The organism is Brevibacterium sp. JSBI002, from assembly GCF_026013965.1.
GTDB lineage: Bacteria > Actinomycetota > Actinomycetes > Actinomycetales > Brevibacteriaceae > Brevibacterium.
The window spans coordinates 3,341,974-3,457,316 of record NZ_CP110341.1; the positions used below are offsets into that span (position 1 = coordinate 3,341,974).

General features: G+C 64.9%; 94 protein-coding genes and 1 pseudogene (2 of these 95 only partly in view). 42 read left to right on the top strand and 53 right to left on the bottom strand.

Annotated features, from left to right (window positions below):
• Positions 1 to 951 carry the 3' portion of a sensor histidine kinase gene (locus LJ362_RS15155; protein WP_264799853.1) on the top strand. Its footprint begins 1,044 nt before the window's first position, so only the last 951 of its 1,995 coding nucleotides appear in the window; its start codon lies beyond the left edge, outside the window; its stop codon occupies positions 949 to 951.
• Positions 952 to 1,070: 119 nt separating this feature from the next.
• Positions 1,071 to 1,892 (top strand): hypothetical protein, encoded by an 822-nt coding sequence (locus LJ362_RS15160; RefSeq protein WP_264799854.1) that lies wholly within the window; start codon positions 1,071 to 1,073, stop codon positions 1,890 to 1,892.
• Here LJ362_RS15160 and LJ362_RS15165 read toward each other — a convergent pair.
• Positions 1,834 to 2,238, bottom strand: coding sequence for a hypothetical protein (locus LJ362_RS15165; RefSeq protein WP_264799855.1), 405 nt, complete (start codon positions 2,236 to 2,238; stop codon positions 1,834 to 1,836). The genes LJ362_RS15160 and LJ362_RS15165 overlap by 59 nt on opposite strands.
• Before the next feature lie 31 nt (positions 2,239 to 2,269).
• Positions 2,270 to 3,316: a CPBP family intramembrane glutamic endopeptidase gene (locus LJ362_RS15170; protein WP_264799856.1), complete on the bottom strand. Its 1,047-nt coding sequence runs from the start codon at positions 3,314 to 3,316 to the stop codon at positions 2,270 to 2,272.
• Positions 3,317 to 3,457: 141 nt separating this feature from the next.
• Between LJ362_RS15170 and LJ362_RS15175 the strand changes: the two genes are divergently transcribed.
• Positions 3,458 to 4,867, top strand: a complete 1,410-nt coding sequence (locus LJ362_RS15175; protein WP_264799858.1) for a histidine kinase — start codon at positions 3,458 to 3,460, stop codon at positions 4,865 to 4,867.
• Positions 4,864 to 5,496, top strand: a complete 633-nt coding sequence (locus LJ362_RS15180) for a response regulator (protein WP_264799859.1) — start codon at positions 4,864 to 4,866, stop codon at positions 5,494 to 5,496. The genes LJ362_RS15175 and LJ362_RS15180 overlap by 4 nt, the downstream gene beginning before the upstream one ends.
• A gap of 106 nt (positions 5,497 to 5,602) precedes the next feature.
• Here LJ362_RS15180 and LJ362_RS15185 read toward each other — a convergent pair whose 3' ends face one another.
• Together LJ362_RS15185 and LJ362_RS15190 are read right to left on the bottom strand one after the other, a co-directional pair.
• Positions 5,603 to 6,364: an SDR family NAD(P)-dependent oxidoreductase gene (locus LJ362_RS15185; RefSeq protein WP_264799860.1), complete on the bottom strand. Its 762-nt coding sequence runs from the start codon at positions 6,362 to 6,364 to the stop codon at positions 5,603 to 5,605.
• A 217-nt stretch (positions 6,365 to 6,581) separates the two neighbouring features.
• Positions 6,582 to 7,160: an NADPH-dependent FMN reductase gene (locus tag LJ362_RS15190; RefSeq protein WP_101543990.1), complete on the bottom strand. Its 579-nt coding sequence runs from the start codon at positions 7,158 to 7,160 to the stop codon at positions 6,582 to 6,584.
• Positions 7,161 to 7,489: 329 nt separating this feature from the next.
• Between LJ362_RS15190 and LJ362_RS15195 the strand changes: the two genes are divergently transcribed.
• Positions 7,490 to 8,149: a TetR/AcrR family transcriptional regulator gene (locus LJ362_RS15195; RefSeq protein WP_264799861.1), complete on the top strand. Its 660-nt coding sequence runs from the start codon at positions 7,490 to 7,492 to the stop codon at positions 8,147 to 8,149.
• Positions 8,150 to 8,215: 66 nt separating this feature from the next.
• On the opposite strand, the gene LJ362_RS15200 is transcribed toward LJ362_RS15195, so the two are convergent.
• From LJ362_RS15200 to LJ362_RS15215, 4 genes are all read right to left on the bottom strand, one after another.
• Positions 8,216 to 9,991: a dipeptide ABC transporter ATP-binding protein gene (locus LJ362_RS15200; RefSeq protein ID WP_264799862.1), complete on the bottom strand. Its 1,776-nt coding sequence runs from the start codon at positions 9,989 to 9,991 to the stop codon at positions 8,216 to 8,218.
• Complete coding sequence (locus LJ362_RS15205; RefSeq protein ID WP_264799863.1) at positions 9,988 to 11,049, bottom strand: ABC transporter permease; 1,062 nt, start codon at positions 11,047 to 11,049, stop codon at positions 9,988 to 9,990. Before LJ362_RS15205 ends, LJ362_RS15200 begins: the two co-directional genes overlap by 4 nt.
• Positions 11,049 to 12,140, bottom strand: coding sequence for an ABC transporter permease (locus LJ362_RS15210; protein WP_139469086.1), 1,092 nt, complete (start codon positions 12,138 to 12,140; stop codon positions 11,049 to 11,051). The genes LJ362_RS15205 and LJ362_RS15210 overlap by 1 nt, the downstream gene beginning before the upstream one ends.
• Before the next feature lie 141 nt (positions 12,141 to 12,281).
• Entirely contained in the window at positions 12,282 to 13,916 is a 1,635-nt protein-coding gene (locus LJ362_RS15215; protein WP_264799864.1) for an ABC transporter substrate-binding protein, read from the bottom strand.
• A 359-nt stretch (positions 13,917 to 14,275) separates the two neighbouring features.
• Between LJ362_RS15215 and LJ362_RS15220 the strand changes: the two genes are divergently transcribed.
• The gene (locus tag LJ362_RS15220) at positions 14,276 to 15,814 is read left to right on the top strand and encodes an alanine/glycine:cation symporter family protein (RefSeq protein WP_062862556.1); all 1,539 of its coding nucleotides are present in this window, start codon (positions 14,276 to 14,278) and stop codon (positions 15,812 to 15,814) included.
• 312 nt (positions 15,815 to 16,126) lie between these two features.
• Here LJ362_RS15220 and fbaA read toward each other — a convergent pair whose 3' ends face one another.
• Together fbaA and LJ362_RS15230 are read right to left on the bottom strand one after the other, a co-directional pair.
• Complete coding sequence (gene fbaA, locus LJ362_RS15225; RefSeq protein ID WP_264799866.1) at positions 16,127 to 17,152, bottom strand: class II fructose-bisphosphate aldolase; 1,026 nt, start codon at positions 17,150 to 17,152, stop codon at positions 16,127 to 16,129.
• Between the two features lie 250 nt (positions 17,153 to 17,402).
• Entirely contained in the window at positions 17,403 to 19,316 is a 1,914-nt protein-coding gene (locus LJ362_RS15230) for a BCCT family transporter (RefSeq protein ID WP_264799867.1), read from the bottom strand.
• Positions 19,317 to 19,535: 219 nt separating this feature from the next.
• Between LJ362_RS15230 and LJ362_RS15235 the strand changes: the two genes are divergently transcribed.
• A complete protein-coding gene (locus tag LJ362_RS15235; RefSeq protein ID WP_264799868.1) occupies positions 19,536 to 20,897 on the top strand; it encodes an MFS transporter in 1,362 nt (453 codons plus the stop codon).
• Here the strand turns inward: LJ362_RS15235 and LJ362_RS15240 are convergent.
• Positions 20,866 to 21,351 carry an SRPBCC family protein gene (locus LJ362_RS15240; protein WP_264799869.1) on the bottom strand — a complete coding sequence of 162 codons (486 nt, stop codon included), beginning with the start codon at positions 21,349 to 21,351 and terminating at the stop codon, positions 20,866 to 20,868. The two genes, LJ362_RS15235 and LJ362_RS15240, sit on opposite strands and share 32 nt — an antisense overlap.
• Before the next feature lie 25 nt (positions 21,352 to 21,376).
• Positions 21,377 to 21,724 (bottom strand): ArsR/SmtB family transcription factor, encoded by a 348-nt coding sequence (locus LJ362_RS15245; protein WP_264799870.1) that lies wholly within the window; start codon positions 21,722 to 21,724, stop codon positions 21,377 to 21,379.
• Positions 21,725 to 21,826: 102 nt separating this feature from the next.
• Here LJ362_RS15245 and LJ362_RS15250 point away from each other — a divergent pair, with 102 nt between their 5' ends.
• The 4 genes from LJ362_RS15250 to LJ362_RS15265 all read left to right on the top strand — a co-directional run bounded on the left by LJ362_RS15250 (position 21,827) and on the right by LJ362_RS15265 (position 27,107).
• A complete protein-coding gene (locus tag LJ362_RS15250; protein WP_264799871.1) occupies positions 21,827 to 22,486 on the top strand; it encodes a TetR/AcrR family transcriptional regulator in 660 nt (219 codons plus the stop codon).
• Positions 22,483 to 23,418, top strand: coding sequence for an ABC transporter ATP-binding protein (locus tag LJ362_RS15255; RefSeq protein ID WP_264799873.1), 936 nt, complete (start codon positions 22,483 to 22,485; stop codon positions 23,416 to 23,418). Before LJ362_RS15250 ends, LJ362_RS15255 begins: the two co-directional genes overlap by 4 nt.
• A 3-nt stretch (positions 23,419 to 23,421) precedes the next feature.
• The gene (locus tag LJ362_RS15260; protein ID WP_264799874.1) at positions 23,422 to 25,170 is read left to right on the top strand and encodes an ABC transporter permease; all 1,749 of its coding nucleotides are present in this window, start codon (positions 23,422 to 23,424) and stop codon (positions 25,168 to 25,170) included.
• A 266-nt stretch (positions 25,171 to 25,436) separates the two neighbouring features.
• Entirely contained in the window at positions 25,437 to 27,107 is a 1,671-nt protein-coding gene (locus LJ362_RS15265) for an FAD/NAD(P)-binding protein (protein ID WP_264799875.1), read from the top strand.
• A 56-nt stretch (positions 27,108 to 27,163) separates the two neighbouring features.
• Here LJ362_RS15265 and LJ362_RS15270 read toward each other — a convergent pair whose 3' ends face one another.
• From LJ362_RS15270 to LJ362_RS15285, 4 genes are read right to left on the bottom strand one after another with little or no spacing between them, the layout of a single operon-like run.
• On the bottom strand, positions 27,164 to 29,413 hold the full coding sequence (locus LJ362_RS15270; RefSeq protein ID WP_264799876.1) for a helix-turn-helix transcriptional regulator: 2,250 nt from the start codon (positions 29,411 to 29,413) through the stop codon (positions 27,164 to 27,166).
• The gene (locus tag LJ362_RS15275) at positions 29,410 to 30,414 is read right to left on the bottom strand and encodes an LCP family protein (protein WP_264799877.1); all 1,005 of its coding nucleotides are present in this window, start codon (positions 30,412 to 30,414) and stop codon (positions 29,410 to 29,412) included. Before LJ362_RS15275 ends, LJ362_RS15270 begins: the two co-directional genes overlap by 4 nt.
• Entirely contained in the window at positions 30,411 to 31,535 is a 1,125-nt protein-coding gene (locus LJ362_RS15280; protein WP_264799878.1) for an aminotransferase class I/II-fold pyridoxal phosphate-dependent enzyme, read from the bottom strand. The genes LJ362_RS15275 and LJ362_RS15280 overlap by 4 nt, the downstream gene beginning before the upstream one ends.
• A 5-nt stretch (positions 31,536 to 31,540) precedes the next feature.
• Positions 31,541 to 33,499 carry an SDR family NAD(P)-dependent oxidoreductase gene (locus LJ362_RS15285; RefSeq protein WP_264799879.1) on the bottom strand — a complete coding sequence of 653 codons (1,959 nt, stop codon included), beginning with the start codon at positions 33,497 to 33,499 and terminating at the stop codon, positions 31,541 to 31,543.
• 332 nt (positions 33,500 to 33,831) lie between these two features.
• On the opposite strand from LJ362_RS15285, the gene LJ362_RS15290 reads away from it, so the two are divergent.
• Together LJ362_RS15290 and LJ362_RS15295 are read left to right on the top strand one after the other, a co-directional pair.
• The gene (locus LJ362_RS15290; RefSeq protein WP_264799880.1) at positions 33,832 to 34,908 is read left to right on the top strand and encodes a glycosyltransferase; all 1,077 of its coding nucleotides are present in this window, start codon (positions 33,832 to 33,834) and stop codon (positions 34,906 to 34,908) included.
• On the top strand, positions 34,893 to 35,948 hold the full coding sequence (locus LJ362_RS15295) for a glycosyltransferase family 2 protein (RefSeq protein WP_264799881.1): 1,056 nt from the start codon (positions 34,893 to 34,895) through the stop codon (positions 35,946 to 35,948). The genes LJ362_RS15290 and LJ362_RS15295 overlap by 16 nt, the downstream gene beginning before the upstream one ends.
• Positions 35,949 to 36,044: 96 nt before the next feature.
• Here the strand turns inward: LJ362_RS15295 and LJ362_RS15300 are convergent, their stop codons facing one another.
• On the bottom strand, positions 36,045 to 37,139 hold the full coding sequence (locus LJ362_RS15300; RefSeq protein ID WP_264799882.1) for an EpsG family protein: 1,095 nt from the start codon (positions 37,137 to 37,139) through the stop codon (positions 36,045 to 36,047).
• On the bottom strand, positions 37,136 to 38,629 hold the full coding sequence (locus tag LJ362_RS15305; protein WP_264799883.1) for a polysaccharide biosynthesis tyrosine autokinase: 1,494 nt from the start codon (positions 38,627 to 38,629) through the stop codon (positions 37,136 to 37,138). Before LJ362_RS15305 ends, LJ362_RS15300 begins: the two co-directional genes overlap by 4 nt.
• 302 nt (positions 38,630 to 38,931) lie before the next feature.
• Between LJ362_RS15305 and LJ362_RS15310 the strand changes: the two genes are divergently transcribed.
• Positions 38,932 to 40,200, top strand: a complete 1,269-nt coding sequence (locus tag LJ362_RS15310) for a lipopolysaccharide biosynthesis protein (protein ID WP_264799884.1) — start codon at positions 38,932 to 38,934, stop codon at positions 40,198 to 40,200.
• Positions 40,201 to 40,310: 110 nt separating this feature from the next.
• Here the strand turns inward: LJ362_RS15310 and LJ362_RS15315 are convergent, their stop codons facing one another.
• The 9 genes from LJ362_RS15315 to LJ362_RS15355 form a co-directional block, all read right to left on the bottom strand.
• Positions 40,311 to 40,952 carry a hypothetical protein gene (locus LJ362_RS15315; RefSeq protein WP_264799885.1) on the bottom strand — a complete coding sequence of 214 codons (642 nt, stop codon included), beginning with the start codon at positions 40,950 to 40,952 and terminating at the stop codon, positions 40,311 to 40,313.
• A gap of 5 nt (positions 40,953 to 40,957) precedes the next feature.
• Positions 40,958 to 42,577: a polysaccharide biosynthesis tyrosine autokinase gene (locus LJ362_RS15320; protein WP_264799886.1), complete on the bottom strand. Its 1,620-nt coding sequence runs from the start codon at positions 42,575 to 42,577 to the stop codon at positions 40,958 to 40,960.
• A 153-nt stretch (positions 42,578 to 42,730) separates the two neighbouring features.
• The gene (locus tag LJ362_RS15325) at positions 42,731 to 43,354 is read right to left on the bottom strand and encodes a hypothetical protein (RefSeq protein ID WP_264799887.1); all 624 of its coding nucleotides are present in this window, start codon (positions 43,352 to 43,354) and stop codon (positions 42,731 to 42,733) included.
• Positions 43,351 to 44,586, bottom strand: coding sequence for a sugar transferase (locus LJ362_RS16995; RefSeq protein ID WP_320109132.1), 1,236 nt, complete (start codon positions 44,584 to 44,586; stop codon positions 43,351 to 43,353). The genes LJ362_RS15325 and LJ362_RS16995 overlap by 4 nt, the downstream gene beginning before the upstream one ends.
• 93 nt (positions 44,587 to 44,679) lie before the next feature.
• Positions 44,680 to 47,364 carry a helix-turn-helix transcriptional regulator gene (locus LJ362_RS15335; protein ID WP_264799888.1) on the bottom strand — a complete coding sequence of 895 codons (2,685 nt, stop codon included), beginning with the start codon at positions 47,362 to 47,364 and terminating at the stop codon, positions 44,680 to 44,682.
• Positions 47,365 to 47,606: 242 nt separating this feature from the next.
• Positions 47,607 to 48,866 (bottom strand): hypothetical protein, encoded by a 1,260-nt coding sequence (locus LJ362_RS15340; protein WP_264799889.1) that lies wholly within the window; start codon positions 48,864 to 48,866, stop codon positions 47,607 to 47,609.
• A 12-nt stretch (positions 48,867 to 48,878) separates the two neighbouring features.
• Positions 48,879 to 49,940 (bottom strand): ATP-grasp domain-containing protein, encoded by a 1,062-nt coding sequence (locus LJ362_RS15345; RefSeq protein ID WP_264799890.1) that lies wholly within the window; start codon positions 49,938 to 49,940, stop codon positions 48,879 to 48,881.
• A gap of 261 nt (positions 49,941 to 50,201) precedes the next feature.
• Positions 50,202 to 52,883: a LuxR C-terminal-related transcriptional regulator gene (locus LJ362_RS17000; protein WP_320109133.1), complete on the bottom strand. Its 2,682-nt coding sequence runs from the start codon at positions 52,881 to 52,883 to the stop codon at positions 50,202 to 50,204.
• The gene (locus LJ362_RS15355; RefSeq protein WP_264799891.1) at positions 52,880 to 55,498 is read right to left on the bottom strand and encodes an AAA family ATPase; all 2,619 of its coding nucleotides are present in this window, start codon (positions 55,496 to 55,498) and stop codon (positions 52,880 to 52,882) included. Before LJ362_RS15355 ends, LJ362_RS17000 begins: the two co-directional genes overlap by 4 nt.
• A 746-nt stretch (positions 55,499 to 56,244) precedes the next feature.
• On the opposite strand from LJ362_RS15355, the gene LJ362_RS15360 reads away from it, so the two are divergent.
• Positions 56,245 to 57,438: an acyl-CoA dehydrogenase family protein gene (locus LJ362_RS15360; protein WP_264799892.1), complete on the top strand. Its 1,194-nt coding sequence runs from the start codon at positions 56,245 to 56,247 to the stop codon at positions 57,436 to 57,438.
• 38 nt (positions 57,439 to 57,476) lie between these two features.
• Positions 57,477 to 58,622 carry an acyl-CoA dehydrogenase family protein gene (locus tag LJ362_RS15365; RefSeq protein ID WP_264799893.1) on the top strand — a complete coding sequence of 382 codons (1,146 nt, stop codon included), beginning with the start codon at positions 57,477 to 57,479 and terminating at the stop codon, positions 58,620 to 58,622.
• A gap of 407 nt (positions 58,623 to 59,029) precedes the next feature.
• On the opposite strand, the gene LJ362_RS15370 is transcribed toward LJ362_RS15365, so the two are convergent.
• From LJ362_RS15370 to pyrE, 4 genes are all read right to left on the bottom strand, one after another.
• A complete protein-coding gene (locus tag LJ362_RS15370) occupies positions 59,030 to 59,659 on the bottom strand; it encodes a TrmH family RNA methyltransferase (protein ID WP_264799894.1) in 630 nt (209 codons plus the stop codon).
• The gene (locus LJ362_RS15375; RefSeq protein WP_264799895.1) at positions 59,656 to 61,305 is read right to left on the bottom strand and encodes an ABC transporter permease; all 1,650 of its coding nucleotides are present in this window, start codon (positions 61,303 to 61,305) and stop codon (positions 59,656 to 59,658) included. The genes LJ362_RS15370 and LJ362_RS15375 overlap by 4 nt, the downstream gene beginning before the upstream one ends.
• Positions 61,305 to 62,186 carry an ABC transporter ATP-binding protein gene (locus LJ362_RS15380; protein WP_264799896.1) on the bottom strand — a complete coding sequence of 294 codons (882 nt, stop codon included), beginning with the start codon at positions 62,184 to 62,186 and terminating at the stop codon, positions 61,305 to 61,307. The genes LJ362_RS15375 and LJ362_RS15380 overlap by 1 nt, the downstream gene beginning before the upstream one ends.
• A 180-nt stretch (positions 62,187 to 62,366) precedes the next feature.
• On the bottom strand, positions 62,367 to 62,933 hold the full coding sequence (gene pyrE / locus LJ362_RS15385; protein WP_264799897.1) for an orotate phosphoribosyltransferase: 567 nt from the start codon (positions 62,931 to 62,933) through the stop codon (positions 62,367 to 62,369).
• A gap of 240 nt (positions 62,934 to 63,173) precedes the next feature.
• Here pyrE and LJ362_RS15390 point away from each other — a divergent pair, with 240 nt between their 5' ends.
• Positions 63,174 to 63,446, top strand: a complete 273-nt coding sequence (locus LJ362_RS15390) for a GlsB/YeaQ/YmgE family stress response membrane protein (RefSeq protein ID WP_264799898.1) — start codon at positions 63,174 to 63,176, stop codon at positions 63,444 to 63,446.
• A 74-nt stretch (positions 63,447 to 63,520) separates the two neighbouring features.
• Here LJ362_RS15390 and LJ362_RS15395 read toward each other — a convergent pair whose 3' ends face one another.
• From LJ362_RS15395 to LJ362_RS15405, 3 genes are all read right to left on the bottom strand, one after another.
• Positions 63,521 to 63,694, bottom strand: coding sequence for a hypothetical protein (locus LJ362_RS15395; RefSeq protein ID WP_264799899.1), 174 nt, complete (start codon positions 63,692 to 63,694; stop codon positions 63,521 to 63,523).
• A 495-nt stretch (positions 63,695 to 64,189) separates the two neighbouring features.
• The gene (locus tag LJ362_RS15400; RefSeq protein WP_264799900.1) at positions 64,190 to 64,966 is read right to left on the bottom strand and encodes an SDR family NAD(P)-dependent oxidoreductase; all 777 of its coding nucleotides are present in this window, start codon (positions 64,964 to 64,966) and stop codon (positions 64,190 to 64,192) included.
• Positions 64,963 to 65,787, bottom strand: coding sequence for a thioesterase family protein (locus LJ362_RS15405; RefSeq protein WP_264799901.1), 825 nt, complete (start codon positions 65,785 to 65,787; stop codon positions 64,963 to 64,965). The genes LJ362_RS15400 and LJ362_RS15405 overlap by 4 nt, the downstream gene beginning before the upstream one ends.
• 155 nt (positions 65,788 to 65,942) lie before the next feature.
• Here LJ362_RS15405 and LJ362_RS15410 point away from each other — a divergent pair, with 155 nt between their 5' ends.
• From LJ362_RS15410 to LJ362_RS15440, 7 genes are all read left to right on the top strand, one after another.
• The gene (locus LJ362_RS15410; RefSeq protein WP_264799902.1) at positions 65,943 to 66,737 is read left to right on the top strand and encodes an exodeoxyribonuclease III; all 795 of its coding nucleotides are present in this window, start codon (positions 65,943 to 65,945) and stop codon (positions 66,735 to 66,737) included.
• Positions 66,738 to 66,868: 131 nt separating this feature from the next.
• Positions 66,869 to 67,783 carry a GTP pyrophosphokinase family protein gene (locus LJ362_RS15415; protein ID WP_264799903.1) on the top strand — a complete coding sequence of 305 codons (915 nt, stop codon included), beginning with the start codon at positions 66,869 to 66,871 and terminating at the stop codon, positions 67,781 to 67,783.
• 124 nt (positions 67,784 to 67,907) lie between these two features.
• Positions 67,908 to 68,786 carry a DUF5926 family protein gene (locus tag LJ362_RS15420; RefSeq protein WP_264799904.1) on the top strand — a complete coding sequence of 293 codons (879 nt, stop codon included), beginning with the start codon at positions 67,908 to 67,910 and terminating at the stop codon, positions 68,784 to 68,786.
• 82 nt (positions 68,787 to 68,868) lie between these two features.
• A complete protein-coding gene (locus tag LJ362_RS15425; RefSeq protein WP_264799905.1) occupies positions 68,869 to 69,714 on the top strand; it encodes a glycosyltransferase family 2 protein in 846 nt (281 codons plus the stop codon).
• Positions 69,711 to 70,649 (top strand): prephenate dehydratase, encoded by a 939-nt coding sequence (gene pheA, locus LJ362_RS15430; RefSeq protein WP_264799906.1) that lies wholly within the window; start codon positions 69,711 to 69,713, stop codon positions 70,647 to 70,649. Before LJ362_RS15425 ends, pheA begins: the two co-directional genes overlap by 4 nt.
• A 281-nt stretch (positions 70,650 to 70,930) precedes the next feature.
• A complete protein-coding gene (locus LJ362_RS15435) occupies positions 70,931 to 72,673 on the top strand; it encodes an FAD-binding dehydrogenase (protein ID WP_264801864.1) in 1,743 nt (580 codons plus the stop codon).
• Complete coding sequence (locus tag LJ362_RS15440; RefSeq protein ID WP_264799907.1) at positions 72,670 to 73,509, top strand: SDR family oxidoreductase; 840 nt, start codon at positions 72,670 to 72,672, stop codon at positions 73,507 to 73,509. Before LJ362_RS15435 ends, LJ362_RS15440 begins: the two co-directional genes overlap by 4 nt.
• A gap of 83 nt (positions 73,510 to 73,592) precedes the next feature.
• Here the strand turns inward: LJ362_RS15440 and LJ362_RS15445 are convergent, their stop codons facing one another.
• Both LJ362_RS15445 and LJ362_RS15450 read right to left on the bottom strand, forming a co-directional pair.
• A complete protein-coding gene (locus LJ362_RS15445; RefSeq protein WP_264799908.1) occupies positions 73,593 to 74,513 on the bottom strand; it encodes an NAD-dependent epimerase/dehydratase family protein in 921 nt (306 codons plus the stop codon).
• A gap of 45 nt (positions 74,514 to 74,558) precedes the next feature.
• Entirely contained in the window at positions 74,559 to 75,338 is a 780-nt protein-coding gene (locus LJ362_RS15450; protein WP_264799909.1) for an enoyl-CoA hydratase, read from the bottom strand.
• A gap of 106 nt (positions 75,339 to 75,444) precedes the next feature.
• Between LJ362_RS15450 and LJ362_RS15455 the strand changes: the two genes are divergently transcribed.
• Positions 75,445 to 77,022 carry a Na+/H+ antiporter gene (locus tag LJ362_RS15455; RefSeq protein ID WP_264799910.1) on the top strand — a complete coding sequence of 526 codons (1,578 nt, stop codon included), beginning with the start codon at positions 75,445 to 75,447 and terminating at the stop codon, positions 77,020 to 77,022.
• Positions 77,023 to 77,139: 117 nt separating this feature from the next.
• Entirely contained in the window at positions 77,140 to 79,746 is a 2,607-nt protein-coding gene (gene clpB / locus LJ362_RS15460; protein WP_264799911.1) for an ATP-dependent chaperone ClpB, read from the top strand.
• Positions 79,747 to 79,869: 123 nt separating this feature from the next.
• On the opposite strand, the gene LJ362_RS15465 is transcribed toward clpB, so the two are convergent.
• The 3 genes from LJ362_RS15465 to LJ362_RS15475 all read right to left on the bottom strand — a co-directional run bounded on the left by LJ362_RS15465 (position 79,870) and on the right by LJ362_RS15475 (position 83,241).
• A complete protein-coding gene (locus LJ362_RS15465) occupies positions 79,870 to 81,159 on the bottom strand; it encodes an HTTM domain-containing protein (RefSeq protein ID WP_264799912.1) in 1,290 nt (429 codons plus the stop codon).
• Positions 81,149 to 81,937, bottom strand: coding sequence for a DUF5819 family protein (locus LJ362_RS15470; protein ID WP_264799913.1), 789 nt, complete (start codon positions 81,935 to 81,937; stop codon positions 81,149 to 81,151). The genes LJ362_RS15465 and LJ362_RS15470 overlap by 11 nt, the downstream gene beginning before the upstream one ends.
• A gap of 128 nt (positions 81,938 to 82,065) precedes the next feature.
• Complete coding sequence (locus LJ362_RS15475; RefSeq protein WP_264799914.1) at positions 82,066 to 83,241, bottom strand: CaiB/BaiF CoA transferase family protein; 1,176 nt, start codon at positions 83,239 to 83,241, stop codon at positions 82,066 to 82,068.
• Between the two features lie 200 nt (positions 83,242 to 83,441).
• Here LJ362_RS15475 and LJ362_RS15480 point away from each other — a divergent pair, with 200 nt between their 5' ends.
• Together LJ362_RS15480 and LJ362_RS15485 are read left to right on the top strand one after the other, a co-directional pair.
• Positions 83,442 to 84,476, top strand: coding sequence for an agmatine/peptidylarginine deiminase (locus LJ362_RS15480; RefSeq protein WP_264799915.1), 1,035 nt, complete (start codon positions 83,442 to 83,444; stop codon positions 84,474 to 84,476).
• Positions 84,477 to 84,661: 185 nt separating this feature from the next.
• A complete protein-coding gene (locus LJ362_RS15485; protein WP_264799917.1) occupies positions 84,662 to 85,102 on the top strand; it encodes a hypothetical protein in 441 nt (146 codons plus the stop codon).
• Between the two features lie 192 nt (positions 85,103 to 85,294).
• Here LJ362_RS15485 and cls read toward each other — a convergent pair whose 3' ends face one another.
• Entirely contained in the window at positions 85,295 to 86,791 is a 1,497-nt protein-coding gene (cls, locus tag LJ362_RS15490; protein WP_264799918.1) for a cardiolipin synthase, read from the bottom strand.
• Positions 86,792 to 86,979: 188 nt separating this feature from the next.
• Here cls and LJ362_RS15495 point away from each other — a divergent pair, with 188 nt between their 5' ends.
• A complete protein-coding gene (locus LJ362_RS15495) occupies positions 86,980 to 87,681 on the top strand; it encodes an NUDIX hydrolase (RefSeq protein WP_264799919.1) in 702 nt (233 codons plus the stop codon).
• 83 nt (positions 87,682 to 87,764) lie between these two features.
• Here LJ362_RS15495 and LJ362_RS15500 read toward each other — a convergent pair whose 3' ends face one another.
• Positions 87,765 to 88,643: an enoyl-CoA hydratase-related protein gene (locus LJ362_RS15500; RefSeq protein ID WP_264799920.1), complete on the bottom strand. Its 879-nt coding sequence runs from the start codon at positions 88,641 to 88,643 to the stop codon at positions 87,765 to 87,767.
• 107 nt (positions 88,644 to 88,750) lie between these two features.
• Positions 88,751 to 90,142: an MFS transporter gene (locus LJ362_RS15505; RefSeq protein ID WP_264799921.1), complete on the bottom strand. Its 1,392-nt coding sequence runs from the start codon at positions 90,140 to 90,142 to the stop codon at positions 88,751 to 88,753.
• Positions 90,143 to 90,311: 169 nt separating this feature from the next.
• On the opposite strand from LJ362_RS15505, the gene LJ362_RS15510 reads away from it, so the two are divergent.
• The 3 genes from LJ362_RS15510 (at position 90,312) to LJ362_RS15520 (ending at position 93,105) form a co-directional block, all read left to right on the top strand.
• On the top strand, positions 90,312 to 90,791 hold the full coding sequence (locus LJ362_RS15510; RefSeq protein WP_264799922.1) for a TM2 domain-containing protein: 480 nt from the start codon (positions 90,312 to 90,314) through the stop codon (positions 90,789 to 90,791).
• 146 nt (positions 90,792 to 90,937) lie between these two features.
• Positions 90,938 to 92,521, top strand: a complete 1,584-nt coding sequence (locus tag LJ362_RS15515) for an FMN-binding glutamate synthase family protein (RefSeq protein ID WP_264799923.1) — start codon at positions 90,938 to 90,940, stop codon at positions 92,519 to 92,521.
• Between the two features lie 14 nt (positions 92,522 to 92,535).
• Entirely contained in the window at positions 92,536 to 93,105 is a 570-nt protein-coding gene (locus tag LJ362_RS15520; protein ID WP_264799924.1) for a dienelactone hydrolase family protein, read from the top strand.
• Between the two features lie 102 nt (positions 93,106 to 93,207).
• On the opposite strand, the gene LJ362_RS15525 is transcribed toward LJ362_RS15520, so the two are convergent.
• Positions 93,208 to 94,011, bottom strand: a complete 804-nt coding sequence (locus LJ362_RS15525) for a 3-oxoacyl-ACP reductase (RefSeq protein ID WP_264799925.1) — start codon at positions 94,009 to 94,011, stop codon at positions 93,208 to 93,210.
• Positions 94,012 to 94,357: 346 nt separating this feature from the next.
• On the opposite strand from LJ362_RS15525, the gene LJ362_RS15530 reads away from it, so the two are divergent.
• The 4 genes and pseudogenes from LJ362_RS15530 to LJ362_RS15545 all read left to right on the top strand — a co-directional run bounded on the left by LJ362_RS15530 (position 94,358) and on the right by LJ362_RS15545 (position 100,429).
• Positions 94,358 to 95,386, top strand: coding sequence for a hypothetical protein (locus LJ362_RS15530; protein ID WP_264799926.1), 1,029 nt, complete (start codon positions 94,358 to 94,360; stop codon positions 95,384 to 95,386).
• Positions 95,387 to 95,510: 124 nt separating this feature from the next.
• The gene (locus tag LJ362_RS15535) at positions 95,511 to 96,539 is read left to right on the top strand and encodes a 3-oxoacyl-ACP synthase III (protein WP_264799927.1); all 1,029 of its coding nucleotides are present in this window, start codon (positions 95,511 to 95,513) and stop codon (positions 96,537 to 96,539) included.
• A gap of 7 nt (positions 96,540 to 96,546) precedes the next feature.
• Positions 96,547 to 99,389, top strand: a pseudogene (locus LJ362_RS15540) (alpha/beta fold hydrolase).
• Positions 99,390 to 99,463: 74 nt separating this feature from the next.
• A complete protein-coding gene (locus LJ362_RS15545; protein WP_264799928.1) occupies positions 99,464 to 100,429 on the top strand; it encodes an NAD-dependent epimerase/dehydratase family protein in 966 nt (321 codons plus the stop codon).
• A 12-nt stretch (positions 100,430 to 100,441) separates the two neighbouring features.
• Here the strand turns inward: LJ362_RS15545 and LJ362_RS15550 are convergent, their stop codons facing one another.
• Positions 100,442 to 101,890: a hypothetical protein gene (locus LJ362_RS15550; RefSeq protein ID WP_264799929.1), complete on the bottom strand. Its 1,449-nt coding sequence runs from the start codon at positions 101,888 to 101,890 to the stop codon at positions 100,442 to 100,444.
• 106 nt (positions 101,891 to 101,996) lie between these two features.
• Here LJ362_RS15550 and LJ362_RS15555 point away from each other — a divergent pair, with 106 nt between their 5' ends.
• Positions 101,997 to 103,943 (top strand): acetate--CoA ligase, encoded by a 1,947-nt coding sequence (locus LJ362_RS15555; protein ID WP_264799930.1) that lies wholly within the window; start codon positions 101,997 to 101,999, stop codon positions 103,941 to 103,943.
• A 75-nt stretch (positions 103,944 to 104,018) separates the two neighbouring features.
• Here LJ362_RS15555 and LJ362_RS15560 read toward each other — a convergent pair whose 3' ends face one another.
• Positions 104,019 to 104,948, bottom strand: coding sequence for a hypothetical protein (locus LJ362_RS15560; RefSeq protein ID WP_264799931.1), 930 nt, complete (start codon positions 104,946 to 104,948; stop codon positions 104,019 to 104,021).
• Positions 104,949 to 105,033: 85 nt separating this feature from the next.
• Here LJ362_RS15560 and LJ362_RS15565 point away from each other — a divergent pair, with 85 nt between their 5' ends.
• Complete coding sequence (locus LJ362_RS15565; protein WP_264799932.1) at positions 105,034 to 105,603, top strand: MarR family winged helix-turn-helix transcriptional regulator; 570 nt, start codon at positions 105,034 to 105,036, stop codon at positions 105,601 to 105,603.
• Between the two features lie 97 nt (positions 105,604 to 105,700).
• Here LJ362_RS15565 and LJ362_RS15570 read toward each other — a convergent pair whose 3' ends face one another.
• The 4 genes from LJ362_RS15570 to LJ362_RS15585 all read right to left on the bottom strand — a co-directional run bounded on the left by LJ362_RS15570 (position 105,701) and on the right by LJ362_RS15585 (position 109,923).
• On the bottom strand, positions 105,701 to 106,186 hold the full coding sequence (locus LJ362_RS15570) for an SRPBCC family protein (protein WP_264799933.1): 486 nt from the start codon (positions 106,184 to 106,186) through the stop codon (positions 105,701 to 105,703).
• Positions 106,187 to 106,334: 148 nt separating this feature from the next.
• Entirely contained in the window at positions 106,335 to 107,804 is a 1,470-nt protein-coding gene (locus LJ362_RS15575; RefSeq protein WP_264799934.1) for an LssY C-terminal domain-containing protein, read from the bottom strand.
• 123 nt (positions 107,805 to 107,927) lie between these two features.
• Positions 107,928 to 109,025 carry a MerR family transcriptional regulator gene (locus LJ362_RS15580; protein WP_264799935.1) on the bottom strand — a complete coding sequence of 366 codons (1,098 nt, stop codon included), beginning with the start codon at positions 109,023 to 109,025 and terminating at the stop codon, positions 107,928 to 107,930.
• A gap of 208 nt (positions 109,026 to 109,233) precedes the next feature.
• Positions 109,234 to 109,923: a HEAT repeat domain-containing protein gene (locus LJ362_RS15585; RefSeq protein ID WP_264799936.1), complete on the bottom strand. Its 690-nt coding sequence runs from the start codon at positions 109,921 to 109,923 to the stop codon at positions 109,234 to 109,236.
• Between the two features lie 98 nt (positions 109,924 to 110,021).
• Here LJ362_RS15585 and LJ362_RS15590 point away from each other — a divergent pair, with 98 nt between their 5' ends.
• A complete protein-coding gene (locus tag LJ362_RS15590; RefSeq protein ID WP_264799938.1) occupies positions 110,022 to 110,651 on the top strand; it encodes a GyrI-like domain-containing protein in 630 nt (209 codons plus the stop codon).
• Positions 110,652 to 110,726: 75 nt separating this feature from the next.
• On the opposite strand, the gene LJ362_RS15595 is transcribed toward LJ362_RS15590, so the two are convergent.
• Positions 110,727 to 110,993 carry a hypothetical protein gene (locus tag LJ362_RS15595; RefSeq protein WP_264799939.1) on the bottom strand — a complete coding sequence of 89 codons (267 nt, stop codon included), beginning with the start codon at positions 110,991 to 110,993 and terminating at the stop codon, positions 110,727 to 110,729.
• A gap of 151 nt (positions 110,994 to 111,144) precedes the next feature.
• Between LJ362_RS15595 and LJ362_RS15600 the strand changes: the two genes are divergently transcribed.
• Both LJ362_RS15600 and LJ362_RS15605 read left to right on the top strand, forming a co-directional pair.
• Positions 111,145 to 111,732 carry a peptidoglycan-binding protein gene (locus LJ362_RS15600; RefSeq protein WP_264799940.1) on the top strand — a complete coding sequence of 196 codons (588 nt, stop codon included), beginning with the start codon at positions 111,145 to 111,147 and terminating at the stop codon, positions 111,730 to 111,732.
• Positions 111,733 to 111,832: 100 nt separating this feature from the next.
• Positions 111,833 to 112,192, top strand: coding sequence for an ArsR/SmtB family transcription factor (locus tag LJ362_RS15605; protein WP_264799941.1), 360 nt, complete (start codon positions 111,833 to 111,835; stop codon positions 112,190 to 112,192).
• Positions 112,193 to 112,291: 99 nt separating this feature from the next.
• Here LJ362_RS15605 and LJ362_RS15610 read toward each other — a convergent pair whose 3' ends face one another.
• From LJ362_RS15610 to LJ362_RS15620, 3 genes are read right to left on the bottom strand one after another with little or no spacing between them, the layout of a single operon-like run.
• Positions 112,292 to 113,227, bottom strand: coding sequence for a DMT family transporter (locus tag LJ362_RS15610; protein WP_264799942.1), 936 nt, complete (start codon positions 113,225 to 113,227; stop codon positions 112,292 to 112,294).
• Positions 113,228 to 113,267: 40 nt separating this feature from the next.
• Positions 113,268 to 114,530 carry a pyridoxal phosphate-dependent aminotransferase gene (locus LJ362_RS15615; RefSeq protein WP_413774214.1) on the bottom strand — a complete coding sequence of 421 codons (1,263 nt, stop codon included), beginning with the start codon at positions 114,528 to 114,530 and terminating at the stop codon, positions 113,268 to 113,270.
• Positions 114,531 to 114,534: 4 nt separating this feature from the next.
• The gene (locus LJ362_RS15620; protein ID WP_216657062.1) at positions 114,535 to 115,107 is read right to left on the bottom strand and encodes a peroxidase-related enzyme; all 573 of its coding nucleotides are present in this window, start codon (positions 115,105 to 115,107) and stop codon (positions 114,535 to 114,537) included.
• A gap of 128 nt (positions 115,108 to 115,235) precedes the next feature.
• Between LJ362_RS15620 and LJ362_RS15625 the strand changes: the two genes are divergently transcribed.
• A protein-coding gene (locus tag LJ362_RS15625) for a cupin domain-containing protein (RefSeq protein WP_264799943.1) crosses the window boundary here: on the top strand, positions 115,236 to 115,343 show its 5' portion. Its footprint extends 198 nt past the window's final position; 108 of the gene's 306 nt are visible here — the first part of the coding sequence; the start codon lies at positions 115,236 to 115,238; its stop codon lies off the right edge, out of view.

A 115,343-nucleotide genomic window follows, 5' to 3' on the forward strand; every position in this document is an offset into this window, starting at 1 on the left:
CTGCTCACTGCGGACGTTTCGGGAGCAGTCCGACCGTTCACGGTCACTTCGCTGCTGGCTCTCGTGTTCCTCCACCTCATCATCGGTCTGCGCCACCGCTGGATCCACCTCGTCGCACTGTGGTCGGGCAGTGCGCTCATCGGCGTGCTCGCTCTGGTCCTGCCGCATGCCGGTCAGCTGCCCGGGGCACTGTCGAACGTGATCACCACCGCAGCCGTCGCCGCCGGTGCCGGCGTCATCGTCGTCATCGGCAACCTGCTCGTCAAAGGCCGCCGGCAGCTCGAGTCCGAACGCGAACTCAGTGCCGCGGAGCTGGCGAAGCGGCAGGAACTCGAAGAGCGCAACCGGATCGCTCAGGAACTCCATGACGTCGTCGCGCACAGCATGTCGGTCATCAGCGTGCAGGCGACGACGGCGAAGTACCGGCTGCCCGGACTCGATGAGCGCAGCCTCGGCGAGTTCGATTCGATGGCGGGATCGGCTCGCCAGGCGCTGGCGGAGATGCGCGGACTGCTCGCGATCCTCCGCGGCGGCCGGGATGCCGACCTGGCGCCGCAGCCGACCGTCGACGACATTCCCGCACTCGTCGATGTCACGCGCGGTTCCGGCGCGGTCGTCGATCTCGACTTCCCCGCCGAACCTGTCGCGCTGCCGCCGACGACGAGCCTCACCGCGTTCCGCGTGGTGCAGGAGAGCCTGTCGAATGCGCTGCGGCATGCCGTCGGCGCCCCGGTCACGGTCACCGTCACGGCCATCGGACCCCGGCTTGAGATCTCCGTGCTCAACGGGTTGCCCGACGGTGGGACGGATGCGGGTGGGCACAGCCACCTCGGCGGAGGTTTCGGCATCAAGGGGATGCGCGAACGCGTCGAAGCTTTGGGTGGGAGCCTGCAGGTTGGGCCGACTCAACACCGTGGTTTCGAGGTCAGGGCGTCGCTGCCGATGGAGTGAGGGTCCGAGGAAAGCGCTGAGCCGGCGTGGATCCGCACCGTCTCAGGCACGTGTCGAGTATCCGGTGCCATACTGGAAGTCCCCCTCTTGCTTTCCCTTTTGGAAGGACTGTTTCCCCCATGTCACAGCCGACTCCCTCCCCTTCTGTTCCTCGGCCCTCGGCGGCGACTGCCTCGGTATCGGATCCGAATGCGCCGAGACGATCGGTGCGGATTCTGCGCCGCACGATCGTCATCGTCATCGTCGTCACCTTCAGCCTTGCAGCGGCAGGTGGGATCATCGTCCTGCTCGGAGATGTTGAGTCCGAAGCGACCTTCAAGGTCATCGGCACGACGGCTCTGACCGGAGCGGTCAGCGTCGCAGCGTTCTGCGGAGCCACACTCATCGGCCGTCGGGTCCAGTGGTTCGGAATTGGCACGATCGGGCTGGCCGCGGTCACTTTGGGCCTGGCATTGTGGTTCCTCTGGGGTGACCCATTTGGAGGACCAGACAACTATGAATTCTGGGACTTTCTTTTCAAGGCCCTGTCCTCTTTCGCCCTCCTCACCGCTGTCGCCTCTGTCAGCTCGCTCATCCTGCTGCTGACCGTTCGGACGCAGGTGGTGCGCATCGGACTGCCGATCACTCTCGGCCTGCTGGCTGCCGGCACATGCCTTACCCTCGTGACGACCTGGGTGGAATCAGCTTGGGAGCTTGAATGGCTGAACCGCATCAACGGCATCGTGTGGATCCTCGCCGCACTCGGGGTCGTCGTCGTGCCGCTGACCTCGCTGCTGCTCAAAGCCGGGACGAAGCCAGCAGAGGCGTCGCCGACTCTGTCTCCCTCGATGCTCGAACGCGTCGACGCCGCGGCTCGCGCCGAGGGCGTCACGGCAGACGCTCTCATCGATCGGCTGCTGACCGCGGAGTCTCGAACCCCTTCGGCAGACGAGTGTCGATGAAACCTGCGACGAAGGCGCCGATGACGAGCAGGACGAGGAGCGCGATCATGCCGGCGAAGTTCGACAGCACGGGGTTCATGAAGTCGAACAGTCCCGGCCAGAGGGCGTAGACGACCACACAGCACATCCCCACGACCCCGAACCCGTTGAGCGTCGCCTGCCCTGTGGACCGTGCGCGCTTCCCGCTGTGATTTGCAGCCGCCTCTTCGGGGGTGCCGAACTCGGCTTCGGGTGTCGTCCCTGCCGTCTCAGCTGTGTCTTTGACCTCGTCGAGAACGGTGAGGACCTGGTCTTCTTCACACCCGCGCTTGCGCAGGTTCTGGGCGAGTTCGCTGTAGTAGCTCATGACAGGTTCGCTTTCGTTTCGGTGTCGGCATTCACGTCGCTGTCCGCCGCGGTTTCCTCGTTCTCTGGGCTGTCCCTGCGGGGACGCATCGGTTCTCGGTCGGTCGGGCCGCCTCGGCGAAAGGACGATCCGCTTCGGCGGCGATGATCGAGGACGATCCGCTTCGGCGGCGATGATCGAGGACGACGACGGTGCCGAAGATGATCGGAGCCGCTATCGACATGACGACCTCCATCGTCGGTGCGCTCGTCGCATTGAGGTCGGCACCGGCGAGCACACCCAGACCGAACGCAAAGACGTTGTTGACGATGTGGAAGGCGATTCCGGCCTCGAGACCGCCGGTGATGATGGTCAGGGTGCCGACGATGACGGCGAAGATGCCGACGTCGATGAGTCCCGGCAGGTCGTAAAGGTGGCCGGCGACGAACATCGGCACGGGGATGAACACGGCCCACGCGGGGTGGCGCAGCCATGAGCCGATGATGTTCATGGCCAGGCCGCGGAAGACGATCTCCTCGGCCGTCGCCTGGAACGGAACGAGGAGGATGATTGCGATAAGCATGGCGAGCACTTGGCTGTTCCACACGATTCCCGAGGTCAGGTTGCCCATCGACCCGTCGGAGAAGGCGACCATCACGATCGCGCAGACCACCCATACGGCCGCACCGACCAGCAGATACCGGCCTAGCTGCCCCCATCGCATGCCGCCGCGGAGCGAGATCATCGAGGAGAAAGAGCGTCGGTAGATGCATAGGGTCGCGAGCTCGGCGGCCGGCCACATGAGGATGACGCTGACGAGTCCGAAGAGGACGCCCGTGGTCGTGTTCATGTCGATGAGCTGGTCCGACCATGCATTGAAGTCACCGTCGGCGCCGAAGGCGAAAAGTGCCCAGACGAAGAGGCCGACGAATAGGACGACGATCGCGATGAGGTAGAACATGAGGGTCAAGAGGGCCACAAGGATCGGCTTGAACCACCGGTTGCTCGGCAGCGCGGCGAACTGACGATGATAGCGCCGAGGCGGCTCGACGGAACCGGGTCCGGGCAGGTTAGGGGCCGGCTGGGCTGCTATGGTCATGGGCGACCGAGTGAAGCGGGGGAGATTTCTCATGCCTCCACCCTCTCGAAACCGGCGGCCACTGACCATCGGCCGAGGGCATGACTTCTTTCATCCTTTCGGGCGACAGACCATCCGTCTTCTCACCGGTAGGCTCGAAGGGTGACATCTCGCCCCGCCCGCCGCCCGCTCGCGCGAGCCCTTCTCTGGACCGGCATCTCCGCTGTCACCGGTGTGCTCCTGCTCTTCATCGTCGTCGGAATCGAATGGCCGGATCTCGAGAGCGCAGAAGCCCAAGATAACGCGCTCTTCTTCGAATTCCTCGTCCATCTCGCCTTCGGGTTCGTCGGTCTCGTCTGCCTGCCCATCGTCCTCGCGTTCGACGGACGCCGAGTTCCGCGCACTCAGCTGAGACCGAAGGTCCTGGCCGCAGAGAAGCTGCGCGAGTTCCTCACTGTCTCCGGCCGCGGCGGTGAGGAATACCTCGCCGCCGACGGATCCGTCGAATCGCTTCAGCGGCGACCGGGAGGCTGGATTCCCGTCACAGTCGGGATCATCGGCATACTCCTCGGCACGGTCAGCATCCTCGGCGCCTTCGCCGCTTCGATCATGCTCATCTCACTGTCGGCCCGGCGCAGTTGGGCCCTCGACTTCGTTGCACTCGCCGCCACACTGGCAGCCTTCTCAGCGACCTATGTGCTCACTCCACAGGCCGCGGGAGCCTTCGATCTCCCCGTGTTCGTCTTCGGCGGCACGATGTACGCCGTTATCGTCATCGTCGGTGTCATCCGCGGTGCCCGCGAGCAGGGCTTCATCGACTCCGCCGCCCAGACCCTGCTGCGCGAACGCTCCCGGCAGGACCGCGCCATCGCCGAGGTGCGACGCGGCATCGCCCGCGATATGCACGATTCCCTGTCCCACCACCTCTCCGTCATCGCCATGTATTCCGGTGCGCTGTCCGTGCGGCAGGACCTCGACCCCGACGAGGTGCGGGAGAACGCCCGCCTCATCGCCGATGCCGCCCGCCGCTCCGGCGTCGAACTCCGGGAGGTGCTCACCATGCTCCGCAGCGACGATCAGGGCACTGTCATCGACCCCGACATCGACCGCCTCGTCGCGGCCAGGGGCGACACCGCTGAGCTGCGCTACCTCGAACCGGTGACGGGCGCGGCGCTCCACCGGTGCGGGGCACTCGAGCAGACGACGATCTACCGCTTCGTCCAGGAGGCGATCACGAACGCGGTCAAGCACGCACCAGGCCAGACGGTGACGATCAAGGTCGGCTTCGATGAGGCCGACGGTCACCTCGTGCTCGTCGCCAGCAATCCGCACACAGGCCTGGCCCCGGCCTTCCGCGCCGGAGCGCAGCAGCTCGTCTCCGGATCCGGGTTGGGACTGCTCGGGCTGCGGGAGAGAATGGAGGCCATGGGCGGCGATCTCACCGTGACGACGACCCCAGAGTTCACCCTCCGTGCCCGCATCCCCGTCGACGCCGACATCTTCACAGACGGCGACGCCCCGGGAACCGCCGGTACGATCGGCTCCCCCGACGAGCAGGAGACGCAGCCATGAGCATTCGGGTAATCATCGCCGACGACGAATCGCTCATGCGCTCGGGGCTCAAGCTCCTCCTCGGCGCGGCGACCGATATCGAGGTCATCGCCGAGGCGGTCGACGGTGTCGAAGCCATCGACCTCGCCCGTCGGCTGAGTCCCGACCTCGTACTCATGGACATCCGGATGCCCCGTCTCGACGGCCTCGAGGCCGCGCAGACGCTGCTGTCCGATCCCGAACATCCCCAGGTGCTCATGCTCACGGCCTTCGGGACCGACGATTTCATCCACCGCGCCCTGCAGTCCGGGGCGGCTGGCTACATCCTCAAGGACACCCCGCCGGAAGAGCTCATCAACGCCGTCCGCGCGGCAGCCGACGGCACCCGCACCCTGTCGGCAACCGCCCTGGCCACGTTGATGTCGTCCCGTCCGGCCGCCTCGGCGTCGGGTCAGGATCCGCTGGCAACTCTGTCGACCAGGGAACGGGAGATCGCCGAGGCGGTTGCTCAGGGATTGACGAACGCCCAGGTGGCGCGGTCGCTGTTCGTATCGACGGCGACGGTGAAGACCCACCTGGCGCGCATCTTCGACAAGCTCGAGGTGACCTCGCGGGTGCAGCTGGCGCTGCTCGTCAACGCCCGCCGCTGAGAATTCCACTCAACCGCAGAGCCGCCCCTCCGCGACTGCGGAGACGGGCGGCTCTGTCGGTTGGACTCTCCTCGGGGAGGACATCCTCGGTGAAGGTGTCAGTCGATCATTTCGGGGCCATGCGGATGGCGCCGTCGAGGCGGATCGTCTCCCCGTTGAGCATCGGGTTGGCGACGATCGCTTCGAGGAGCTGCGCGTACTCGGCGGGCTTGCCCAGCCGGGCCGGGTGCGGCACGGACTTGCCGAGGGATTCCTGCGCCTCGGCGGGCAGACCGGCCATCATCGGGGTCTCGAAGATGCCGGGGGCGATGGTGACGACGCGGATGAGAGAGGCGGCGAGTTCGCGGGCCATCGGCAATGTCACGGCGGCCACGGCACCCTTGGACGCCGAGTAGGCGATCTGGCCGATCTGCCCGTCGAAGGCTGCGACGGAGGCGGTGTTGACGATGACTCCGCGCTCTTCGCCGTCCGGCTCCTGCTGCTGCATGGCCGCAGCGGCGAGGCGGCAGACGTTGACGGTGCCGACGATGTTGATGTTCAGCACCTTCTGGAATGCCTCGAGCGGCAGCGGACCTTTGCGGGAGACGAGCTTTCCGGGGGTCGCGACGCCCGCGCAGTTGACGACAACGCGCAGAACGCCGAGCCCGGTCGCGGTGTCGACGGCGGCCTGAACCTGCTCTTCGTTCGTCACGTCGGCGGTGACGAAGTGGGCGGATTCGCCGAGTTCGGCGGCGACCTGCTGCCCCACCTCGGCGTTGAGGTCGACCATGACGACCTGGGCGCCGGCGGCCAAGAGGCGTTCGGTGGTGGCGCGGCCGAGTCCGGAGGCTCCGCCGGTGACGAGGGCGACGGTGTTCGTGAGATCCATGAGTGTCCTTTGCATCGCTGAGCGAACAGTTGATCACTGCGACTCTAACGCAGATGTGGGGACGGTCACTGTGCATGGTCGGGGGGCCGCCTCGGCGAGGGATCACCCTGACGGCGGCGTCGGTCGCGACGGGGACGATGTCGGTCGACGCGGGGACGACGAAGCCCGCCGGTCGGGTAACCGGCGGGCCTGTCTCAGCTCAGCTGCGAGGGCGGACTCAGGCGGCCTGCTCCTCGGCACCGGCTTCGCGCACGGACTTCAGGGCCTCGCCCCAGGCGACGATGTCGTCGACCATGGAGGCGAACGGGGCGGCCGAGACCTCGGTCGGGGCGAACGTACCGTCGGCGACGTCGGTGAAGATCGAGAACGATGCCTGGTCGCGGACGACGGCGAGCTTGTAGTTCGCGAGGATGTGGCGCAGGTGCTCAGCGGCGCGCACTCCCTTGTCGGCGCCGTAGTTCACGATGCCGGCGACCTTGTGGTTGAACTCGGTGGCGACGAAGTCGAGGGCGTTCTTCAGCGAACCGGAGATCGAGTGGTTGTACTCCGGGGTGACGAAGATGAAGGCGTCGAACTCTTCGAGCTTCGCGCCCCAGGCCTTCGTGTGGTCGTTGGCGTACATCTTCGCACCGGCGGGGATCACCTCGTCGAGGAGGGGCAGGTCGAAGCTGCCGAAGTCGACGACCTCGGCGCGGACGTCATCATTGGAAGCCAGCTGCTGCTCGACCCAGCTCACGATCTGCGGGTTGAGCGCCTGCGGGCGGGAAGTTCCGGGAATGATGGCAATATTGAGCATATGCGTCCTCAAATCGTTCAGCGGTGTCCACCGGCCGGGCGGCCGTGGCGGTCGAATTCACGGGCGGAGCCTGCGACCTCGGCGAACCGGGTCGGCTGCAGCTCCACCGTGACCAACATTGTTGAACACTCAATCATTCCCGGCGATCGAGTGACCCTGATCACCATGCCCGGCGCCGGTCGGATCAGGTTCCGGGAACGGTGATACCGTAATTCCGCGCGAAATCAGGCCCGCAGAGACCACCTGTCGTGTATGGTCGTTGGGCAAGTGAAAGACTGTTCGTTAAAAAGTCGGCTTCAACGGAAAACAAGGCAAGGAGTCCGGTCATCGTGCGCTCAACCAACGGCCGCAACAATATTCTCCGCTCGGCCCGGGACACCTTCGCGGACAAAGGATTCGACGGCGCGTCCATCCGCGATATCGCACAGACAGCAGGTCTGAGCCTCTCAGCGCTCTACTACTACTTCCCGTCCAAGCAGGAAGCTCTCTACGAGCTCGTCCACACAGCGTATACCTGGTACGTCGAACACTGCCGAGCGGTCATCGCCGACGTCGATGATGATCCGGTCGATCAGCTGGCCGTGGCCGTACGCTACCTCGCCCGCTATCGCATGGAGAACGTCTCGGTCTCCACCGTGTTGCTGCGCGACACCGAACGCCTCACCGGCGACAACGCGGTCCGCGTCAAGGAACTCCAGCGGGAAGCTCGCGAGATCATGGGCGATATCGTCCAGGCCGGCATCGACTCGGGTAAGTTCCGCGTCGGCAGTGCGGCTCTGGCCACTCGCGCCATCCACTCGATCTGCAACTCGCTCTCGCTGTGGTACCGGCCGACGGGTGACCTGACTCCTGACATGATCGAGCGCGACTTCACTCAGTACTCGATGCGCATCCTCGGTATCGACCCCGATGAGGCCGAACTCGATCGCCTGCTGGCCCTGCCGGTCAACCAGGCTGGAATGCTCGACTTCATCGCCGACACCAAATAACCCCTTGCTACCTGACGGCGGCCCAGCAACCTGGCGCGAGGTTGCTGGGCCGCCGTCAGGTAGTAATTAGGGGGTTGGGCGGAGGGTTCTGGCCAGCTCGCGGCGCTTCGCCTGCTCCTTCGGGTCCGGGACCGGCAGCGACGCAATGAGGCGCTTCGTGTAGTCCTCCTGCGGCGCACCGAGCACCTGCTCACCCGTGCCCTCTTCGAGCAGCTCGCCCTGGAAGAGCACGCCGATGCGGTCGGAGAGCATATCGACCACGGCGAGGTCGTGGCTGATGAACAGGGCCGCGAAGTCGAAGCGGTTCTGCAGCTCGACGAAGAGCTCGAGGACCTTCGCCTGCACGGACACATCGAGCGCCGAGGTCGGCTCATCGGCGATGAGCAGCTCCGGATCGAGCGCCAGACCGCGCGCCAGCGACGCCCTCTGCCGCTGACCGCCGGAGAGCTCATGCGGATACCGCGCCGCATACGCCTTCGGCAGCTGCACGGAATCGAGGAGTCCGAGCACTCGCTGCGACCGGTCGTTCGCGCTCATCTCCCGACGGTGGATCGCGAACGGTTCGGCGATGCACTCCCCGATCGACAGATGCGGATTGAACGAGGCCGCCGGATCCTGGAACACGAACCCGATCCGTCGCCGGATCTTCGAGAACTCACGCTCCTTGAACCCGACCATCTCGTGCCCGAGAACGGAGAGACTCCCGCCGCTGGCCCTGGTCAGGCCCGCGATCGCGCGTCCGATCGTCGTCTTGCCCGACCCCGACTCACCGACGAGCCCGTAGACTTCGCCGGCCCTGATGTCGAAGCTGACCTTCTTCACCGCGTGGAAGTCCGACTTGCCGATGCCGCCCGGATAGACGATATCGAGCTCGCGCGCGTTCACGATCGATTCGCGTGCGTCCCCGTTCTTCGCCGAGGCGGCTCCCTCCTTCGCCGAGGCGACCCCATCCGAGGTCTGCCCCGTCGCGTCGGTGCGCGCCGAGGCGGCGGCCGCCTTGCGGCTGCCGGCCACGGTCGATCCGATCCGCGGCACAGCGGCGAGCAGTTCGCGCGTGTACTGCTCCTGCGGATCGTTGAACAGCTGCTCGACGGACGAGACCTCGACGAGGTCCCCGCGCAGCATCACGGCCACGCGATCGGCGAGGTCGGCGACGACGCCCATGTTGTGGGTGATGAGAACGATGGCGGTGCCCGTCTCGTCACGCAGCTCACGCAGCAGGTCGAGGATCTCCGCCTGCACGGTGACGTCGAGGGCGGTGGTCGGCTCGTCGGCGACGATGAGCTTCGCCCCGAGAGCCAGGGCCATGGCAATGACGATGCGCTGCTTCTGCCCGCCCGAGAACTGGTGCGGGTAGTAGTCGAAACGGCTTTCGGCATCGGGGATCCCGACCTGCCGCATAGCCTTGACGACGCGCGCCTTGAGGTCGGCCTTGCTCGCCTTCCTATCGTGCGCGCGCAGACCTTCGGCGATCTGCCACCCGACCGTGAAGACGGGGTTGAGTGCCGTCGACGGCTCCTGGAAGACCATCGCCACATCCCGGCCGCGCATGGCTCGCAGCTCATCGGCGGAGACGTTGAGTACGTTCTGCCCGGAGATGACGATGGCCCCGGTTCGCTGCGCCGTCTCCGGCAGCAGCCCGAGGATTGACCGGGCGGTCACGGTCTTGCCAGACCCCGACTCACCCACGATCGCCAGCACCTCACCGGGCGAGACGCTCAGCGACACGTCCTTGACGGCGTGGACGTCCCCGCCATCGGTGGAGAAGGTGACGTCGAGACTGTCGACATCGAGGATGCTGCCGGTCGCCGAAGCGGTCTGCTCGTGTTTCTGCTCGCTCATGCCGTGACCTCCGCAGGCTTGACGTTCTTGACCTTGGCTTTGCGCCGCACGCGCAGACGCGGGTCGTTGAGGTCGTTCATCGACTCACCGACCAAGGTGATTCCCAGCACCGTGAGCACGATGGCCACGCCCGGGAACACCGCCGTCCACCACACGCCGGAGGTGACGTCCGGCAGTGCCTTGTTGAGGTCATATCCCCATTCCGACGCCGAGGTGGGTTCGATGCCGAATCCCAGGAACCCGAGTCCGGCCAAGGTCAGGATCGCCTCGGAGGAGTTGAGTGTGAAGATCAGCGGCAGGGTCCGTGTGGCATTGCGGAAGATGTGCTTGGAGATGATCCGCGTCTTCGAGGCACCGAGAACGATCGCCGATTCGACGAACGGCTCGGCCTTCAGCCGCAGGGTCTCGGCACGGACGACGCGGAAGTACTGCGGGATGAAGACGACCGTGATCGAGAATGCGGCCGCGGCGATGCCGCCCCACGCACTCGACTGACCGCCGGAGATCGCAATCGACATGACCAGCGCCAGCAGCAGGGTCGGGAAGGCGTAGACGGCATCGGCGATGACGACGAGGATGCGGTCGAGCCATCCGCCGATGTAGCCGGAGACGAGACCGAGGATGACGCCGGCGAAGATCGACATGACCACGGCCACGACGATGACGGCCACTGCGGTCTGGGCGCCCCAGACGACACGGGAGAAGACATCGTAGCCGCCGACGGTCGTGCCCCAGATGTGGGTGCCGCCGGGTGGCAGCTTCGACCCGAAGTTGCCTTCGGAGGTGCCCAGCTGGTTGAAGCCGTACGGGGCGATGAGCGGTGCGAAGATCGCGCAGATGAGCACGATCCCGCACAGCACGAGACCGGTGATGAGCATTCCGCGCTGCAGGCCGACGGACTGGCGCAGATGCGAGATGATCGGCAGGCGGGAGAACCAGGATTTCTTTGCCCGGTCGTCGAACGCCGCTGCCGGGACTCCGGAGCCGGGAGCCTCCTCGGCGAAGGTCTGGGCTTCTTCATCCGGACCCTGGTTCTGCGGGTTGTCTGGAGTGGACATCAGTACCTCACTCTCGGGTCGATGAACGCGGCGATGACATCGACGAGGAAGTTCGTGACCGCGACGATGACGGCGAGGAACACGACGATTCCCTGCACCGCCACGAAGTCACGGGCGGTCAGGTATTCGGCGAGTTTGAAGCCGAGTCCCTTCCACTCGAACGTCGTCTCGGTGAGCACGGCACCGGCGAGCATGAGCGCGATCTGCATACCCATGACCGTGATGATCGGGATCAGCGCGGGACGGTAGGCGTGCTTGGTGACCAGGCGGTATTCGGAGATTCCGCGAGATCGACCGGAGTCGACGTACTGCTGTTCGAGCGTGCCGATGAGGTTCGTGCGCACGAGCCGGAGGAACACTCCGGCGGTGAGCACGCCGAGCGCGATCGCCGGCAGCACCGCATGGGCGAGCACATCGCCGAGGACCGAGAAGTTGCCGATGCGCAGGGCGTCGATGAGGTAGAACCTCGTCGGCCCGACGACACCGGACATGATGTATTCGGTCTCTGTGGTGCCGCGGCCGGCGACGGGCAGGATCGGCAGGAACACGCCGAAGACGAGCTTGAGAATCATGCCCGCGAAGAACACCGGGGTCGCGTAGCCGAGGATCGCGAGCACACGCAGTGCCGCGTCCGGGGCCTTGTCGCGGTGGTAGGCGGCGAGCATGCCCAGCGGGATGCCGAGGATGAACGCGACGATGAGAGCGTAGAAGACGAGTTCGACGGTCGCTGCCCCGTAGTTGAGCAGGATCGACGAGACCGGCTGCCCGTCAGAGACGGCGGTGCCGAAGTCGCCTTTGAGCAGATTGCCCAAGTATTCGAAGTACTGGACGAGGATGGGCCGGTCGTAGCCGGCGGCATGGACGCGCTCGGCAAGCTGGGCCTTCGTCAGGCGTCCGCCCAACGCTGCGGTGATCGGGTCTCCGGTGATGCGCATGAGGAAGAACACCAGAGTGGTGAGAATGAAGATGGTGGGAATGATGAGCAGGAAGCGGATGAGGACATAACGTCCCAGACCGCCTCCCGAGGGCTTCTTGACCGCGACCGAAGTCTCGGCGGCCTCAGCCCCTGGTTCGCTGATGGCAGCAGACATGTGTTCCTTATGGGATGTGTTTCGATGCACCAGCGGCAGGGGACACCTCGGCGAGGGTCACTTCAGGTGTACGGACCTGACCGCGGACGCGCCACGAGGTGCAGGCGGCCTGATCGGCTCACCTGCACCTCGTGTGGGTGATCACTTGCTCAGCAGTGCCAGACGGAACTGGAAAGCGGGGTCGAGGGTGTCATCGACGCCCTTGACGTCCTTGCCGGACACGGCGATCTGGTTGCCCTGCAGCAGCGGCAGGGTCGGCAGTTCGTCGGCCAGCTCACCCTGGATCTTCTTCAGGGCATCTTCGCGCTTGCCCTCATCAGCGATCGAGGACTGAGCATTGAGCTCCTTGTTCATCGCCTCGTCACGGTAGTGGTTGGCGAGGAACGACGGAGTCTCATCCGTGTCGTAGAAGAACGGCACGAGGTAGTTGTCGGCATCCGAGTAGTCCGGGAACCAGCCCAGCTGGTACATCGGGTAGACGTCGTCGGTGCGGTCCTTCGAGTACTGCACCCACTCGGTCGACTGCAGCTTGACCTTGAACAGCCCGGTCTTGTCCAGCTGGTCCTTGACCAGGGCGTATTCGTCACCCGAGGAGGGACCGTAGTGGTCGGGGTTGTACTGCAGCTTGAGCTCGACCGGGGTCTTGACACCGGCATCCTTGAGCGCCTTCTTCGCCTTCTCGACATCGGCGCCGCCCTTGCCGTCGCCGTATTCGGACTTCAGCGGTTCATCGGAGCCGGGAAGCCCGTCGGGCACGTGCGAATACAGCGGTGTGAAGGTGTCCTTGTAGACCTGGCTGGCGATCGCCTGACGGTCGACGGAGTCAGCCATGGCCTTGCGGACGGCGAGCGCCTTCTTCTCGTCGGCGTCGTCGGTCTTCGCACCGAAGGGCATCGTGTCGTAGTTGAACACGATGTAGCGGATCTCGCCGCCGGGCCCCTTGTGGACCTTGAGGTCCTCGTTCTTGCCGAGGTCCTCGACGTCTGTGGCCGAGAGCGAACGCCAAGCGACGTCGATGGTGTTCTCCTGGACGTCGAGCTTCATGTTGTTCGCGTCCGAGTAGTACTTCATCTGCACGGTCTCGGTCTTCGCCGGCTCGATGAAGCCCTTGTAGTCCGGGTTCGCCTTGTAGGTGATCAGCTCGTTGAACTTGAAGCCGTCGATCGTGTACGGACCGGCGAAGGCCTTGCCGTCGACGATCTCCTGGTCCTTCGTGACCTTGTCAGCCGAGAACACGTCTTCATCGACGATCGGTCCGGCAGCGCTGGCCAGGACTCCGGGCCAGGTCTGGTCGTTCTTGCGCTTGAGGTTGAAGACGACGGTCTTCTCATCCGGGGTCTCCACAGACTTCAGGCCGCCGAGCAGAGAAGAGGGCCCGTTGGGGTCCTGGATCTTCAGCTGACGGTCGAAGGAGAACTTCACGTCCGAGGAGGTCAGTTCGTTGCCGTTGGCGTACTTGAGTCCGTCCTTGAGCTTGACCTCGTACTTCGTCGGCTCGGTGAAGTCAGCGGACTCGGCGATCGAAGGGTTGAGCTCGGCCGTACCCGGCTTGTAGGCGAGGATGTACGGGTAGATCTGCTGTTCGACGAGCGAGCTTCCGTTGTCGTACGCAGCAGCCGGGTCGAGAGCCACGACCTTGTCCGTGGTTCCGGCCGTGAGCATTCCGCCTTCGTCGTCCCCGCCGCCGCCTCCGGTCGTCGAGGTCGAGCAGGCGGAGAGGAGCAGAGCGCCGGCCGCAGCGATGGCCACGGCCTTTGCACCAGTTCGTCGTTTCATGGTGTTCCTGTCTTTCACAAGTGCTCTTCGTGTCTTCTTTGCTCGAAGAGATCCGCACCACATCTTACGGTTCTCGTCCCAAATAGTGAACTGACGCACATGAAGTGACCCAGTTCGCAACGACTTCGCAACAATTCGCCGAGGCGGCCCTGCCCGGCACAGCGCAACGGGAAGCCGCCTCGGCGAATGCGATTTGCGTCACCGATGACAATCGGTTTCACTTATGAGGTGCATCACAGAGAACGCTAGGAAAACTCTCGTGAATCCGGTCGCTCAATAGCTGACCGGCGCTCTGGCACAGACGCTAGATAAGCAACACCGTGTCGGCGATCCCGGCACGGAAGAACGAATGGAGAAGCGTGTCCGCTTTCATCGACTGGCTCAACGGGGTCGTGTGGTCGTCCGCCCTCGTCTACCTGTGCCTCGGCGCGGGTGTCTATTTCACGATCCGCTCCCGCGCGGTACAGATCCGTCAGATCCCCGCCATCTTCAAGCAGATGTTCACGGGCAAGAGCTCCAATGAGGGAGTCTCGTCCTTCCAGGCCCTGGCGATCTCTCTGGCGGGCCGCGTCGGCGTCGGCAATATCGCCGGTGTCGCCACCGCCATCGGCTTCGGCGGCCCCGGTGCCGTCGTCTGGATGTGGATCTCGGCACTCCTCGGCGCCTCGACCTCGTACGTCGAGTCGACGCTCGGCCAGATCTTCAAGGAACAGGATCCCCGCACCGGTGAGTACCGCGGCGGCCCGGCCTTCTACATCGAGAAGGCCTACCGCCACACCAAGGCCCGCGGGCTGTTCAAGGTCTACGGCATGGTCTTCGCGGCCGTGACCGTCATCGCCATGTCCTTCATGCTGCCGGGCATCCAGTCCAATGCGATCTCCGGCGCCGTCGAGAACGCCTGGAGCGTTCCCACCTGGGGAACTGCCATCGCGCTCGTCATCATCCTGGGCTTCATCGTCGTCGGCGGAATCAAGCGCATCGCGCACTTCGCCTCGCTGGCGGTTCCGTTCATGGCCGTCATCTACATCATTGCAGCCATCGCCGTGACCATCATCAATGCCGACCAGATCGTTCCGGTCTTCCAGCTGATGTTCAACTCGGCATTCGGCATCGACGCCGGTCCGGAAGCCGCCTTCGGCGGAATCATCGGCATGGCGGTCCAGTGGGGCGTCCAGCGCGGCATCTACTCGAACGAAGCCGGACAGGGCACCGGACCCCACGCAGCCTCGGCGGCCGAGGTCTCACACCCCTCGAAGCAGGGACTCGTGCAGGCTGGCTCGGTCTACATCGACACTCTATTCGTGTGCTCGGCGACCGCGTTCATGATCCTCTCGACCGGTATGTACCGAGTCTTCGACGCCGACGAGACGACGATCATCGGCACCGGCCGCGGACAGATGGTCGAAGAGATCGCTGCGACCCCGGGCGAGAAGTGGCCGCAGGCGGGACTCGACTCGATGATCCACGGCTTCGGCGCCAGCTTCATCGCGATCTCGATCTTCCTCTTCGCCCTGACCACGATCGTCGCGTACTACTACATGGCAGAGACGAACCTCGTCTACCTGCTGGGCAAGGCCAAGAACACCTTCGTCCTCGCGGTCGGCAAGCGCGTGCTGCAGCTGCTCATCCTCATCGCCGTCGCCGTGGGTGCGATGTCGACCGCAGGCAGCGCCTGGGCGCTCGGCGACATCGGCGTGGGCCTCATGGCCTGGCTGAACATCGTCGGCATCCTCATTCTGCAGCAGCCGGCGTTCAAGCTCCTGCGCGACTTCGAGCGCCAGACCAAGCACGGTCTGGATCCGGTGTTCGAGCCCGAGAAGGTCGGCGTGCGCAACGCCGACTTCTGGGATCAGCGGGTGGCTCGCCTCAAGGCCGGCGAGGCGGTGCCCAAAGGCTGACGCGAAGCGCGACCGGGCTGCAGGCCACTCGGCAGGCAGTCCGATCGGCAGACAACTCGTCCGCCGATCCGAGGGACGATACGAGGCCCGGGACAATGGCGTCCCGGGCCTCGTGCCATCCACAGTGGAATCTCGCCGAGAAACGGGCTGACTGTCGAGACACGGGTGTCCACGTGCGTTTCTCGACGCTTGGCCCGTTTCTCGACGGTTCAGCATGCGCAGCGGCCGCCGCCCGAAATCGGGCGACGGCCGCTGTCGGTTCGTGAGGCAGACCCTGCTGCGCTCCGGCCCACTAACCGAGCCGGCTGAGGCTCACTTCTGCAGGCTGGTGCCTGCCGAGCCGAGGTTCTGGCAGGCTTCGACGATGCGCTCGGCCATGCCCTTCTCTGCGGCCTTGCCGTAGGAGCGCGGGTCGTAGAGCTTCTTGTCGCCGACCTCACCGTCGATCTTGAGCACTCCGTCGTAGTTGCGGAACATGTGCTCGACGACGGGGCGGGTGAAGGCGTACTGGGTGTCGGTGTCGATGTTCATCTTCACGACTCCGTGGCGGACCGCCTCGGCGATCTCTTCCGCACTCGATCCCGAACCGCCGTGGAAGACGAGGTCGAACGGAGCCTTCTTGCCGACCTCGGCACCGACCTTCTCCTGGATCTCGCCGAGGAGTTCGGGGCGCAGCTTCACATTGCCGGGCTTGTACACGCCATGGACGTTTCCGAAGGTCAGAGCCGTGAGGTAGCGGCCCTTCTCGCCGGTGCCCAGCGCGCGGGCGGTGGCCAGCCCGTCCTCGACGGAGGTGTAGAGCTTCTCGTTGATCTCGTTCTCGACGCCGTCCTCTTCGCCGCCGACGACGCCGACCTCGATCTCGAGGATCGAGTGAGCTGCCGCCGAGAGCTCGAGCAGCTCCTCGGCCAGCGTCAGGTTCTCGTCGAGGGGAACGGCCGAGCCGTCCCACATGTGCGACTGGAAGTAGGGCTCGCCGCCGTTCTTCACGCGTTCGGTCGACGCGGCCAGCAGGGGTTTGACCCAGGCATCGACGGCGTCCTTCGGGGCGTGGTCGGTGTGCAGCGCGATGTTGACGTCAAAGTTCTTGGCCACCTCGGCGGCGAAGACGGAGAACGCGATGGCGCCGCGCACGCGGTCCTTGACCGTCGGGCCGGACATGTATTCGGCACCGCCCGTGGAGATCTGCACGATGCCGTCGGAACCGGCCTCGGCGAAGCCGCGGATGGCGGCGTTGATCGTCTGCGAGGAGGTGCAGTTGATCGCGGGGTAGGCGAAGCCCTGGGTCTTCGCGCGGTCGATCATCTCGGCATACACTTCGGGGCTGGCGATGGGCATACATGCTCCTTGGTCGGGGTCGGCCGTTTCTGCTGCCACCAGCCTACTCGTTCCGTCCCGCCCATGGCAGGGAGGCCCGGAGGGCGGCTTCCCTCGCCGAGGCGGCCCTCCCCTGGCATCGGCCGTGAACGACGCAACCGCCCGACCGGATGGTCGAGCGGTTGCGTCGGAGGCGGGGCGCCTCGGTGAGGGACCCTGCCCCGTTGTGGAGGGCAGGCAGCGATCCCTTACCGAGCCGCCTCGGTGCGGGTCAGGACTCGGTGTCCGGAGGTGTCTCCGTCTCCCGGGTCGGAACCTCACGCACGCCGCGCTTGTTGTCTCGGGAAGAAGACTTCGCACGCTGTTTGCCGAGCAGACCCTGGGAGCTCTTGAGCCGGTAGTCGATGCGTTCGTCGACTTTCTCACCCAGGTATTCGTCGAAGTCGTCGGCCAGGTGCTCGCCGACCGCACGGTAGCGTGCGGCGCGTTCGATCGCGGCCGTCCGCTTGGCCTCCATGCTGAAGGCCTTGAGGGTCGAGACGCAGACGAGCAGCAGCACGATCGAGAACGGCAACGCTGTGACCAGTGACCCCGCCTGCAAGGCGGTGAGTCCGCCGGCCATGAGCAGTGCGATTGCGATCGCGCCCTCCATCAGCGCCCACAGCACGCGCGACCAGATCGGCGGGTTCGGGTGACCGCCCGAGGCGAGCATGTCGACGACGAGGGAGCCCGAGTCCGAGGAGGTGATGAAGAAGATCGCCACGAGGATGATTGCGATGACCGAGAGGATCGAGCCCAGCGGCAGGTCTCCGAGCACGTCGAAGAGGACACGCTCCGCGACGACTCCTTCGTCCGGGTCGACGAGGTCGCCGGAGCCGAAGATCTGACGGTAGATACCGGTTCCACCGAGGACGGAGAACCAGAAGAAGCCGACGATCGAAGGTACGAGCAGGACGCCTGCGATGAACTCGCGGACGGTGCGCCCGCGGGAGATGCGGGCGATGAAGACACCGACGAAGGGTGCCCAGGAGATCCACCAGCCCCAGTAGAAGAGGGTCCAACTCGAGTTCCATTCGGCGCCTTCCTTGCCGGAGTAGGCACCGATGTCGAAGGTCATGTTGAGGACGTTCGCCAGCCAGACGCCGAGCGATTCGACGAAGTTCTGGAACAGGAACAGAGTCGGGCCGAAGACGAGGACCGTGACGAGCAGGACGCCGGCCATCGTGAGGTTGATGTTCGACAGCCACTTGATTCCTGCGCCCACACCCGAGACCACTGAGGCGGTGGCCAGCAGGGTGATGATGCCGATGAGGATGATGAGGAATGTGTTGTCGTATTCGCCGACAACGCCGATGTGCTTAAGCCCTGCGGAGATCTGCTGGACGCCGAGACCCAGCGAGGTGGCGATGCCGAAGACGGTGCCGAAGATCGCGATGATGTCGATGACGTCACCGGCCCAGCCTTTGACCTTGTTGCCGAGCAGCGGTTCGAGTGCCCACCGGATCGACAGCGGGCGACCGCGGCGGTGGATGGCGTAGGCCAGAGCCATACCCAGCACGGCATAGAGAGCCCAGGGGTGCAGACCCCAGTGTACGAAGGTCTGTGCCATGCCCATCTGGGCGTTCTCGATCTCGCCGCCGGGCCAGCCGGGCTTCGGTCCGGTCGTCGCATAGGTCAGGGGTTCGGCCACACCGTAGAAGACGAGGCCGATGCCCATGCCGGCAGCGAACAGCATGGCGAACCAGGACATGACGCCGAATTCGGGTTCGTCGTCGTCCTTGCCGAGCTTGATCTTGCCGAACTTCGAGAAGCCGACGACGATCGCGAAGCCGACGAACAGCCCGACGACGAGCATGTAGTACCAGCCGAGCTGAGTGACGATCCAGTTCTGGATGTTCGAGATGACATTGCCGGTGCCCTCGGGCAGTGCCACGGAGAATACGACGATGCCGACGATGATGATCAGCGCCGGCCAGAAGACACGCGGGGCGATCATGCCCTTGCCGATGCGCACTCCCTGGCGCTGCAGCTTCTGAGTGATCGCGTCATCGGAATCGGATTCGCCGATGTGGAGTTTCTCGGGCAGATGAAGTTCTACGGGGTCGGGTTCACCGAAGAGCAGCTGCTCTTCGGGGCCCGGGCCCAACCCGTTTCCCTCTTGGGAACTCGTGTCGGGGTCGCTCATGTCGCCCTCCTGATCGTATGATTGGATTACCGCTTCACTCTGCCGTATTCCCCAGCCTCCTTCAAGGCAACTTTCAGCCCGAAACCCCACAACAGGGTGATATCCCTGGTCACGGCGGGATTTCGAGGCTGCAGGGATCAAGAAATGAACCTTGTGGAAATGATGATGCGGAACAGTTCTCGGCCCTTTTTCGGCCGCGGCATTCAGTACAGTGGCCTCATGGCCTCGACGCTGACTCCGCCCGGTTCGGGCACCGGTTCGGGCAATCGCCTGCGCATTTTCAATTGGGCTCTATGGGATTGGGGGTCGGCGTCCTTCAACGCCGTGATCATCACTTTCGTCTTCGCCCCGTATCTGACGAAGTCCGTGGCCGCCACCGAGGAGGCCGGATCCTCGGCGCTGGGCTGGTCGATGGCCGCTGCCGGTTTCGTCATCGCCGTCATCGCTCCGGCCGCCGGCACCCGTGCCGATGCCGGGGGCAGACATCGCCTGTGGCTGGGCGTGCACACGGGAATCGTCGTGCTCACGATGTTCGGCCTGTTTTTCGTCCGCGATTCCCCCGTGTACCTGTGGCTGGGTCTGTTGCTCCTGGCTGTGGGCAGCGTGTTCTTCGAGTTCGCCGAGGTGTCCTACAACGGCATCATGGTCCGCATCACGAATCCCGACAACGTCGGCAAGGTCTCGGGATTCGGGTGGGGCATGGGCTACGTCGGCGGGCTGGTCCTGCTCGTCATCCTCCTCGTCCTCGTCATCCAGCCCGAGGTCGGCTTCCTCGGAGCCAGCGACGAGGAGGGACTGAGGTTCCGCATCGTCGCGGTGCTCTCGGCGGTGTGGTTTGCGATCTTCGCGATCCCGGCCGTGGTCTCCGCACCGGGCGCGAAGGTCAAGGGCACCTCGGGCGGGCACCCGATCCGGGCGTTCTTCGCCGATTACGCGGCGCTCGTGCGCCGGCTGATTCGGATGTGGTCGGCGGAGCATCAGACGCTGCGGTTCTTCATCGCCTCGGCGGTGTTCCGGGATGGTCTGGCTGCGATCTTCTCGTTCGCCGGTGTGCTCGCGGCCGGCAGCTACGGGTTCTCCGCTTCGGAGATCATCATCCTCGGCGTAGCCGCGAATGTCGCCGCCGGATCGGGTGCGATGATCGCCGGATGGTTCGATGATCGGCTCGGGCCGAAACCCGTGATCATCGCGGGTCTCATCGTCATAATCCTCGGCGGGCTGCCGATCCTCTTCAGCGCCGAGGCGGCCGTGTTCGGGGCCTGTGCCCTGATACTCAGCTTCTGTGTCGGTCCGGTCCAGGCTTCGAGTCGGTCGTTCCTGGCCCGCATCACTCCGTCGGAATCGGCAGGGGAGAACTTCGGGCTCTATGCCACGACGGGACGGGCCGTGAGTTTCCTGGGACCTGCGATGTTCGCCTTGGCGATCCAGTTCTTCGGCTTCCAGAGGGCTGGGACGTTGGGCATTCTCATTGTCCTGGCGGTCGGCCTGGCGCTCATCATTCCCGTCCGACCCGACGCCCCGGCGCACTCCATGCAGGCCGCGCGGAGGCTTAGCCGACGAGCAGATCGTCGATCTGGTTGATGGCACCGGTCGAACCTTCGACGACGCCCATCTCTATGACGGTGCGCAGTCCTTCGACCGAATCGAAGACCGATTCGTAGGTGGCTCGGGTTCCGGTTTCGGTCGCCACGAAGGTGTAGACGCAGCTGCTGCCGGGCATCGATTCGACGATGGTGAAGTCCTCATCGGCGAAGTAGTCGCGGAACTCCAGTCGTGTGAAACGATCGACGGCGGTCACTTCCCACAGTCCGCAGAATCTCTCCCCTTCCGGGCTCGTCATGAAGTACGTGACTCTGCCGCCGGGTTCGAGTGAATGGTCAACGACTGTGGCCGAGTAGGTCGGAGGGCCCCAGATCTGTTCGAGCTGGCGCGGATCGGCGTAGATGTCCCACACCCGCTGGGGCGATGCCGCGAATTCGGCGACGATCGTCAGCGTCAGTGTCTCTTCGTCATGAAATGTGTCGTTGACCGGCATGGCTGCTTGTCAAAGCGTGTGATGGTCAGTCTCGCGACCCGGCCGGCTCGTCTTCGGCCAGAAGGTCGTCGATTCTCTGGACTCGTTCGACCCAGTGGTCTTCGAGTTCGGTGAGCAAGCTCGTGATGGTGCGGAGCGGACCCACCTCTGCGTGGGCGATCTGCCGTCGGCCGACTCGGCGCTTCGTCACCAGTCCCACACGTTCGAGAACGGCGACATGCTTCTGCACCGCGGCGAAGCTCATGTCGTAGTCGGCGGCCAGATCGGACACCGAAAGCCCCTCTCCTGCGACCCGACGCACAATGTCACGCCGGGTGCGGTCGGCCAATGCCTGGAAAAGCGCATCGACCTCATCGTCGAGAAGTGCTTTCATGCACCCAATCATACAACCAGATGGTTGTACGTCTAGAGCACGAGGCAGATTTTCGGAAGCATCCATTGACTTCCTTCATTGAACACGCGTTTAATATTAAACATGCGTTCAACATCATCTGATTCCACCTCGCGCCGCTCCCCCAACTCCTCGCCGGAGACCGCGGAGAAGATCCTCTCCGCAGCCGTCGCGGAATTCGCCCGCCACGGTTTCACGAAGACGACGATCCGGGCAGTCGCCGCCGCTGCCGAGGTGTCCCCCGGCCTCGTCATTCACCATTTCGGTTCCAAGGAGGGCCTGCGCAGCGCATGCGATGACCACGTGTTCGAGGCGATCACGGATTCGAAGGCGAAGAACGCCGGCTATGCGGCCATGGCCGTGCAGATGATGTTCGACGACCCGAAGATGACCACCGCCCTGGACTACCTCATCAAGTCCCTGCTCGATCCCAGCGATCACGGTCAGCGCTATTTCGACCATTACGTCAACCTCGTCGAGTCCTACATCACCGAGGGCTTCGCCGGATACACCTTCCGGCAGAGCGAGGACACCCGCGGCCAGGCTGCGACGATCGCGGTCATGGCCCTCGCCCCGTCTCTGCTCGACCAGCGGCTGCGGGCCAACCTCGGCACCGCGGACACCACCGCAACGATGACTCGACTCGCCCCGCACCTGCTCGATCTCTACCAGCACGGTGTCCTCGAGACGATCGCCGACGACTCTGCACCCGAAGAATCCGCACCAGGAGAAGAGGAACCATGAGCACCCTGACCCGCACCCGCCGCACCGACGACTCCGGCAGGGCCGCCTCGGCGGCGCTCTCCCTTCGCGAGGTCGGGAAGTCCTACGGCCGTGTCCGCGCCCTCGACGGCCTCGACCTCGAGGTCGGCCGCGGCGAGGTCCACGGTTTCCTCGGCCCCAACGGTGCCGGAAAATCGACGACGATCCGGATCCTGCTCGGCATCCTCCGCCATGATGCCGGGACGGTGCGCCTCCTCGGCGAGGACCCCTGGTCGAAGGCGGTGGCCCTGCACCGGCGCCTGGCCTACGTTCCCGGAGACGTGGAGCTGTGGCCGGGCCTGACCGGGGGCGAGGCGATCGATCTGCTCGCCCGGCTGCGCGGCGGGGTCGACACCCGCCGGCGCGATGAGCTCATCGACGCGTTCGACCTCGATCCCAGGAAGAAGGGGCGAACGTATTCGAAGGGCAACCGGCAGAAGGTCGCGCTCATCGCAGCACTCGCCTCCGACGTCGAGCTGCTCCTCCTCGACGAACCGACCGCCGGGCTCGATCCGCTCATGGAGGCGGTGTTCCAGGACTGCATCAGAGAAGCGAAGGAAGCCGGACGCACGGTGCTGCTCTCGAGCCATATCCTCGCTCAGGTCGAAGCCCTGGCAGATCGCGTGTCGATCATCCGCTCCGGTCGCATCGTCGAAACCGGGACCCTGACCGAACTGCGGCACCTGTCGCGGACGACGATCACGGTCGGGCTCGAACACGATGTTCCCGTCCTGTCCGAGATGTCAGGGGTCCACGATCTCGTGCGCGAGGGTTCGCGGTTGCACTTCAGCGCCGATACGGCACAGCTGCCACGTATCATGCGGGCGCTCGGTGAGCATGACGTCGAGTCGCTCACGGCCACCCCGCCGACCCTCGAACAGCTGCTGCTGCGCCACTACGGCAAGGAGGAATGAGCGATGAATCTGCTGGCTGCGCACACAGAGGACGGTGATCGTCCCGACAGCGATCCCATCCGCGGCGGAGTTGCCGCCGCACCGCGATCCGGGCGTCACCACGGTGCACATGACCGCGAACGGGGCGGCCGCCTCGGCGCGGGGAACCTCACGGGGCTCGGCCATCTGCTGAGGTTCATGCTGCGGCGGGACCGCCTGTGGCTGCCGATCTGGGTGCTGTCCCTGGCCGCGCTCACTGCGTACTTCGCGAATGCGATCGCCGTGGTCATGGATGCGGAATCGCTGCAGGCGATGGCGGTGTTCGCGAAGAACCCGGTCATGGTGCTCATCACGGGGCCGGAATTCGGCGACGATGCGATGACGGTGCCGCGGTTCGTCGTCGGCAAGTACGGGGTCTTCCTCATGATCGGTGCGGCCCTGATGTCGATCCTCACGGTCTCCCGGCACACCAGGGCCGAGGAGGAGACGGGCCGGGCCGAGCTCATCCGCTCCGGAGCGACCGGGCGCCACACTCAGCTCATCGCGGCCCTGATCCTCACCGTGATCATGAACGTCCTGCTCAGCGTCGGTATGGTCGCGGCATTCCAGTTCTCACAGGCCGAACCCGATCCGCTGACGTCGACCCTGCTGTTCGCGGTCAGCGTCGGCGTCGTGGGGTGCGTCTTCGCCGCGATCACCGCCGTGACGGTGCAGCTGAGCGCCTTCGCCAGGGCCGCCTCGTCGATGGCCGGTGCGGTGCTCGGGCTCAGCTTCGTCCTCCGCGGGATCGGCGATATGTCCGATGTCTCCGGGGGCGGTCTCGCATGGCTTTCGTGGCTCTCTCCCCTGGGGTGGTCGCAGCAGACGGCGGCGTTCACGCTCGATCGGTGGTGGCCGCTGCTGTACTCGGCCGGCCTGTTCGCGGTCCTCGTCGTCGCTGCCCTGCTCCTGCAGTCGCGGCGCGACCTCGGTGCGGGCATCGTCGCCGAACGCCTCGGGCGGGCACATGCGCGGCCCGGGCTGTCGACTCCGCTGGGGTTGGCGCTCCGGCTGCAGTCGACGAACCTCGCGTGGTGGTCGGTGAGCATGCTCGTCATGGGCGCGGTGTTCGGCTCATTCACCGGAGCGATGGATGCCGATGCGGCAGCGATGCCGCCGGAGATCATTGCGATCATGGGCGGTCGTGCGGGCATCGTCGACGGCTACCTCGGGTACATGGCCCTCTATTTCGCGATCATCGTCGCCGCCTATGCGATCATCGCTGCGGGTGGGCTGCGGGCCGAGGAGACCGCGTTCCACACGGAACCCGTGCTCGCGACCGCGGTGTCCCGCACCGGCTGGTTGGCCTCATGGGCCGTGGTGACGATCTTCGGTGCGGCCTGGCTCATGGCCGTGGCCGGGTTCGGCGAGGGTCTCGGCGCGGCGGTGTCGATGGACGACTGGTCCCTGCTGTGGCCGACGGTCCTCGGGCATCTCGCACAGGCGCCCGCCCTGTGGGTCCTGCTCGGTTTTGCGTACCTGCTCTATGGCCTCGCTCCGCGCCTGATGAGCTTGAGCTGGGTCGTCTTCGCCGCCTCGGCGGTGCTCGCGCTCTTCGGCCAGCTGCTCAAACTCGACGACGCCGTGCTCGACCTGTCGCTGTTCACCCATATCGGCCAATATCCGGCGCAGGATCTGTCCGCCGAGGCGGTGCTGTGGTTCGTGGGGATCACTGCGGTTCTCATCGTGGTGGGGATGATCGGATTCAGGAGAAGGGGCCTCGTGACGGCGTGAGGGTGCGGCGTCAGCGCAGCGTGAGGTGAGCGTGGGGTGGGGCCTCATGGCGGCGTGAGGGCAGGCTGACGTGCACGCGCGGGCTGAAGTCATGATCCGAGCGGAGAATCGAAATGGGTTCGTCACCCGGAATGACTCCGCGAAGAACTACGCTGAAAAGTGCTCGGGCCGTCGTCGACGGCTTCTCCCCCGTCGCATGAAGTCCCCGGCATGTGCCCAGTCGCATGGGCTCTGCCGACCGCACCCCGCTGAGGAGGCGTCCCATGATGAGCAGCTCTGTCCCGTACGAGACAGACATTGCGATCCTCGGCTCCGGTGCGTCCGGATCCCACGGTCTCCTCGAGATCCTCACACGTCTGTGCGACAAACAGACTTCACTGCTCGCGCCCATGCGCATCACTGTCATCGAGCGTGACCGGCAGTTCCACTCCGGTCTGCCCTACGGACACCGCTCGGGACGTTCCTCGCTGCTGATCTCGGACCTCGAGCATTTTCTCCCCGACCGCGAGCGCAGCGATTTCATCGACTGGCTGGAGGATCGGCGAGAGGAAATGCTGCGGTGGGCCGCGACCGGCGATGCTCCCGCGTCCCCTCTCGCCGAGGCTGTCGAAATCGATTGGATCCTCCGGCACGAGCACGACATCCGGCACAGCCGTTGGGAGGGCCTCTACCTTCCCCGGCGTCTCTATGGTCAGCATCTTGCCGAGCTCGTCGCCGACGCCGTAGCGAAGGCCCGCAATGTCGCCTCGGTCGACTTCGTCCACGGAGACATCGACGAGATCACGCACCCTGCCGAGGGCGGGGTCCGCCTGCGTGAGCGCATCGGCGACGGCGGGACCGGATTCGAGCTGCACGCGCACTCCCTGCTCCTGGCGATCGGATCGCCTCCGGTCAAGGAGCTCACCGTGCTGGGCGGGAAGCGCGGTGCGGTGTTCGAGCGGGACTCCCTGGACGCGGGCATCATCGCCGACCTCCACGAACCGAGCCTCGAGCATGTGATCGAGCGGACCTGGGCGCGGCTCGAATCCCTGCCGGAGGACCAACGAGACATTCTCCTCGTCGGCGGCAACGCCGATGCCCTGGAGTTCATCCTCGCCTCCCACCGTCTCCGGCGGGCCACCGTCGCTCGGTTGCACATCCTGTGTTCCCGTGGACGACCGCACTACTGGCATCATGATCGTCCGGGAGAGACCGCGTCGACGCCGCACCTCGACCGACTGTTCGCCGCCGCCGAGGCAGGTGTGCCGCTGCGCGCACAGGAGCTCAGCCGCACGGTCGCGGAGGAGCTCAAGGCCGCGATCCGCAAGGGCAACGTCAATTCGACGATCGCCGCGCTCATCGGAGCAGTCGGTTCCTCTCTCGCCTACATGGACGACTACGAGCGGTACTCGATGGCCACCGAACACGGTCTGATCATCAACGACGTCCTGCGCCGCGCAGGCGGCGACTCTCTCGACCTCCTCATCGAGGGCATCGATGACGGCACCATCGATTTCGTCACCGGACGCTTCCGCGATGCGCGGATCGCGGCGGACCGGGTGCATGTGACGTTGGATCTGCCCGCGGACTCGACTCGAGCGGCGGACTCCTCGGCTAACTCCCCTGACAGGGACTATGCGGTCGTCGTCAACGGGACCGGGTTCGAACGGGTGACGGACACCCGATCCGCCCTGCTGCGACAGATGCTCGGTACTGGCCTCGTTCGCGCCTCCGCCTCACGGACCGGTCTCGTCCTGGACTCGTCGTTCCGGGCCGCCTCGGGGGTATTCGTCCTCGGGCCGCTCATCGCCGGTCACACTCAGGGTCGCGCCGCGTACTGGCACATCGAGAGCGTGATCAGGATCCTCTCCTTGGCCGGCCAGGTCGCCGACGAGCTCGTCGCGGACCTGCTCGATCGACAGACAGCGGAGACGCGTATGCGGATCCCCGCACAGTGACCTGGCAGCGGCCAGTAGGCAGTCGGGAAGCGGCCGGGCGGCAGTTGGTTCCTCGGCTACGCACCGCCGGCATCGAGATAGCCGAGAGTCCGGGCACGCGCGACCGCCGCGTCCCTGCTGTTGACTCCGAGCTTGCGGTAGAGGGACGAGAGATTGTTCTTGACCGTGCCCTGAACCAACATGAGGTCGCGGGCGATATCCGCAACGCTGGCTCCGCGTTCGAGACTTTCGAGCAGCACCATCTCGCGGTGGCCGAGCGTCGGGAAGTCCACGACACCGGCAACGGCTGCACCGAGCTCGCCCAACCGCGCGATGAGGGATTCCGGCGTGCCCCCGCTGCTGAGGTCGCCGCCGCTCACCGGTGAGGCGATCCGCGTGATCTTCTGCCACACCAGGCGGTCCGCACTGGCGCGGAGGAGTTCACGTCGTTCGATGATGGGCATCTGCACCACCGGCAGCAGCGACCCCACAAGCACCGAGAGCTCCAGCAGCTCCGCGAAGGAGTTCAGCGCTTCCTCTCTGTCGCCGAGGCGCAGCAGCGCCGCGGCCTTGATGCCCGTGAGCTCGGCTCTGTCCCGAGTGCAGATGTGGTTCTCGTAGTACTGTGCCTCGGCGATCCTTACAGCCGCGCCATTGCGTCCTGCGGCCAGTTCGCCGCGGGCCTGGAGCACCTGCCCGATGCCGTAGGGTCCGGTGATCGACTCCAGCAGAGACTCTGCCCGGTGCAGCTGTCCGAGGCTGATGAGCATGCCGATGCGTGAGGCGGCCAGCGACTCGATCCGTCTGTCGGTCGCTGCTGCCCGGTGAGCGTGCACCTCGATGGACTCTTCCGACCTCAGCAGGGCCGAGCGCGTGGTCGCGGTCAGCTGAAAGAGCTTCCGCTCGATGATCGGCACGTGGTACCACAGCTCGCCCATGTCCGGATAGTCGCGCATCCGACGCACCACGGCTTCGACGTCCGCCAGGTTCAGGGCGTCGAGACTGCGGTAGGCCTGGACGACGAGGGCTGCCGGCCGGAAGGTCTGCTCCTGCACGAACGGCGGGTCGTCGAACAGTGCGAATTCAGCGAGTTCGGCATCGGCACGCTCTTGGTCTCCCGCGAGATACGATGCCAGTGCCGACCACGCGATGACGGCCGGCGGCAGGAAGTCTCCCGGCGCCGCCTCCGCCTTCACCTCGTCCTCGATCGACCGCAGCAGTGCCAGCGCACGACCGGGTTCCTCGGCCAGCACACTGTGGATCGATGCCTGCAGACGGACGACTCGGTGGGATCGCCGAGCCACTCCCCCGGCGATCCAGGAGGCACCCGATTCGGCTGCGGTGCGATGCTCGCCCGCGCCGCCGAGTCGTGCCATTTCGTTCATCACTGTATGGAATCTCATGGAAGTTCCGATCTCCTCGATGGGTTGGGACTCGTCCTCCGAGTCACCTTGATCCGGCTGGACCGCGTATTCGGTGTGTGATGCCCCTGGGGCGGTGAGTCGAGCCACGCAGATGCGGGCAGAGTCCGGGCTGCCCTCCCCGGGACCGAAGCTGAGCAAGGTCTCTTGAACGATGGTCGCCACCGTCGTGATCTCTTCGAGTTCCGGAACAGCGCGCAGCGCCGATGCCGGCAGACGGGCGAATGTCGCAATGCCGGACCGGGGAAAGAGGTAGAAGAGCGGGTATCCGCAGGTGAGGAATATCCGATCGAGCAGCCTCCAGCGGCGTGTTCTGCGCGCCAGGACAAGCGCATTGTCCAGCAGCAGAGCGTCCGGAGTCCCCACCAGCTCCACTTGTGCGGTGAGAGACTCGGCCAGAGCGCTCTCCGCTGTCGCGCTCTCGCCGTTCGGCGTGCTCTCGGCAAGCGCTCTGCGGGCCCAGGCCGCGACGAGGACTGGCACGTGCCACGGAGTTCCCGCAGCACCGGAGGTCACAGCCCCGGAGATCTGCAGGCGCAGGAGCACCGTGGGAACATCGGCCCGCAGGTGCTCCGGCCACTGCTCGAAGGCCACCTCCAGAGCGACCGCGGCCATATCGTCGTCGAATCCGTCGAGCAGCGACAGCACCCCGAGCGCACGCTGATCCGCGGGTGAGAGCGACAGTGAGAACTCGTCCGAGTGCGCTACGACGAAATCTGCCAGAGCTGCGGAGCTCACGAGTTCGCTCAGAGCCCGGCCACTTGACTCGACGGCATCGACAGCCGCTCTGGCGAACGACACCCAGCCGCCGCTGGCGGACTGCAGCGCCGCAGCCTCGTCCTCCGCGAGATCGAACTGATCCTGCAGCTGGGCTGCGGTCAGACGCCGTGCGGCTTGGTCGATCATCGGCGTCGCACCGTCGCTTCGGCGGCGAAGTCGTCGACGGAATCGTCAGCGATCGATCGTTTCAACTCCTCCAGGTCATATCCGTCCGCACGCAGCTGACCATGGTCGCCGCCCGTGGAATCGTCGCCTGAGCTGTCGTCGTCTGCAGCAGGCAGGGTGATGAAGTCGATATCGTCCTCACCGATCGCCCCCAGCTGCGAGCCGAACTTCACCAGCGTGCTGGCGTCGAATCCCGAATCCACGCTCAGATACGGACTGAGCTCTCTGACGGCTGCCGACAGTTTCAGGGGGTCGGACAGGTGGCCCGTCGACACCAGTTGAGAACCGGCGGCACGAATGAATTCCTGGCGGTTGTGGATCCGCTGCAGCGTCCCGTCCGGGAACGCACCGTGTCCGCTGAAGAAGGCGAGAGCGGAGGAGCTGTCGAGCAGGTTCAGCCCCGAGGTGAAGGCGTGCCCCTCGGATTCGAACGCCGCCGTCGACTCGACCTCGACCCCGCCGAGGAGGTCCACCATGGTGTCGAGCATGGCCAGATCGATGAGCACCACATGGTCGATTTCGGTTCCGAGGAGATTCGACACGGCTCGCACTCCCATCGGCAGGCCGAGAGAGACTGCGGCTCCGATCGTGTCGCGGCCGCTTCCCGGCACACTCACCGAGGTGTCATTCGGAATCGAGACGAGCTGGACTCCGCTGCGATCGGCGGGGATGTGGGCGAGCATGATGAGATCGGAGTCGATCTCGTCGGCACCCGCCGCTCCCGCCTCGGTCTGCGGGTCCACCGTGCCGAAGAGGAGTATGTCGACGGGTGAGGAGCTTCCGGACGTCGGAGCTTCGGCCCGTGAGGCCAGCTGCTCGACCAGATCGGGATCGTCGATCGTCGTCACGCCCCTGTCCCAGGCCATCGCCAGGTACCCGTTGTAGGCACCGACTCCGGCGCCGAAGACGAGCAGTGCGACGACTGTGATCCCCGCGCACAGGACAGCAGTCCGCTTCCTCATACCGTGACCGCCTCTCCGATGGCGGCCGCGATCTCCGCCGCGACCGTGTTCCTGTCGTCCGTGGTCAGATCTGTGCTCGAGGGCAGCGCCAGACCGGTGCGATACAGCGCTTCGGCGCGTCCGGTGATATAGCGCAGATCGCAGCCGGCGTGGACAGGCTGCAGATGCATCGGCTTGAACACCGGACGTGTTTCGATTCCGCGCTGCAGCAGACTCTCTCCCAGGGTCCACGCATCCGTGCCCGAATCCGGGCCGACGATGAGGACACTCATCCAGCAGTTGCCGTCAGCAGGAGTGAGCAGGTCCAGGCCGGCCACGTGAGCCAGCGCTCGAGCATATCCCTGGTGGTGTTCGCGCTTCTTCGAAACGATCGCCCCGAGCCGGTCGAGCTGTGCGATGCCCACAGCCGCGAGGAGGTTGGACAGGCGGTAGTTGTACCCCACCTCGGTGTGCTCATAGTGGAGCACCGGCTGCCTCGCCTGTGTAGAGAGGTAGCGGACCCGTTCCGCGGTCTCCAGGTCTGAGCACAGAACCGCTCCGCCGGACGACGTCGTGATGATCTTGTTGCCGTTGAAGGACAGCGCCGCAACGGCCCCGAACGATCCGGCGGGGGACTCGCAGGTTCCGGCTCCCAACGACTCGGCAGCGTCGGAGACGACGACGGCGCCGTATGTCTCGGCGATGCGCACGATCCGCTGATAGTCGGCCGGAGTGCCGTAGAGGTCGACAGGAAGCACCGCCCGGATCGGTCGTTCCGAGGACAGCGCCTCAGAGCAGGCCACTTCGAGGACGGATGTGTCCATCAGCCCCGCCTCGTCGCAGTCGATGAAGACCGGTTCAGCGCCCACATAGTGCACGGCGTTGACCGTCGCGGCGAAGGTGAGGGTCGGAACCGCCACTCGGTCGCCGGCTCCGATTCCCTGCGAGAGCAGCGCAAGGTGCAGCGCCGCGGTTCCGGAGCTCACCGCCACCGCATGCTTACGGCCCGTGACAGCTGCCAGCCGCGACTCGAACTCGTCGAGCTGGGGACCGGCCGGGGCCACCCAGCCCGACCGCAGTGCAGCGACGATCGCCTGTTCTTCCAGCACGCCCACGGAGGGCAGGCAGAGGGGAATCCGCATCTCCATCACGCCCGTCCCTGAGCGCTCAGCCCGAGGGTCTGAGTGCCGTGATCGACGTCGATGACGGGCAGCTCCCCGGAGTCCGTGACCGTCGATGCCGGTGCGTCGACGCCGGGGCCGTCCACCGGCCCGACGGCCGCAGCCGCCGACGGTGCTTCCGCGGCGTCGACCGTGCTGAGGTAGCAGCTTCGGATGTCCTCGAGCGAGGCTGCCGGTTCAGGCACCGAATCAGGATCCAGCGGAGGCACGTCGACGGTCCACGACACTCCGTTCGTCGAGGTGCGGTCGAGCTCTTCCGGGGAGAAGAGCTCTTCGTTCAGCTTCTCCCCGACGCGCAGCCCTGTGTAGATGATCGGGCAGGTTCGTCCCGTCACCGCCATCAGCCGCTTCGCGAGATCGACGATGCGCACAGGTTCGCCCATGTCGAGCACCTGAGTCTGCCCGCTGCTGCCCAGAGCCGCGGCACGCAGGACCAGCAGGCATGCCTCGGGGATGGTCATGAAGAACCGTGTGACATCGGGGTGCGTCACGGTCAGCGGTCCGCCGCGTCGGATCTGGTCGGTGAACGAGATGAGCACCGATCCGCGAGAGCCGAGGACGTTTCCGAACCGCACCGAGACGTAGGGAAGACCGGTTGCCGCAGCGAAGTGTGCAGTGAATCGCTCAGCGACGAACTTCGACCGTCCCAGCTCGCTGCTGGGATTCGCGGCCTTGTCCGTGGAGATGTTGACGAAGCGTCCCACACCGTGTTTCTGCGCTGCTCGCAGCACGTTGAGAGAACCGTGCACATTGGTCTTCCACCCTTCGGCGGGGTAGCTCTCGAGCATCGGCAGATGTTTGAGAGCGGCCGCGTGGACGACGATGTCCGGTTTGAGTTCGGCGAATGCACGGTCGAGAGCCTGAAAGTCGCGGATATCGGCGAGGACGAGATCCGGAGAATCCATCAGAGCTCGTCCCTCGAGGCTCATGCACAGCGCGTGCAGCTCGGACTCATCACGGTCGAGCATGATCAGCCGACTGGGGTTGTGCCGGGAGATGATCCGGCACAGTTCCGAACCGATCGATCCGCCCGCACCGGTGACCAGGACGGTGCGTCCTTCGACGAGCCGAGAGATCTGCTCGCTCTCCGGCTCGGCCGCCGGTCTGCCGATGAGGTCGGTGACGTCGAGGTCGCGGATGTCGGAGATGCCGACGTCCGAAGAGAGCATGTCCAGCGGTGAAGGCACGGCGCGGACCCAGATCTGCTCCGAGTCGAGACGCTGCACCAGTGATGCGAACACCTGTGCGGGAGCTTCGGAGATGCCGACGATCACACCGGCGGCATCGGAGGCGGCGACCACCTCGGCGATAGAGGAGGTCGACCCTCGGACGGGAACGCCGTGGATGAGCTGTCGGAGCTTTCGGGGGTCGTCATCGACGATCGCGACGGGCCGGTACGGGCTGAGCGGATCGGCCATCATCTGCGTGACGAGGGAGGCCCCGAGGTCTCCGGCGCCGACGATGACGACCGGCTCCCCGGAGACCGGAATGAGGCGCAGCTGCCTGAGCACCCGGATGAGCTGTCGGCCGAAGACCATGATCGCCTGCGCGAAGAGAAGCGCCAGCAGCAGCCAGGGGATGTCCTCGCGGTATTCGGCCACGACACCCGCCAGAGAAGTGCCGGTGAAGAGGATGGCTGCGACCATTCCCTGATTGCGCAGCTCGTGATCGGAACCGAGCTGGTACCGGTTCCGGTACAGCGAGAGCAGATAGCCGAGAACCAGCTGACCGATGATCAGCATCGGCAGAAGCAGGAAGAACTCACCTCCCCAGACCCGCCCGAAGAGAGAGACGACGAGGAACCACGACACGATGAGGGCCGCCGCGTCCATGCAGGCGAGCCCGAAAGAGCTGGAGTAGAGCCGGCGGCGCTGAGGCTCGCCGGGAGCTGGCAGGGGCGCTGGGAGTTCATTGAGAGTTTTCACGAAGCCCAGAGTTCCCCACCGGAAACTCGGTCACTAGGGGGTAGGCTCCGGACAGCTTCGTGTCACTACTCTGTCACGTTCGGGTCATCACTGGTACCCGATACTCAGCCGCTCGGGGCGTTCCCGAAGTTCGCAGACGATGGGGCCATCACCGCAGTTCAGAGCCGTGCAGATGCCTCTGCAGTCGGGTTGTGACGGTGAACCGCATCGCGTCTGCGGGAGTCCGTACTCCGCACCGCCTCGACAGCGATCCGCGGCTTGCGCCTCATAGTCTGAGAAGGTCGATCGCTGCGGATGTCGACCAGCGCGCAGACTCAAGAATGGGGCACAAAGTGAGAATCGGACTGTTGGCCAGCACAGGTGGGATGTTGGACTCGTTCTTCATCGAGATCGCGGAGTCATGGCGCTCGCACGGCCATGATGTCAGCTTCGCAGCGGGAACGCCGATGGACGCGGCTCGGGCGACGGTGATCCCCGGGCTCTCCCGCCGTCCCGATCTGCGCATGCTCAGAGCGCTGTCCGGACTGAGTCAGTGGTCGAAGCGTGAGAGTCTCGACGTCATCGTCACAAACTCGGCGACCGCCTCGGCGCTGGTGAGACTGGCCGGCGGAACTGCCCCGGTCGTCTACTTCTGCCACGGTCTCCATTGGAATGAGACTCGCTCGATCGGAGATCGGGTCTGGCCGCTCATCGAACGCGCTCTGCTGCCGCGCACAGACGGCATCATCTCGTTGAACTCCGACGATCAGCGCTGGTTCGCCGCCCGATTCGCCGGCCGTCCGCAACTGCACCTGTCGACAGGAGTCGGCCTCGATCTGCTCGACTATCCGGTGAGGCCGTTGCCGGAAGGCCCTCTCCGGCTCTGCTGGATCGGGGAGTTCTCCGACCGGAAACGCCCCCACCTGGCCCTCGACATCGCTGCGCACCTGCACAGCACCGGTCTGACCTTCCGCCTGGAGATGCTCGGAGACGGCGAGTTCCGCCCCGAGATCCGCGCAGAGATCGAGAGTCGGGGCCTGTCCGGAATCGTCACCGCGAACGGGACCGGCGATGCCGCGGCCGCTCTCGAGCGCAGCCATGCCTTGGTGCACACCTCGCAATGGGAGGGGCTCCCCCGAGTCATGCTGGAGAGTCTGGCGATGGGATGTCCCAGCTATGCCTTCGATGTCAAAGGGGTGCGCGATATTCCGCTGGCACGTCTGACCGCCGATGGCGACACCGAGGCGCTGGCCGCCCGCATCTGCGCTGATTGGACGTCAGGTCGGCTGCTGGAGCCGATCTCCTTCGATCGCGGCGCCCTCGACTACTCGCATGCGGCCGATGGGATTCTTCGGTTCCTGCCGTCCCTCGTCGGGAACGGAGCTGACTCACCGGCGGGGGGAGAGGCAACATCATGTCGAATGAGCTGATCTCGGTCGTCGTTCCCGTCTACAACGGACAGCGCTACCTCGCGGACTGCCTGCGATCGGTGCTCAGTCAGTGCCATGGGGAACTCGAACTCATCGTCGTCGATGACGGCTCCACCGATTCCACACCGGCGATCATCGAGGGTTTCGCCATGGCAGACGACCGCGTGGTGCGTCTTCTCGCCGACCACGGCGGGGCGTCGAGGGCGCGCAATGCCGCTCTCGACGTCGCCCGCGGCGAATGGGTCATGTTCGTCGATGCCGATGACGAGATGCTCAGCACCTGTCTGCTCACCGCCGTCGCCGGCGTCGACTGTTCAGGAGTCGATGTGGTCACGTTCGAGACCACCGGCGACCCGCTCGACCTCGCCGAGGCGCGCGATCGGGCGCTGGTTCCCCGGCATATGTGCGCGAGCGAGAGGGTCCGGAGCAGCCGCCCCCAGCGAGTGCTCGATCCCGACTATCTGGTCCCGCGGATCGCCGACGAATCACTCAACACCGTCTGGAACAAGGCCTACCGCCGTCGGACCCTCATGCGGTCCGGCGCGCGTTTTCCCGTCGGGATCAGCCTGGGCGAGGATCTGCTGTTCAACCTCGCGGTCGCTCGCGGGGCAGTCTCCGCGGTCCATCTGCCTCTGCTCGGGTACTACTACCGCCGGGACAACTCGGCATCGGTGACTCGACAGTTCCACCCCGGCAAACACGAAGAGCTGATGGGCGTCAACGATGCGCTCCAGGAATTCGCCTCCGAACTGGGTTCGACCAGGCTGCGGGCCGCGGCCGGCTACATCAGGGCCAAGAACGCGGTGTCCTCGACCAGGGACCTCCATCATCTGGAGTGCCCATTCACCCTGCGGAAGAAGCTGTCGACTGCCCGAGGGTATCGAGATTCGGCGCCGCATGTGAGCGTCGGCGGTTTGGGAACGGTGCAACAGACCTTCGGGACCGCCTACAACCTCGTCGGCCACCGTTCGCTGTTCGCCCTCACGTGGCTGTTGGCTGCGCAGGGACTCCGGAGGCGAGCCGCAGTGCGGTCGGCCTGAGCCACGGCACGGACGGCCCCAGCCACGGCACCTGAGCCACGACGCCGCCAGGCTTGTCCCGGTCGGGCCGAGGCTCGCGCTCTCTCCTAGAGTGCTTCAGGCCTTGAGCATGTTGTCCATGAGGCCGATGTACTCGCTCCAACCAAGGAAGCCGGCCATGAGCGCCACGCTGCTCCACCCCTGCTTCCACCCTGTGAGGGAGAGTGCCGGCACTACCAGGACCAGTGGAACGATCGACCAAGAATATGCCGCCACTCTGTCGCTGTAGTAGACGAACCCCAGAGCCAGATAGTACGTGTTGAGCAGGACGAAGGCGTGGAACAGCTGACCATACCACTCGGGCAGATTGTCGAACTTGCGCAATACGACATAGCCGAATACAACGACACAGAAACCGAGGATCCAGAAGTCCAATCGGTTCGTACCACCTGTGTAGAGATCGGCGTTTGCCGGGTCGGTATAGGTCTCGAGTTCTTCGGACGACGATGCGAACGGCGCCAACAAGGTCGCGTTCAGCCCCGACAGGTACAGCAGCGAGAACAGCGTCCATACTGCAATGAGGAAGGCAGTCGGTGCTTTCGGCAGGAGGCGGACACCGAGGATGAATAGCGCCGCAGGAATGGCCGACCAGTGGAACAGAGACGCAACAGCCAAGAGCACGAGCATCTTCCACAGTCGCGTACGCCGGCACAGCGCGACGAGCCCGAGAATGATGAACGCCAATGACAGCCCCTGCCGCAGAAGGTAGCTCGAATAGCCGGTGAAGAAGCCGAAGCAGAAGGTGATGTAGTACACCAGCGTGACCTGCCACGCAGATCGCAGCAGCCACAGCAGCGCCGCAGCCATGATGGTCGACCCCAGCAGTGCGACGACGAAGAAATAGACCTTCGGGTCGTGAGTGAACAGGCCGATGAGCCAGCTGAGGATGAGGAACGCCGGCTCGCGCCCTTCGGCAGTGTAGGTGTAGAAGATCTCATCAGCGGGGGCGAAGCTGAGGATCTGAAACTCCATCGAGTAGATCGCCTTATCGGAGATCTCGTAGTTGCTCACTGCCGCGACGATCGTGTTGATGAGCACGAGGGACACCAGCGGAAGAACCGCGTTGCTCCAATGCCTCAGCTTCGGGATTCTCCAGCTGAAAACCAACATGAGCACCCAGACCGTCGTCAGGGCGAACCAGATCGCGATCATGATCGGGAGAAGCCCTCGTCGGGAACCAACGGCATGGGCCTGGTCTCAGTACCGACTGCTTCCTCCCCGGATGTCCTCACCGAGGCGGCCGATCGTTCTCGATCATCCGAGTATTCCGCCTCTTGCGGCTCATCCGGTACCACGGCGCGGATTCCGTAAGTTCTGTGCCGATCGACTTCCGCACTCGACATCTGCACTCGGTTGAGCACCAACCCGATCGGAGCCTCCAACTCATCGAGTGCTCGCACCGACTCTGCGACAGTCCTCGCTTTGACCTGTCCGGCTGCGGCGACGAGGAGCGTCCGACTGGCCAGTTTGGACAGGACGAGACCGTCAGCCACCGGCAGCAGCGGTGGACCGTCAATGATGACAAGGTCGAATCTCCCTGCAAGTTCGGCCACGAGTTCGGCCATCGCTCGCGTTTCGAGCAGCTCGGTGGGATTGGGCGGAATCTCACCAGCAGCCAATACGTGCAGATCGTCGTCGCCCCATGTCTGCAGCAGCTCATCGAGACCGAGTCCGCTGACCAAGGCGGTCGTCAGCCCTGCCGCGCCCTCCAGCCCCAGACGTGGCGCCACGGACGGTCGACGCAGATCGGCGTCGACGATGACGACGCTCTGTCCGGCGCGGGCACTGGCGACCGCCAGGTCGATCCCGATCGTCGTCTTGCCCTCACCCGGCCGTGAAGACGCGACCAGGAGCACCGTACTGTCTTCGTCGACATGCGCGAAGCGGAGGTTCGTGCGCAGCCGCAGAATGGATTCACCGCGGACTCCTCCGATCGCGGGCTCATCTCTGTTCGAGCGGTAGATGATCTCGCGATCTTCCGGCACAGCGGCCAACAGAGGTGCCTCGGTGACCGCCGTCAGATCAGTCTTCGTTCGTACGACGTTGTCGTAAGTTCCCCGTATCACCGCGATGGCGATTCCCGCCGCCAGGCCGAACAGAGCACCGATGGGAATGAACAGCCAACGCGGCAGTCCGTCAGGCCGCTGAGGCGACACAGCCTCGTTCGCTTCTATGAGATCGATGGCCGATGAATCGGTTTTCCCCGGATTCTCGAGCATGCTGATCCGCTCCGTCAGACTGCGGGAGACCGCTGTCGACAGTCGCGCGGCACTATCAGCATCGCCGGCGCTGGCCTGGACTGTGATGAGCACTGTCTCCGGATCGCTGATCGCCTCTACTTGTGAGGCCAACTCCCCCGGAGTCGTATTGAGCTCGAGGTCGGTGATCACCGGCTCGAGTACGGATTCGGTGCCGACCATTCCCACGTAGGTCTGAATCCTCTCCTTGATGAAGTCGGAGGCCATGCGCATTTCGTACGGATCGCCCGAAGTCGGCACGGACACGAACAGTTCGGTCCGCGCAGAGTAGGAAGGCGGCAGAAGGGAATAGACCCCGAACCCGGCTGCTCCGCCGGCGAGCAGCATGACGATGAGCATAATGAGGTGACGGCGGAGAAGGCGAAAGAGCTGTGGGATTTTCATCAGACGTCATTTTCGATCGGGCCGGAGAACCGGCAGGAGACGACATCGCAGCGATATTCGATGTCCAGGGTCGTGCTCACGTACTCAGCCTAGTGAGAACAGAACAGTTGTTAACGGGATTCGAGAGTCGCTACGGTTCTCCGCGCCGAATGCACGGAATGCCGCACTCGTCATGCATACTCCCGCAAAGAGTCTGCACGATGGGCTGGTCGACAGCCGGCTGGCACCATACTGGAATTCGGACCCGCCGATTCGAAGGACACCACCGTCTTGCACCGTCGGGAAGCAGGAGGATACCGCAGGTGAATAGCTCTCGTTCGGCTTTCCTTCTCGTCACCGTGGGAAACATCGCCGTCGCAGGTGCGCAGTGGTACATCGTTTGGCTGTTCGCCCTGCAGAGCGGACCCACTGCTGTCGGTCACTATTCGACCCTCATCGCGATGATGACTCCCGTCTTCATCGCCTCCCAGCTGGGATTGCGCAATCTCTTCGTCACACTGCAGCGGACGGTTCGCTGGCGAATATACCTTGGCTGTCGATTGTCGACCGTCGGGCTGTCGGTGCTCATCATCGTCGGGCTGGTCATATTGGGGCCGGATCAGATCGACAGTTCTCTCGCGTGGCCTCTGCTGCTGATCAAGGTCAGCGATTCGATCGGAGACCTGTTCTACGCGCGGCTGCAGAAGACCGAACGTCTCTTCGCCTTCGGTCTCATTCTCATCACCGTGGCTCTTGTCAGCGTTGCTGCTGTAACCATAGTCGTCGTTGCCACCGGTTCGCCGGTCGCCGCCTTGTGGGCAGCCGCAGCGGTTTCGTTCGGAGGAACGGCGGTCACGATGTGGACCGCCTCTGCTCGCCCTCCTGAAACGGCGAGCGAGGTGAAGTCTCGGACCACGGTCAGCAACGAGATCAGGGCACTCGTCTCCGCTGGCATCCCGATGTCGATGATGCAGGCAGTCTATTCCCTGCTGTCCTATGTCCCCTTGGCAGTCGTCGCCTGGTTCGGTTCGCCGGAAGATGTCGGTCGCTATGCCTCGGCTGCCTATCTGGTGGTCTTCGCAAATCTGGTGGGTGCCTCGATCGAGACAGTGGTGTTGCCGCGCTTTCGCGCCGTCTATGAGTCCGACGGCGCACTTTTCCTGCGCACAAGGGTCAAGAGGCTGTGTACGATCGGGCTGCTCGCCCTCGCCCCATTCGTCGTTCTCGCCGTGTTCATCGGTCCTTGGCTGCTGTCTGCGGTCTATGGTGCTGACTTCGAGCTCAGTCGAGTCTCCGTGCTCTATCTTTCCCTGGCAGCCATCTGCACACTCCCGACCTACCTGGCTTCGGCGAACCTGCTGGTCCTCAACCGATATTGGGCGACCTTCTTCGTCGGTGCCGCAGCGATCATCGCGGTACTGTGTGGCGGGGGTGTCGCCGGGTCGGTCGGGATGCCGGCGGTCGCCGCAGGCAGCCTCGCAGTGCTCATCGGTTCAGCGGTCCGGCTGATCGGAGAGATCCTGTGCTCGAAGCCTCGACCCGACAGGATTCACACCAAGCCGTCCACAGACGGTGCACCGCTAGGTGCCTGAAATTCGGAAGCTGTTCACTTCGCGAGCACACTGCACCGGGGTGGAGCCGACCATTCGCTCGAATTCAACTCCTGAGGTAGAGAGCCGACGGGCTCAGGCGGAGTTGGTCCTCAATTCGATGATGATTGCGCAGTACTTCGGAACTCCCAGTCGACGATGTCGAACACGCCTGGAAGCATCTGTTCGATCATCGTTTCGCTCAGTCGCGACCAGTCGTCATGGGGGTCCACGACATCGTCGCACTCGGGTCCGTCGACATGCGGCATGCGTGATCGCTGAGCCCGCTCGACCAACTCTGTCCAGCGCCGCCTCGAGGTGGCTCCGTACGCAGCCGCGAGGGGGCGGATGATTCTCGCGAACTCACGCAGCGTGAAGGACCGTTTGAGTGCGCTGGGCTCGAGGGTCACGGCTTGGCTGCGGTGCCACCGATCCATGCCGAGGACGAGATCGGCGTGGATGATGTCGGAGCTCTGCAGCCGTCGTGCCCTGAACTCGCTGAGTTCGAGACCCCATTCCGCCGCCAAAGACTCGACGTCATGTGTCACTGGCGCTCCCTCCACTCCGGCCGTTCCGGCACTATCGACTCGGAATCGGCCGGGGGCCACCTCGTCGAATCCCTGCTGGAGAAGTCCGGCAGCCAATGGCGAACGGAACAGGTTGCCGGTGCAGATGACGAGGATCCTGAACTCAATGCGGCCCCGGTCAAGCGATCTCCGGGTCGGTTCGCTACTCAACGCAGTCGAGTTCCTCACGGCACTCAGCTCCGATGCTCAGGTCCGGACCGACGCTTCGCTCGTTTGCCGAGTCTTCTCGCAAGCGTCGCTGAGCGCTGGTTGGCCGTTGCGTCTTGCTGTCGTCCTGACCCTGGTTCGGTTACGGGCCACCTCCGGGGAATATGAGCCGTGGAATCCGAGCCGAGCTGATCCGACATCCAGTTGCCTGAAGCTGTTCGCTCCGCAAGAATCGTATGCTCGTGCCCCGACCGGCCGCCGGACGGCACCAACTGCGGCTCTGCCGTTCGTTCCTGCGGAGCCGAAGTATAGGACACTGTGTATCCGTTGAGGTCGGCATGGCCGAGGGGAACCTTGTTGACGACGAGGCTGAGAGGCGTGTCGACCACGGAAAGATCCTGCAGAGCTTCGTCGAGTTCATTGCGGGAAGCTTGGTTCACTGCGACGACGTGGACGATCCGTCCGGCGGACTTCGCGAGAAGCAGACCGTCCGTGACCGGCAGCACCGGTGGGCAATCGAGGAGGACAGTGTCGAAGTCGTTGCCCAAGACTGCCATGAGTTTGGCCATCGCCCTTGATTCGATGAGTTCGACAGGATTGGCGACGCTGTCTCCGGCGGTGAGGACATAGAGTTCGTCCTGACCCCAGGGTTGCAGCAGATCGTGGACGTCGGCGGCCCCGACCAGCGCCGTCGTCAGCCCGGCTGAGTTCTCCAATCCGAGTCGATCGGCAACGGCCGGCTGACGCAGATCGACGTCGACGAGAGCAACGCGCTGCCCGGACTGAGCCAGAGATACGGCAAGTTCGATGCAGGTAGAGGTCTTTCCTTCTGATGGGATCGACGAAGTGACAGCCAGGATGTTGCTCGAGTCCTCGACCCGCACGAAACGCAGGTTCGTCCTCAGCCGTCGTATTGCCTCGTCGTATGGGGTGTCCTGGCGAAGCGCCGGCAGTCCAGTCCGGGACGAGGAGTCGCTGTGCATCGGCAGTGATCCGAGGATCGGCGCGTTCGTGATCTCTCGGATACCGGAGATTTCGCGGATCTTCGAGTCCACAGCCGACCGGAACAATGCGCCGGCGATGCCGAGGGCGGCTCCGAGCAGCATGCCGATGGTCACGTACAGCCACCAGGCAGGTCCGTCTGGGGACACCGGTACGATCGCGTCATTGGCAACCGCCAGCCTGATTCCCGACTGGGCTTTGCCATGCCTGGATTCGAGGTCGGTGATCGTCTTCGTGAGATTGTTCGCCACCGACTCGGACAGCAGCGCTGCTTGGCCCGGCGAGGCGGCGGTGGCGTCGACAGTCAGCAGAACGGTCCCGTGATCCGACGAAGCCGAGACTTTGTCGTCCAGTTCCACAGGAGTGAAGTCCAGGCTGAGCTCACGAATGACCGGTTCGAGCACTTTGCGTGAGTTCGCAAGGTCGACATACGTGCGCAGCCGTTCTTGGACGAAGGCGGAGGCGATCTGCTTCTGGTCCGGATTCGCAGCTTCGACCGTCGAAACGAACAGTTCGGTCTGGGACGTGTATTCACGCGGCTGCAAGAGGAACGCGGCTCCGGCGCACAGTCCGCCAACTGTAATCATCACCGACAGCAGAACGGCGTTCTTGCGCAGGATCCGCACATAGTCGACGATACTCATTTCGGTTCCAATCGGGTCGAAAGACGGACAGCGGCGTTGGTGATCGTTTTCAACTCTACTTTCGCGTGTTCGAGGACGGCCGGTGTCACGGTCGAGCTTGCGGCGCCCCGCAAAGAACCTGCGGCGGACAGCAGCGCGCCCGACCGTCGGAGTTCAGCCATGACCTCCGTGGACGTGCTCCTGCACTTCCCAATGCCCGATCGTCGAGACAGCCTTGTAGATCTGCGAACCCATTCGTTCAAAAGTCCTCAGCGACCGGAACAGCGGATCTATGACATCATCATCGCTGCCGTCGCCTCTCGGAGCGGTGCGATAGCGCGGGGCCAGCGCGGCCAGAGACTGCCACCTCCCGGCTGGTGCCGCCAGCCGCTCGGGACGAATGGTCGGGAGAATGCGGGCGAATTCCCGCAAAGTGAACGTGAACCGCAGGGCCTGTGGGACACGATTGACGACTTCTCTGCGGATCACCCGATCCATGACCAGGATGAGATCTGCTTCGAGGGCAGCAGCTTCATCGAATTCACTGGCGACGAAACCATGCAGTCTGATGTTGCGTCGTGCCGCCAATTCCAACACCTCGACGACCGCAGGACGTCCCATGACAGCTTTCGTGCCGGCACTGGAGACGGCGAACTCGCCCGGGGCCGTGTCGTCGAGTTCTCGCTGCAGAATACGTGCGGCGAGTGGAGAACGGCAGGTATCAGTGGATCCGACCACGAGGATCCGAAAGCCTGCGGGGATCACCGCCCAGTCTCCGTTCGACTCCGTACGGGTCATGAGGCCGTCTCCACCGCTGAACCGGTCTCCAATGGCCGGAAAGATTGAGATGTCCGCGTCCGGCGGAGCATTCCGTTCAACCAGTGCGTGGGCGGTGTGACCTGCGACGAGCCGATGTGATGTCCGGTTTCCGGCCAAAGAGTGCAGACCGCGAACGCCTGTTCGGGATGCGGACGCTGCCCGAACCTGGACAGGTCGGAAGGATCGTCACAACCTTCGAATCCGACTTCAGTGAGAATCGCCAGATCTTCGCTTCCCAGCGGCAGGATCCAGACCGCGAATGTCGCTTCGGTTGCCCGGGCACGGTTCGTCGCGAGACGGACGACCTCGCGTCGGACGACCACATCGTTGTCAGCGTCCGGATGCGCATCGAATCGAATCACCACCGCGTCACCGTCGGCAACCGAAATATCACAGCGCCCGACCCCCTTGCCGGATGAACTTCGCACCGACCACGTCCGAACATCCTCGGTGCGCCCTACTTCGTCGAACACCAGAAGTTCGGACTTCAGCGTTCCCCCGAAGTTGTCAGCGGTCACCTCGCCGTCCTGACTGATCCCGTCGGCGCGCAGCACAATTCTGATAGTTCGGAGGATGATCCGCAGGTCGACAGCGAGACTCGCCGTATCGACGTATTCGACATCGAGATCGAACCGATCATCCCAGCGCACTTGATTGCGTCCGCTGACTTGAGCCAGCCCGCTCAGTCCCCCGCGGATCAGGTGCCTCCGACGCTGATGAGGAGAATAGTGAGGAAGATAGCGTGTCGGCAGGGGCCGCGGGCCGATGAAGCTCATCTCACCCCGCAGGATGTTCCATAGACTCGGGAGTTCGTCCAGACTGCTTGAGCGCAGCAGTCGGCCGAACCGAGTCAGCCTCTGGGCGTCTGAGACCAGTCCCTGCGCGGGGGCGGCATTGCGCATGGTGCGAAACTTCCAGAGCCGGAAGACCTTCTCTCCCTTCGTCACTCTCTGCTGAGTGAAGAAGATCGGCGACCCCAGAAAGACGAACACCAGGACGGCGACGACGATGAAGACCGGTGAGAGAACAACAAGGGCGACGAGGGCACCGATGACATCGAGCATCCTCTTGGCGGAGTGATATCTCGTCATCATCTGTCGGCCTGCGCTGATTGGTCGATCTGTCTGACGGCGCTGAACCAGTGAACACGGGATTCGATGCGCCCGTCCGTTTCGGTTGGCGGCATAGCTGTTCGCTCCTTCGCTCTTCATCTGTCTCTCATGCTAGGCATCTGCGCCGGCCTCGAACGTCGGCATGCGGCGAACCTGCGGGTTGCCGCCTATCTGTTGTGGTCGTCGTTGGACTCACGCCGCAGGAAGCTCTGAACCCCTGGTCAGTCGGGCGATGAGTTCGGTGCGCGAGCTGACATCGAGCTTGCGGTACACAGAGGTCAGTCGCAGCTCCACGGTGCGCAGGGAGACGAAGATCTGCCCTGCGATCTCCCGATTCTTCAGCCCTTCGCGCACCAGTCCGACCACTTCTCGCTCATCTGGGGTCAGCAGGTCCAGGAGACTGCTGCGCGCAGGTTGTTCGGGTGCGTCCACGGACTCGAGTCGCGCCGCTGCGGCGAGGTGGTCGGAGCCGACCTCCCGGAAGATTCCCGCTGCCAGGCGCGATCGTTCTGCGGCAGCCGCGTCCGCCCCCGATTCAGCCAACTTTCGGGCCATGACCAACAGCGTCACTCCCTTCTCGAATTGCGAGTCCTCAGGGCGCCATGACCCGAGCAGGCGTCCCATAGCCTCCAATCTGCCTTCGGCCGGAAGCAGCAGAAAGCGAGACCGCTCCAACGCCAGTTCTGCCCACCGTGACGGGGCCCGCTCGACCTTTCCGTGAAAGACCTGGACCAGCATTCCCGCGTGTTCCCGACGGCCTGTTGCCAGCAGTGCTTCGATGAGGTCCGGCTCATACCGGATGATATTGGGGTTGAGCTCATTCGATGCGAGCTCCTCGCATCGGTGGAGATGCCGCACCGCTTCCGCAGGGAGTCCGACCCGAAGGAGATAGTTGCCCTGGAGCGCGTTGAGCTCGGCCAGCAGACTGCGGTTCTGTGAAGCCATCGCGTGAGCGGTGAGCTCGGACTCAACGACCTCCGCATCGCTGGCACGTCCTTGCGCGAGAAGTCTCCAACACCGGAGGAGCAGAAGTCGGTCACGACGGATCATCTGCTCGCTGTCGCCGGCAGATGCGCATTTGTCAATGAGCGCGATCGCAAGTCCGATATCACCGCGTCGGATTGCAATCTCGGCACGGACGTACAGCGATTGGATGTCCCAAGCCTCACCGCGGCCCCCACCATCGTCAAGGCAGTCCAAGGTGGCCAGCGCAGAATCATATTCTTCGGTCATCATGAGCCCGCGGGACAGCAGCAGCAGGCTGATGGGATCGACCTCCCCTGTGGCGTCGAGCCTCTGGAACGCCGCGATCGCACTTTCGCGAAGTCCACGCCCGCAATCGAGCAGAATCCCGAGGAATCGGGAGAGCTCACGTGACCGCCGATCGAAATGGGCGCCAAGGCTGCACGCGGTTTCCAACAGTTCCTGCGCCTCGGCCGTTTCCCGCCTCAGCGCATGGCACAGACCTAAGACCAGCTGCAGTTGGGCGACCTCCATGGGCGCCTCTGCGATTTCGCTGCTGCTCCACTGATTGCGCAGCCGAAGCGGAACTGACTGGTGCGTGAGGAACTCGGCCCAGATCCGCAGTGCCCGCGCTCGGAGCATCTCCTTGACCGAGCCGCTGCGGGAGGCGTGGTCGAGGTAGCGAAGGGCGAAGGTGATCTGTCCACGGTCCAGCAGTGCCTCGGCCAGGTCATTCAAAAGGGTCGAGGTGCCTTCTGCGTCCGGCCCCAAGCCGAGCGCTCGCTCCGCGAATTCGATGCCCGCCCACACCATTCCCTCCTGGACCAGATGACAAGCGTCGTCGAACAGGGTCAGCGGCGTATCGTCGGTGGCTTCGAAGAAGGACCGGTGCCAGTGATGCAATTCCGGATAGAGTCCCTCGCAGTGTTGCGCCAACAGCATGTGCCCGCTCAGCCGCGCATCGGCGGTCGACTGTCCGTATCTGATGGCTCGAATCAGCTCCTCCGAGCAGCGACTGAAAGTCCCGTCTCTCTCGACGACTCCGCGGGACTCCAGCTCCGAGAACCATTCCCAGCTGTCTTGCGAAGCTCCGAGAACGACGGGCCGTGGAGACAGCGGAGCCAGTGACATCAGATCCAAGAGCTCTTCCGCGCCTTCGCTGAGACCGTTCATCGCGGTCTTGACCATGTCCTCGGCATTCGGCTCGACGCGCAGCGGCAGATCGAGAGCCTGGTCCCCCTCCAACTGGTTCCGCGGCAGACGCTCGATGATTCCGCACAGTGCGGCGGGGCGTCCTGAAGCGGTGCGCACCGCCGTCGCGGCGACTCCTGCGGCAGTCCGGCCCCCTGTCAGCCTGTCTGCCAGGTCAGCCATCCGACGTTCGCTCACTCGCTTGAGTTCTATGCTCGGCATACCGGCAAGCAGACTGCTCGGATTGAGCTCTCCGGTCGAGACAGCGAATCTCAGCCGACTTCCCGCAATACGGCGCAGCAGATGTCCCAGAACCAGTTGTGACGGCCGATCCATGACGTCGGCATCGGGCACGATCGCCAGGGTCGGGTGTTCAAGGACCAGGCCGGCGATCAGCGAAGTGACTTCGTCGGCGATGGTCAGTGCTGCTGCCATGTTCTCCCCGGAGTCCTGTCTCAGCCGGCTGTCGAGGAGGACAGACCCGAAGCTCGTAGGCTCCAATGCTCTCAGTGCGGAGAAGATGATCTCCAACCCGGAATAGGGTCTCGCGTCCTCGGCCTGCCCGATCGGAACCCTGATAACGGGCCCTTCGGCCTCGGCCTCCAACGCGGCGAGCATCTCGTCGCCGCCCATCCCCGGAGGGCCGATGACTGCGACCGCACTGTGTCGCTCCAAGAGGGTGCGCATCTGCTCGAGCTCGGCAAGACGGATCTGCATAGTCATCGTGAGCTCCGCTTCGTACATGGGTCTTCGTCGACGTGCGACCGCGCACCCAGAGTCATTGTGGTGTTCATGACCTCATGATCGTGCGGTGGCCGGGGCTGCGGACAGGTGGTCATGCCCGGACATGTTCGAGTCAGTACTCAGTCACGATCGAGGCAGCACTGGCGCAGGTACTCAGTCACGCTCGGCTGCCGGCATGAACTGCGGTGCGGCTGCTCCGGAAGGCCTCTGAACGAGCGTCGTCAGCTCGCAGCAGTTGTCGCTGAACCGGCCGAGAGCGTCGACGGGCCATGCGACCAGCCATTGCACTGCAGGTAGTCCTCGACGTCGCAGCGACGCCGGATGAGTGTGAGCAGGCCGTCTTCGTGACGGAGGTATACGGCAGGAGGGTATTCGATGAACGCGGACCCGTAGGACATGGTGTATGCCCCGACCTTTCGGAACACGATGCGATCACCTTCACTCAGGGTCGGGTAGTCAGTGAGCACCATCAGCCGATCATCCTCCATGCAGGTGAATCCTGCCAGCACCTGCTCCGGATGAGTCTGGTCCGCCGACTCGGCGCTGATGTCGAACGGAGTGGTCTTGCGGAAGAGCGGATCGAGATCGACTCTGCTCGTATCGGTGATGACGAAGCGCTGCCGACCGATGTCCTTGACGTCGAGCACCTGTGCGTGGAGTTCCACCGGAGCGGCGATCACCGACCCTCCCGGCTCGATGACCAGCCGAGTCCGCCGTGGGTCGACGACATCGCTGAGAGTCGAACGGATGCCGGAGAAGTACTGGTCGAACAGTTCGGTATCTTTCAGACTGCCGAAGAACCCTCCGCCGATGTCGAGCCAGTCCAGCTCGAGTCCGAGAGTCGAGATGATCTCAGAAGCCACTCCGGCGGATGCCTGAAATACCTGTGGGCTGCTCGTCCGGGAATTGCGGTGCATATGCAGACCGACGACTTTCGCCCCCGCCCCGGTCAGCTGGGCGATGTTCGCACTGAGATCACCGTTGTCGAAATCGAAGCCGAAACGACTCGCCGCATCGCCCACGGTGCTCTCTCCAGGGCACAGCCCTTCGAGATCCCAATTGACACGCAGCCCCACCCGCACGTTCAGGTCGGGCCTCTCCCGGGCCAGTTCCGCCGCCCACCTGACCTCTCTGCTGGAGTCCAGGTTCGTCAGTGAGCCCTCTCGCAGCGCGCTCCGCAGGAGCGCACGGCTCTTGACCGGGCCGTTGTACACGATCCGTTCCGGTGGAAACCCGAGGACACGCGCCAATCCGTATTCGGAATCGGAGACGACTTCCGCCCAGATTCCTCTCTGCTTCATGTAGCTCAGCAGCCACGGGAGCGAATTGGTCTTCACGGAGTAGGACATGACGGAGTTCGGCCAATTCCGGTCCAACGCCTTTTGGAATCGGGTCACCAGAATTTCGAGAGCCTCCTCGTCGATGACGAATGCCGGAGTCGGTGGGCCTTCTGTGATGGGTTTTGGTTCTGACGAACTCATGTCTGCCTTTCTTCACTGCATATCGGAACTCTGCTGACCGTGGGCGGTCACACGAGTCTCCTGGTATTTGGCGGCGACGACCCCGTACTCGTAGTGTCGCCAACTTGCATCGATTGCGATTCCGAAGATCTGGCTCAGGTAGTAGAGCGGAACATCGGCCCCGGCAAGATGAACGAATGGATAGCCGCCTCCGAAGCGGGGGTTGATGTCGATCACCGAAACCGTGCCTGCACTGTCGAGGAAGATATCAAGGTCGATGAGCCCGGACAGTCCTGCAGCGCGAGCGATCTTCGCCGCAGCGTCTGCGAAGGGCGCGGGATCGACGGTCACGGCTTTGTCAGTCTCCCCGGCGCGCATCCGAAGCTTGCGTCGTGCGAAGACCCCCGACAGGGATCCTTCGTCCACCAGACTCGAGACGATGTCCACCCCGTATTCACTGCCCGGCGCACACGGCTGCACTATGACCTCGTCGAGGACGTCAGTGCTGTCGGCCCGGCGTCTGACGCTTTTCGCAGAACTCGCAACGGCTTCATCGAGATGATTCGCGGTGACCACGACAAGCCCGGAGGACCGAGAGCCGAAACGATGTTTGACCACGAACTCTCCGGAGGAGCCTGCCGCGCCCAGGAGCCGGTCCACTTCATTGCCTGTGACTGTCATCGGAGTGTTCACTCCGATGTCTTCGAGCATGTGCGCCATATGGAGCTTGTCTGCGCAGCCCTTCTGCCAAGCGGGCGAGACCCCGGGGACGAAGATCCCTCGCTTTCGCAGGCCAGCGGCGATATTCGTGTCCACGTGCAGATGCATCAGCTCATAGTCGTTCGCGGACAGAAAGAGCTTCGGCTCGAATTCCTCGATCAGCCGCAGGAGCTCATCGGCATAGGCCGGGTCGGTGTAGGGCGGCAACAGTCGCATCTCATCGCCATAGGACGCGGCCGCGCTTGTGGGATCGTTCTCGGCGACGATGATTCGTCCGTTGAGGCCGAGTGTCTCAAAGGCCGTTCGAAACCAGTCGATGAGGTAGAGCCTTCGCCCTGCGGAGCCGATCACGATCGGCGCATCTTCAACTCCCAATGATCTCTCCCGACGCTCGCGACTCCTGTTGGACGACTCATCGGGTACCCGCCTGCAATTCGAATTCTCTGAGACCGACGAAGACTTCCTCGACACGGTGATCAGACCATTTCGCCTGGTCTCGACGTTTGCCGTGAGAGTTCCCGATATCAGTTCAGATTAGCTTCACAACAGCAGCACACCGGCTGAATGCAGGCATCTTTGCGGTTTACCGAAAGGCAGAATGCGACAGTTACTCGGCTTTCCTATGACGATTGCAGCTCACGTCCTGTCGGTCTTCTGCCGTGCTCTTCCCATGGCGTCGATATTCAGCCGTGCGAACGCCTCGGCGACTTGGTGCCGGCGGGTGACTCCCAATTTCCGATAGAGGCGATACGCATGCCCTTCAACGGTGCGAACGGCAGCTCCGAGCTGCTCGGCGATCTCGGCATTCGAACGACCTTTGACCAGAAGTCCGCAGATTTCCCGCTCACGTTCCGTCAGTTCGATCGGCGGTTCTGAGGAGACGACCGTCGACGGCACACTGCCTCGATGCTTGAGCCGATCCTTCGCCAACTGCACGCACCGTGCAGCAACATCGGGAGCCGCCGTCCGTTCCTCCTCGGCGATTCTCAGCAAGCTCGCCGCGTCCTTGTCCCGCAATGCCGATCCGACTGCTCCTATGAATCGGAGTTCCTTACCTTCCCCCAATTCGGCGAGCCGACACATCGCTTCCACATCGACCTCGCCGAAATGGCGGAAGAGCAGGTAGCGAATATGAGCGGCCAGCCCAAAGACCTCTGCCCTCTCAGCGTCCTCGAGCAGCTGATGCAGCTGTCTCTCCGCCTCTGAATCGGAGTTACGCAGCCGCCGAGAGATGAGCGCGTAGACGGATGCTCGCCTGTATTCCATCTGAAAGCTCGAATGGACGAGGCGAACGAAGCGGCCATCGAAATCCTCCGCCATCTGCGATTCCCCATTGAGCGTAGCGACGTACTGTGCCAGACCCAGGGCGGAGGCGAGAGCGGTCGACTGATTCCAATAGTCCAGCGCCTCGACCCCCGCACGAGCGAATCGCAGCGACGATTCGAGTTCGCCTTCACGCAGCCGGATCTCGGCTTCCACGATGTCGCTCGCTCCGCTCCGCGCTGCGAGCTGGGCGATGTCGTTGGTTCGCGGCACCTGCAGTGAAAGTCGAGCCGCGCCGAGGTTTCCCAGCTCTATCTGGGAGCGGGCATCCAGGATTCTCAGAAGATGGTCTCCCATACCCTTCGATCGAAGCTCGCGCTTGACGAGCGCGAGGATCTCGGTTGCCTTTCCAGGGCGACCACTCTCCACTTCGAAGGAGCCGCAGACCAGTCCCGCGCTCATTCGGTACACATCTGGTAAGGAATCGTCGAGAGCATGGCTGCGCAAGAGCTCTGCATCGGGCCGTCGAGAGAACGACCCCTTGTCATGGCGAATGCCGGAACCGACGACGGATCGAATCGTCTGGAGCAGACCCTTCGCCGCCTCGACGCTGAGGCTATCGGCCGCAAACCATTTCGCCGCCTGGCTGCGCTCTGCATGGTGGTCGGCGCACCTCCCCTCGGAGCAGCAGCTGCGTTCGTGGGCGGCGATTCTGTTTAGGGCGGCGACGAAGTCTGTTGCTTCGACAGCGACTGACCTGTGTGTGGCCTGACGGTTTGCCCAGACCACGGCGGCGGCGATCACCAGTCCGGGACAGCACGCCTTTTGCAGGGACCGCGCGAGCAGGTCGAGCCCGAGCTCGACCTGTCCGACATTGCAATAGAGATAGGCCAGTTCGTAGAGTTCCGCGGCGTTCAGGTCGGCGGTGTGGACGTCGGCCATGATCCGCAGGGCGCGATGCCATTCGGCAGCTTCGATCGCAGTCATGGCGGCATCGATGATCTGTCGTTCTTCGACTTCTATCCCGCAGCCCAATGCCCATTCCGTCCGGAGCATCCGAGATCGTTCGCTCGGATCGTCCGGATAGTCGCGGACGATTCCGTACCACTTTCGACTGCGGCCGATGGGAATGCTCACGCGCACCGTCTCGGACGCGTGGTGCTCACGCGCAACATAGACTCGACTCGAACCGCTGACGATCCGCAGATCACCGAGATCGACAAGCCGATCTGCCGCTGCTCCGAGCCCGAGCGAGAGCATAAGCCCGATCTCGATCTCACCGGCCATGACCACGAGTTCGAGGACGGTTCTCTCGTCCTCCGAATACTCGTCAAGATCTATGCGCGCGAAATCACGCGCCCGACCGTCGAAGTCCGTGTCGAGTCCATCGAGTATGACCACACCGTTGCGCAGCAGTAGCCGGTTCTTCCGCTTGCAGTATCCGAGGAGTTCGAACAACTTGCCGGGATTGCGTCCGGAGTGGAAGTCGACGATATCCAATACCGCCTGGGAGACTATTCCTCCGAAGCTGTACTCGATTGCATTGCGCAGTTCATCCGAAGTCAGAGGGCCGAGGGTGATCTGAGCCATGGCCTGTTCGTCAACGAGCTCGGCGAATGGCCACGAATTCCTCACAGCGGACTGTCGTGTCATGGCCACAATCCGAATCGTGCCGTCGGAGGCCAGTTGCGTGAGGATGCGAATACTGCGCTCATCGAGGTAGTGAGCGTTGTCAACGTACACAGTCGGAGTCTGAGCACTTCCCGTCAACGCGTCGATCACTCGTCTGGGCAGACCGACCGGATCGTCGAGGTCGACGATCATCGCGAAGACGCCGAAGGGCGTTGCGCCCAGCACTCGATCGCCGCGCAGCCAAGTCTCCTGCCCGCCTCGCCGCCGATGGATTTCCCTCGCCAATCGGGTCTTGCCCATTCCGACAACGCCGTTGATGAGGACTCCGACCAAGGATCGGTCGGTCAACGTCTCTTCGATGACCCGGAGTTCGTCTTCGCGCCCCAGCAGAGGCGGGCGGTGCAGCATCATTCGTCCGGTCATGCCCGCCTCCAGGCGATCTGCTTGAGTTCCTGACGATCGCTGACGTGCAGCCGACGATAGATCCGACCGAGGTGCCATTCCACGGTCCGAACCGACAGATGCAGCTGCGCACCGAGTTCGGCATTGCTGGATCCATCGGCCACGCCGAACACCAGCTTCTTCTCAATATCGGTGAGCATTGTCGACAGGTCGACACCATCGGCGTCGAAGGTGATCGCGCGCAGACTGGAGTCCAACAACGCGCGGGCAAGTTTGACGCCGACCGCGTCACCTTTCTGAACTGCCCTGTCCCGTGCGGTACGAGCGAGGTCGGCGGCAATCACGACGGCGCCGAAGTCCAGCGCCGCTGCTGCAGCATCGATCATCGCTGTCTCTTCGCCGTCGCCATATGCACGCGCGACGGCTGCCGCCAATCTGCCGAGCTCTCCGTCAATCTTGTCTGCGACACGGCTGAGATCCGACTGTGCCGACGTGTCGCCGTGACGGCTCGCCTCCATCCAGGCATAGCCGGCCAGAGTGTGCGCGCCGAGCGCATAGGCGTCCGCACCGAGTTTGTGCAGGTCCGCAGCCGTCTTCTCCGGACTCGACAGTGCGAAAGACTGGAGTTCGTAAAGATCAATCATAAAGTCCTGCAACCAGGTGTAGTCGGGGTGCGGCACTCCTTGGATCGGCTCGGATGCCCTCCTGGCCGAGAACGGGTCGAATTTCACTTTGTCACTGCGCCTTGTACTTCGCCCTCCCTGATCTGTCTTCGTCGCACGGGAGGTCGATGCCTCGCGCAGCCGCAGATAACCCTCTGCCAGATGCAGTGCGGCGATCCTGAGTGTCTCGTCCTGCTCCGGCACTTCCCGACCGCGGGGTGTTCTGTCCAAGTTCTGGTGGGCTCGCGTGATGTGTCCCGTCCACAGATCGACGAGAGCTGTTGCTGTTCCGATGTCCATCCCCGAAGGCGCATATCTCAGAGCCGCCCTCGCTCTGTCCCAGGAACCTGCAAGATAGTGGCCGGCGAACAGCTGGGGGGTCGAATCCTCGATTTCGAAACTAGTGTTGTCGGGAAGCTCGAGCATCGCCTCTGCTTGGACCAGATATGTGGTTCCAAGTTCGATCCGACCTCGTATGACAGCCGCAAGCCCGAGAAGCGTACAGGCGCGCTGCCGGTGTCGCGGCAGGCAGTTGAAATCGCGGAAGACCCGCTCAGCAATACTCTGCGCAGAGTCGAAGCGACCGCCTCGCATCTCGAACTGAGCTTGGGTGACTTCGAGTCGGCCGATGTCCACTGAGCTGACCAGACGATCTCGAATCCACCCGGTTCGCAGACTCTGAGGTTCGCGAGGGTCTGTGATTCGCAGTTCGAGACATGCGAGGCGTGAGAGGTACTGATCGGAGCCGTCTCCGTCGGATGATGCGGCGATGAGACGCTCGAGGATGGCCTCGGCGTCGACGTTCTCACCTCGGCCGTACTCTGCGCGCGCCAGTTCGAGCTGAAGCTCTGGATGATCCGAATTCGCACCTCTCAAAAGCCGCGCTGCACCGGAATGGTCTCCACACGCGTTGGCCCACAGCGCCGCTCTCAGAACCGTCTGAGAGTCGCCGGGGACCCCCCATTCCTGCATCCAGATGACCTTTCCGAACAGCGCAGCGCCGTGGAGCGTCATGGAATCAAGGGATGGGAGGACCTCCCGGAGCATCTCCAGGGAACGCGACGGGGGGATGCTGTCTCGCACTACCAGAGCCAAGGCCGGTTCGAGCAACGACACTTCGGATTGTTTGTCCCGGCCGATGGTCAGGATCCCCCGCTCGACGAGATTGTCCAGCAGATCGACATCGCACATTGTCTGCAGAGCGTCGTACGGAATTGCTCTGATCATTGCGACGAGTTCGAGAATTCGGCGCTGAGAAGGAACGACGTTCCACATGACTCGGTCCTCAGCACCTCGCCGCGCAAGTGGAGTCGATTCTATGTTGGTGAAGAGACGACTGAGCAACCGAGGATTTCCTCGTGACCTCGTACGGAGGTCGGCGATCACCTGATTGTCGACTTCGTAGCCGACTTCTCGTGCGTAGGCTGCGATTGCCGAGCTGTCCAGGCCGTCCAAGTCGACACGAACAAGCTTTCCGGCACGCCACAGAACTGCAAGGAGATCCACGGGTTGACGAATCGATTCGGCAGCTGCGAGAACCCTGATCCGTCCTTCGGCCGCCAGCTGCGAGATGATCGACAGCGACTGTTCGTCCACCCGATCAGCATTGTCGACGACGACAATGGGAACCTGCGTGACCACGGCACGCGCAAAGAACCGCGACACTATCGAGAATGCCGCGCCCATCGAAATCTCATCAGGAGCTGCCCCCTCGGTGGTGAGCAGAATCTCAAAGATTCCGAGATTCCTGTGAGCTATCAGATTCGAACCCCGGAACCGGAATACCGGGGCTTCGGGTGCGAGGTTCGCCGCAACCGCGTTGAGAACCGTGGTCTTTCCCATTCCTGTCGCGCCGATCACCAGCACCCCATCAGCGGTCGAATCTGAAAGGACAGCGACGATGTCGGCGATTTCGGACTGCCGCGCCACAGTCGAGCCGACAGCGGAAGGGCGCGACACGACAGGCGAGGTCATTTCATCTCACCTATGCGGACAGCTTCATTCGACTCCGCATCGGAGTCCATGATCGAGACGTTGCGAGTAGACGACCGGCATTTCGCAGTACAGCATTGTCTGATCACGAACTGGCTGAGCCCACGGATCGCAACACCCGTCTCACCCGATTCGCCGCAGCCGTCGACATTGACAGCACTCAACGCCCCATTGCACGAGGCGCAACTACAGCAGGATCCGCGATCGGACCCGAGGGGATCCACACCCGGCGTTTCGCCAGCGGCACAGCCGCTTGGGGATTGGGCAATCATCCGTCCACTTCTCTCAGTGATTGCATTTCGAGCGACATAGGGGGAATTCGCTTTTCCATGCTCCATATGTAGTTGAACTATTTGATCATTCATCCGCGACCGGCGGAAGCAATGCCTAGATAATAGGACCACGGCAGCGATTCGAACCCGCACAGCGCTGCAATGTTAAAATTCTGTTACCTGCCAAAGGGCTCAACGTAACAAATCTGCAATACTTCGCCTGTATTTCAGATTACACGCTCAAATGCTCTTTCATCGCGACCACAGCGATTACTCAGCGTCATTCACCGCCGCATACCGGATCAACCCACCGCCGATGCCAAATTCATCGTCTGTTCTATTCGCGTGCGGCACCGGCGCCCTTGTACCGCCGACGGACCCGTCTCCCACTTGTGAGCCCGAACACCGGACCGTACCATTGGAATCAAGTTACTGAACGATCTATAAGGAGTTCGCATGGACACCCTACTGAATGCTGAAGAGCGCGAGTTCGCGCAGCAGATGCGTCAGTTCTACCGCACGGAGATCCCCGAGGAGCTCCGCTTCAAGGTCGCCACCGGCCAGGAGCTGAGCAAGGAAGACATGGTCACCTCGCAGCGGATCCTCAACCAGCACGGCTACGCCGTGCCGAACTGGCCGGTCGAATGGGGCGGCCAGGACTGGACCCCCGTGCAGCGTCACATCTGGCTCGAAGAGATGCAGCTGGCCTGCGTTCCGCAGCCGCTGCCGTTCAACGTTTCCATGGTCGGACCCGTCATCGCCACCTTCGGCTCGCAGGAGATCAAGGAACGCTTCCTGCCCGCCACCGCGAACATCGACATCTGGTGGTCGCAGGGATTCTCCGAGCCCAACGCCGGCTCGGACCTCGCCTCGCTCAAGACCACCGCGGTGCGCCGGGGAGACAAGTACATCGTCAACGGCCAGAAGACCTGGACGACCCTGGGCCAGTACGGCGACTGGATCTTCAACCTCGTGCGCACCGACCCGGACGTGAAGAAGCAGGCCGGCATCTCCTTCCTGCTCATCGATATGAAGACCCCCGGCGTCACCGTCCGTCCGATCCAGCTCATCGACGGCGGCCACGAAGTCAACGAAGTCTTCTTCGACAATGTCGAGGTGCCCGTCGAGAACCTCGTCGGCGAAGAGAACAAGGGCTGGACCTACGCGAAGTTCCTCCTCGGCAACGAACGCACCGGAATCGCCCGCATCGGCGGCTCGAAGGTCAACCTCGCCCGCGCCAAGGCCTATGCCGCGGTGACGAAGACCGCTCGCGGCACTCTGCTGGATGACCCCCTGTTCTCCGCTCGTCTGACGAAGATCGAAGCCGAACTCACTGCGCTCGAGATGACCCAGCTGCGGATCCTCTCGACCCAGGCCGCCGGGTCCGACAAGCCGGATCCGCGCTCCTCGGTGCTCAAGCTCAAGGGCTCCCAGCTGCAGGAGGACATCTCCGAGCTCCTCGTCGACGTGCTCGGCCCGCAGGGTCTCGACTTCGTCTCCGACCGCGTGCAGGGCCAGGGTCTGTCCGACCTGCCCAACGGCGCTGTCGACGCTCTGCCCGGCTACTTCAACACCCGCAAGGTCACCATCTACGGCGGTTCGTCCGAGGTGCAGCGCGGAATCATCTCGAAGGCACTGCTCGGTCTCTGAGATACCGACGCTCACTCGATCTCCCAAGAAGGACAACAATGGATCTTGAACTCAACGACATTCAGCAAGAACTCGCCAGCACACTGAACAAGTACCTGCGCAGCGAGTACGACATCGCAAAGCGCGAAGAGATACTTCGCAGCGACGAGGGCATCTCCCGCGAGAAATGGCAGGCCTTCGCCGAGATGGGTCTGCTCGGACTTGCGATCCCCGAGTCCTACGGCGGCGCGGACATGACCTTCAACGAGGTGGCCGTGGTCGCCGAGGCGTTCGGTCGCTCACTCGTCCTCGAACCGTTCCTGGCTACCGCAGTCCTCGGTGCCAATGCCGTTCTGCTCGGCGGCAGCGAGGAGCAGAAGCAGGCCATCCTGCCCGGTGTGGCAGAGGGCCAGACCTTCCTCGCTCTCGCAGCGCTCGAGCCCGGACTGCGCTACGCGGTCGACGCTCCGCAGACTCAGGTCTCCGGTGCAGACGGCAGCTTCACCCTCACCGGTGAGAAGAACAACGTGCTCGGCGGAGACGTCGCCGATCACTTCATCGTCACCGCCACGCAGAACGGCGAACTCGGCCTCTACCTCGTCGCCGCCGATGCCGAAGGTCTGACTCGTGTGGCTCAGCGCCAGGCCGATGGCCTGGGCAGCGCGAACCTCAAGCTCGAGGGTGTCGCCGCCCAGCGCCTCGACGCCGCCGATGCCAACGCCGTGCTGTCCGAAGTCCTCGACCTGGGCAACGCCGCAATCATGGCTGAGGCCGTCGGTGCGCTCGAAGCCTCGCTGACGATGACTGCCGAGTACCTGAAGACCCGTGAGCAGTTCGGTGCACCGATCGGTGCGAACCAGGCTCTGCAGCACCGCGCCGCCGACCTCTACGCCGAACTCGAGTACGCGCGCAGCATGGCTCTGTACTCTCGCCTGGCCGTGACCTCCGAGGTTCCCGGTGCCGAGAAGGACCGCCACCGCGACGTCATCGCCGCGAAGATCATCGTCGACCGGGCTGCCCGCAACATCAGCCAGGAGTCGATCCAGATGCACGGCGGCATCGGCATGACCATGGAATACCCCATCGGTCACTACGCCAAGCGCCTGACGGTCATGACCCGCACCTTCGACGACTCGGATTCGCTGACCGCGGAGCTCGCCGAACTCGGCGGACTCATCGAACCCCACGCCGCCGACCTCAGCTGAGGCAGCGGCACTTCAGCGCCGCACGTTCGACCCCGAGCGTGCGGCGCTGCGTCGTCGGGGCCTATCAACGCCCACCGAGGCGGCCGGATCCCGGCAGCACGGAAGCGCCGAGGCGGCACGATCATCGTCGTGCCGCCTCGGCGCTTCTTCGTCTCAGTATGCCGCTCGGCAACCTCCGTGACGGCGACGGGCTCCACTGCACTCGGGCAGAGTTGGATTGTTGGGGCGATCCGCGGCGATCTGAGCGCGGATAACACCGTGGATCGACCCAACAATGCCGTCAACCGCACGTGCGCAAGGAGGACAGAGCCTCCTCGGCGAGACCACGGCCTCCTGCACGAGGAGGACGGGACTTCCTCAAGGGGACCAGGTCCTCCGTTGCGAGGCCTCAGCCGCCGGCAGCGAGCTCAGCTCACGGGCTGGTCGTAGACGTGGCGGCGGATCCAGGAGTGCATGGTGATCGCGGCGGCGGCTGCGGCGTTCATCGACCGCGTCGACCCGTACTGCGCGATCGAGAGCACGTCCCGGCTCGCCTGATGCGCTTCCTCGCTCAGTCCCGGCCCTTCCTGCCCGAACAGCAGCAGGCAGCGCCGAGGCAGGTCGTAGGTCTCCAGCGGCACGGAGTCCGGGAAGTTGTCGATGCCCAGCAGCGGTACGTCGTTCTCGGCGCACCAGCTGAGCAGGTCGTCCACACTCGGATGGTGGATGACGTGCTGGTACTTGTCGGTGACCATCGCTCCGCGCCGGTTCCAGCGGCGTTTGCCGACGATGTGCACGGCGGCGGCGTTGAAGGCGTTGGCGGTGCGCACGACCGAACCGATGTTGAGATCGTGCTGCCAGTTCTCGACTCCGACGTGGAAGTCGTGCCGCGAATCATCGAGATCGGCCACGATCGCATCGTGCTTCCAATACCGATACTTGTCGACGACATTGCGCCGATCGCCCTCGGCCAGCAGCTCCGGATCGAAGTGCTCGCCCACAGGCCAGGGGCCGGTCCACGGACCGACCCCCACCTGCGGTTCAGCGCTTTCGGTCACTTGTCGTCGCGGGAATCATCCGCCGACTTCTCGTCCTTTTCGTCTTTCCCGCCGGACTTCACGTCTGACTTATTCGTGCCGGATTCCTTCGCCGAGGCGGCCGCCGACTTCTCGTCGTCTGCGGCGTCCGAATCGGCATCATCCGCATCATCGGCGCTCGAGTCCGACTTCGCAGATCCCTTCGCCGAGGTGGCGGCACCGACCTTCTGCGCGCGCTTGCTCATCTTCACGGTCTTGCCGCCGCGTCCGCCTCCGGACAGCACCGAGCGCACGTACGCGCCCGAGGCCAGAGCATGGAGGATGACGGCGAGGACCAGAGCGATGCCGGCGGCGACGAGGCCCTCCCACCACTCGGCCTGTCCGGCGAAGGAGCGGCCGGCGATGCCCAGCGGCGAGGTGAACGGCGTCCACGACAGCACCTTCGCGACGGTGCCCGAGGGTCCGATGAGGACCGGAGCGAAGAAGCCCGCCACGGTGATGACGCCGATGATCGTGAGGAAGGTGGCGCGAGCCTTGGAGCCGACGACGGTCGAAGCCCAGACGAGCAGCGCGAACACCGACCAGGCGGTGAGCAGCAGGGCCAGCGCGAACCAGCCGAGGCCCGGCAGCATGGCGAACGCCAGAGACGTCTTGCCCGACAGCGAGAGTCCGAGCTCGGTGATGACGGCTGCTGCGACGAGGTGGACGATGACCAGGGTCAGCATGCCCGTGATCCGACCCGAGGCCGAGGCGCGAGGCGGGATCGTGGCTGCGATGATCTCGGTGATCCGGTTGCGCTTCTCCAAGCGCAGGTTCTGATACAGCGCAGTCCCCAGAGTGGCGACGACGAGCAGCGACAGCGCGACCATCCCCCACAGCAGCGGGGTGGCCACGGCACCGTCGACGGCCGGGGTCTCGAGCAGCGTCGCCTCGGTCTTCGGCGCAAGCTTCTCGAGCAGGGCATCGGGCTGCTTGTCGAGGGCGATGATCGTCGGCTGTCCCTGACCGCTCGGGTCCTGGATGAATGCGGCGTCGACTTTGCCCTCACGCACGAGCTTCTCGGCGGCGGGGGCGTCCTTGGCGTCGGTGATCTTCACACCCAGCTGCTGTTCGTACATCGCCGCCTGCTCGCCGACTCCGACCATCGCCATGGTCGGGGTGCCCGAGTCCTTCTGCACGTCGGCGACGATTCCGGAGATGATCGCGGCCAGCACGCCGAGGATGATCACGGCGGCCGTGACCAGGAAGTAGGGGCTGCGCATGGCCGTGGTGGACTCACGGTTCGAGACGAGCCATGCGGCCTGACGGTTGCCGACATCGACGAATTCCGAGACCAGTCCGGTCTCCGGCAGCTCGTCGGGATCGGGGGTGTCCTCGGCGAGTTCGAAGGGAACGTCGTCGAGGCCGGCGGTGGCGCCGGACTCGACCGTTTCCTTCGCAGCTGGAGCCTTCGCGTCGGTGTCCTTCTTCGCCGAGGCGGCCGACCCCTTGCTCGCCTCGGCGGCGGTCGCCTCGTCGTCCGAGTCGCCCTCCTCGGCGGTGGTCTCGTCTTCGATCACATCGTCGTCGACGGGCACACCGAGGTCGTCGATGCCTTCGCCGGCCGTGCCCTTGGACACGAGCGGTTCCGGGGACTCGTCATTCGCACCATTGTCTTTGCGCGCCATTACAGAGCCTCCTTGTACTGCTCGGCCAGTGTCGGGCGGACACTTTCGAAGTTCTTCACATTCTTCAGCTCGGCCACGGCAGCCGCGGCTGACTTCGCATCTTTCGCGCGGAAGCTCACCGCAGAGCCCTCGCGTCCGGCGGTCTTCACATCGCTGATTCCCGTTCGGGATTTCAGCGCCGAGGCGGCCGCCTCGGTGTTCGTAGACTCGACGCGGTAGTGCGGGTCACCGAGCAGCTTCTCGACGCTGCCCGAGGCCGTCACCTTCCCCTGGTTCAGGATGACAACGTCATCGGCGAACGTCTGTGCGGCCTCCCAGTCGTCGGTGGCCAGGATGACAGGCACTCCCGAGGATGCATGGGCCCGCAGCAGGGACGTGACCAGGCGCAGCGAGGCGGCGTCGAGGCCGGCGAAGGCATCGTCGATGACGACGACGTCCGGGTCGGCGGCCAGGGTCGCGGCGATGTCGACGCGGGCGATCTCGGCCCCGGAGAGGTTCTTCAACGGTGCGTAGCCGCGGTCGGCGAGCTCGAGGTGGCCGAGCAGGGTCAGCGCATTCCGTTCGGCCGCGCCCAGGGTGATCCCGTGCAGGCGGGCGAGGTAGACGATCTGGTCGAGCACGCGCATGTTCGGGTATCCGCCGCGTTCCGCGGGCAGATAGCCGAAGTTCTGCCGGTCGCCGAAGTCGAGTTCGAAGTCCTCGAGTTCGATGGTGCCCTCATCAGCGGCGATGAGGCCCATGATGATGCGCACCAGTTCGGTGCGGCCCGCCGAGCGGGTTCCCACGATTGCGGTGATCCGGCCCGCCTCGGCGGTGAAACTCACCTCGTCCAGATATGTCCGCTTCCCTTTGCGGAGGGAAACCTCTTTCAGTGTGAGCACGCGTCATCCTTTACATCAAACAGTTCTTGGGGAGTGTCTCATCTATCGTGTTGAAATAAGAGACTTGTTTCAAACCACGTCCTCGATTTCGACAGAATTGCCAGTCGAGTCCCAGGTCGTGATCGGTGAGCCGAGTTCGCCGAGGCGGCACGGTTTCGCCCCGCCTCGCCGAGGCGGGTCTCAGTCGAGTCCGAGATCCGCGGTCGTCAGCGCGGTCAGGTACGGAATTCCCGTGGCTTCGACCCGTTCCTTGGCGCCGGTGTCGCGGTCCATGACCACGGCCACGGCGACCACCTCGGCGCCGGCTTCCCTGAGTGCTTCGACGGCGGTGAGCACGGACCCGCCCGTCGTCGAGGTGTCTTCGACGGCGACGACGCGCTTGCCTTTGACATCGGGGCCTTCGACGCGACGGGACATTCCGTGCTTCTTCGCCTGCTTGCGCACGACAAAGGAGTCGATCGGGGTGCCCCGGACCACGGAGCGGTGCATGACCGCTGTGCCGACGGGATCGGCGCCCATGGTCAGGCCGCCGACGGCGTCGACCTTGTCCAGCAGGCCGTGGGAGTCGAGCAGATCGAGCACCACGTCACCGATGAGCGGAGCCGAACGATGATCGAGGGTGACCCGACGCAGATCGAGGTAGTAGTCGGCCTCCTTGCCGGAGGAGAGGGTCACCCTGCCGCGCACCACGGCGAGTTCGTCGATGAGGTCGAGCAGTTGTCGGCGAGTGTCAGTGCTGTCGGTCATGGTCTCCAGTCTAATGCGCGGGTTTCGGGCGACCGTTCAGCGCCGTCTCAGCGACGGCGGCGGATGCGGACGTGACAGACGGCACAGATCTGGAGCGTGAGGATTTCGTCGCGCCTGCTCCTGTACCGACGCTATAAAGAATCAACACACCTTTCGACTCTCGACTACAGTGAGTTGTAGAATGTCAACAACACCGCGCAACCCAGCCGGTCAAGTGCTTTCAGGAAGGACGTGAGCAACATGGGTTTCATCGCATATCTCATCCTCGGACTCATCGCCGGAGCCATCGCTAAGGCGATCCTGCCCGGCAAACAGGGCGGCGGCTTCTTCGCCACACTGATCCTCGGCGTGATCGGAGCCATGCTGGGCGGCTGGCTCGGCGGCATGATCTTCGGCGCCCAGATGGACAAGTTCTTCTCACTGTCGTCGTGGCTCTGCGCGATCGGCGGCTCGCTTATCGTGCTCATCGTCTGGGGTCTCATCACCGGACGTTCGAAGAGCAAGGCCGACTGACCCGTCGGCAACGGCACAGAAAAAGGTGGATAGCCCAGGTTCAAACATGGGCTACCCACCTTTTTCTGTGCCGTTCACGTGCTGCGGCGCATCACCCGTGCGGCCGCATTGGCGATCATGTCGCGCAGCCCCGGCGCCAGGCCGGTGACCCCGTCGACTCCGGTGACGGATTCGGTCAGGCGAGCCGAGACCGCCGCCTCGTCGAATCCGCGGACGGTCTCGTTCTCAGCCATCGGCTTCTCAGCCATCGGCGGCCTCCTCGTCGACGAATACGTCCTCGACGGTGACGTCGATCCGCAGTGCGGGCGGTCGCCGCCGACCTCGAATCCACCGAAGGGGTCTCGGCTGCCCAGGTGATCCTGCGGGGCACCGCGCGGAGCCCGGAGCCGCTTCACTTCGGACCCGCTGGTGCAGTCCTCACGTCGGCGGCTGCGAAGAACGGCTGTGAATGACAAGAACCCCGGGGCGCGTAATCGCGACATCCCGGGGTCCTCGCAGCACTCCCCTCGAGTACCCGGACGCATCCCCATACGTCCGTTATGTCCACCCGATCCCCACCGGGCGAACACATTAATTTGACCACACTTTCGTGTCGCTTGTAAAGAATCTCACGCTCCGTCTTGAATCCTGTCGGGCTCTATAGCATAGAAGCGATCAGAATAAAACCCCTGGTCACAGGCCCAGCTCCAGGTAGTTCAATCCTCAACTCAGATGTGACGCTCCTGCCGAAAATTGCATATAGGTCACATCCCACGGGTGCGGGCGAAGGAGAATCCGGTCGACCCCCAGCGCATGAGCGGGCGCGGCACCACCGGAGCGACGAGCGCGGCCAGACGGTATCCCCACCCCGGCACCGAGACGACCTTGCCCGCCCGCGCATCACGCAGCGATTCCCGCACCACCTGATCGACGCTGAGCCAGATCAGGCCGGGCCCCGGACGCTCCACGCCGAGGCGGCTGTGGAATTCCGTCCGGATGAAACCGGGCAGAACGGCGGTGACCGTAACCGGGCTGCCTCTGAGTTCCCCGGCGAGCGCCTCGGTGAAGACCAGAGTCGACGCCTTCGAAGCGGCGTACTGTCCCATTGTCGTCACCGCCGCCAGCGAGGAGACATTGATGATGCCTCCGCGACCGCGGGCCCGCATGCGCCGAGCCGCCGCCAGCGACAGCTCCCTCACCGCCCCGGCGAGCACCCGATCGAGCGCATCGAGCTCGGCAGCGTCGGTATCCAGCAACGTCCCTGGCAGACCGAAGCCGGCGTTGTTGATGAGCACGTCGATCGGCTGCGTTTCGATGATCTCGTTGACCGCGTCGATACCGTCACGGGTCGACAGGTCGGCCACGGCCGCCTCGGCGTGGATGTTCTGCGTGGTTCGCAGCTGCGCAGCCAAGCTCTCCAACCGGGCCTCATCCCGGGCGACGAGGACGAGGTCGTAGCCCTCGGCGGCCAGGGTGCGGGCATAGCCGCGTCCCAGCCCGGAGCTCGCTCCGGTGATGAGGGCACGCGGCCGCGGACTCATACCGCGCCTTGACCTCGGCGGACGGTCAGGGACTGCACGGCCGTGCCGATGGGACCGTCGACATCGCTGAGCACGCTCGTCGTCTGCCCCAGGCCGGTCGGCCCGAAGGCAACCTTCGTGTCGAAGCCGACCCAGCCGGCCCCGGGCACGCGGGTGAGGTGGATGGAGAGGTCGACGTTCGGGAAGAAGGTCGTCTTCGGATCCTCGCGAACGGCCAGGCCATTGGCGGTATCGACGAACTTGACGAAGGCCGCGGTCGGCGGGTCGATCTCGCCGTCGACGAGAGGATAGGGACTGCGCACCCAGGACTGTGCGCGGCCCGGATGAGCGTCCGCTCCTTGACGCCCCTCGAGCGACGCGATGAAGCCACCACCCCAGCGGCCGGTGAACGGGACCTCGGGCACTTCGGACACGGGCGGCATCGGCGACCATTCGTCGCCGGCGACTGCCTCGGTGTCGGAGGCCTGCAGCCGCCACACTCGAGCGGTCACGCTGGTGCGCTCCCCGTGGCGCATATGCGCTTCGACGAGTTCGATGGTGCGGCCGGGACGGACGACGTTGACGTCGATGGTGAACTCACCGGAGTGGATGACGCCGAGGACGTCGAAGGTCACCCGGGAGATGAGCTTGTCGCTGGGCAGTCTACGTTCGATCTCGGCGAGCACCATCCCCGAGGCGGGCGCGAGATGCTGCTCGCCGGGCTGCCATGCGCCCTGGCTGTGCAGCGTCGAGACGAGGCGGTCCTCGGACAGCCGCACATAGTAGGAATCCGGGTAGGCGGCACCGTCGTGGCCGAGGTGTTCATTGGGAGCTTCAGGCATGGTCCCGATTCTATCGAGCCGCCCCGCCTCCAGTTGGCGCAGGGGCGGTGCGCGCACCCTCCCGTGCGGCTCCGGCAGATCCTCGCCGAGGCGGCCCACCCTAAGCCGTCGACACCGCGCTTTCACCTCCGGCGCGGACGGCTTAGGGTGGGAGGGTGAGAATCGCTACGTGGAATGTGAACTCGATCCGTGCCCGCCACGACCGCATCGGGGCCTGGCTGGATCGTTCGGATGTCGATGTCCTGGCCATCCAGGAACTCAAGTGCAAGGACTCGCAGTTCCCCGAGGAGCTGTTCACCGAGCGCGGCTACGAGGTCAGCTATCACGGCCTCAACCAGTGGAACGGCGTGGCCATCGCCTCGCGAGTGGGACTGTCCGACACCGAGATCGGGTTCAAGGACATCCCTGCCTTCGGCTCGGAAGAACCCGTCGTCGAAGCCCGGGCACTGTCGGTGACCTGCAACGATGTTCGCATCTACTCGCTTTATGTGCCCAACGGCCGCGAACTCGATCACCCGCACTACGGCTACAAGTTGGAGTGGTACAAGGCGCTGACGGCCGATATCGCCGCTCAGCTGAGCGCCGAACCGGAGAAGAAACTCGTCCTCTGCGGTGACTTCAACGTCGCTCCACTCGACGAGGACGTCTGGGACATGGCCGAGTTCGACGGCGCCACCCACGTCTCAAATGCCGAACGCGCCGCTTTCGACGATCTGCTCGGAGCCGGCCTGACCGAGGTCACTCGACAGTTCACGCCCGGACCCGGCGTCTACACCTTCTGGGACTACCAGAAGCTGCGCTTCCCGAAGAAGCAGGGCATGCGCATCGACTTCCAGCTCGCCTCGCAGGCATTGGCGAAGACCGCGACCGCCGGTGAGATCGACCGTGAGGAACGCAAGGGCAAGGGCGCGTCCGACCACGCTCCCGTCATCGTCGACTACGACGTCTGAGCCTTCCCGCCTCGGTGATTTCGGACTGCCGTCTCACCTTTCGGCACCCCGGCGCAACTTCAACGTCGAAGCCATAGACATCTCCCCTCTCTTCTGGTGAAGTTGAATCAGGAGCTAGGAAGGTGACGAGGATGTCAGCAACTGTCCGCGAATTGGTCGACGAAGCCTACGACCGGCGTGAGTCCACCTGGAGAGCCGCCCTCGAGACGGTCAACGACTGGGTCGAGTCCGTCCGTGCTCCATCCGCACTGCTCTCCGGGGATCGAGTGCGCGTCGTCGACGGTCGGATCAAGGATCGGCTGCGCACGGGCGAGAAGCTGCGCCGCAAGCTCGCCGATGCCAACGATGAGATCCACGAATCCGTCGAGGTCGAGAACCAGGTCATCGATGTCGTCGGTGCCCGCGTCGTCTGCCGCACCGAACGCGAACAGTCGGCCCTGTGGGAACTGCTCACCGCGGTGGGTGACGATACGAACCTCTCCGTTGCCGAGGTGCGCGACTATTCCGCGACCCCGAAACCTTCTGGGTACCGTGGCCGCCACCTCATCGTCGAGGTTCCCTTCGATTCCGAGCCTTCCGTCCTCGTCGAACTCCAGCTGCGCACGATCATGCAGGACGCGTGGTGCGTGCTCGCCGAGGAGCACCTGTTCAAGCCCGGTCAGGCCCTGAAATCCGATGCTCAGCAGGAGCGGCTGTCGGTGATCCTCGCAGGGCTGATGGCGCAGGCCGATTCCGTTGCCGGCTATATCGCCGATGATGTCGGCGCGTATCTGGGCATGGGCAATTCCGCCCCTCCCCGAGCCTTCGCCGAGGCGGACGAGCCGACCGATCCGGCCATCGAGGTCACCATCCGCGAACTCAACCACTCCTATGTCCTCGCTGCAGACGAGGTAGGCCGCCACGGCATCATCCGCCTGGAGACTCTCGGGCTGACTCCCGACAGCCCGGAGCGCTCCGCCTTCCCCCATCCGGGCGACAAGCTGCAAGTGCGCATGGACGAGTCGAACAACACCCGCTACTTCATTCCCGTCGGCCACGACGGCTGACCGGCGGCGCAGCGGCCCGGCCTTTCTGCGCTCGGTCGCGGTCGACGCACCTGAGTCCGCCGCCACAGGCACGCCTGCGGACCCGACAGCCCAGCAACCGCCGCACCGACTAGACTTGCGTCCCATGGGAAAGAAGTCGAAGCGCTCCAAGGAAGAACTCATCGCCAAACGCCTCGCCAGGGCGCAGGCCACGGCATTCGTCGCACGTCCGTTCGCGGACCTGCCGTTCGAAGCCGACCTCATCTGCCTGCGTGAGCTCGTGCCCGCGGCCACCGCGACCGCGAAGCTCACCGAGGAATACGGCGGCCACGAGGTGACCATCACGTCCCTGCTGCCCGCCGCTTGGCAGGCCTGGCGTCGCGACGACGGTGAGATCCTGGCCGGAATGCAGGTGCCCGTGTCCTCGACCGACGCCTCCCGCGACGTCGCCCGCGGCCTGCTGGCCGCCGTCGACGCCGAGCCCGGCACCTCCGTCGAGGCGACGACCGAACCAGGTGAGGGCCCGCGTCTGCAGGACATCCTCGACACCTCTCACCCGTTCGACGTCCGCGTACTCGAGAACTTCGACTACTGGGCCCTGCCCGAAGCCGAGTCCGATGCCGACGTCGCCGCCGCCCTCCAGCAGGCCAACGACTCCGTGGCTCCGACCGAGAAGCTCGCCTCCGTCGACTCCGCCTATTGGACCGAGATGTCCGGCCGCACCTACGTCCGCTGGGCCCGCCCCGAAGGTGAGGACCGCGTCGTCGATGCGATGGCCCGCCTGCAGGCCGAGAACGCCAACGACCTCGGCGGAATCGGCACCTTCCTCGGCTACTTCCGCGCCCACGGCATCATCGTTCCCGTCTGGGAACTCGAGTTCGGCACCCAGGTCGACGACGTCGAAGAGCCCATCGCCGCGTTCGGCAAGCGCCTCGACGAAGCGCTGAACACGACCGAGCCGATGAGCACCGAGGCCCGCCGCGTCCGCTCGGGCATCGTGTCCCGCCAGCTGACCATCCACTGATGTCCGTCACCACTCCGTCACCGAGGCGGGACCCGAGAAAGGGTGCCCCGCCTCGGTGATGGTGACGGACAGGAGAACCGACATGAGCGCACAGCCGCACCCCGCCCCCGAGGCAGTCGCCGCCATCATCCCCGCGATGAACGAATCCCAGCGGATCGGTGCCACCGTCGCTGCGGCCAAGCAGATTCCCGGGGTCGACATGGTCCTCGTCGTCGACGACGGATCGGTCGATGACACGGGACCCCTGGCCCGCCGGGCCGGCGCCGAGGTCATCACGCACCCGAAGAACAAAGGCAAGGCTGCGGCCATGATGACCGGAGCCTTCGCACTGCGCAATCGGGAGATCTCCGACGCCGATCCGGGCGTCGACCCACACCACCGGGCGCTGCTGTTCATCGACGGCGACCTCGAAGACTCCGCCATCAACACCGCTCCCCTGGCCGAGCCTGTGCTCGCTGGTCGGGCGGACATGACGATCGCGATCCTGCCCGCACAGAAGCGCAAGGGCGGAGGCTTCGGCTTCGTCGTCGGACTGGCGAAGAAGGGCATCGCCGAACTCTCCGGATTCGACGCCACCCAGCCGCTGTCGGGCATGCGCTGTCTGTCGCGAGAGGCCTTCGACGCGGCCCTGCCGTTCGCCGCCGGATGGGGCGTCGAGGCGGCCATGACCATCGACGTCGTGGGCGCCGGTCTGCGCGTGGAAGAGGTCGAATGCGACCTCCACCACCGCGTCACCGGTCGCGATCTGAAAGCGCAGCTGCACCGCGCAGCACAGTACCGCGACGTCGCCCGCGCGATCCTCGTCCGCCGCCTCCGCGCGAAGCGGAATGGCGGGACGCCAGGCGGCGTCTCCTCCGCCCCCGCCGATTCCGGGTCTTCCGAATCCACGCAGAATTCCTCCGATCCACACAAGGAGACCGGCAAGTGAGCCTCAACCGTTTCGCGTACCTCGGCCCTGAGGCCACTTTCACCGAGGCGGCCCTGCTCAGCTTCCTCGACTCCCGGAACCTGCGCGCCGAGGCCACGACGCACCCGATGCGCAATGCCCCTTCGGCGCTCGACGCGGTGCTCGAGGGCGACTGCGATGCCGCGGTCGTGCCGATCGAGAACTCCCTGGAAGGCGGTGTGCCCGCCACGATCGATGCGCTGACCGAGAATGGGCGTCTGCAGATCATCGCCGAGGTGGTCGTGCCCGTCCGCTTCGTCCTCGCCGTCAAACCCGGCACCACCAGGGAGGAGATCTCCTCCTTCGGTTCGCACCCGCACGGCGAGGCACAGGTGCGGGCGTTCATGAACGAGAACTTCCCCGAAGCCGTCTACCTGCCGACGTCCTCGACTGCCGCGGCCGCCCGGGATCTGGCCAATGACGCCGGCGACCATATGGCTGCCGTCTGCCCGGCGCTGGCCGCGCAGCGCTACGGACTCGAGATCGTCGCCGAGGACATCGGCGACCGCAAAGACGCCGTCACCCGATTCGTCGTGGTCACCCGCCCGGGTCCGCTGCCCGCTCCGACCGGGGCCGATAAGACGACCATCGTCGCGGCCCTGCGTTCGGACCGTGCGGGTTCGCTGCTCGAACTGCTCGAACAGTTCTCCAGCCGCGGGATCAACATGTCTCGCATCGAATCCCGGCCGACCGGTGACGGGCTGGGCCTCTACCAGTTCTCGATCGACCTGCTCGGACACATCCATGAGGCACGGATGGCCGAGGCCCTGCAGGGTGTCCACCGGGCGGCCCTCAAGCTGCACTTCCTCGGCAGCTACCCGAGCTCTGACGGAGCAGTGGTGCCGATCGACCCGACGACGACGGACGAGTCATTCGCCGCAGCCGCCGATTGGCTGGAGAAGACCCTCCACGGCTGATGGTGCAGTACTGCTGACTGTCTCGGTTCATCACAGAGTGCGGTGATTGCATCGGACTGCCGCCCGCCTGCCCCTCTTCTCACCGGGAACGTCTGCAATACTGAGGTCTACTGGTAAGTAAGTGTGCGCAGATTGTCAGAATCCGCCGCCCGTTGCGGACAATCTGCGCACACTTAACGTCGGTTCAACGGCCGACAGATGCGACAGAGGAGTCGACGATGAGTTCTTTCAACAGCACGGGCCCGTCCCGCTCATCCGATGATGGCGGCGACAGCTCCGCGATGGGAGATCCTTCCGCCCCGGGCCGCCCATCCCCCGATGCGATCATCGTCGGGGCCGGACTCGCCGGACTCGTCGCAGCCCACGAACTCACCCAGGCCGGTAAGCGGGTACTCATCCTCGATCAGGAGAACCGCGCCAACCTCGGCGGACAGGCGTTCTGGTCCCTCGGCGGGCTCTTCCTCATCGACTCCCCCGAACAGCGGCGACTGCGCATCCACGATTCGCTCGAGCTCGCCAAAGACGACTGGGCCACCTCGGCGGGCTTCGACCGCGACGAGGATCATTGGCCCCGGAAATGGGCGGAGGCCTACCTCGAGTTCGCCGCCGGCGAGAAGCGCCAGTACCTGCGTGACCTCGGCTTACGCCTGACCCCGATCGTCGGCTGGGCCGAACGCGGCGGGTCCGGGGCGGGTGAACACGGCAATTCCGTGCCCCGTTTCCACCTCACCTGGGGCACCGGCCCCGAGGTGGTCCGAGTCTTCCGTGAACCGGTCGAGACCGCGGAGGCCGCGGGACTCGTCGAGTTCGCCTTCCGTCACCGCGTGGACGAACTCATCACCGAGGATGGAGCCGTCGTCGGTGTCCGCGGGCGGACGCTCGCCCCCAGTCACACGGCCCGCGGAGTCGAATCGAACCGCGACGAAATCGCCGACTTCGAACTCCGGGCACCCGCCGTCATCGTCACCACCGGCGGCATCGGGCACAATTTCGATCTGATGAAGAAGTACTGGCCGGTCGACCGCCTCGGCGAGTTCCCGGATACGATGCTCGCCGGAGTGCCCGCTCATGTGGACGGGCGGATGCTGCAGATCGCCGAGTATGCCGGAGCCAGCCTCATCAACCGGGACCGGATCTGGGCGTACACGGAGGGCATCGAGAACTGGAATCCGATCTGGCCGGGGCACGGGATCCGCATCATTCCGGGACCGTCGTCGATGTGGTTCGATGCCGAGGGCAATCGGTTCCCGGCACCGAACTATCCGGGCTTCGATACGAATCGGACGATGCACACGATCCTTGAGACCGGGAACGACTATTCGTGGTTCGTGCTCAACGAGTCGATCATCCGCAAGGAGTTCGCGCTCTCCGGTTCGGAGCAGAACCCGGACCTCACGGAGAAGGACATTCGGATCACGCTCGATCGCGTGCGCTCCTCCGACGCTCCGGGACCGATCGAGGCCTTCAAGAAGTACGGCTCCGACTTCGTCGTGGCCGAGACCACCGAGGATCTGGTCGCGGGAATGAACGCGCGCTCCCGCGGACCGGTCATCGATCACGACCATCTAGTGGAGCAGATCCAGCAGCGGGACCGACAGACCGAGCATGCGTTCTCGAAGGACGCGCAGGTCCAGGCCATCCACAATGCGCGGTCCTACCTCGGCGACAAGATCGTGCGTGCGGTCAAACCACACAAGATCCTCGACCCGGCACACGGTCCGCTCATCGCGGTGCGTCTGAGTCTGCTTTCGCGCAAGACCCTCGGAGGGCTGGAGACGAACCTCGACGGGCAGGTGCTGGCGGGATCCGGCGAGACGATTCCGGGCCTCTACGCGGCCGGCGAGGTCACCGGTTTCGGGGGCGGCGGAATGCACGGGTACAACGCACTCGAGGGAACGTTCCTCGGTGGTTGCATCTTCTCCGGCCTCCGCGCCGGACGCGCTGCCGCAGAGCAGGCGGGCCGTGCGGTGGCATCTGGGCGACCGGAAAGCGGGTCTGCACAAGGCGAAGGAGCGCACTCGTGACCAGCTGCACGCAGTCAGATCTCACCGTCTTAGTCACGGGCGGCACCTCGGGAATCGGTCGAGCCGTCGCCGAGGCGCTGGCGGCGAAAGGCTGCACGGTGCTGGCAACCGGCCGAAACCCCGACCGCATCTCCCCCGCCGATCGGATCCCCGGTGTCCGCTATCTTCCGCTGGATCTCGCCGATCCCGACGGCCCCGACCGGCTGGCCGCGGAGCTCGAGGAGCTTGGCCTGCTCAACGGCATCGATGTGCTCATCAACAATGCCGGGGAGAGCCAGTCGGGTCCGTTCGAAGAGCTGCCGGCCGAGGCCATCGAACGGCTCTTCCGCACGAATGTGTTCGGCCCCGTTCGATTGAGCCAACTCATACTGCCCGGAATGCGTGCTCGGCGGGCGGGGCGCATCATCATGGTCGGGTCGATGCTCGCCAGCTTCCCCTTGGCCCACCGCAGTTCGTATTCGGCGGCGAAGGCGGCTCTGCGCGCTTTCTCCACGGCGGCTCGGCAGGAGCTCTCGCCCTTCGGCGTGTGGGTGAGCACCGTCGAACCGGGATCGATCGCCACGGGCATCGGGTTGCGGCGGACGAAATACCTCGACGACGGTTCGCCCTATACGCAGGACGTGACGACGATGCTCGAGCATCTCGATGCCAACGAACGCGGCGGCATTCCGGCCGAGAAGGTTGCGGCCACGATCGTCGATGCGATCATCGCGCCGAGGCCGCGGGAGTTCTACGCCGTCGGCAGCAGAGCACCGCTGCCGTTCCTGCTGGGGCGTGCGCTTCCCCGCGAGCTCATGTCGAAGATCGTCGCCGCCCAGCACGGCCTCAAGCGGTGAGCGTCTCAGTCGCCGGGTCCGGAGGATTGCTGTACCGCTGATGTCAGGCTGAAGCGCTGAAGCTGGCCGCCCGACCTGGCGTCCTACTGCAGGCGGGACGGAATGAGGTGCTGCGTGGTGGAGATTCCGAGTACCCGCTGCTGCCGCGACAGGTTGTAGGTCCGGTCCGACTGCAGGTACTTGACGAGGAAGAGCTTCGCTCGGTCCCCGCGCTTGAACACGCCCTTGATCCTGAGTCCGAGCTTCGCCGCGAACAGCGCTTTGTCCTTCGCCACGCCTTCGATGACGACTTGGTCGTAGCCCATCCGCGCGAAGTGCGTGACGATCGCCTCTTTGAGCCGGTACGGAATCGGGTCGCCGATATTGAAGGGTCCCGCCGCCGACGGCACGTCGAGGCAGGCGAGCGCGGCCCGCACCACATTGTCGACATGCGTCAGGGTGAGCTTCTGCCGACCGCCGCCGGCCAGCCGCAGCACACCCTTCTTAGACAGCCTCGACAGTAACGGCATGAGCATCGTCTCCCCCGGACCGTAGACGGCCGCGGGACGCAGGATCGCGGCATCGGGGCGGATCCTCATGATGAGCTGCTCGGCGAGTGCATGAGTGCGCGAGTATGCGTCGGCGAAGTCGTTGGGGTCCTTCGGCCCGGCTTCCTCCCACAACTCGGCGTGGGGTTCGGACTCGGAATACACCGTCGTCGAGGACACGTGGACGATGCGGGCCTTCGGAAACGCATCGAGGACATGACGTGTGCCCGTCACCTTCACGTTGTAGAGGGCGTCGTCATCGGCACTGACGGAGGCGATTCCGGCACAGTGGAAGACCGCGGTCACATTCTTGGCCAACGAGGTCACCGAGGCGGACGCGGGTTGGGTGATGTCCCAGTGCTGGAAGTTCACTCCGGGGATCTCGGGATCTCGCCGGCACAGCGCGTAGACCGTGTCGTCCCGATCGGCGAGCGCCCGTGCAATGGCACCACCGATGAAGCCGCTGGCTCCGGTCACTATCACCGCCACAATGTTCCCTCTCTCATCTTCACGCCCACCGCCTCAGCGGCGGTGCTGCCGCTGCGGCACCCTCTTCGTCAGGAAGGCGTCGATCCCTTCCTGCGCATCGGCCGCGACGGCGTTGTCCGCCATCACCTGCGACATCCGCGCATAGGCATCGGCCACAGGCAGTTCCCGCTGTTCGTAGAACGCGGCCTTTCCTAGGGCAACTGTAGCCGACGAGGCGGACGCGACTTTGAGAGCCAATTCCATGGTGGCGGACTCGAGGTCGGCGTCGGCGACGACATCGGAGACGAGACCGAACTTCAGCGCATCGTCAGCGGTCACGAAATCACCGGTCAGCAGCATCCGCATCGCCTGCTTCGCGGGCACCGCACGGGAGAGCGCCACCATCGGCGTCGAACAGAACAGCCCGATCTTCACTCCCGAAGTTGCGAATCTGGCGGACTCGGCGGCAACGGCCAGATCGCAGGTCGCCACCAGCTGGCAGCCGGCTGCCGTGGCCACTCCCTGAACCTGCGCGATGACCGGCTGCGGGATGGATTGGATGAGCTGCATCAGCCGTGCACAGGCATCGAACGTGGTCTGCTGCGTCTCCAGATCCGCCCCGCGGATCTCGGTGAGGTCATGACCGGAGCTGAACACATGGCCGGCGGTGGTGAGGATGACCGCGCGCACATCGGTGCGGTCGGCCACCTCGGTGAGGGTGTCGATGAGGTCTTCCATGACCTCACGCGACAGTGCGTTGCGCGTGGACGGCCGGTTGATCGTCACGGACGCGACTCCGTCGTCGAGGTGGCCGAATACAATTGATTCCGACATAGCCTCATTCTGCCAATGGTCGCCGGGCCGCGCGGAATCTGCGCAGACGATCTCCGCCCGCCTCCGGACACATCCGCCCCGAGGGATGCGGCACGGAAGGACTGGCATGACCACACTGCTGATGATCATCGGATTCGGTGCCGCCACCTCGGTGGTGGTCGGATTGGGACAGAAGCTCAAACTTCCGTGGCCGGCCCTCATGGTCCTCATCGGCATCGCCGGTGCGTTCATCCCCACCTTCGCCGAGGTGGCCATCGATCCGGAGCTCGTTCTCCCCCTCTTCCTGCCGCCCCTGCTCTTCGCCGCCGCACAGAAGACATCGTGGGCGCTGTTCGCGATCCGGTGGCGCACGATCCTCGGCATGTCCGTGGCGCTGGTCGGGGTGACCGTGGCCGCAGTCGCCGGGTCCGCGGTCTTCCTCATCCCCGGAATCACGATCGCCGCGGCCATCGCGCTCGGCGCCATGCTCGCCCCACCCGATCCCGTCGCCGTCGAAGCCGTCGCCAGCACCGTGTCGATCCCCCGCCGCATCATGTCGACCCTGCAGAGCGAGGGCCTGTTCAACGATGCCGCCTCCTTGGTCATCTTCCAGACCGCGATGGCCGCGGTATTGGCCGGCACCGAGGTGGACTATGCAGATCTGGCCGTGTCGTTCGTCGTCTCCGCCGTCGTGGCGATCATCGTCGGCCTCGTCCTGTCCTTCGCCGCCTGGTGGGTGATGGAGAAGATCGATCACACGATCGCTCGCTCCTCCCTCATGCTCGTCCTGCCCTTCGGCGTCTACCTCGTCGCCGAGCACTTCCACGCCAGCGGGGTCATCGCCGTCGTCGTCGCCGCTCTCGAAGTGCGGCGCCGCGATGTCGAGGGCAACTCGGCGGAGCGGGTGACGCAGAACTCGACGTGGCAGGTCCTCGAGATGCTCATCACCGGAATCGCCTTCGGACTCATCGGTCTCGACCTGCGCCTCATCGTCGAATCCGAGCACGCCGACCTCGGGCGAGCGCTGCTCGTCGGCGGGCTCATCGCTCTCATCGTCGTCGCCGTCCGCTTCGTATGGCTGCTGCTGGGCACTGTCATCGAACGCAAGCGACGCGAGGAGGATCCGGATGCCGCACCTTTGAGCGTCCGCGATGCCACGCTGATGACCTGGGGCGGGATGCGCGGCCTCGCCACGGTCGCCCTGGCTCTGTCGATCCCGGCCACGACGTCCTCCGGCGCCCCGTTCCCCGGCCGGTCCTATATCGTCGTCGCGGCCGCGGTGGTCCTACTGGTCACTCTGGTGCTGGCGGGCCTGAGCTTTCCGACCGTCGTCGCCGCCCTCGGCATCGACGACGAGGCGGAGAAGGAACATCAGGCGACCAGGGACATCGCACTGCGCGCCTACAAGGCCGCGATGCGCGAGATCAAGAACGATGACAGCCTGCCCGACGACGTCATCGAACCCCTGCGGGCACGGTTCAAAGTCCTGCACGATCACCTCAGCGGAACCACCGATGATCAGGCGAGCTCGGAACAGGCGATGGCCTTCAAGGAACACCGGGAGCAGATGCTGGCCGTGCAGAAGAAAGCCATGCAGTCCGCCCGCGCCGAGGTGCTCAAGGCCCGTCGCGAACGCGGCACCGATCCGGAGGTCGCGGACAAGGTGCTCCACCGCTTCGACCTCCAGTCGGTCATCACGAGGTAGGGACGGGCGGCGAAATTCTTCTCGATTTTCAAAGTTGAGCGGAATAGACTCAACTTTGTCGGTGTTGTTCCTTTCGAGAGCTGAAATCAGCACAGAATTTGAGAAGGAGATGCGTACATGGACGCACAGATGACAACCAGATCCCGGGAGGCGCTGCAGGCTGCGGTCAACGACGTCGTCGCCCGGAAGAACAACCAGATCGAACCGGCTCACCTCGTCGCGGCCCTGCTCGACCAGCCCGATTCGCTCGCTGCGACCCTGCTGACGAAGGTCGGCGCCGACCCGCAGGCCGTGCTGCGCTCCATCGAATCCGTGATCAGCGGGTTCCCCACCGTCAGCGGTTCCACCGTCAGCCAGCCGGGACTCTCCCGCGCCGGCCTGGAGATGGTGAACCTCGCGCAGGAGGAGATGACGGCGCTCGGTGACCAGTTCGTCTCGACCGAGCACCTGCTGCTCGCCGCTGCGGCCGGCAAGGACGGCGCCGGTGAGGCCCTGCGCGCGAATGGGGCGAACCGGGACGCGCTGCTCGCGGCCCTGCCCGAACTGCGTGCCGGAAAGAAGGTAACCTCGGAGAACCCCGAGGAGACGATGCAGTCGCTGGAGAAATTCGGCATCGACCTCACCGCCGTCGCCCGGGAAGGCAAGCTCGACCCGGTGATCGGCCGCGATAAGGAAGTGCGCCGCGTCGTGCAGGTGCTCTCGCGCAGGACGAAGAACAACCCCGTCCTCATCGGTGAGCCCGGCGTCGGCAAGACCTCCGTCGTCGAAGGCCTGGCCCAGCGGATCGTGGCCGGAGACGTGCCCGAATCGCTGCGCGACAAGACCCTCATCAGCCTCGACCTCTCCGCAATGGTCGCCGGTGCGAAGTACCGCGGCGAGTTCGAGGAGCGGTTCAAGGCCGTGCTCGAGGAGATCAAGAACGCCGACGGCCGGATCATCACCTTCATCGACGAGCTCCACACGATCGTCGGTGCCGGTGCCGGCGGAGACTCCTCGATGGACGCAGGCAATATGCTCAAGCCGATGCTCGCCCGCGGTGAGCTGCGGATGATCGGTGCCACCACGCTGGACGAGTACCGCGAGAACATCGAGAAGGATCCCGCCCTGGAGCGGCGGTTCCAGCAGGTCTTCGTCGGTGAGCCCAGTGTCGAGGACACGATCGCGATCCTGCGTGGGCTCAAGGAACGCTACGAGGCCCACCACAAGGTCTCGATCAACGACGGCGCCCTGGTCGCGGCCGCTACGATGTCGAACCGGTACATCACCGGCAGGCAGCTGCCGGACAAGGCCATCGACCTCGTCGACGAGGCGGCTTCCCGCCTGCGGATGGAGATCGATTCGGCCCCTGTCGAGATCGATGAGCTCCGCCGCGCCGTGGACCGCCTGAAGATGGAGGACATGGCCCTGGCGAAGGAGACCGATTCCGCCTCGATCGAGAGGTTGAGTGCCCTGCGTGCCGACCTTGCCGACAAGGAGGAGGAGCTGCGCGGACTCGAAGCCACGTGGGAGTCCCAGCGTGCCGGCCTCAATCGGGTCGGTGAGCTGAAGACGAAGCTCGACGAGCTGCGTTCGGCCGCCGAGAAGGCTCAGCGCGACACGGACCTCGAAACCGCATCCCGCCTGCTCTACGGCGAGATCCCTGCCGTGCAGAAGGAGATCGCCGAGGCCGAAGCCGCCGAGGCCCAGGCCGAGGCGGGAGCGGAATCCGATCAGATGGTCTCGGACAAGGTCTCGAGCAACGACATCGCCGAGGTGGTCTCCTCGTGGACGGGCATCCCGGCCGGACGCCTCGTCCAGGGCGAGGTCGAGAAGCTGCTGGGAGCCGAGGGCATCCTCGGTGAGCGTCTCATCGGGCAGAAGAACGCCGTCGCCGCGGTCTCCGACGCCATCCGCCGTTCGCGTGCCGGTGTCGCCGACCCGGACCGCCCGACCGGTTCGTTCCTGTTCCTCGGACCCACCGGCGTCGGCAAGACGGAGCTCGCGAAGTCTCTCGCGGACTTCCTCTTCGACGACGAGAAGGCCCTGATCAGGATCGATATGAGCGAATACGGTGAGAAGCACACCGTGTCCCGCCTCGTCGGTGCCCCTCCGGGCTACGTCGGATACGACGAGGGCGGCCAACTCACCGAGGCGGTCCGCCGTCGCCCGTACTCCGTCGTCCTGCTCGACGAGGTGGAGAAGGCGCACCCCAGTGTCTTCGACATCCTGCTCCAGGTCCTCGACGACGGGCGGCTCACCGATGGTCAGGGACGCACGGTCGACTTCAGGAACACCATCCTGATCCTGACCTCGAACCTCGGCTCGCAGTTCCTCGTCGACGAGAGCCTGTCGACCGAGGAGCAGCGGTCCAAGGTGCTCGATGTCGTGCATTCGACATTCAAGCCCGAGTTCCTCAACCGCCTCGACGACATCGTGCTCTTCGATGCGCTCAGCCAGGCAGAGCTCGCCTCGATCGTCGATCTGCAGATCGCGCACATGTCGAAGCGGCTGTCTGACCGTCGGGTCTCGCTCGAGGTCACTCAGGGTGCCGAGGACTGGTTGGCGCTCGAAGGCTACGACCCAGCGTTCGGTGCCCGTCCGCTGCGCAGGCTGGTCCAGCGCGAGATCGGCGACAAACTGGCCCGCGCTCTGCTGGCCGGCGACATCGTCGACGGGGACACCGTGGTCGTCGACCTGCCCGATGATCCCGAGGCCACCGGCCTGGAGCTGCGCCCCAAGCGGTAAGGCTCCCGGCACAGCACAGAAATGGGACACCCTGCTCTGGATCGCTCACTTTCTTCGGTGAGCATTTCAGAGCAGGGTGTCCCATTTCAGCTTCTGCTGGATGCTGAGCGCTGTGCGTGACGGTTACTTGCCGCGGGAGCCTGTGGAAGTCCGCGTACGAGTCTTCGAAGATCCGGCCTTCGCGCCGCCGCGACCAGCCGTACCGCCACGGCCACCAGCGGAACCGCCCGAAGCCCCACCGACCGACCGCGGCGCCGACGACGTCCACCAATGCCGCAGGTAGGCGCTGACCTTCGCGAATGAGCGGTCGCGGATGAAGATCGCATCGACGGCGATCATCGTCAGCGAGAACCACGGCAGACCCATAAGCAGGGCGATGCCCAAGTGGAAGGACAGGATGCCCAGCAGCGCGATGATGCGGGTGTAACGGTTGAAGAGCATGAACGGGAAGGCGCACTGGAAGAGGATCGATCCCCACGAGATCGCCACGACCATCGGCCCCCACGCCGTCATCAGGTCCGACAGCACCGGCCACGTGCCGAACTGCTGAGTGTGCAGCGGGTTGTACACGGCGTATCCGTGCTGCCACGCTTGGCCACCGGCCTTATACAGTCCGCCGGACATGTAGATCGCGCACACCTGGAACGCGAGCACGACGATGGCAAGGTTGTTGGCCATGATGAGCGCCCAGCGCCACTGCCCGCCGTCATTGTCCGGGAACTCCGGATTCCGTGCCCGCCGCCTGGCATCGAGTGACCACCGGCGGGTCGTGTCGGCGAAGAGCATCGCGATCATGAACATCCGGTAGGCGTTGTCGCCCTGATCCCCGGCCCCGTCGTTGAGCTCGATGAAGCTCACCCACAGCACCAGGTAGATCGGCAGGATGATCCGCGTCCGCCAACCGAGGATGATGACGATCGCCAGCAGCGCGAGTCCGATCATCATCGCCGTGAACAGCGGCGGAGTCGTCACCGCCCGGTGGAAGAGGGAGAAGAGCCAGATGTTCGGGAAGTCGCTCTTGGGTTCGGCGATCTCCCCGTTCCAGGCCGATCCCACACCGAAGGTGTAATGCCGCGCGCTGAAGTTCGTGAGGATGAGGCCGAGTCCGGTGAATCCGATGAGGATCCGCGTCACCGCCAGCCCGTACGTTGCGTGGTACCGGCCGGTGAGCATCTCCTCGAGCCAGTTCCACCCCTGCGCTAGCTTCGTCCGCACCAAGCTCGTCACCGGGACCAGCCCGAATTCGGGCGCCGAGTCACTCACCGAGGCGGCCCCATCGTTTCCGCGGCCCGCGAAGTCCGACCCGTGGTCCTTCTCCCGCTTCTCCGCCGAGGCGGCCGTGCCGGTCCGCTGGTCCGTGACCTCGCCGTCGGGATCGTCCCGGTCCTTGCGGTTCGTGTCGTCACTGTTCACCGACGCACCTCACTTCGTCCGAGGCACAGAAGTACTTCGTGAACTCCTCTTGGGACTGATCGTCTTCGACGACGAGTGCGCGCCATCCCACGGGGACGGGCTGGATGTTCGGACGCTTCGCGTCTTTGTCATTGCGTTCGGCGAACGGCACGACGTTCTGACGGGCGGCCTGGTATTGGACGCGCTGGACGTCGTCGCCCCAGATGGCCTTCGCCACCTGCGTCGCATATGCCGTGGCCAGATGCTCGCTCTCCAGGTAGGCGGGAATCGCGTTCTCCGGGTCGTCGTAGTCCTTCAGCTTCGTCTCCAGCCGGTCGACGGAATCGTCGCCCTTGAAGTAGTCGAGTTTGACGATCGCCTTCTGATCGTCGGGCAGCTCTTCCCACGAGCCCTTGATGTCCGAGGCCACTCCGACGCCCAGCCCCGCCGACCGCGGCGGGAACAGCTTGTATGTCGAATGGTCGAGCTCGACATCGGTGGCCCGCACCCACTGAGTGATCTCTTCGCCGCTGTCGGTCTTGATCACCGCGCGCACATCGAAGTAGTAGTCGCCGTTGATCGGCTCGGGGGCGAACACGCTCCACGACTGTCCCCACAGCGGGATCATGTATTTGGAGAGCAGGTCACCGGGAATCACCTCCCTCGCCGTCGAGGCAGGGGCGATCCACAGGAAGCTGGCGAAGATATGGAACCCTGTGATCGCCATCGCGATGACCATCAGGGTCCGTTTCACCGCCGATCGTCGCCGAGGCTTGACCCCGGTCGGCTCATTGTCCATCTCGGTTCCGAATCTCTCTCAGCGAACACATCTGGCGGCACCGGGATTCTCGGGTCGCCCCAAGAAGTCCACGGTGAAAGCACACAGTGACTAGAGTACTTCAGCTGTAAAGGCGTATTGCCGCGCGCTCAGCTCTGTGAACGCAGCCACGCCTTGACCGCTTCGGTGGAGTCGCCGAGCGTCGGTGGAGCCAGTTCGTAGCTGGGCGGGGTCTCGGACAACCGGATCGGGTTGGCCACGGTGGGGATGACGCGATCGCCCTGACCCGCCTCGGCGACGGGCTCGAGTCCCAGCGACGATGCCAGGTCCACACCTTGGGCGATCGAGTTGATCGGCGCACAGGGCAGCCCCGCCTCGGTGAGGATGTCGAACCATTCCTGGTTCGTCTTCTCACTCAGCGCCGCGATGAGCTCGGGTTCGAGGTCATCGCGGTTGACGTTGCGGTCGGCGAAGTTCGCGAACCGAACGTCTTCCGCCCATTCCGGGTGGCCGAGCACCTCGGCGAGGCGGGCGAACTGCTTATCGTTGCCGCACGCGATGATGATCTGGCCCTCCGCCGTGGGCATCGGCTGGTACGGGTAGAGGCTCGGGTGCTTGTTGCCCATCGCCTGCGGCACGACGCCGCCGGCCACATAGGCCGAGGTCTGGTTCGCCAGCCCGGACAGCGCCGAGGACAGCAGATTCGTCTCGACGAGCTGACCGACCCCGGTGTCCTTGCGATGGTTGAGCGCACCGAGGATGCCGACCGCCGTATGCAGTCCCGTGATCACGTCGACGACGGCGACACCGGCCTTGACCGGGCCCGACTCCTCGGAGCCGGTGACCGACATGAATCCGGACAGACCCTGGATGAGCAGATCGTAGCCCGGCTGCGGGTTGTCGCGGCCGAAACCCGTCACCGAGGCGTAGACGATGCCAGGATTGACCGCGCTGACCGTCTCGTAGTCGAGGCCGTACTTCGCCAGTCCCCCGGCCTTGAAGTTCTCCACGAGCACATCCGCACGAGCGGCGAGCTGCTGAGCGAAGGAGAGGTCCTCGGAGTCCTTGAAATCGAGGACGACGGAGTGCTTGTTCCGGTTCGCCGTGAGGAAATACGTCGCATCTTCCCCTCGCCGAGGCGGCGCCCAGTGACGTGTATCGTCCCCGGTCTTCCCCTCCACTTTGATGACCGTGGCGCCCAGATCCGCAAGCATCATCGTCGCGTAGGGGCCGGCGAGGACTCGGGAGAAATCGGCGACGATGGTTCCGGCCAGCGGCCCCGTCCCTCGCCGGCCGAACATCTCCTGCAGATCCTGGTCTTCCACTTCCTGCCTCCTTCGGCACGTTCTACTTGCCTGTTCTTCGCCTGACTATACGGAATCGACATGGCCGCCCTGGCCTGTGGGGTGAGCGTCCGCGGAAACGAGCCGAGAGCCGGGCGGGCGGCAACGAAATCCGTCGACCGCCTCGGCGAGTTTCTGGCTACACTCGGGCACAGTGCCGGGCCACCAGGAAGGGATGAACGATGACGTTGCACATGCCGGCGGAGACCGCCGCCCAGGACCGAGTCTGGATGGCGTTCCCATCCTCCGGCTACACGCTCGGCGATACGGAGGTCGAAGCCGAAGCCGCCCGCGCCACCTGGGCCGCCGTTGCCCGCGCCACCAGCGAGTTCACACCGGTCACGGTCGTCGTGACCAGCGCACAGACCGACCATGCCAAGCGCCACCTCGGCGAGGGGATCGCTCATCCGATCACAATCGTCAACGCCGAACTCGACGATGCGTGGATGCGCGATATCGGGCCGAGCTTCGTCATCGACGAAGCCGGGGCACTGCGCGCAGTCGATTGGGTATTCAACGGCTGGGGCGCGCAGGAGTGGGCAACGTGGGATCACGATCAGCACATCGGGGAGTTCGTGGCGGGCCTGGCCAGGGCTTCTGTGGTGTCGTCGGATCTGCGCAACGAAGGCGGCGGATTCCACGTCGACGGGCAGGGCACGGTGCTGGCCACGCGGAGCGTCCAGCTTGATCCGGGCCGGAACCCGAACCTGACCGAGGCCGATGTGGAGGCTGAATTCGCGCGCACGATCGGAGCGAAGAAGGTCATCTGGCTCGACCGGGGTCTGCACCGGGACAATCAGACCTTCGGCACGCGTGGGCACGTCGATATCGTGGCCACGATGCCCAGCCCCGGCGTCGTCCTCGTCCACGATCAGCGCAATCCCGAACATCCGGACTACGAATTCAGTCGCGCGCTCAAGGAGCAGTTCGCGGCCGAGACCACCGCCGACGGCACGGCCTTCGAAGTGGTGCCGATCCCGGCTCCCGAGGTGCTGCGCGACGAGGAAGGGTGGGTCGACTATTCGTATGTCAATCACCTCGTCACCAACGGCGGGGTCATCGCCTGCACCTTCGACGATCCGATGGACGCCGAGGCGGCAGCCGTGCTCGAGCGCGTCTACCCGGGGCGGAAGGTCGTCGGAGTCGATGCGCGTGAACTCTTCGCCCGCGGTGGCGGAATCCACTGCATCACCCAGCAGCAGCCGAGTCTCGACTGAGCCGAGCCGCTGCCGTCGAGAATCTGCGATGACGGCGCGGGTGAATCCATACCCGTAAGAGCCCGACTCGGTATAAGCTGGATCTTGAGGGCACAGTGCCCGTGCGCTGCCACATCGCTGCTCGGACCTGTGCCGCACAGCAGAGCCGAATACGGTGACGTCGAGTTGCGAAGAGGAGCAAGACCATGAAGAAGAGATTGATTCTCCTGGCCGGTCTCGGAGTCGGATTCATTCTGGGATCACGCACCGGGCGTCAGAGCTACGAACGGCTGAAGGCCCAGGCTCAGGATCTGTGGACCGACCCGCGCGTCCAGGACACCGTCGAGAAGGCCAACCAGTCCATCCGTGAGAAGTCCCCGGCTGTGGCCGATGCCGTGCAGACCGCGGCCGACAAGGTCAATGCCGCCGCTGCCACGAACACTCCCGTCTCCGAATTCGACGGTGACGAGGATTCGGCTGGTGCGCAGGCAGACACGGCGGCGAAGAGCACCACGGCCGCGCAGGAAACAGCGAAGTCGAACACCACGGCGAAGCACAAGTCCTCGCCGAAGGCCCAGGACTCGATCACCGATCCCGAGCGTCACCTCGAGGACGAAGGTCCGGCCGGAGTCTCCGACGACCACTGAGAGTCGGCGGACTGGCTGAGTCGCCGCGCACTTCGGTCAGCGCGACCCCGACCTAGTTCGCTACGGCCCAGAAATAGGCGTTTAGCCCAGTTTTGAAACTGGGCTAAACGCCTTTTTCTATGCTGTTTGCGGATCCCACTGCATTGGATGACCGCGGCTTCCACCGCGGCGGCAGGCTGCGTCCCCGCGCGACTACAGCAGCGAACTCGTCAGCCGGGCGACGTTCTCCAGATACTTCTTCAGCAGCGACCGCGACCGCCATTCCTCGGCATTGAGCTCAACGGAGTTCGGTGCATAGCGTTCGGCTTCGAGGTCGTACATGCGCTGAGTGAATTCCTTGTTGACGATGAAGAGGGTGACCTCGAGGTTCATCGCGAAGGACCGTTCATCCATATTCGACGAACCGATGATCGAGACCTCGTCGTCGATGATGAGGAACTTCGAATGCAGCACGGTCGGGGCGTGATACATGAAGATCCGCACCCCGGCGCGCACCAGCTCGTCATAATAGGACTGCTGCGCCTTGTGTGTCAGCCAATGGTCGCTCGTCTCACCGACGTAGAGGCGCACATCGACTCCCGATCTGGCCTCAGTCGTCAGCGCGTGCAGCAGGGACTCGTCGGGCACGAAATACGGCGAGCAGACGACGACGCGACGATTCGCGTTGTAGATGAGGTGGTTGAACAGGCGCAGATTGTTCTCGTCCTCGAAGCCGGGGCCCGACGGCACGATCTGCGCCTGGATGCCGCCGAATTCGGGAGCTTCGAGCTCGAAGCTGTCGGGTTCGTCGAGGATCTCGTCGGTCTCCGAATACCAGTCGGTGATGAACACGGCATCGAGCTCTTCGACGACCGGCCCACGACATTCCACCGACAGGTCCTTCCACTGGAAGCCCTTCCGGCGGTTTCGAGCCTTGTTGTAGGTGCGGTCGATGATGTTCTGCGAACCGGTGAACGCGACCTCCCCGTCGACGACGAGGATCTTGCGGTGATTGCGCAGGTCGGGCCGCTGGTACTCGCCCTTCCAAGGGCGGATCGGCAGGGCACGGCGCCAGCTGATGCCCGAACCGTCGAGCTTCTTCACCAGCTCCGAATAGCCCGGGTAGCCCAGCGATCCAACATGGTCGATGAGGACCCGTACACTCACACCGCGCCGGTGCGCGGCCAGCAGCGATTCGAGCAGCCGCCTCGTCGTGTCGTCGATGGCGACGATGTAGAACTCGAAGTGGACGAACCGCTGTGCTCGGGCGACGGCATCGGCCATCGCCTCCATGCAGGCGTGGTTGTCGACGTGGAGGTCGAAGGAGTTGCCGTGGGTCATCGGCAGGGCACCGAGGTCGAAGTTGAGCTGCGCTGCGGTACTCAGCGGTTCGGACATATGGTCCTGGCGTCCGACGATCGCCTGGTGGCGGATCTGATCGCGGAAGAGGTCATTCATCTTCGCCTGCTTGTCCCGCCGCCGCTTCGGCAGCTTCGACGACCCCAGCAGCAGGAACGCCGCAATGCCCACATACGGGATGAGGAAGATCGCAAGCAGCCAGCCGAGCGCGACCGACGGCCTGCGATTGTGCGGAATCCACCCGAGCGCGATGATGCGGATGATCATGTCGACCAACAGCAGGATGATGATCAGCCAGTTCGGCCAAGCCTGGTTGATGTTGAGGAACGGATAGATCCCGAAACTGCTCATATAGTGCTCGTTCACCCCGCCCTGTTCGTCACCGGTTGGGTTATCGGCCTCAGATGGAGGATGTCAGATTGTCACCCATCGTATCCTGCCCGCCCCGCGCGCACTCGCCCCACCCCACCGTCGGCCGTCCGTCCGACCCCGGGCATACTGGGAGAGGACTTCAATTGCTGAGAGCGAAGGTGCTGAACGTGATTCGAGACATCAACCCCGAGGGTTCCGACCGTTCGGATACCGCCGACAGCGCGAGCCGCGGTCCCGATATCGCCGACGCCGAGGCGGTCCCGATCAGGCCCGCTGTCAGCGTGCTTATGCTCCGCGACGGGGACCAGGGGATCGAGGTGTTCGTCCAGCACCGGGTATCGACGATGGATTTCGCCGCCGGCGTCGTCGTCTTCCCCGGCGGTCGCGTCGACCCCGTCGATGCGACGACCGCACCGACCATCACCGTCCCCGACCCGCAGGTGCACACCTCCGCATGGTCCGATTCGACCATCGCCGAGGATGCCGAGGGTTGGCGCGTCCTGCTCGCCACTGCTGTGCGCGAAGTCGAGGAGGAGACGGGCGCGGTCCTCGACCCGGCCGGACTCAAGCCGTGGGCGAACTGGGTGACGCCGTTGGGTCGGCCCAAACGCTTCGATACGTACTTCTATACGATCGCGGCTCCCGAACTCGCCGCCGCCCAGCACCAGACGACGGAGGCGCACACGAGCGAGTGGCGCTCGGTGACCGGGATCCTCGCAGAGGAGGGAGCCGGACGGCTGAAGCTCATGCGTCCGACGTTCGTACTGCTGCGTGAGCTCTCCGAATTCTCCACCGTCGCCGAGGCGATCACCGCAGACCGGATCATCGACCCCGTCCGCCCGGAGTTCCCCTCCAACCGCGGTTCTTAGGTCTCCTCATTCGACTGCGTCCTACTTCCCGCGCCTGAGTCCAGGATCCCGCTGTTCGCAGCAGGACCCCGGCGATCTCGACCTCAGCCTTTGGCACGTGCCTTCATCGCGGCCAGGCGAGTGGCGACGACCTGCTTCTGCTCGTCGGTGCCCAACAGCGCGGCGAGCGCTTCCTGTTCGGCGTCGAGACCGATGCTGAAATCGGAGTCATAGGACAGGTCGACGAGCCGCTTCGCCCACACCAGCGCCGACCGAGACTGGCCCGCGATCTGCCCGGCCAGTTCGAGAGCACGAGCCAGAGGGTCCTCGACGACCTCTTCGACGAGGCCGATGCGCAGAGCTTCTTCGGCACCGATCGTATCGGCGGTGACGATGAGCTTCTTCGCCTGAGCCGGTCCCACGAGTCGTGGCAGCAGCTGGGTGCCGCACATATCGGGGATGATCCCCCAATTGAGTTCCATGAGTGAGAGCTTCGCATCGGGTCCGGCCACACGCATGTCCGCGCCGAGTGCGATCTGCAGCCCCCCGCCGAGCGCCGCCCCACGCACCGCTGCGATGACCGGAACTTCGACGAGCGACCACACATGCACGGCTTTCTGCGCCAGTGCCCGGGCCGAACCGAGTCGCTCACCGATATCGACGGCGGTGGCCACGGAGTCCGCCGCACCGGACTCACCGGCGTCCCGCTCGGCCGCTTCCTCAGCGGATGAGCGGGTCGCTGCTCCGGCCTCGGCGATCCGGGCCATCTCGGTGAAGTCGAGCCCGGCGCTGAAGGCACGACCGCGACCGGACAGGACCACGGCCTTGACTTCGCTCGAATCTTTCAGTGCCAGCCCCGCCTCGACGAGGTCTTCGAATACCTCGCGGGTGAGCGAATTGAGCTTGTCGGCACGGTCGATCTCGACGTGGGCGACGCCGTCGGTGATCGCGTAGACGACGGTCGAGTTGGTGGTCTCGGACATGAACTGGCCTTTCGACGACGATACCGGCGCGGAAGTCACCGGCGGATGAGGAGCACGACGCAACCGCAGGCGACAGGCCGCCGACGCCGGCGACACTGAACGAGCGATCAGCTGCGTTTCCTGAAGCCTAGCGGAGCACCGGTCAAGGTCAAGACGAAGACCACGATGAGGGAGCTCGCGCACATGGCGACGACTCCCGGCCAAGCGAAGTCGGCGAAGAGGACCGCCGAGAGCCAGGCGCCGAGGCTCGTACCCAGGTAGTAGACGGTGAGGTAGATGGCTGCGGAACGGGTCGAGTCGACTCCCGGCCGGGCGGCACTCGCCGCCGCGGAAGCACCCGTATGTCCGAGGAAGAATCCGGCGGTGAGCAGCGACATGCCGATGATGATCACCACGAGCGAATCGACCAGAGTCAGCCCCGCACCGGCGAGCGCGATGACCATCCCCGCCAGGGTGATCCGAGTGCGTGGGTACTTCGTGGCCAAGCGGCCGTAATACGTGGTGACGACGGTGCCGACGAGGTAGATGAGAAAGAACAGGGCGACTGCGCCCTCGCTCAGGTGCCACGGATCCTGCTGCAGGCGGGTGCCGAGCATCGTGAACGATCCGCCGAAGACGATCATGCACAGGAACCCGGTGAGGTAGATCCGCCACAGACCTCCGCGCAGCGGAATCGCTCGCCGAGGCGGCTGCGCGCTCCCAGCCCCACCGTCGTCGGTGGCGTCCCCGGCAGAGTCGGCATCGTCGTCGACGGACCCATCGGTGGCGGCCGCGACGTCATTACCGTCGGCGAGAGCATTGCTGGCACTGCCGTCACCTGCGGCGACAGCGTCAGGGTCGGCCGCCTCGGTGAGGGTGGGATCCGTATCGGACGGAGCGGAATCGTCCGTGTCGAGGACGGCCCGGCTGCGGGCGGTGGAGAAGAGATCGTGGCGCAGCAGCCAGACGACGATGAGCCCGAAGATCAGCGACACGGCCGCGGTGAACGCAAGCCCGCCGTGCCAGCCGAGGAATTCCGACGCCAGCCCGGTGAGCAGCCTCGAGCAGAGCCCGCCGATCGTGTTGCCGGCGATGTAGACGCCGATCGCTCCGGGCAGGGCGGCGGGTGGCAGGCGCAGGGACAGGTAGGCCATGGCCGTGGCCGGCACCGAGGCGATCGCCACGCCCTGCAGGAACCGGACGACGATGAGCAGCTCCGGGGTCGGAGTGAAGGGAAGGACGAGCGCGAGGATCGCCGCAACGATCACTCCGGCACCGATCTGGCGGGCGTGGCCGATGCGCGGGGCGAGCATGGAGAACGGGATGAGGAAGCAAGCCATGGCCACGTTCGTCGCGGACACGGTCAGGCTCGCCGTCGGACCGTCGATTCCGTAGGCGTCCCGGATCGCCGGCAGCAGGCCCTGGGTCTCGTAGAGGACGAGGAAGACGGAGACTCCCGCGAGGAAGACCGCGGCTACGGTACGCCGAGTGCTTGTCGGACTCGGCTCACCTGTGCTCATGAGCCCTACGCTATGCCTCCGACATTCGCGGCTCAAACGATTCCGGGTCCCGGACCGTGTGAGTCCCGACACCGCGAGGATGCGGAGGATAACCCCATCGCCGAGGCGGCCCTCCGACTTCTAGGCTGAAGACCAGAAGTTCGACGAGCAGTGAATGGACGTGCCAGCGATGACGGCGACCAGCGAGATTCCCGCACTCAGCGCAGACCCCGCGAACCGCCCTGCCGTGCTCTCTGACCCGTCAGCCGCTCCACAGAACCCCGCCGCGTCCTCCCCCGGTGCCACCACCTCGTCCTTGGAATCGCTTGCGCCGACCGAAGGCCAGCACACGGACGTTCCCGGCAACCGCTCCTTCGTCATCACCTGGCTGCTGTCGATGCTCTTCGGAGTCCTCGGTTGTGATCGGTTCTACACCGGCCGGTACCTCACGGGCACGCTCAAGCTGCTCAGCCTCGGCGGATTGGGGATCTGGTGGATCATCGATCTCGGCATCGTTCTCGCCGGCGGTCTGCGCTATCGGCGAGAGCCGCTTCGCGGTTACGTCCACGACAAGGAAATCGCATGGATCGCCACCGGGTTCACCCTCATCGTCGCCTATTCGATGCAGGTCGACGAGCTCGTCACCACACTGCTCGGCGTTCTCTTCTGAGACGGTTCCGCCTCGTGTTCTGATGCATCTCGGCAGCCTCTTCTGAGACGGTTCGCCGACAGTCCACGACTGTCTCAGGTCTGCCTTTCCTGAAAACTGCACGATCTCGGTCTAGGCTCGAGAACAGGACAGTTCAAGGAGGCACAATGAAACGGCAATTCCCCATTGTCCGGATGGTCACCGGCGAATCGGCAGGCAAGCAGATCGCAGGAGCGGCGGCGGCCGCCTCGGCCCTCGGACTCGGCGCACTCGCCGCATGGGATCTCACGCAGAAGAAGCACTCGATCCTGCGCAACTATCCGATCGCCGGGCACGCCCGATTCCTGCTGGAGTCGATCCGGCCGGAGATCCAGCAGTACTTCATCGAACGCAACTGGGACGGACGCCCGTTCAATCGCGACACCCGCACCACCATCTACGAACGAGCCAACGGCACTCACTCCGAACACGCGTTCGGCACCGAGCACGATGTCGACCGCGCCGGCTACGAGGCGCTCATGCACTCGAACATGCCGATCCCCAATCCGCCCAGGCCACCGCGCGTGCGGGTCGGCGGTGACGAGTGCACTCAGCCCTACGACATCTCGCTGCTCAACGTCTCGGCGATGAGCTTCGGCTCGCTGAGCACCAACGCCATCCGAGCTCTGAACAAGGGGGCGGCGCTGGGCGGATTCGCCCACGACACCGGTGAGGGATCGATCTCGCCGTATCACCGTGAGCACGGCGGCGACCTCATCTGGGAGCTCGGCACCGGATACTTCGGCGCCCGCACCCCCGAAGGAGAATTCTCCCCCGAGACCTTCGCCGAGAAGGCGCAGGACCCGCAGGTGAAGATGGTCTCGCTCAAGCTCTCCCAGGGTGCGAAGCCGGGCATCGGCGGCGTGTTGCCTGGGCCGAAGGTCACCGAGGAGATCGCCGAGATCCGCGGCATCCCCGTCGGCCAGACCTGCATCAGCCCTCCAGGACACACGGTATTTTCGACCCCGATCGAACTGCTCGAGTTCATCCGGCAGATGCGTGAACTCTCCGGAGGCAAACCCGCCGGATTCAAACTGTGCGTCGGTTCGCGCACGGAGTTCCTCTCGATCGTCAAGGCCATGGTGGAGACCCAGATCCTGCCGGACTTCATCATCGTCGACGGCTCCGAAGGCGGCACGGGTGCTGCACCATTGGAGTTCGAGGACAATGTCGGTCTGCCTCTGACGCAGGGATTGATGATCGTCCACAACGCGCTCGTCGGCGCGGGCCTGCGGAAGAAGATCAAGGTCGGCGCCTCGGGCAAGATCGCCACCGGCACCGATATCGTCAAACGCCTCATCCAGGGCGCCGACTTCACGAACTCCGCCCGCGCGATGATGATGGCCGTCGGCTGCATCCAGGCCCAGGCCTGCCACACGGGCAAATGCCCTGTCGGCGTCGCCACACAGGATCCGCGGCGAGCGCGCGCCATCGACGTGCCCACCAAGGCCGAACGTGTGCGCAACTACCACGATGGAGTCGTCGCCGAGGCGGTCCGCCTCATGGCATCGATGGGTGCGGCCGCACCCGACGAGCTGGAGCCGACGATGCTGCGACGCAATGTCTCGGCCTCGGAATCCTGGTCCTATGCTCGCCTCTACGACTGGCTGAAGCCCGGCGAGCTCCTTGATGACACCCCCTCGGAGTGGGCCGACGACTGGGCCACGGCCCGCGCGGACACGTTCTCGATCCCCCGCGGACACAGCCGCTGAGTGAGAGGATTCCTATGACCACCCTTGTCCTTCTCCATTCGGCTCTGGGGCGGACGTCCGGGATGGACGCCATCGCCGAACGCTTCGCCCTGGCCGGATATGCCGTCCACACTCCCGACGTCTATGCGGGCAGGACCTTCGACGACGCAGAATCGGGAGTCGCCCACTCCCAGGAGGTCGGGTTCTCGACCCTCGTGGATCGGGTGAATGACGCTTGCGAGGACCTCGGCGACGATCTCGTCTTCGGCGGATTCTCCCTCGGCGCCGCGCTCGCTCAGCAGATGGGCAAGAACGATCCGCGGGCCCGCGGCGTCCTGCTCTTCCACGGCGGCGGCTTCCCCAAGCGGACCCGTTGGCAGGCGGTAGTGCCGGTGCAGGCTCATTTCGCCGTCGATGACTCCTGGCGCAGCCCGGGGACGATCGAGACGCTGATGGAGTCTGCGACGCAAGCGGGTGCGCAGGCGGAGTACTTCCTCTACCCGGGCAGCACCCACCTGTTCAGTGACCCGACCACTCCGGACTACCGCGAAGACAGCGCAGAACTGCTCTACGAACGGGCTTTGGCCTTCCTCGACCGGTTCTGAAGTCCACTTCCCGGCTCCGGGACGCCCTTGCACGCAGACCATCGGTTGCCCAGCCTCGTCCACGCTGGTGGGTGCGGCCCGCCCACGTCGCAGTCGGCCGACTCAACCCATGACGAGGCCGTTGTCGACGATGAGATTCTGACCGGTCACCGCACGCGAAGCGGGAGAGGCGAAGAACACCACTGCCGAGGCGAAGTCCTCCGGAGTCGTCACCCGTCGCAGCGCGCTGGCGGCCGCGATCTGGTCGAAGACCTCTTCGGGTGTCGCCGAGGACGCATCGGTGGTGCGCAGCAGTCCACCGGAGACCATGTTCACCCGCACCCCGGTCGGGCCGAGATCCTTCGCGAACGTCCTGGTCAGCGACAGCAGCGCCGCCTTGCCAGCCGTGTAGTCGTGGTACGGCACGACCGGGTCCTGGAACAGGTTGGTGCCGATATTGATGACACGGCCGGAACCGAGCTCACGGAAACCGTGCATCGCGGCCTGGATCGTATTGACCGCGCCCTCGACGGAACCGCGGAATTGGTCGGCGAAATCCGAATAGTCGATCTCATCGGCCGGTTGGCGCTCATCGCCGTTGAACGAAAAGTCTGCGAGAGCATTGTTGACCACAGTGGATACGGGAGAACCGAACTCGGCGGCCGCGGTTTCGAACATGGCGTCGACGGCGCGGGAGTCCGTGACATCGGCCTCGATGGCCACTGCACGCCCACCGCGAGCACGGACCGCCTCGGCGAGCTCTTCTGCAGCCTCGGCCGAGTACCGGTAGTTGATGACCAGCGCCGCACCTTCCGGCGCGAAGGCCTTGGCGATCGCAGCGCCCAGGCCGCGTCCGGACCCGGTGACGAGCACGACCTGCTCATCGAGAGGCAGAGCCTCGGAGGTGAAAGCCTGTGGGTTGCTCATCGCGTGTCTCCTTCGGACGTCGGTGGGCGGATCCTGACCCCACCATACCCACGAACCACGCGCGCCAGGACAGAGTCGCGCGCCAGCACCGAGTCGTGCGCGACGGCGCTGCAGCGCGAAACCACCGTGGTACGTGGCGATTGTTGGGTCGTTCCACGGTGATATCGCCGTTCAGAACACCGCGGATTGACCCAACAATCGTGTGATGGCCGCGTCCGCACCCCGCTCAGCAAGGAGCAAATCGCTGCGAACCGCGCGCACATGGGCCACGGAACGTGCTCTGAGCGCCATGAGTCCATAGACTGAAAAGAAGACCACCGTTTTCCATCCCCAGGAAGTCACCCTCATGAACGAGCTCGGCGCCGGCATCTCCATCGGAGTCCTCGCGGCTCTCGTCGTCTTCGTCATCTACTTCATCGGAGCGAAGCTCGGACGATGGCAGCCTAGGAACCCCGCCAGTGGAGGCGGCGCCCAGGGCGGCTACCCGGAGACTCAGGGATACGGCCAAAACCCCTACGGCCAGCCCGGCTACAACCAGTCCGGTCGCCCGTGGAGCAGCGAGGATGAGACCCGCGTTCTTCCCAGCAACGCGCAGGGCTACAACGCACAGGGCTACGCCGACGACGCCGATCTGCCGCGGGCGACGAAGAACGAACTCGCCGCCAACGTCCAGCACTCCGGCCAGATGATCGAGGCCAACCGACGGGCTGCCACCGCGGCCAACGGCGACACCGTCGCAGTGTTCACCTACATCCTCGGCGCCGCTCTCATCGCCGTCGTCGCCTTCGTGTTCTTCAACAACCTGCTGCTGCCGGCCACCATCGGCGCGCTGACAGGCGCGATCATCTGCGTGGCTCTCTCGGCGACCTACACGATCAAGCACCTGGACTTCTGGCCGGACAATGCGACGATCTCGATCATCAACCTGCTCGTCGCCCTGGCCGCGTCGATCTTCATGTACATCGGGTCCGTGCAGACGGTGCGCGACAACATCAGCCTGTCCACGATCACCGACTCGTTCGACGCCCTGCCCTTCGGCGACGGATTCTCCGCCTTCGCCGTGGCCATCGGCGACCGGGTGGTGACGTTCTTCAAGGACTTCGGCTTCTTCGGCTTCGTGTTCCTGCTGTTCATGGGCATCGGCTGCATCATCGTCTTCACCCTCGCCGCGAAGTCGCTCGTCGACGTCATGGACTGGCGGATCTTCGCCCAGTTCGGCCACAACGTCACCGATCGTCCGATGTCGTATTCGCGTGCCGTGCGCTTCCAGACGTCGAAGGTCTCGCACACTGTGACCTCGCTCGTTCTCGCCGTCATTGCTGTGCTCGCCGCCACAGGATTGCTCTATGACGGCTTCACCTGGTTCACACGCTGATGAACATCTCAGAAACCGGGCGGTAAGATAGGTCCGGAATTCCCCCGTGGTGACGCGTCAGGCGCGCGCCTCTGCGGACGATATCGACACCGACGAACGACCCGAAAAGGGATGAGTACTTCAATTGGCGAATGGCAACGCAACATTTCGGCACTCGAACGTGGCCCTGCTCGGCCTGACCGAGACCCTGGCCCCGAACGAAGTGACCTCGCAGGAATTCGACGACCGCCTCGCCGATACGCTGTTATCTCTCAAACTGCCGCAGGGTCTGCTCCAACGCGTCGCCGGTGTGTACGCCCGCCGAAACTGGGATGAGCCCCACCAATTCGCCGATGGTGCGATCGCGGCCGGAAAGAAGGCTCTCGCCGAGGCGGGGGTCCCTCCCGACGCCATCGGACTGATGGTCAACACATCGGTGACCCGTGAGCACCTGGAACCGTCCGTGGCCGTCGGCGTCCACGCCGGCATCGGGCTCGGCCCGCAGGCGATGAACTTCGACATCGCCAACGCCTGCCTCGGATTCGTCAACGGAATGACCCTGGCCGCGAACATGATCGACGCCGGGCAGATCGAATACGCCCTCATCGTCGCCGGCGAAGACGCCTCCCGCGTCCAGGACGCGACGCTGCGCCGCCTCAACCGTCCGGAGATCACCCGCGAGGAGTACCTCAACGAATTCGCGTCCCTGACGCTGGGCTCGGGTGCCGCTGCCGCCGTCCTCGGCCCCGCCGACAAACACCCGGAAGGCCACCGCATCCTCGGCGGCATCACCCGGGCCGCCACCCAGCATCACGCACTGTGCGTCGGTGACCACAACGGCATGTTCACCGACACCAAGGGGCTGCTCTCCGGTGGGATGGAACTCGTCGTCGCCGCGTGGGAGGAAGCCCACGAGTCCGGCTGGGACTGGAAGGAGATGGACCGCTACGTCATGCACCAGGTCTCCGATGTGCACACGAACTCCATCACGAAAGCCGCGAACCTCGACCCTGATCGGATCCCCACGACCTACCAGGAGCTGGGCAACGTCGGCCCCGCCTCCCTGCCCATCACGCTTGCCCGTGAGGCCGATTCGCTCAACCCCGGCGACCGCATCCTGTGCATGGGTGTCGGCTCCGGCCTCAACACCGCCATGACCGAGATCGAGTGGTAGAGACTTCATGAGATTTCCTGCACGGCCGGCCACGACTCCCCCGCAGCTGCCCGAGTGGGACCCCGCCTGGTCCCGAATCGTCGAGGCGGAAACCTCCGATGGGACGCACACGTTCCATGTGCTCGACACACTGCCCGCCCTGACCGCTGCCGGGGTGGAGCCGGCGGGCACGATCGTCGCCCTCCACGGCAACCCGACCTGGTCGTATCTGTGGCGCAGGCTGGCGCAGGCCACCATCGATGCCGCGCCGTCCGGCGGCCGCGCCTGGCGGCTCATCGCCCCCGACCAGCTCGAGATGGGCTTCTCCGAACGGATCGCCCACGAGTCGATGCCGACCCCGAAATCCGATGAGGTGCGCCGCATCGCCGATCGCATCAACGATTTCGATGCGGTCGTCTCAAACCTGTTCGCCGAGGTGGCCGGCAGTGCCGCACGAACCGCAGGTTCCGGCAGCCACCCGATCGTGACGATCGGCCATGACTGGGGCGGCGTGCTCTCGCTCGGCTGGGCTTCCCGCAACACCGATATCGTGTCCGCGGCCATCAGCCTCAACACGGCCGTCCACCAGCCCGAGGATGCCCCGGTGCCCGCGCCGCTGCGTGCGACTCTGGCCGGGCCGATGCTGCCGACGGCCACCGTCCTCACCGATTGGTTCCTGCGCGTGACGCTGAACCTCGGCGACCTCGATGCCGAGACCAAGGCCGCGTTCAACGCCCCGTACCAGTCCGCGCAGGAGCGGTGGGCGATCGGCAACTTCGTCGCCGACATCCCCGTCGATGCGAACCACCCGTCGGATCCCGAGCTGCAGCGCATCGGTGCGGACATCGCCGTCTTCGACAAACCGGCGCTTCTCATCTGGGGCCCGAAGGATCCGGTATTCCTCGAACGCTATCTGCGGGATCTGCGGCAGCGCCTGCCGCAGGCGGACGTGCACCGGTTCGAAACCGCCTCCCACCTCGTCAGCGAAGACCACGATGTACCCGGTCTCGTCCTCGACTGGCTGAGCTCCCGGTTCGATGCGCCGGACACTGCGAATACCCCCACCGAGGCGGCCCCCGCGAAGGGATCGTCCGAGCGGAAGGGCACGGCCGCCTCGGCGACGGGAGCAGCATCCGCGCGGTCTGGAACGTCCTCCTCGGCGAGGGGATCGACTTCCGATGTCGCGGATGACTCCGCCACCGGCAACGGATCCGCGGAGGTCCGCGCGGTGACGGCGATCCTCGATGCCCGCCGCGACGACGAGGCGATCGCCTCGGTCGACTTCGCACAGAATCCGGCGCAGCAGATCACGTGGCGCCACCTGTGGCACGTCACCACGTCGATCGCGAACGGGCTGCTCGACCTCGGGGTGCAGCCCGGGGACCGGGTGTCCATGCTCGTGCCTCCGGGCAACAATCTCACCGCCGCCCTCTATGCGTGCCTGAAGATCGGCGCGGTCGCCGTCGTCGCCGATGCCGGACTCGGCCCGAAGGGAATGACCCGGGCGATCACCTCGGCCGATCCGCAGTGGATCATCGGCGAACTGCCGGGACTCACACTGGCCCGCGCTTTCGGCTGGCCCGGACGACGCATCTCGGTGCGTCCGCTTGGGCCCGTGCGTTCCCGGATGTTCAAGGCAGAGACGAGCCTGACCGAACTCTCCCGCACCCCGCACCGGGCCGAGCTGCCGGCCCCGGCACCGGATGCCGATGCGGCGATCCTCTTCACTTCCGGGTCGACGGGACCGGCGAAGGGCGTGCGCTATACGCATGCGGACATCTCCGCGCTGGCGGCCGTTCTGACCAGGACCTTCAACGTCACGGAGGGCACCGGTCTGGTGGCCGGGTTCCCACCGTTCGCCCTGTTGGGACCGGCCATCGGGGCCACCTCGGTGACACCGGACATGTCGGTGACGAAACCGAAGACGCTCACGGCCACAGCGATCGCCGATGCGATCATCGCCGGACGGGCGACCATGGTCTTCGCCTCTCCTGCCGCGTATACGAACGTCGCCGCGACCGCCGGTGAGCTCGATGAGACGCAGCGGGAAGCGTGCGCCGGGGTCGAACTCGTGCTCTCGGCGGCGCGCCCGTGCCGCTGGAGCTCATGGATGCCATCGCCGAGGTGTTCCCGAACGCGTCCATCCATTCCCCCTACGGTATGACCGAGGGGCTCCTGCTCACCGACATCGACCGTGACGGTGTGGCCGCCGCCGATGCCACCGGTGGTCTCGGGGTGTGCGTGGGACAGCCGATCGACGGCGTCGAACTCGCTCTGGCCCCCATCGATGAGTCGGGACGTTCGGCCGATGAGCTGCTGCAGGGTGAGGCCGCGCGGGGCCGCCTCGGCGAATTCGTCGTCAGTGCCGCCCATATCAAGTCCGGCTACGACAATCTGTGGCGCACGACTGCGGATTCGGCGCGTGATGATCTGCATGGTCTGACCTGGCACCGCACGAACGACATCGGCCACATCGATGAGAACGGTCGCGTGTGGCTCGAGGGACGTCTGCAGCATGTCGTCACGACCCCGCGCGGACCGGTCGGGCCCGGAGGCCTCGAAGCACTCATCGACGCCGATGCGCAGGTCAGCCGCAGCTCCATCGTGGGCATCGGGCCCGTCGGCACCCAGGCGCTTGTGGCCGTGCTCGATGCCGAGGGCACCGCATTGGCACCGGGGTTGGCGCCCTTGGAGCTGACCGAGCGTCTGCGCGAGCAGGTGCTCGACGTCAGCGGTCACGACCTGGCCGCGGTGCTTGTCGCGCCCGAGTTCCCCACCGACATCCGCCACAATTCGAAGATCGACCGTTCCCGTCTCGCCGCCTGGGCCGACAGCGTCCTGACTGGTGGGCCGGTGCGCGGCAGCGTCTGAGGTCGCGTCGCATGCCGTCCCCGGCATCGGCGCTGTCCCGAATCTGAGTCGTCCCCCGTTCACGAGGAGCTGAAGTGAGAATCACCGTCACCGGAGCCTCCGGGCTACTCGGTTCGTCCGTTGCCCGTGCACTCGTCACCGCCGGTCACGAGGTCACCACTCTGCAGCGTCGCCCCTCAGGGGTCGACGGTGCCGTCGATGTCATCGGTTCGGTAACCGATGCGGCTGCCGTCGATCAGGCCGTCACCGGCTCCGAGGCAGTCGTGCACTTGGCCGCGAAGGTGTCCATGATGGGTGATCCCAAGGATTTCGAGGCCGTGAACATCGGCGGCACTCGCACACTCGTCGATGCGGCACGGGCCGCCGGCGTGGAGCGGCTGGTCCATATCTCGTCGCCGTCGGTGGCACATACCGGTGAGTCGATCATCGGCGACGGTGCCGAACCGGCGTCTCCGGAGTCTGCGCGCGGCGAATATGCGCGGACGAAGGGCGCCGGTGAGCGGATTGCTCTGGGCGCGGACTCGTCCGACTTTCGGGTGCTCGTCCTGCGTCCGCACCTCATGTGGGGCCCGAGTGATACCCAGCTCACTGAACGGGTCATCGACCGTGCCCGATCGGGGCGAATGCCGGTGCTCGGATCGGGAGCGGCGCTGGTCGACACCCTGTTCGTCGACAATGCGGTGGAGGCGATCGTCGCGGCGGTGACCACGGTCGATTCCACCCATGGTGAGGCACTGGTGGTGACGAACGGTCAGCCGCGCCCCATCGGTGAGCTGATGTCACGCATCGCAATCGCCGGCGGAGCGGCGGAGCCGAAGCTGCGCATTCCGGTGGCCCCGGCGCTGGCAGCAGGGTCTGTGGTCGAAAAGGTTTGGGAGCTCGGAGAGCACGACGACGAACCACCGTTGACGAGGTTCCTCGCCGAACAGCTGTCGACCGCGCATTGGTTCGACCAGCGGCGAACGCAGGAAGTCCTCGGTTGGACTCCCCGCGTCAGCATCGAAGAGGGTCTGCAGATCCTCGCCGCGCACTATGCCTGAAGGTGTGCCGGATCAGAGCCGGTACTGGTTGTTCTCCTCGGCCGACGGTTCCTCGCTCTCACGTGCCCGGTCGTCCGCAGTCTCGTCTTCGGCAGGCTCTTCCTCGGCCGAGCCAGCGGACTCCTCGGCCTCATCGGGCATCTTGCCGGAGAGCGCGTCAGCCGACATTCCGGGTTCACCGGTCGGCGGTGCCTCGAGCGAGGAGCCGCTGGCGGATTCGTCGAATTCCTCCGGGTCGAGCGTCGCCGGGTCTTCGGCAGGTCCTTCGAGTTCGGGATCGGACGCCGAGGCGGATCCGCTGTCACTGACATCGTCCTTGTTCAGCGACGGAGCCGCAGACATGGTCTCGTTCGTCGTATCCGCGGCTTGTGGTGCAGCGGTATCTGCAGCCTGTGGTGCGGCCGTGGGCTGAGCCGGGAATTCCGGTGGCATCGGCGGAGGCGGAGGCAGTTCGGATGAATCCCCTGACCGCGCGGCCGGCTTCTCAGCGGGCCGAGCCGGTTCACCGTCGACAGCGGTTGTGCCGCCTGCCTCGGTGTCACTGGTGCGGGTGCCGGTCGTTTCGGTGTCTGCGACGCTGGCGTCGGCGGCTTCGGATCCATCGGAAGGCGCAGATGCGGATGGCTGTGCGGAGGCGACCGGCGCTGCCGGCTGTGCGGGCTTCACCACCACTGCGGGCTTCGCAGACTCAGTGCGTCGCTCCTCGCCTTTCGAGGTCTCGTCGCCTTCGGCTCCGTCAGATTCCAGGGACGAGTCCGTCTCACTGTTCTGCTCAGCCGCGTGCTCGGTCGCGTCGGTCTCAGGCGCCTCGTCCGACCCAACGGTCGTCGCCTCGTTCGGCGAAGCGGTCGCCGCACCGTCGGCAGCGGCGCTGGTCCCAGCCGATTCCTCGCCTTCGCTCGTCGCCGCGGCCCCAGCCGCGTCCGAGCCGTCAGCTGTCGCACTGCCGGCGGACTCGCTCGCAGTCGGAACCGTCTCTGTGGGTGTCGACTGAGCCGATGCACCCTCGGCGGGTGTCGCTTCCCCCGACGCCGCCTCGGCGGAATCGTCGGCTGCAGCCATCCCTGCGGCGGAACCCCCCTCGGCGGAAGCCTCTTCGGCTGACCCATCGGACGAGGCCACCTCCGACGATTGGGCGGTGGATCCCGGCAGGGCACCGTCGATGCCTTCGAGGCTCACTCCCGCCTCGGCGGCGAGTCGGGCACGTCGTTCGGCACGGGCCTTCGCTCGGTCGTCTTCGCTCTTCTGCGCCTTGGCCTTGGCCTTGGCCTTCGCCGATTCGCCCTTCGGCTGGGTCGGGCGCACGGCCTCCCAGACGAGCAGGACGACGAGCATGGTCAGTCCGACGATGACGCCCATGAGGATCGAACCCCACGGTCGCGCCATCGCAAAGAAGTCGAAGATGGCGTTCAGACCGAACATGACCGCCAGGCCGAGGATCAGTGCAACCAGGAATCTCATAACCCCATTGTGCCCTCTCCTGGTCCGAGTGCAGGGAAATGGGTCGACTTTCGTGCCGATGGCACTCCCCGAGGATGTGCACCCCACCTCTTCACATCACTGTGCCATGCGTCACAATAGGATCATGAACACCACCGAGAACTCCGCACCCAGCTACGACGACGTCGTGTCCCGCATTGCCGAGGACCCCGAGGGGTTCTGGCTCGAGCAGGCCAGGAACCACATCGCCTGGATCACCGAACCGACGAAGGCCGTCGACGATTCGAATGCGCCGATCTATCGCTGGTTCCCCGACGGCGAGCTCAACGTCTGCTACAACGCGCTCGACCGACATGTCGCGAACGGCCGCGGCGACCAGGCCGCCATCATCTACGACTCGCCGGTCACAGACACCGTCCGTTCCATCACCTACGCAGAACTGCTCGACGAGGTCTCCCGCTTCGCTCGGGCTCTGGCCGACAGAGGGGTGACCAAGGGCGATCGCGTCGTCATCTACATGCCGATGATCCCCGAGGCGGCCGTGGCCATGCTCGCCTGCGCCCGCCTCGGCGCGATCCACTCGGTCGTCTTCGGCGGCTTCGCCCCGAACGAACTGGCCGTGCGCATCGACGACACCGCCCCGAAGGCCGTCATCTCCACCTCCTGCGGAGTCGAGAAGAGCCGAGTCCTCGAATACAATCCGATGCTCGATGAGGCCATCGAGATCGCTGAGAACAAACCGGACTTCACCGTCATCGTCCAACGAGACGAACACCGCTGCGAACTCGGCGAGACCGACCTCGACTACGCCGAACTGCTCGCCCAGACACCCGAGGGCATCGACCCCGTGCCCGTTAAGGCCACAGACGAGCTCTACGTCCTCTACACCTCGGGCACCACCGGCAAACCGAAGGGAATCGTCCGCGATTCCGGCGGATACGCGGTGGCCGGCGCTTTCTCGATGCCGACCGTCTTCGGCCTTCAGCCCGGCGACACGATGTTCACCGCCTCCGATGTCGGGTGGGTCGTCGGGCACACGTACATCATCTACGCACCCCTGCTCGCCGGCGTCACCTCGGTGCTCTATGAAGGCAAACCCGTGGGCACCCCCGATGCCGGAGCCTTCTTCCGCGCCATCGAGCAGCACAAGGTCAACGTCCACTTCACCGCCCCGACGGCCATGCGCGTGGTGCGCAAGGAGGATCCGAACGGTGAGTTGATGAAGAAGTACGACCTGTCGTCCCTGCGTGCGGAATTCCTCGCTGGGGAACGTCTCGATCCCGACACGTACGAGTGGACGACGAAGATCCTCGCCGAGGCGACCGGACGCGACATCCCTGTCGTCGACAACTGGTGGCAGACGGAGACCGGCTGGCCGATCACGGCCAATCCCCTGGGACTGAACCGATTCCCCCTCAAAGCAGGATCGTCGACGAAGCCGACTCCCGGCTTCCAGGTCGAGGTCGTCGACCCCGGTGGCAAACCCGTTCGGGCCGGAGAGGAAGGGCTCATCGTCATCAAGCTGCCGCTGCCTCCGGGCACCATGGCAACCGTGTGGGGCGATGACGAGCGGTTCATCTCCTCGTACCTCGCCGCCTTCGACGGCTATTACCTCACCGGCGATTCCGGCTACCTCGATGAGGACGGCTACGTCTTCGTCATGGGCCGCACCGACGATGTCATCAACGTTGCCGGTCACCGCCTGTCCACCGGCATCATCGAGGCGGTCGTCGCTTCCCACCCGGCCGTGGCCGAGGCAGCTGTGATCGGCGTCCACGATGACGTGAAGGGGCAGATCCCGCGTGCCCTCGTCGTCCTCGGGGATTCCGCCGAGGCGGCCGACCCGGACACCGTCATCGACGAACTCGTGGCGCTCGTGCGCAAGGAGATCGGGCCGGTCGCCGCATTCAAACGCGTCGACATCGTCTCGGGTCTGCCGAAGACCAGGTCGGGCAAGATCCTGCGCAAGACGATGCGGCAGATCGCCGACGGCGACGCCGATCGGGCAGTGCCGTCGACGATCGAAGATCGCAGCGTTCTCGATGATCTCGGGGCGGTGCTCGCCCGCAGCTGAGAAGCCGGAGCCTTCAGCACGCAGACGCGATCCGATGCGAACCTCGGAGGTTCGCACCGGATCGCGTCGTTTCTGCTACGAGTTGCACCCCTGTTCGAAGCCCGCGGCGAATCCGCGCTCGAAGGCCTCTTGGACCTCCTGTTCGCGGCTGCGGCGCTCATCGGCCCAGCCGAAAGGATCGAATCCCCGTCGGCCCGGACCGAAGCCAGGACCGAAGTTCGGGCCGAACCCGCGGCGTCCGAGGCCTCCCCCGCGGCGGTCACGATCGCCATGCCCGTGCGCCTCGTGGCGGTCAGGGCCGCCTCGGTGATCGTCGTGATTATGGAAGCGTTTGTGATCGTGCGGTCCGTCGTGGCGGTCTGAGTCGTCTCCGCAGCGGTCGGGGCCGAGGTTCTCGACGATCTTCGACAGGGAGGCCTTGAGGTTCTCGAACTCTTCGGAGGTGAGCACCTCTTCGATGTGGTCGCCGACTCCGTCGCGCATATCGCGGAAGCGCTGGCGCAGCTCTTCGGGATCGATGTTCTTCGACGGACCCCAACCGCCCCGCCCGCGCGGCGGACCGTAGGTCACCGGCTCTTCGGGGTAAGCGGCACCGTCGGCGACCACTTCATCGGAGTCCCAGCGACGACGTCCGCGCCGCATGCGCCCGAAGTCGCGAGGGTCGAATCCGGAGTCCGCCGCGACCGAACGGAATTCGCGGCGCAGCACGTGGCTGAATTCGCGCAGCAGCTGCGGCAGATCGGCGTCGGTGTCATTGCTCTTGTCGTCGCCCGAACCGGCGTCGCTCACAGGTTCATCGCCTGCGGTCGCGGCATTGTCCGCGTCGACTGCGTCTGCATCGCCGAGCTTGTCGCGACCGGCATCAGAGCGTGAGGCATCGCCCGTGGCGGCGTTCTCGTCTGAGTTCATAGAGTCCTCGCTGCCTTTTGCGCCGGCGCCTGCTGCGCCTGCGGTCGGGGTGGTGAAGTCGTCGTTGTCATCGTTGAAGTCTTTGTTATCGGTCATGTCATCTCCTTAGTTGTCATCTGACATGTACATGCAGAATGACATGCACTTCGATTGCATGTCAAGTAGCATGTAAAATCGAATCATGAGCACGAACGATGACATTCAGACGATCGCCGAGGCGCTCACCCGCCTGCAGTGGCGGCGCGGGCCCGGCGGTCCGCGCGGATTCGGCCCCTTCGGTGGGTTCGGTGAGCACGGCGGACCCGCCGAACGCGGGGGCTTCGGTGAGCGCGGTGGATTCGGAGGCGGTCGGCACTCGGACGACTTCCCCTTCGGCGGCAAGCGTCATCCCGGTGGACCGTTCGCCGCACACGGCCGCGGGCGTGCGCTCATCCGCCTGCTCATCTCCCTCGTCCAGGCGGGCACGGCACTGGGAGTCAGCGCGCTCGGCGATGCGATCGGCGTCGATCAGCCGCGCGCGTCCAGGCTCGTATCCCAAGGCGTCGAGCTCGGACTACTGCGTCGCGAAGCAGACCCGGATGATGCCCGGCGAACCCTCATCGCGCTGACGGACAAGGGCCGCGCGATCACCAACAGATTCCGCGGCGCCCAGCGTGAGAACGTCGATCAGGCATTGAGCACATTCACCGAGGAGGAGCGCGCTCAGCTGGCCTCGCTGCTCACTCGTTTGGCGGATGCCTGGCCGAAGTAAGTGTCTCGGCGCCACTCCGGTCAGTCGGCCGTTGACTGTTCCGGGCAGACGACTGCTGACAGCTCCGGTCAGAACGCGGCCTGCCCGGAGCCTGACCTCAGCTCTCAGCGAGCTGTTTGAGTCGCTTGAGTGACGCGAGCAGGTTCTGGGCCGTCGTCGACTGTGCCCGAGGCAGGCGCTGAGGATCGCGCAGCTCGGTCCAGTCATAGGTGTGACGGACCAGGACCGAATCATCCCCTGTCGGTTCGATCTCCCAGACCCACTTCTGCCCGAACGGCTCTCCCCCGACCTCGGAGGGCTTCCAGGCGATGAGCCTGCCCTCGGCGAAGTCGACGATGTGGTTCTCGCGGTCCACTCCCTTGGTCAGGGTCGTGAAGAAGGAACCGCCTGTCCCACGCACCCGCTGACCGTCGACGGCCGAACCGAGGTTGTCGTTTCCGTCCCATTCCGGCTGTCGCTGCGGATCGGCGATGAGGTCGAAGACCGCCTCGGCGGGGGCCGCAATCTCGATCTCGGCGGTGACCACCTTGAGGACCGGATCGATCGAATCGAAGACGGAAGCATCGGGGGTCTGGTCGGTCATGGAGTCCTGCCTTCGTGTATGGTCCTGCCTCGGCGTCGAGCTGGGCTGCGGAGTGGATCGGACACGGTCAGAATACACGCGCCCGCCATCGCAGTCCTCCGGCCGACGGCCCCGCCAACGTGGCCTTCGATTCCGCGAGTCTCCAGCCTCAGTCCTCGAGCGCGCGGTCCTGGCGCTCGGCGCGCAGGGCTGCCGTGCTGAAGCGGGTGAACATCCGGGAGGAGTCGCTCGACAGCGCCAGCAGCACCGCCACCTGCATGGCGATGGTCGTCAGCGCATACATGTTCGTCGCCAGGTCGCGGTCTCCGGTGAAGTAGTTCGTCATCGACACGATCACGGAGATCGTCGAGAGCGTGAGGATCCACAGCCTGGCCCGGTTGCTGCCGCGGAACACCGACGTCGAGGCGATGACCTGCAGACACCCGATGAGGAGGCTGACGCCGACGAGGACTCCAGCGACGATGCGCGTGGCCGTGTCGTCGCTGATGGCCGCGATGTCCGAGCTGTAGCCGACGACTTCGGAGCGCAGTCCGTTCCAATCGAGGAGCATACTGATCACATCCCACGCTTGGAAGAGCAGCAGGACGAGTACGAGGGCGGCCCCGACGACGGTCTGCAGCGGGCGCTGTCGCCACAGCGTCTTCGTCACTTCGGACACGCTGCGTGAATCGGAGTAGATGCGGGTGGCGTCGAGAGCCAGCTCCAGGCGTTCGGGGTGATCGGCTTCGTCGTCGACCACCTCGGTGACGTCGACGATCGGCAGGTGCCCGTCGGTGATGATCGCATCGCCGCCGCCGTTGCGGGAATGGTATCCGGTGGAGAAGTCCTTGATCCGATCGACCGCGATCACTTCATTGGCACGGGTGACTGTGTCGACGATGTGGTCGCGTTCGACGTCGGTGTTCTCTTCGATCCTGTGGGTGAACTGGAGGGTGAACAGGGAGATGCCGACGGCTTTGTCATAGGTACCGGCGGCCAGCCAATCGGCCTGATGTCCGCCGGGCAGCAGCCATCCGCGCGGGCATTTCCAGAACCGCACATGGTGGCGCTGGCCCGGATCTCCGTCGACTTCCTGCTGGTAGGCGAAGTCCTGACGGCGGCCGAACAGCAGCAGCGGGGACACCGGCGCCTGCGGGTAGCTGCGCTTCGTCACCGTCGACCGGATGATCTCCCACGTCGATGCGGGAGTGATGCTGTCGGCGAGGATCCATCCGGCTTCACGCATCGCATGGTGGATCTGCGCTTCCTCACCGCGCCAGGCGAGATTGACCGGATCGCCGAGCAGACCGTCAGAGGTGCGAGTGCGGCCGATGAAGTAGTTCGGCACATAGATCTGGGACAGGATGCGGTGCAGCCTGGGCAGAGCCAGATAGGACACGACTCCCCAGAATACGAGCAGCGTGAGCACCTGCCACCAGCCGAGGCTGAATCCCTTGAGCAGGATGAGCAGCGCCAGCCAAGTCGAGACCGCACCGGCGAACAGGAAGAACAGGTAGTCGAGCACTCCGGTGGGCGTGAAATGGTGTCGCCGATAGACGAACGGCTGCCTCAGCCGCCGCTTCTGCCCGACCGCCGCACCGGCCGCATCCGTTCCGTCCGTCGTCCCGCCCGTTGTCATGAGGGCCAGTTTAGTGATCAGTGCTCAGTCACCGGAATGAGGAAGACCCGACATCCCTTCGCCGAGGCGGTCGGAACGAGGATCCCCACCGCCCCCCTCACAGAGGGGCCCGACCGAAATCGGTCAGGTTCGTCCCTTGCCCGATGTCTGCTCCCGTCGGCGACGATCGAGTGCGGCGAATGCGGTGGCTGCGAGCTCCGGGCTGTCGTCGTCGCTGAGCTCGGCAATGAGGTCACTGCTGCCGTCGCCGGAGATCTCGAGGAGGACTTGGAGCACCCGGAACCGCATCTGGGAATCGTGTGAGTCCGCTTGTCGATGCAGTTCGGTGAGGACCCGTTCGCCGATGTCGGCAGTCGGCCCGGTCGCGTCGACGATGAAGCCGAGGGTCTCGGCCGCCTCGATGTCCCTCGGTCCGTTCATCGCCATGTCGAGCAGCACGGGCACAGCTTTCTCATCACCTGAGCGGCCGAGGGTGAGTGCGGCGATGCTGCGGATATCAGGGTCGACATCGTCGAGTCCCTTGTCCAGTGCCTGCCGGATCATCGAAATCGAGCGTGAGTCGAGTTTCTCATCAGGTGTGGTCCTGCGGATCTCGTCGAGGGCCAGCAGTGCATTGCGACGCACTTGGGCAGATGCGTCGTCCATTCCGACCACCACATGAGGCACGGCCTCAGCGCCGGCCTGGGCGAGCGCCCACCGCATGGCCCCGGCCGCGTTGAGCACGGTCTCCTGCAGGACCGCCTGCGACAGGGCCTCGATCGGCATTCCTCCGTCGACTCCGCTGCCGAGTGCGGCCTTGTGCCGTTGGATGACATCGCCGGACTCGAGAGAGCGCATGAGATCGATGGTGTACAGGAGAGACTCGCCGTCGGCTCGACCGAGCCGAGCGACGGACTGGAGGTGGTCGAGCAGACGCTGCTCGGCCGCGATCCGCTCACGTGCCTGGTCGATGAAGTCCCCGAGCACTGTGCCGGGGTCGAAGTCCGGCTCGGACAGCACCCGACCGACTTCAGTCAGAGACATCCCGAGTTTGCGCAGACCCTCGATGTGGAAGATGCGCCCTATATCGGCATCGGAGTACTCGCGATAGCCGCCAGGCGTCCGCTGGCTGGGCGAGACGAGGCCCAATGATTCGTAGTGGCGCAGCATGCGTGCGCTCACACCGGAGCGCCGGGCCACTTCGCCGATGAGCATTGCCACCTCTTCTCTGCTGTCAGCCACTCTATGCCGCAATCGCGGCCCTCCGGGTGCATTGTTCCGAAGTTCTTCGATGCCTGGGACCTTTCGGACGTCGCTCAACGGCCGCAGGCGGACTTCGTGCAGGTGCTGGAACAGCGCCCTGAAGGAAGGGATCCGAGGCCTCGGCCGTGCGCCGGCGGGCTTGCCCCACCCGTCGGCACACGCGCGATCGGACCTTCCCTGTGCCGATCTAGACCGTGGCCTCGGACCCCAGTGCGACCACCCGCTTGGCTGCGTCCAAGGCGTGGGCGAAACCGGCATCCGGGTCATCGAACATGTCCCGGGTCGCCATGGCGTGAGCCCGCACTGTGTCGTCCTCTGCGTGAAGCCTCTCATCGACCACTGACACGAGATCCTCGCCAAGGGCCACAATCGCTCGGCTGAGGCTCTTCTGCATCTCGAGATCCCCTCGCCCCAACTGCGTCACTAGGACGGATGCCAGCTCTTCACGATCTTCACCGGGCACAAGGGCAACGGCGGCTCTCCACGCGCTGCGAGCCACCTCGGTGTCGGTATGGGCGATGAATGCAGTGCCGATCCGGGACGGGTCCATGGCCGGCCAGGCGCGCACGTCACCGATCTTCGACAGGGTGTGCAGGGATTGACTGATCGCCTGCGGCAGCGGCGAGTCGAGTTCGGCGACGAGGCGGGCAACGGTGTCGTCGGCGGGCAGCCGAGTGAGCGCCCAGGTGAGCATGTCGCGGACGAAGAAGTCCGGTTCGATGCGGCACCGGGCGATGAGCACGTCGAGGTCACGGGGCTCGGCCCGGGTGCCGATAGCCATCGCCGCTTGCAGGCGCTGCTGCGGGTTCGAGCACGACAGCGCCCTGTGTAGGTCGTCGACCTCGTGGGCGGTGTGCTGTCTGTGTGGATGTGTCATGGTCTCCACCTCCTTGCCACCCAGTGAAGACCCTGACATCGTGTCAAGGTCAAGCGGATCAGACTCATCTCATTCCCACCCCTGGAGCGGAGCCTCGAATGGACAAGATCGATTTCAAGAGATCGCTGCCGAGTCTCCGCGCGAAGCAGGGGCGATTCGACCTCGTCGAGGTGCCGGAATCGCGGTACCTCATGCTCGATGGCCACGGGGACCCGAACACGTCGCCGGATTTCGCATCGGCGCTGACGAGCCTCTATCCGCTCGCCTATGGGCTGAAGTTCTTCAGCAAGCTCGAACTCGGCCGCGACTATGTCGTGCCTCCGCTCGAAGGGCTGTGGTGGGCCGATGATATGGCAGCGTTCACGAGTGCTCGGGACAAGTCAGCGTGGGACTTCACGCTCATGCTGCTCGTCCCGGACTGGTTGGATGCAGGCCACGTCGACGGCGTCATCGACACGGTCCGGGCGAAGGGATCGGCGCCCCGCCTCGGCGAGATCCGATTCGACGTGCTGCGGGAGAGAACGTGCGTCCAGACCCTGCACATCGGTCCCTTCGATGACGAAGGGCCCGTCCTCGAGCGCATGCACACCGATGTCATTCCCGAGGCAGGGATGACGATGGCAGGCAGGCATCACGAGATCTATCTCAGCGATGTTCGCCGGACCGCGCCGGAGAAGCTGCGCACGATCCTCCGCCAGCCGGTGGTCCCGCAGGATCACCGAGGCTGATCCGGATCGGTGATCCGGACGGGTGCCGACGATGCTGCTCGCGGTCCTACCAGGGACTCAGCCGCGGTCCGAGACTCAGCCTCCGCTCGTCCAACCTCCGGACACCGGAGCAGTGGTGCTCGGACCGGGGCCGCCGTCCGAGTCGGAATCGGAGGATGGGGATCCGACCGACGAGGAGTCCGAGGTCGGCGATGAACCTGTCGACGATGATTCCGCGGAGAGGAAGATGATGGCGACGAGGATGCCGGCAACGGTCAGGATGCCGACAGCGGCGAAGGAGAAGACCACAATGAGGCAGGTCATCAGAGGTGGGCGGTTGTTGCGCCGAACGATTCTCACCATGGTTCAAGCCTAAGCTGTGCGGGGTCATCCGAAATCGGTCCGCACTCGGCTCCGCTCGCACCCTCACCGCCGCACGGCCGTGACCTTCCTGTGATAAAAACCTCGGCGTTGCCCCATGCACTCTTAAGTTTGTTGCATTATCGTTATATTCATGCCTCGTCTGACATCATCTCGCAAGGGCCGCCGGTCCGTGCTCACTGGTGCCCTCATCGGGCTCGGGGCGGCAGTGATGGCACTGGTCGTGGGCGCCGTCATCATCCTCAATTCCCCCATTTCATTCGGTTCCACGAAGATCAGGCAGATGCAGATGGCTTCCGTCAGTCAGCTCAGTCAGCAGCAGATCGACAATGCTCGGCTCATCATCGGCGTCGGCCGCGGGGGCAGCTTCGACGACCATGCGATCAGGATCGCCCTGATGACAGCGCTGCAGGAGTCCTCGCTGCGCAATCTGGATTCCGGCGACCGCGATTCGGTCGGCCTGTTCCAGCAGCGCCCGTCACAAGGCTGGGGCGAGCCCCATCAGCTCACCGATCCCATCTACGCGGCCAAGGCGTTCTACGGGATCAACCCCGAGGTCGAGAACCCCGGCCTCAATCAGATCGACGGCTGGGATTCGATGTCACCGACCGAAGCCGCGCAGTCCGTGCAGCGGTCGGCACTACCCGACGCCTACGGTCAGTGGGAGACCTTGGCCGATGACCTCCTCGGATCGCAGGCCGACGTCGAAGCCCTCGACTGAGACGCGGGCAGCTCCGACCGCCCGAACCCCGCGACAGCCACGACCACTCCACAGTGCCGGATATCGCATGACCACCCCGGTTGTCCGGTAATCTGCACTCATGGCTTCCGTTCCCGATTCCGTTCCCGTCAATGACGACGTCGAGCAGCTCCTGCTCAATCCCGAGGGCCATCTCGAAGCCATCACCGAGACTGCCGACCTCTTCAAGGCACTTGCCACACCCTCCCGGCTGAAGATGCTGCTCGTCCTCACCCACGGTGAGGCCACTGTCACCCACATCGTCGAGGCGACCGGACTGTCCCAGCCGCTGGTGTCCCAGCACCTGAAGTTCCTCCGCGGACTCCACCTCGTCGGAGTCAATCGGATCGGCCGCGAAGCCTACTATTCGCTCAAGGACGACCACGTCGCCCACATCATCGTCGACGCCATCGCCCACACGATCGAGGCCCACGAACACTGAGTCCCGCCTGGGGCGGGGCTTCCACAGCGATTCCTTCGCCGAGGCGGCCCACCGTTCCCAGCCCACAGCAGCGCATCTCTCGCCGAGTCAGTGCCCGCCCTACCGACGTCGCCGAGGTGTCAGGGCCGCGGGTCCTCCACCGACGACCCAGACGATGAGGGCCACGAGGACGGCACCGATCCACTGGCCCGCCTGCAGCCGCTCCCCGGCGACGAGGGATCCGAGCACGACTGCGGACAGCGGTTGGAGCAGCATGAGCGCCGCGGTCATCGGCACCGGCACCAGCGGGCTGGAGATGCTCAGCAGCACCCATGACAGGGCCTGACCGCAGACGGCCAGGGCGATCATCCAGCCCCAACCGGCCCAGCCGAGGTCGAAGTCGAGGCCGCCGAAGGTCAGCCCGGCGACCGCGGTCATCACCCCGGCGGAGATCGTGCCCACCTGGACCGGGGCGACGATGAAGTCTCCGGCGACCTTCCGGCTGTGGTGGATGCCGAAGATGTAGACGCCGTAGAGCACACCGGACAGGACCCCGAAGATCGCTCCCCGCATCGGATTCGCTGCCGTCTCGTCGGCGCCGAACACTCCCCCGGTCAGCAGCGTGCCGATGATCATGATCGGCACGCAGCCGATGAACAGCCATCCCGGCCGGGAACCGCCGAACGCCCACACCAGCGCCGGGAACACGATCACTTGAACGCTGATGAGGACCGTGGACACGCCCAGACCGGCGTCGAGCACGCTCTGCGCCCACAGCACATAGTCGATTCCGAGCGCCGCTCCGGAGACCGCGGCGATGAGGATCGCCTTCGGCGGGAATCGACCGTGCCTGCGCAGCTCGAGCCACGCCAACGGGGCGAGCACAATGACCGCTATCCAACACCGCAGGAAGGCAGCTGTGGGGGCGGTCGCCTCGGCGAGGATGACGAACAGTCCGGCCGATCCGAGCAGGACGGCGGCCAGGATGATGCCGAGCACCGGCAGGGCCTTGCGAGCGGGAGGCGGCCCGCCCGCCCGCACATCCTCGGCGCTCATCGGATCCCCTCGGAAGGGCTCATCTCACGACGTTCAGGGCTCATCCCATGAAATCGAGGATGCGGTCGATGGCTTCGGCCGTGCGGTCCGCTCCGACGGCCAGCGACAGGCGCACCGAACGGGGACCGTTGACTGAGTCGAAGTCATCACCGGGTGCGAGCGCGACACCGGTGGCCTCGAGCACCTGCGCGCACCACTGGCCGGCAGTGGCAATTCCCGCGCGGTCGAGGATGTCGTCGACTCCGGCGTACATGTAGAAGGCACCGTCGGGTGGGGCCATCTCGCCGAAGCCGAGGTCTGCGCGGGCGCCCAGGACATGTGCGCGTGCACCGGCGAACGATGCCACAGCGGCCTCGCATTCGGCATAGGACTCATCTGAAAAGGCCGCGACCGCCGCGTACTGTGCCGGGACCGGGGCGCACAGGGAGAGGTTGCCTGTGACGTTCTGGGCCGGGGCGACGAGCGCTTCGGGCAGGATCGCCCAGCCGAGGCGCCACCCGGTCATGCCCCAGTATTTGGAGAACGAGGAGATGACGATCGCAGTGTCGTCGTGGGCGAGTGCGCATTCGCCGCGGGTGCCGATATAGCTGATGCCGTGGTAGATCTCATCGGAGATCACCTGCACCCCGTTGGCCCGGCACCAGTCGACGATCCGGCCGAGCGCCTCGGGGCCGATCATCGTGCCGGTCGGGTTCGCGGGTGAGGCGAGCATGAGCCCCTTGAGCGGGGCCTCCGCATGGGCGGCGGCCAAGAGGTCGACGGTGGGCTGGAACCCTTCATCGGCACCACAGTCGAGTTCGACGACCTCGCAGCCGAGTGCGGCGAGGATGTTCTTGTACGCCCCATACCCGGGTCGGGCCAGAGCCACCCGGTCACCGACGTCGAAGCAGGTGAGGAACGTCGTCTGGAAGGCGCCGGAGGATCCGGTCGTCACGGCGATGCGGTCGGGTGCGATGTCGAGTCCGTACCAGTCGCGGTAGTGGGAGGCGATGGCTTCGCGCAGTTCGGGGATGCCGAAGATCGGCGAGTATCCGAGTCCAGTGCCGTCGGTCATGACCTCGGCGGCACGGGCGAGCACGGGACTGGGCGCGCCCTGGGTCGGTTCGCCGAGGCACATGGCGATGGTGTCGCGGCCGGTGCGCTGCATCTGTCCGACGGTGGCGACGATACCCATCGCGGCGAACGGTTTGACGAGCCCGGACCGGGCGGAGGCAGCCGGGATGGTTTCGGCGGAGGCGGCCGGACCGGACACGGCGTTGGCACGGGTGGTGGGGTCCGCCTCGGCGGGGGTGGATGAGGTCATCGGTTCACTTCTTCTCTCGCGGGAGGCGGCCGAGGGTGTAGAACTCCGGGTTCGGGAGCATTCCGGAGATGTGGGCCATGCGGTTGGACAGGCCGAAGAAGCCGGTGATCGCGGCGATGTCCCAGGCGTCTTCGGCGTCGAATCCGTGGTCGGCAAGCCTCTGGTGGTCGGCGTCTCCTACGGCCCACGGCTCTTCGCAGACCTTGACGGCGAAGTCGAGCATAGCCATCTGACGTGGGCTGATATCGGCTTGGCGATAGTTCGTGGCGACGACATCGGCGATGAGCGCGTCTTTCTGGAAGATCCGCAGCATCGCTCCGTGCGCGACGACGCAGTAGAGGCAGTGATTGATCGCCGAGGTGGCCACGACGATCATCTCCCGATCGGCCTTGGTCAGGTTCCCCGTCTCCTTCTCCATGAGCGCGTCATAGTAGGCGAAGAAGGCGCGGAATTCGTCCGGCCGGCGTGCCAAGGCGAGGAAGACGTTGGGCACGAAGCCCGACTTCTCGGCGACCTCGAGGATCTGGGCGCGGATGTCATCGTCGACGTTGTCGATGTCAGCAAGTGGGTATCGCATATCCCTCATGCTAGCCCGGGTGGATCGGTTCAAGTCGAGCCCGCTCAGGGCGATACAGTGAGGGCGTCAGGTCCGTCCCGGCTTCGCTCGATTCTGCTGGGGCCGCTCGCGCATCGAAGGAGATCACCATGACCGCAGACAATGCAGCAGACACCGGTTCGACCGGCGAGGTCCAGCTCGACAACGGAGTGTTCCGCGTGACGAAGTGGACGATCCGACCCGACGGCGTCATCCCG

Excerpts from the sequence above, each read along its gene's own strand:
- LJ362_RS15160 (WP_264799854.1), top strand. The coding sequence starts at position 1,071 with ATGTCACAGCCGACTCCCTCCCCTTCTGTTCCTCGGCCCTCGGCGGCG.
- LJ362_RS15165 (WP_264799855.1), bottom strand. The coding sequence starts at position 2,238 with ATGAGCTACTACAGCGAACTCGCCCAGAACCTGCGCAAGCGCGGGTGT.
- LJ362_RS15170 (WP_264799856.1), bottom strand. The coding sequence starts at position 3,316 with ATGACCATAGCAGCCCAGCCGGCCCCTAACCTGCCCGGACCCGGTTCC.
- LJ362_RS15180 (WP_264799859.1), top strand. The coding sequence starts at position 4,864 with ATGAGCATTCGGGTAATCATCGCCGACGACGAATCGCTCATGCGCTCG.
- LJ362_RS15185 (WP_264799860.1), bottom strand. The coding sequence starts at position 6,364 with ATGGATCTCACGAACACCGTCGCCCTCGTCACCGGCGGAGCCTCCGGA.
- LJ362_RS15190 (WP_101543990.1), bottom strand. The coding sequence starts at position 7,160 with ATGCTCAATATTGCCATCATTCCCGGAACTTCCCGCCCGCAGGCGCTC.
- LJ362_RS15200 (WP_264799862.1), bottom strand. The coding sequence starts at position 9,991 with ATGAGCGAGCAGAAACACGAGCAGACCGCTTCGGCGACCGGCAGCATC.
- LJ362_RS15205 (WP_264799863.1), bottom strand. The coding sequence starts at position 11,049 with ATGTCCACTCCAGACAACCCGCAGAACCAGGGTCCGGATGAAGAAGCC.
- LJ362_RS15210 (WP_139469086.1), bottom strand. The coding sequence starts at position 12,140 with ATGTCTGCTGCCATCAGCGAACCAGGGGCTGAGGCCGCCGAGACTTCG.
- LJ362_RS15215 (WP_264799864.1), bottom strand. The coding sequence starts at position 13,916 with ATGAAACGACGAACTGGTGCAAAGGCCGTGGCCATCGCTGCGGCCGGC.
- fbaA (WP_264799866.1), bottom strand. The coding sequence starts at position 17,152 with ATGCCCATCGCCAGCCCCGAAGTGTATGCCGAGATGATCGACCGCGCG.
- LJ362_RS15230 (WP_264799867.1), bottom strand. The coding sequence starts at position 19,316 with ATGAGCGACCCCGACACGAGTTCCCAAGAGGGAAACGGGTTGGGCCCG.
- LJ362_RS15235 (WP_264799868.1), top strand. The coding sequence starts at position 19,536 with ATGGCCTCGACGCTGACTCCGCCCGGTTCGGGCACCGGTTCGGGCAAT.
- LJ362_RS15240 (WP_264799869.1), bottom strand. The coding sequence starts at position 21,351 with ATGCCGGTCAACGACACATTTCATGACGAAGAGACACTGACGCTGACG.
- LJ362_RS15245 (WP_264799870.1), bottom strand. The coding sequence starts at position 21,724 with ATGAAAGCACTTCTCGACGATGAGGTCGATGCGCTTTTCCAGGCATTG.
- LJ362_RS15250 (WP_264799871.1), top strand. The coding sequence starts at position 21,827 with ATGCGTTCAACATCATCTGATTCCACCTCGCGCCGCTCCCCCAACTCC.
- LJ362_RS15255 (WP_264799873.1), top strand. The coding sequence starts at position 22,483 with ATGAGCACCCTGACCCGCACCCGCCGCACCGACGACTCCGGCAGGGCC.
- LJ362_RS15260 (WP_264799874.1), top strand. The coding sequence starts at position 23,422 with ATGAATCTGCTGGCTGCGCACACAGAGGACGGTGATCGTCCCGACAGC.
- LJ362_RS15265 (WP_264799875.1), top strand. The coding sequence starts at position 25,437 with ATGAGCAGCTCTGTCCCGTACGAGACAGACATTGCGATCCTCGGCTCC.
- LJ362_RS15270 (WP_264799876.1), bottom strand. The coding sequence starts at position 29,413 with ATGATCGACCAAGCCGCACGGCGTCTGACCGCAGCCCAGCTGCAGGAT.
- LJ362_RS15275 (WP_264799877.1), bottom strand. The coding sequence starts at position 30,414 with ATGAGGAAGCGGACTGCTGTCCTGTGCGCGGGGATCACAGTCGTCGCA.
- LJ362_RS15280 (WP_264799878.1), bottom strand. The coding sequence starts at position 31,535 with ATGCGGATTCCCCTCTGCCTGCCCTCCGTGGGCGTGCTGGAAGAACAG.
- LJ362_RS15295 (WP_264799881.1), top strand. The coding sequence starts at position 34,893 with ATGTCGAATGAGCTGATCTCGGTCGTCGTTCCCGTCTACAACGGACAG.
- LJ362_RS15300 (WP_264799882.1), bottom strand. The coding sequence starts at position 37,139 with ATGATCGCGATCTGGTTCGCCCTGACGACGGTCTGGGTGCTCATGTTG.
- LJ362_RS15305 (WP_264799883.1), bottom strand. The coding sequence starts at position 38,629 with ATGAAAATCCCACAGCTCTTTCGCCTTCTCCGCCGTCACCTCATTATG.
- LJ362_RS15320 (WP_264799886.1), bottom strand. The coding sequence starts at position 42,577 with ATGAGTATCGTCGACTATGTGCGGATCCTGCGCAAGAACGCCGTTCTG.
- LJ362_RS15325 (WP_264799887.1), bottom strand. The coding sequence starts at position 43,354 with ATGACCCGTACGGAGTCGAACGGAGACTGGGCGGTGATCCCCGCAGGC.
- LJ362_RS16995 (WP_320109132.1), bottom strand. The coding sequence starts at position 44,586 with ATGAAGAGCGAAGGAGCGAACAGCTATGCCGCCAACCGAAACGGACGG.
- LJ362_RS15335 (WP_264799888.1), bottom strand. The coding sequence starts at position 47,364 with ATGACTATGCAGATCCGTCTTGCCGAGCTCGAGCAGATGCGCACCCTC.
- LJ362_RS15340 (WP_264799889.1), bottom strand. The coding sequence starts at position 48,866 with ATGAGTTCGTCAGAACCAAAACCCATCACAGAAGGCCCACCGACTCCG.
- LJ362_RS17000 (WP_320109133.1), bottom strand. The coding sequence starts at position 52,883 with ATGACCGGACGAATGATGCTGCACCGCCCGCCTCTGCTGGGGCGCGAA.
- LJ362_RS15355 (WP_264799891.1), bottom strand. The coding sequence starts at position 55,498 with ATGACCTCGCCTGTCGTGTCGCGCCCTTCCGCTGTCGGCTCGACTGTG.
- LJ362_RS15360 (WP_264799892.1), top strand. The coding sequence starts at position 56,245 with ATGGACACCCTACTGAATGCTGAAGAGCGCGAGTTCGCGCAGCAGATG.
- LJ362_RS15365 (WP_264799893.1), top strand. The coding sequence starts at position 57,477 with ATGGATCTTGAACTCAACGACATTCAGCAAGAACTCGCCAGCACACTG.
- LJ362_RS15375 (WP_264799895.1), bottom strand. The coding sequence starts at position 61,305 with ATGGCGCGCAAAGACAATGGTGCGAATGACGAGTCCCCGGAACCGCTC.
- pyrE (WP_264799897.1), bottom strand. The coding sequence starts at position 62,933 with ATGACCGACAGCACTGACACTCGCCGACAACTGCTCGACCTCATCGAC.
- LJ362_RS15390 (WP_264799898.1), top strand. The coding sequence starts at position 63,174 with ATGGGTTTCATCGCATATCTCATCCTCGGACTCATCGCCGGAGCCATC.
- LJ362_RS15395 (WP_264799899.1), bottom strand. The coding sequence starts at position 63,694 with ATGGCTGAGAAGCCGATGGCTGAGAACGAGACCGTCCGCGGATTCGAC.
- LJ362_RS15400 (WP_264799900.1), bottom strand. The coding sequence starts at position 64,966 with ATGAGTCCGCGGCCGCGTGCCCTCATCACCGGAGCGAGCTCCGGGCTG.
- LJ362_RS15405 (WP_264799901.1), bottom strand. The coding sequence starts at position 65,787 with ATGCCTGAAGCTCCCAATGAACACCTCGGCCACGACGGTGCCGCCTAC.
- LJ362_RS15415 (WP_264799903.1), top strand. The coding sequence starts at position 66,869 with ATGTCAGCAACTGTCCGCGAATTGGTCGACGAAGCCTACGACCGGCGT.
- LJ362_RS15420 (WP_264799904.1), top strand. The coding sequence starts at position 67,908 with ATGGGAAAGAAGTCGAAGCGCTCCAAGGAAGAACTCATCGCCAAACGC.
- LJ362_RS15425 (WP_264799905.1), top strand. The coding sequence starts at position 68,869 with ATGAGCGCACAGCCGCACCCCGCCCCCGAGGCAGTCGCCGCCATCATC.
- LJ362_RS15435 (WP_264801864.1), top strand. The coding sequence starts at position 70,931 with ATGGGAGATCCTTCCGCCCCGGGCCGCCCATCCCCCGATGCGATCATC.
- LJ362_RS15450 (WP_264799909.1), bottom strand. The coding sequence starts at position 75,338 with ATGTCGGAATCAATTGTATTCGGCCACCTCGACGACGGAGTCGCGTCC.
- LJ362_RS15455 (WP_264799910.1), top strand. The coding sequence starts at position 75,445 with ATGACCACACTGCTGATGATCATCGGATTCGGTGCCGCCACCTCGGTG.
- clpB (WP_264799911.1), top strand. The coding sequence starts at position 77,140 with ATGGACGCACAGATGACAACCAGATCCCGGGAGGCGCTGCAGGCTGCG.
- LJ362_RS15470 (WP_264799913.1), bottom strand. The coding sequence starts at position 81,937 with ATGGACAATGAGCCGACCGGGGTCAAGCCTCGGCGACGATCGGCGGTG.
- LJ362_RS15480 (WP_264799915.1), top strand. The coding sequence starts at position 83,442 with ATGACGTTGCACATGCCGGCGGAGACCGCCGCCCAGGACCGAGTCTGG.
- LJ362_RS15485 (WP_264799917.1), top strand. The coding sequence starts at position 84,662 with ATGAAGAAGAGATTGATTCTCCTGGCCGGTCTCGGAGTCGGATTCATT.
- cls (WP_264799918.1), bottom strand. The coding sequence starts at position 86,791 with ATGAGCAGTTTCGGGATCTATCCGTTCCTCAACATCAACCAGGCTTGG.
- LJ362_RS15500 (WP_264799920.1), bottom strand. The coding sequence starts at position 88,643 with ATGTCCGAGACCACCAACTCGACCGTCGTCTACGCGATCACCGACGGC.
- LJ362_RS15505 (WP_264799921.1), bottom strand. The coding sequence starts at position 90,142 with ATGAGCACAGGTGAGCCGAGTCCGACAAGCACTCGGCGTACCGTAGCC.
- LJ362_RS15510 (WP_264799922.1), top strand. The coding sequence starts at position 90,312 with ATGACGGCGACCAGCGAGATTCCCGCACTCAGCGCAGACCCCGCGAAC.
- LJ362_RS15515 (WP_264799923.1), top strand. The coding sequence starts at position 90,938 with ATGAAACGGCAATTCCCCATTGTCCGGATGGTCACCGGCGAATCGGCA.
- LJ362_RS15520 (WP_264799924.1), top strand. The coding sequence starts at position 92,536 with ATGACCACCCTTGTCCTTCTCCATTCGGCTCTGGGGCGGACGTCCGGG.
- LJ362_RS15525 (WP_264799925.1), bottom strand. The coding sequence starts at position 94,011 with ATGAGCAACCCACAGGCTTTCACCTCCGAGGCTCTGCCTCTCGATGAG.
- LJ362_RS15530 (WP_264799926.1), top strand. The coding sequence starts at position 94,358 with ATGAACGAGCTCGGCGCCGGCATCTCCATCGGAGTCCTCGCGGCTCTC.
- LJ362_RS15550 (WP_264799929.1), bottom strand. The coding sequence starts at position 101,890 with ATGAGATTCCTGGTTGCACTGATCCTCGGCCTGGCGGTCATGTTCGGT.
- LJ362_RS15555 (WP_264799930.1), top strand. The coding sequence starts at position 101,997 with ATGCGTCACAATAGGATCATGAACACCACCGAGAACTCCGCACCCAGC.
- LJ362_RS15560 (WP_264799931.1), bottom strand. The coding sequence starts at position 104,948 with ATGACCGATAACAAAGACTTCAACGATGACAACGACGACTTCACCACC.
- LJ362_RS15565 (WP_264799932.1), top strand. The coding sequence starts at position 105,034 with ATGAGCACGAACGATGACATTCAGACGATCGCCGAGGCGCTCACCCGC.
- LJ362_RS15570 (WP_264799933.1), bottom strand. The coding sequence starts at position 106,186 with ATGACCGACCAGACCCCCGATGCTTCCGTCTTCGATTCGATCGATCCG.
- LJ362_RS15575 (WP_264799934.1), bottom strand. The coding sequence starts at position 107,804 with ATGACAACGGGCGGGACGACGGACGGAACGGATGCGGCCGGTGCGGCG.
- LJ362_RS15585 (WP_264799936.1), bottom strand. The coding sequence starts at position 109,923 with ATGACACATCCACACAGACAGCACACCGCCCACGAGGTCGACGACCTA.
- LJ362_RS15590 (WP_264799938.1), top strand. The coding sequence starts at position 110,022 with ATGGACAAGATCGATTTCAAGAGATCGCTGCCGAGTCTCCGCGCGAAG.
- LJ362_RS15595 (WP_264799939.1), bottom strand. The coding sequence starts at position 110,993 with ATGGTGAGAATCGTTCGGCGCAACAACCGCCCACCTCTGATGACCTGC.
- LJ362_RS15600 (WP_264799940.1), top strand. The coding sequence starts at position 111,145 with ATGCCTCGTCTGACATCATCTCGCAAGGGCCGCCGGTCCGTGCTCACT.
- LJ362_RS15605 (WP_264799941.1), top strand. The coding sequence starts at position 111,833 with ATGGCTTCCGTTCCCGATTCCGTTCCCGTCAATGACGACGTCGAGCAG.
- LJ362_RS15610 (WP_264799942.1), bottom strand. The coding sequence starts at position 113,227 with ATGAGCGCCGAGGATGTGCGGGCGGGCGGGCCGCCTCCCGCTCGCAAG.
- LJ362_RS15615 (WP_413774214.1), bottom strand. The coding sequence starts at position 114,530 with ATGACCTCATCCACCCCCGCCGAGGCGGACCCCACCACCCGTGCCAAC.
- LJ362_RS15620 (WP_216657062.1), bottom strand. The coding sequence starts at position 115,107 with ATGCGATACCCACTTGCTGACATCGACAACGTCGACGATGACATCCGC.